At 68.1% G+C, this 112,407-nt stretch carries 115 protein-coding genes (2 of these 115 running past the window's edge); 39 read left to right on the top strand and 76 right to left on the bottom strand.

What is annotated here, in order from left to right:
• Nucleotides 1-108, top strand: the 3' end of a protein-coding gene (locus tag C6A86_RS06840) for an NAD(P)-dependent oxidoreductase (protein WP_105365552.1). Its footprint begins 744 nt before the window's first position; the window shows 108 of its 852 coding nt (coding positions 745-852); its start codon lies off the left edge, out of view; the stop codon is at nt 106-108.
• A 19-nt stretch (nt 109-127) separates the two neighbouring features.
• On the opposite strand, the gene C6A86_RS06835 is transcribed toward C6A86_RS06840, so the two are convergent.
• Nucleotides 128-853, bottom strand: coding sequence for a DUF2071 domain-containing protein (locus tag C6A86_RS06835; protein ID WP_105365573.1), 726 nt, complete (start codon nt 851-853; stop codon nt 128-130).
• Between the two features lie 27 nt (nt 854-880).
• On the opposite strand from C6A86_RS06835, the gene C6A86_RS06830 reads away from it, so the two are divergent.
• Entirely contained in the window at nt 881-1,645 is a 765-nt protein-coding gene (locus tag C6A86_RS06830) for a class I SAM-dependent methyltransferase (RefSeq protein ID WP_105365551.1), read from the top strand.
• On the opposite strand, the gene C6A86_RS06825 is transcribed toward C6A86_RS06830, so the two are convergent.
• Both C6A86_RS06825 and C6A86_RS06820 read right to left on the bottom strand, forming a co-directional pair.
• Complete coding sequence (locus C6A86_RS06825) at nt 1,646-3,118, bottom strand: methyltransferase (protein ID WP_105365550.1); 1,473 nt, start codon at nt 3,116-3,118, stop codon at nt 1,646-1,648.
• On the bottom strand, nt 3,115-3,876 hold the full coding sequence (locus C6A86_RS06820) for an SOS response-associated peptidase (protein WP_199196369.1): 762 nt from the start codon (nt 3,874-3,876) through the stop codon (nt 3,115-3,117). Before C6A86_RS06820 ends, C6A86_RS06825 begins: the two co-directional genes overlap by 4 nt.
• Before the next feature lie 10 nt (nt 3,877-3,886).
• Here C6A86_RS06820 and aroA point away from each other — a divergent pair, with 10 nt between their 5' ends.
• Both aroA and rsgA read left to right on the top strand, forming a co-directional pair.
• Entirely contained in the window at nt 3,887-5,170 is a 1,284-nt protein-coding gene (gene aroA / locus C6A86_RS06815) for a 3-phosphoshikimate 1-carboxyvinyltransferase (RefSeq protein WP_105365571.1), read from the top strand.
• Entirely contained in the window at nt 5,167-6,153 is a 987-nt protein-coding gene (gene rsgA, locus C6A86_RS06810; protein WP_105365549.1) for a ribosome small subunit-dependent GTPase A, read from the top strand. The genes aroA and rsgA overlap by 4 nt, the downstream gene beginning before the upstream one ends.
• A gap of 70 nt (nt 6,154-6,223) precedes the next feature.
• Here rsgA and C6A86_RS06805 read toward each other — a convergent pair whose 3' ends face one another.
• The 5 genes from C6A86_RS06805 to C6A86_RS06785 form a co-directional block, all read right to left on the bottom strand.
• The gene (locus C6A86_RS06805; RefSeq protein WP_105365548.1) at nt 6,224-7,471 is read right to left on the bottom strand and encodes a fatty acid desaturase; all 1,248 of its coding nucleotides are present in this window, start codon (nt 7,469-7,471) and stop codon (nt 6,224-6,226) included.
• A 68-nt stretch (nt 7,472-7,539) separates the two neighbouring features.
• Nucleotides 7,540-8,694 (bottom strand): ferredoxin reductase, encoded by a 1,155-nt coding sequence (locus C6A86_RS06800; RefSeq protein ID WP_105365547.1) that lies wholly within the window; start codon nt 8,692-8,694, stop codon nt 7,540-7,542.
• 66 nt (nt 8,695-8,760) lie between these two features.
• A complete protein-coding gene (locus C6A86_RS06795) occupies nt 8,761-9,261 on the bottom strand; it encodes a DUF6912 family protein (RefSeq protein WP_396835272.1) in 501 nt (166 codons plus the stop codon).
• 6 nt (nt 9,262-9,267) lie between these two features.
• Entirely contained in the window at nt 9,268-11,022 is a 1,755-nt protein-coding gene (locus C6A86_RS06790) for a BCCT family transporter (protein ID WP_105365545.1), read from the bottom strand.
• A gap of 53 nt (nt 11,023-11,075) precedes the next feature.
• On the bottom strand, nt 11,076-12,485 hold the full coding sequence (locus C6A86_RS06785; protein ID WP_105365544.1) for a wax ester/triacylglycerol synthase family O-acyltransferase: 1,410 nt from the start codon (nt 12,483-12,485) through the stop codon (nt 11,076-11,078).
• A gap of 169 nt (nt 12,486-12,654) precedes the next feature.
• On the opposite strand from C6A86_RS06785, the gene C6A86_RS06780 reads away from it, so the two are divergent.
• Nucleotides 12,655-13,170, top strand: a complete 516-nt coding sequence (locus C6A86_RS06780) for an Rv3235 family protein (protein ID WP_233213191.1) — start codon at nt 12,655-12,657, stop codon at nt 13,168-13,170.
• 5 nt (nt 13,171-13,175) lie between these two features.
• On the opposite strand, the gene secA is transcribed toward C6A86_RS06780, so the two are convergent.
• From secA to C6A86_RS06765, 3 genes are all read right to left on the bottom strand, one after another.
• Nucleotides 13,176-15,980 (bottom strand): preprotein translocase subunit SecA, encoded by a 2,805-nt coding sequence (gene secA / locus C6A86_RS06775; protein ID WP_105365542.1) that lies wholly within the window; start codon nt 15,978-15,980, stop codon nt 13,176-13,178.
• Nucleotides 15,981-16,177: 197 nt separating this feature from the next.
• Nucleotides 16,178-16,813 carry a ribosome hibernation-promoting factor, HPF/YfiA family gene (gene hpf / locus C6A86_RS06770; protein WP_199196373.1) on the bottom strand — a complete coding sequence of 212 codons (636 nt, stop codon included), beginning with the start codon at nt 16,811-16,813 and terminating at the stop codon, nt 16,178-16,180.
• A gap of 336 nt (nt 16,814-17,149) precedes the next feature.
• The gene (locus C6A86_RS06765) at nt 17,150-17,779 is read right to left on the bottom strand and encodes a ComF family protein (RefSeq protein ID WP_105365570.1); all 630 of its coding nucleotides are present in this window, start codon (nt 17,777-17,779) and stop codon (nt 17,150-17,152) included.
• A 158-nt stretch (nt 17,780-17,937) separates the two neighbouring features.
• Here C6A86_RS06765 and C6A86_RS06760 point away from each other — a divergent pair, with 158 nt between their 5' ends.
• Nucleotides 17,938-18,738: an SDR family oxidoreductase gene (locus C6A86_RS06760; RefSeq protein ID WP_105365540.1), complete on the top strand. Its 801-nt coding sequence runs from the start codon at nt 17,938-17,940 to the stop codon at nt 18,736-18,738.
• A gap of 60 nt (nt 18,739-18,798) precedes the next feature.
• Here C6A86_RS06760 and lpqB read toward each other — a convergent pair whose 3' ends face one another.
• The 8 genes from lpqB to ahcY form a co-directional block, all read right to left on the bottom strand.
• Nucleotides 18,799-20,571, bottom strand: a complete 1,773-nt coding sequence (lpqB, locus tag C6A86_RS06755; RefSeq protein ID WP_105365539.1) for an MtrAB system accessory lipoprotein LpqB — start codon at nt 20,569-20,571, stop codon at nt 18,799-18,801.
• Nucleotides 20,568-22,247, bottom strand: coding sequence for an MtrAB system histidine kinase MtrB (mtrB, locus tag C6A86_RS06750; protein WP_105365538.1), 1,680 nt, complete (start codon nt 22,245-22,247; stop codon nt 20,568-20,570). The genes lpqB and mtrB overlap by 4 nt, the downstream gene beginning before the upstream one ends.
• A gap of 28 nt (nt 22,248-22,275) precedes the next feature.
• Nucleotides 22,276-22,962, bottom strand: a complete 687-nt coding sequence (mtrA, locus tag C6A86_RS06745) for a two-component system response regulator MtrA (RefSeq protein ID WP_057167177.1) — start codon at nt 22,960-22,962, stop codon at nt 22,276-22,278.
• 73 nt (nt 22,963-23,035) lie between these two features.
• Nucleotides 23,036-23,659 carry a dTMP kinase gene (locus tag C6A86_RS06740; protein WP_105365537.1) on the bottom strand — a complete coding sequence of 208 codons (624 nt, stop codon included), beginning with the start codon at nt 23,657-23,659 and terminating at the stop codon, nt 23,036-23,038.
• A gap of 9 nt (nt 23,660-23,668) precedes the next feature.
• The gene (locus C6A86_RS06735) at nt 23,669-24,484 is read right to left on the bottom strand and encodes a tetratricopeptide repeat protein (RefSeq protein WP_105365536.1); all 816 of its coding nucleotides are present in this window, start codon (nt 24,482-24,484) and stop codon (nt 23,669-23,671) included.
• A 74-nt stretch (nt 24,485-24,558) separates the two neighbouring features.
• The gene (locus C6A86_RS06730) at nt 24,559-25,866 is read right to left on the bottom strand and encodes a lipase family protein (protein ID WP_396834855.1); all 1,308 of its coding nucleotides are present in this window, start codon (nt 25,864-25,866) and stop codon (nt 24,559-24,561) included.
• Nucleotides 25,867-26,045: 179 nt separating this feature from the next.
• On the bottom strand, nt 26,046-26,513 hold the full coding sequence (locus C6A86_RS06725) for a hypothetical protein (RefSeq protein ID WP_105366150.1): 468 nt from the start codon (nt 26,511-26,513) through the stop codon (nt 26,046-26,048).
• Between the two features lie 5 nt (nt 26,514-26,518).
• A complete protein-coding gene (gene ahcY / locus C6A86_RS06720) occupies nt 26,519-27,985 on the bottom strand; it encodes an adenosylhomocysteinase (protein ID WP_105366149.1) in 1,467 nt (488 codons plus the stop codon).
• A gap of 351 nt (nt 27,986-28,336) precedes the next feature.
• Between ahcY and C6A86_RS06715 the strand changes: the two genes are divergently transcribed.
• Nucleotides 28,337-28,537: a hypothetical protein gene (locus tag C6A86_RS06715; RefSeq protein ID WP_105366148.1), complete on the top strand. Its 201-nt coding sequence runs from the start codon at nt 28,337-28,339 to the stop codon at nt 28,535-28,537.
• 24 nt (nt 28,538-28,561) lie between these two features.
• Here C6A86_RS06715 and C6A86_RS06710 read toward each other — a convergent pair whose 3' ends face one another.
• From C6A86_RS06710 to C6A86_RS06695, 4 genes are read right to left on the bottom strand one after another with little or no spacing between them, the layout of a single operon-like run.
• Nucleotides 28,562-29,194, bottom strand: a complete 633-nt coding sequence (locus C6A86_RS06710) for a TetR family transcriptional regulator (protein WP_105366147.1) — start codon at nt 29,192-29,194, stop codon at nt 28,562-28,564.
• A 41-nt stretch (nt 29,195-29,235) separates the two neighbouring features.
• Nucleotides 29,236-29,415, bottom strand: coding sequence for a rubredoxin (locus C6A86_RS06705; protein WP_057167187.1), 180 nt, complete (start codon nt 29,413-29,415; stop codon nt 29,236-29,238).
• Nucleotides 29,416-29,445: 30 nt separating this feature from the next.
• Entirely contained in the window at nt 29,446-29,628 is a 183-nt protein-coding gene (locus C6A86_RS06700; RefSeq protein WP_105366146.1) for a rubredoxin, read from the bottom strand.
• Nucleotides 29,625-30,851, bottom strand: a complete 1,227-nt coding sequence (locus C6A86_RS06695) for an alkane 1-monooxygenase (RefSeq protein ID WP_105366145.1) — start codon at nt 30,849-30,851, stop codon at nt 29,625-29,627. Before C6A86_RS06695 ends, C6A86_RS06700 begins: the two co-directional genes overlap by 4 nt.
• A 306-nt stretch (nt 30,852-31,157) precedes the next feature.
• Between C6A86_RS06695 and C6A86_RS06690 the strand changes: the two genes are divergently transcribed.
• Nucleotides 31,158-31,556: a cupin domain-containing protein gene (locus C6A86_RS06690; protein WP_199196428.1), complete on the top strand. Its 399-nt coding sequence runs from the start codon at nt 31,158-31,160 to the stop codon at nt 31,554-31,556.
• A 32-nt stretch (nt 31,557-31,588) separates the two neighbouring features.
• Here the strand turns inward: C6A86_RS06690 and manA are convergent, their stop codons facing one another.
• From manA to C6A86_RS06670, 4 genes are all read right to left on the bottom strand, one after another.
• Nucleotides 31,589-32,815: a mannose-6-phosphate isomerase, class I gene (gene manA / locus C6A86_RS06685; protein ID WP_105366144.1), complete on the bottom strand. Its 1,227-nt coding sequence runs from the start codon at nt 32,813-32,815 to the stop codon at nt 31,589-31,591.
• Between the two features lie 4 nt (nt 32,816-32,819).
• Nucleotides 32,820-33,890 (bottom strand): SIS domain-containing protein, encoded by a 1,071-nt coding sequence (locus C6A86_RS06680; RefSeq protein ID WP_105366143.1) that lies wholly within the window; start codon nt 33,888-33,890, stop codon nt 32,820-32,822.
• Nucleotides 33,887-35,347, bottom strand: a complete 1,461-nt coding sequence (locus C6A86_RS06675; RefSeq protein ID WP_105366142.1) for a phosphomannomutase/phosphoglucomutase — start codon at nt 35,345-35,347, stop codon at nt 33,887-33,889. The genes C6A86_RS06680 and C6A86_RS06675 overlap by 4 nt, the downstream gene beginning before the upstream one ends.
• Nucleotides 35,348-35,492: 145 nt before the next feature.
• Nucleotides 35,493-35,924 carry a DUF3499 domain-containing protein gene (locus C6A86_RS06670; RefSeq protein WP_105366141.1) on the bottom strand — a complete coding sequence of 144 codons (432 nt, stop codon included), beginning with the start codon at nt 35,922-35,924 and terminating at the stop codon, nt 35,493-35,495.
• A gap of 130 nt (nt 35,925-36,054) precedes the next feature.
• Here C6A86_RS06670 and C6A86_RS06665 point away from each other — a divergent pair, with 130 nt between their 5' ends.
• Nucleotides 36,055-36,477 carry a metallopeptidase family protein gene (locus tag C6A86_RS06665; RefSeq protein ID WP_105366140.1) on the top strand — a complete coding sequence of 141 codons (423 nt, stop codon included), beginning with the start codon at nt 36,055-36,057 and terminating at the stop codon, nt 36,475-36,477.
• A 35-nt stretch (nt 36,478-36,512) separates the two neighbouring features.
• On the opposite strand, the gene C6A86_RS06660 is transcribed toward C6A86_RS06665, so the two are convergent.
• A complete protein-coding gene (locus C6A86_RS06660) occupies nt 36,513-36,782 on the bottom strand; it encodes a WhiB family transcriptional regulator (protein ID WP_199196430.1) in 270 nt (89 codons plus the stop codon).
• Nucleotides 36,783-37,254: 472 nt separating this feature from the next.
• Here C6A86_RS06660 and cofD point away from each other — a divergent pair, with 472 nt between their 5' ends.
• Genes cofD through C6A86_RS06645 form a run of 3 tightly spaced genes read left to right on the top strand, consistent with a single transcriptional unit; the run spans nt 37,255 to nt 40,123 of the window.
• Nucleotides 37,255-38,253, top strand: a complete 999-nt coding sequence (gene cofD, locus C6A86_RS06655; protein WP_105366139.1) for a 2-phospho-L-lactate transferase — start codon at nt 37,255-37,257, stop codon at nt 38,251-38,253.
• Nucleotides 38,250-39,593: a coenzyme F420-0:L-glutamate ligase gene (locus tag C6A86_RS06650; RefSeq protein ID WP_199196427.1), complete on the top strand. Its 1,344-nt coding sequence runs from the start codon at nt 38,250-38,252 to the stop codon at nt 39,591-39,593. Before cofD ends, C6A86_RS06650 begins: the two co-directional genes overlap by 4 nt.
• A complete protein-coding gene (locus C6A86_RS06645; protein ID WP_105366138.1) occupies nt 39,590-40,123 on the top strand; it encodes an NUDIX hydrolase in 534 nt (177 codons plus the stop codon). The genes C6A86_RS06650 and C6A86_RS06645 overlap by 4 nt, the downstream gene beginning before the upstream one ends.
• An 8-nt stretch (nt 40,124-40,131) precedes the next feature.
• Here C6A86_RS06645 and C6A86_RS06640 read toward each other — a convergent pair whose 3' ends face one another.
• Nucleotides 40,132-41,496 carry an L-serine ammonia-lyase gene (locus tag C6A86_RS06640; RefSeq protein WP_105366137.1) on the bottom strand — a complete coding sequence of 455 codons (1,365 nt, stop codon included), beginning with the start codon at nt 41,494-41,496 and terminating at the stop codon, nt 40,132-40,134.
• A 133-nt stretch (nt 41,497-41,629) separates the two neighbouring features.
• Complete coding sequence (locus tag C6A86_RS06635; protein ID WP_105366136.1) at nt 41,630-42,016, bottom strand: MerR family transcriptional regulator; 387 nt, start codon at nt 42,014-42,016, stop codon at nt 41,630-41,632.
• A gap of 72 nt (nt 42,017-42,088) precedes the next feature.
• Here C6A86_RS06635 and C6A86_RS06630 point away from each other — a divergent pair, with 72 nt between their 5' ends.
• Nucleotides 42,089-42,880 (top strand): alpha/beta fold hydrolase, encoded by a 792-nt coding sequence (locus tag C6A86_RS06630; protein WP_105366135.1) that lies wholly within the window; start codon nt 42,089-42,091, stop codon nt 42,878-42,880.
• Between the two features lie 28 nt (nt 42,881-42,908).
• Here the strand turns inward: C6A86_RS06630 and C6A86_RS06625 are convergent, their stop codons facing one another.
• The 4 genes from C6A86_RS06625 to C6A86_RS06610 are packed head-to-tail and all read right to left on the bottom strand — an operon-like array spanning nt 42,909 to nt 46,841.
• On the bottom strand, nt 42,909-43,997 hold the full coding sequence (locus C6A86_RS06625; protein WP_105366134.1) for a sugar phosphate nucleotidyltransferase: 1,089 nt from the start codon (nt 43,995-43,997) through the stop codon (nt 42,909-42,911).
• Nucleotide 43,998: 1 nt separating this feature from the next.
• The gene (locus tag C6A86_RS06620) at nt 43,999-44,874 is read right to left on the bottom strand and encodes a glycosyltransferase family 2 protein (RefSeq protein ID WP_105366133.1); all 876 of its coding nucleotides are present in this window, start codon (nt 44,872-44,874) and stop codon (nt 43,999-44,001) included.
• A 54-nt stretch (nt 44,875-44,928) separates the two neighbouring features.
• A complete protein-coding gene (gene rfbD / locus C6A86_RS06615; RefSeq protein ID WP_105366132.1) occupies nt 44,929-45,783 on the bottom strand; it encodes a dTDP-4-dehydrorhamnose reductase in 855 nt (284 codons plus the stop codon).
• Nucleotides 45,784-45,788: 5 nt separating this feature from the next.
• The gene (locus C6A86_RS06610) at nt 45,789-46,841 is read right to left on the bottom strand and encodes a cellulase family glycosylhydrolase (RefSeq protein ID WP_233213257.1); all 1,053 of its coding nucleotides are present in this window, start codon (nt 46,839-46,841) and stop codon (nt 45,789-45,791) included.
• A gap of 203 nt (nt 46,842-47,044) precedes the next feature.
• Here C6A86_RS06610 and C6A86_RS06605 point away from each other — a divergent pair, with 203 nt between their 5' ends.
• The 3 genes from C6A86_RS06605 to C6A86_RS06595 all read left to right on the top strand — a co-directional run bounded on the left by C6A86_RS06605 (nt 47,045) and on the right by C6A86_RS06595 (nt 50,150).
• A complete protein-coding gene (locus C6A86_RS06605; RefSeq protein ID WP_105366131.1) occupies nt 47,045-48,547 on the top strand; it encodes an LCP family protein in 1,503 nt (500 codons plus the stop codon).
• 1 nt (nt 48,548) lies between these two features.
• Complete coding sequence (locus tag C6A86_RS06600) at nt 48,549-49,259, top strand: TIGR03089 family protein (RefSeq protein WP_105366130.1); 711 nt, start codon at nt 48,549-48,551, stop codon at nt 49,257-49,259.
• A gap of 105 nt (nt 49,260-49,364) precedes the next feature.
• Nucleotides 49,365-50,150 (top strand): class I SAM-dependent methyltransferase, encoded by a 786-nt coding sequence (locus C6A86_RS06595; RefSeq protein ID WP_105366156.1) that lies wholly within the window; start codon nt 49,365-49,367, stop codon nt 50,148-50,150.
• 74 nt (nt 50,151-50,224) lie between these two features.
• On the opposite strand, the gene C6A86_RS06590 is transcribed toward C6A86_RS06595, so the two are convergent.
• Genes C6A86_RS06590 through C6A86_RS06580 form a run of 3 tightly spaced genes read right to left on the bottom strand, consistent with a single transcriptional unit; the run spans nt 50,225 to nt 53,132 of the window.
• A complete protein-coding gene (locus C6A86_RS06590; RefSeq protein ID WP_105366129.1) occupies nt 50,225-51,385 on the bottom strand; it encodes an acyl-CoA dehydrogenase in 1,161 nt (386 codons plus the stop codon).
• Nucleotides 51,386-51,421: 36 nt separating this feature from the next.
• A complete protein-coding gene (gene purE, locus C6A86_RS06585; RefSeq protein WP_105366128.1) occupies nt 51,422-51,949 on the bottom strand; it encodes a 5-(carboxyamino)imidazole ribonucleotide mutase in 528 nt (175 codons plus the stop codon).
• Nucleotide 51,950: 1 nt separating this feature from the next.
• Nucleotides 51,951-53,132 carry a 5-(carboxyamino)imidazole ribonucleotide synthase gene (locus tag C6A86_RS06580; protein ID WP_233213259.1) on the bottom strand — a complete coding sequence of 394 codons (1,182 nt, stop codon included), beginning with the start codon at nt 53,130-53,132 and terminating at the stop codon, nt 51,951-51,953.
• Nucleotides 53,133-53,282: 150 nt separating this feature from the next.
• On the opposite strand from C6A86_RS06580, the gene C6A86_RS06575 reads away from it, so the two are divergent.
• Complete coding sequence (locus tag C6A86_RS06575) at nt 53,283-53,993, top strand: GtrA family protein (protein WP_105366127.1); 711 nt, start codon at nt 53,283-53,285, stop codon at nt 53,991-53,993.
• Here the strand turns inward: C6A86_RS06575 and C6A86_RS06570 are convergent.
• The 10 genes from C6A86_RS06570 to C6A86_RS06525 all read right to left on the bottom strand — a co-directional run bounded on the left by C6A86_RS06570 (nt 53,948) and on the right by C6A86_RS06525 (nt 66,244).
• Nucleotides 53,948-54,466, bottom strand: a complete 519-nt coding sequence (locus C6A86_RS06570) for a PH domain-containing protein (RefSeq protein ID WP_105366126.1) — start codon at nt 54,464-54,466, stop codon at nt 53,948-53,950. The genes C6A86_RS06575 and C6A86_RS06570 overlap by 46 nt on opposite strands.
• 10 nt (nt 54,467-54,476) lie before the next feature.
• Entirely contained in the window at nt 54,477-55,286 is an 810-nt protein-coding gene (locus C6A86_RS06565) for a biotin--[acetyl-CoA-carboxylase] ligase (protein ID WP_105366125.1), read from the bottom strand.
• Nucleotides 55,276-56,541 (bottom strand): lipase family protein, encoded by a 1,266-nt coding sequence (locus C6A86_RS06560; protein WP_233213256.1) that lies wholly within the window; start codon nt 56,539-56,541, stop codon nt 55,276-55,278. The genes C6A86_RS06565 and C6A86_RS06560 overlap by 11 nt, the downstream gene beginning before the upstream one ends.
• 41 nt (nt 56,542-56,582) lie before the next feature.
• Nucleotides 56,583-58,115 (bottom strand): sugar transferase, encoded by a 1,533-nt coding sequence (locus tag C6A86_RS06555; RefSeq protein ID WP_396834845.1) that lies wholly within the window; start codon nt 58,113-58,115, stop codon nt 56,583-56,585.
• A gap of 810 nt (nt 58,116-58,925) precedes the next feature.
• A complete protein-coding gene (locus tag C6A86_RS06550; protein ID WP_105366124.1) occupies nt 58,926-60,179 on the bottom strand; it encodes a lipase family protein in 1,254 nt (417 codons plus the stop codon).
• A complete protein-coding gene (locus C6A86_RS06545) occupies nt 60,179-61,465 on the bottom strand; it encodes an acyltransferase (protein WP_105366123.1) in 1,287 nt (428 codons plus the stop codon). The genes C6A86_RS06550 and C6A86_RS06545 overlap by 1 nt, the downstream gene beginning before the upstream one ends.
• Nucleotides 61,466-61,518: 53 nt before the next feature.
• Nucleotides 61,519-62,778, bottom strand: coding sequence for a lipase family protein (locus C6A86_RS06540; protein WP_233213254.1), 1,260 nt, complete (start codon nt 62,776-62,778; stop codon nt 61,519-61,521).
• 7 nt (nt 62,779-62,785) lie between these two features.
• A complete protein-coding gene (locus C6A86_RS06535) occupies nt 62,786-63,532 on the bottom strand; it encodes a YveK family protein (protein ID WP_142407094.1) in 747 nt (248 codons plus the stop codon).
• Nucleotides 63,529-64,779 (bottom strand): alpha/beta hydrolase, encoded by a 1,251-nt coding sequence (locus tag C6A86_RS06530; protein WP_311101060.1) that lies wholly within the window; start codon nt 64,777-64,779, stop codon nt 63,529-63,531. The genes C6A86_RS06535 and C6A86_RS06530 overlap by 4 nt, the downstream gene beginning before the upstream one ends.
• 4 nt (nt 64,780-64,783) lie before the next feature.
• Nucleotides 64,784-66,244, bottom strand: coding sequence for a polysaccharide biosynthesis tyrosine autokinase (locus C6A86_RS06525; protein WP_158263338.1), 1,461 nt, complete (start codon nt 66,242-66,244; stop codon nt 64,784-64,786).
• A gap of 181 nt (nt 66,245-66,425) precedes the next feature.
• On the opposite strand from C6A86_RS06525, the gene C6A86_RS06520 reads away from it, so the two are divergent.
• A complete protein-coding gene (locus C6A86_RS06520; RefSeq protein WP_158263337.1) occupies nt 66,426-67,922 on the top strand; it encodes an O-antigen ligase family protein in 1,497 nt (498 codons plus the stop codon).
• Here the strand turns inward: C6A86_RS06520 and C6A86_RS06515 are convergent.
• The 7 genes from C6A86_RS06515 to C6A86_RS06485 all read right to left on the bottom strand — a co-directional run bounded on the left by C6A86_RS06515 (nt 67,919) and on the right by C6A86_RS06485 (nt 76,122).
• Entirely contained in the window at nt 67,919-69,046 is a 1,128-nt protein-coding gene (locus C6A86_RS06515) for a glycosyltransferase (RefSeq protein WP_105366117.1), read from the bottom strand. The genes C6A86_RS06520 and C6A86_RS06515 overlap by 4 nt on opposite strands.
• Nucleotides 69,043-70,224, bottom strand: coding sequence for a lipopolysaccharide biosynthesis protein (locus C6A86_RS06510; protein WP_105366116.1), 1,182 nt, complete (start codon nt 70,222-70,224; stop codon nt 69,043-69,045). The genes C6A86_RS06515 and C6A86_RS06510 overlap by 4 nt, the downstream gene beginning before the upstream one ends.
• On the bottom strand, nt 70,221-71,363 hold the full coding sequence (locus tag C6A86_RS06505) for a glycosyltransferase family 4 protein (RefSeq protein ID WP_105366115.1): 1,143 nt from the start codon (nt 71,361-71,363) through the stop codon (nt 70,221-70,223). Before C6A86_RS06505 ends, C6A86_RS06510 begins: the two co-directional genes overlap by 4 nt.
• Nucleotides 71,363-72,040: an acyltransferase gene (locus C6A86_RS06500; RefSeq protein ID WP_105366114.1), complete on the bottom strand. Its 678-nt coding sequence runs from the start codon at nt 72,038-72,040 to the stop codon at nt 71,363-71,365. The genes C6A86_RS06505 and C6A86_RS06500 overlap by 1 nt, the downstream gene beginning before the upstream one ends.
• An 86-nt stretch (nt 72,041-72,126) precedes the next feature.
• The gene (locus tag C6A86_RS06495) at nt 72,127-73,293 is read right to left on the bottom strand and encodes a glycosyltransferase (protein ID WP_105366113.1); all 1,167 of its coding nucleotides are present in this window, start codon (nt 73,291-73,293) and stop codon (nt 72,127-72,129) included.
• 124 nt (nt 73,294-73,417) lie between these two features.
• A complete protein-coding gene (locus C6A86_RS06490) occupies nt 73,418-74,542 on the bottom strand; it encodes a Rieske 2Fe-2S domain-containing protein (protein WP_105366112.1) in 1,125 nt (374 codons plus the stop codon).
• 2 nt (nt 74,543-74,544) lie between these two features.
• Nucleotides 74,545-76,122, bottom strand: a complete 1,578-nt coding sequence (locus tag C6A86_RS06485) for an FAD-binding protein (RefSeq protein WP_105366111.1) — start codon at nt 76,120-76,122, stop codon at nt 74,545-74,547.
• 274 nt (nt 76,123-76,396) lie between these two features.
• On the opposite strand from C6A86_RS06485, the gene C6A86_RS06480 reads away from it, so the two are divergent.
• Nucleotides 76,397-77,143, top strand: a complete 747-nt coding sequence (locus C6A86_RS06480; RefSeq protein ID WP_105366110.1) for a bifunctional 2-polyprenyl-6-hydroxyphenol methylase/3-demethylubiquinol 3-O-methyltransferase UbiG — start codon at nt 76,397-76,399, stop codon at nt 77,141-77,143.
• A gap of 2 nt (nt 77,144-77,145) precedes the next feature.
• Here the strand turns inward: C6A86_RS06480 and C6A86_RS06475 are convergent, their stop codons facing one another.
• Nucleotides 77,146-78,771 (bottom strand): AMP-binding protein, encoded by a 1,626-nt coding sequence (locus tag C6A86_RS06475; RefSeq protein WP_233213258.1) that lies wholly within the window; start codon nt 78,769-78,771, stop codon nt 77,146-77,148.
• A 152-nt stretch (nt 78,772-78,923) separates the two neighbouring features.
• Between C6A86_RS06475 and C6A86_RS06470 the strand changes: the two genes are divergently transcribed.
• Genes C6A86_RS06470 through C6A86_RS06460 form a run of 3 tightly spaced genes read left to right on the top strand, consistent with a single transcriptional unit; the run spans nt 78,924 to nt 81,506 of the window.
• Nucleotides 78,924-80,552, top strand: a complete 1,629-nt coding sequence (locus tag C6A86_RS06470) for an acyl-CoA carboxylase subunit beta (RefSeq protein ID WP_105366109.1) — start codon at nt 78,924-78,926, stop codon at nt 80,550-80,552.
• 47 nt (nt 80,553-80,599) lie between these two features.
• Entirely contained in the window at nt 80,600-80,836 is a 237-nt protein-coding gene (locus tag C6A86_RS06465) for an acyl-CoA carboxylase subunit epsilon (protein ID WP_233213253.1), read from the top strand.
• A gap of 25 nt (nt 80,837-80,861) precedes the next feature.
• Nucleotides 80,862-81,506 carry a nucleoside triphosphate pyrophosphatase gene (locus C6A86_RS06460; RefSeq protein WP_105366107.1) on the top strand — a complete coding sequence of 215 codons (645 nt, stop codon included), beginning with the start codon at nt 80,862-80,864 and terminating at the stop codon, nt 81,504-81,506.
• Nucleotides 81,507-81,517: 11 nt separating this feature from the next.
• On the opposite strand, the gene C6A86_RS06455 is transcribed toward C6A86_RS06460, so the two are convergent.
• Genes C6A86_RS06455 through C6A86_RS06445 form a run of 3 tightly spaced genes read right to left on the bottom strand, consistent with a single transcriptional unit; the run spans nt 81,518 to nt 84,410 of the window.
• A complete protein-coding gene (locus tag C6A86_RS06455; RefSeq protein ID WP_105366106.1) occupies nt 81,518-82,024 on the bottom strand; it encodes a DUF3830 family protein in 507 nt (168 codons plus the stop codon).
• Nucleotides 82,021-83,433 carry an amidase gene (locus tag C6A86_RS06450; RefSeq protein ID WP_105366151.1) on the bottom strand — a complete coding sequence of 471 codons (1,413 nt, stop codon included), beginning with the start codon at nt 83,431-83,433 and terminating at the stop codon, nt 82,021-82,023. Before C6A86_RS06450 ends, C6A86_RS06455 begins: the two co-directional genes overlap by 4 nt.
• A complete protein-coding gene (locus C6A86_RS06445; protein WP_311101059.1) occupies nt 83,433-84,410 on the bottom strand; it encodes a D-2-hydroxyacid dehydrogenase in 978 nt (325 codons plus the stop codon). The genes C6A86_RS06450 and C6A86_RS06445 overlap by 1 nt, the downstream gene beginning before the upstream one ends.
• Before the next feature lie 80 nt (nt 84,411-84,490).
• Between C6A86_RS06445 and C6A86_RS06440 the strand changes: the two genes are divergently transcribed.
• Nucleotides 84,491-85,213: an Asp/Glu racemase gene (locus tag C6A86_RS06440; protein WP_233213091.1), complete on the top strand. Its 723-nt coding sequence runs from the start codon at nt 84,491-84,493 to the stop codon at nt 85,211-85,213.
• Here C6A86_RS06440 and C6A86_RS06435 read toward each other — a convergent pair.
• Nucleotides 85,192-88,068: an FAD-binding and (Fe-S)-binding domain-containing protein gene (locus tag C6A86_RS06435; RefSeq protein ID WP_105364414.1), complete on the bottom strand. Its 2,877-nt coding sequence runs from the start codon at nt 88,066-88,068 to the stop codon at nt 85,192-85,194. The genes C6A86_RS06440 and C6A86_RS06435 overlap by 22 nt on opposite strands.
• Before the next feature lie 34 nt (nt 88,069-88,102).
• Between C6A86_RS06435 and C6A86_RS06430 the strand changes: the two genes are divergently transcribed.
• The gene (locus C6A86_RS06430) at nt 88,103-88,834 is read left to right on the top strand and encodes a maleate cis-trans isomerase (protein ID WP_396834837.1); all 732 of its coding nucleotides are present in this window, start codon (nt 88,103-88,105) and stop codon (nt 88,832-88,834) included.
• Entirely contained in the window at nt 88,831-89,511 is a 681-nt protein-coding gene (locus tag C6A86_RS06425) for a GntR family transcriptional regulator (RefSeq protein ID WP_105364415.1), read from the top strand. The genes C6A86_RS06430 and C6A86_RS06425 overlap by 4 nt, the downstream gene beginning before the upstream one ends.
• Nucleotides 89,512-89,517: 6 nt before the next feature.
• Here the strand turns inward: C6A86_RS06425 and C6A86_RS06420 are convergent, their stop codons facing one another.
• On the bottom strand, nt 89,518-90,975 hold the full coding sequence (locus tag C6A86_RS06420; protein ID WP_105364416.1) for an NAD-dependent succinate-semialdehyde dehydrogenase: 1,458 nt from the start codon (nt 90,973-90,975) through the stop codon (nt 89,518-89,520).
• Nucleotides 90,976-91,052: 77 nt separating this feature from the next.
• On the opposite strand from C6A86_RS06420, the gene C6A86_RS06415 reads away from it, so the two are divergent.
• Nucleotides 91,053-92,303 (top strand): aspartate aminotransferase family protein, encoded by a 1,251-nt coding sequence (locus C6A86_RS06415; protein ID WP_105364417.1) that lies wholly within the window; start codon nt 91,053-91,055, stop codon nt 92,301-92,303.
• On the opposite strand, the gene C6A86_RS06410 is transcribed toward C6A86_RS06415, so the two are convergent.
• On the bottom strand, nt 92,300-93,682 hold the full coding sequence (locus C6A86_RS06410; RefSeq protein WP_105364418.1) for an MFS transporter: 1,383 nt from the start codon (nt 93,680-93,682) through the stop codon (nt 92,300-92,302). The two genes, C6A86_RS06415 and C6A86_RS06410, sit on opposite strands and share 4 nt — an antisense overlap.
• Before the next feature lie 239 nt (nt 93,683-93,921).
• Between C6A86_RS06410 and C6A86_RS06405 the strand changes: the two genes are divergently transcribed.
• From C6A86_RS06405 to C6A86_RS06380, 6 genes are all read left to right on the top strand, one after another.
• On the top strand, nt 93,922-94,464 hold the full coding sequence (locus C6A86_RS06405; RefSeq protein ID WP_105364419.1) for a cysteine hydrolase family protein: 543 nt from the start codon (nt 93,922-93,924) through the stop codon (nt 94,462-94,464).
• A 34-nt stretch (nt 94,465-94,498) separates the two neighbouring features.
• The gene (locus C6A86_RS06400) at nt 94,499-95,395 is read left to right on the top strand and encodes a sulfurtransferase (RefSeq protein WP_105364420.1); all 897 of its coding nucleotides are present in this window, start codon (nt 94,499-94,501) and stop codon (nt 95,393-95,395) included.
• Nucleotides 95,392-95,808, top strand: a complete 417-nt coding sequence (locus tag C6A86_RS06395) for a SufE family protein (protein ID WP_199196278.1) — start codon at nt 95,392-95,394, stop codon at nt 95,806-95,808. The genes C6A86_RS06400 and C6A86_RS06395 overlap by 4 nt, the downstream gene beginning before the upstream one ends.
• 214 nt (nt 95,809-96,022) lie before the next feature.
• Complete coding sequence (locus C6A86_RS06390) at nt 96,023-97,456, top strand: hypothetical protein (protein WP_105364421.1); 1,434 nt, start codon at nt 96,023-96,025, stop codon at nt 97,454-97,456.
• A 270-nt stretch (nt 97,457-97,726) separates the two neighbouring features.
• Nucleotides 97,727-99,523, top strand: coding sequence for an acetyl/propionyl/methylcrotonyl-CoA carboxylase subunit alpha (locus tag C6A86_RS06385; RefSeq protein ID WP_105364422.1), 1,797 nt, complete (start codon nt 97,727-97,729; stop codon nt 99,521-99,523).
• Between the two features lie 79 nt (nt 99,524-99,602).
• The gene (locus C6A86_RS06380) at nt 99,603-99,935 is read left to right on the top strand and encodes a hypothetical protein (RefSeq protein ID WP_057167231.1); all 333 of its coding nucleotides are present in this window, start codon (nt 99,603-99,605) and stop codon (nt 99,933-99,935) included.
• Between the two features lies 1 nt (nt 99,936).
• Here the strand turns inward: C6A86_RS06380 and C6A86_RS06375 are convergent, their stop codons facing one another.
• On the bottom strand, nt 99,937-100,500 hold the full coding sequence (locus C6A86_RS06375; protein WP_105364423.1) for an NTP transferase domain-containing protein: 564 nt from the start codon (nt 100,498-100,500) through the stop codon (nt 99,937-99,939).
• Nucleotides 100,501-100,813: 313 nt separating this feature from the next.
• On the opposite strand from C6A86_RS06375, the gene C6A86_RS06370 reads away from it, so the two are divergent.
• Complete coding sequence (locus C6A86_RS06370; protein ID WP_105364424.1) at nt 100,814-101,185, top strand: STAS domain-containing protein; 372 nt, start codon at nt 100,814-100,816, stop codon at nt 101,183-101,185.
• Between the two features lies 1 nt (nt 101,186).
• On the opposite strand, the gene C6A86_RS06365 is transcribed toward C6A86_RS06370, so the two are convergent.
• Nucleotides 101,187-101,909, bottom strand: a complete 723-nt coding sequence (locus tag C6A86_RS06365) for an RNA polymerase sigma factor SigF (RefSeq protein WP_233213093.1) — start codon at nt 101,907-101,909, stop codon at nt 101,187-101,189.
• A gap of 26 nt (nt 101,910-101,935) precedes the next feature.
• The gene (locus tag C6A86_RS06360; RefSeq protein ID WP_105364426.1) at nt 101,936-102,361 is read right to left on the bottom strand and encodes an ATP-binding protein; all 426 of its coding nucleotides are present in this window, start codon (nt 102,359-102,361) and stop codon (nt 101,936-101,938) included.
• Between the two features lie 113 nt (nt 102,362-102,474).
• Between C6A86_RS06360 and C6A86_RS06355 the strand changes: the two genes are divergently transcribed.
• The 3 genes from C6A86_RS06355 to C6A86_RS06345 all read left to right on the top strand — a co-directional run bounded on the left by C6A86_RS06355 (nt 102,475) and on the right by C6A86_RS06345 (nt 103,867).
• On the top strand, nt 102,475-102,597 hold the full coding sequence (locus C6A86_RS06355; RefSeq protein WP_255419463.1) for a hypothetical protein: 123 nt from the start codon (nt 102,475-102,477) through the stop codon (nt 102,595-102,597).
• Nucleotides 102,598-102,693: 96 nt separating this feature from the next.
• Nucleotides 102,694-102,897: a hypothetical protein gene (locus tag C6A86_RS06350; RefSeq protein WP_105364427.1), complete on the top strand. Its 204-nt coding sequence runs from the start codon at nt 102,694-102,696 to the stop codon at nt 102,895-102,897.
• A 145-nt stretch (nt 102,898-103,042) separates the two neighbouring features.
• A complete protein-coding gene (locus C6A86_RS06345) occupies nt 103,043-103,867 on the top strand; it encodes a DoxX family protein (protein ID WP_396834831.1) in 825 nt (274 codons plus the stop codon).
• Between the two features lie 78 nt (nt 103,868-103,945).
• On the opposite strand, the gene C6A86_RS06340 is transcribed toward C6A86_RS06345, so the two are convergent.
• From C6A86_RS06340 to C6A86_RS06320, 5 genes are read right to left on the bottom strand one after another with little or no spacing between them, the layout of a single operon-like run.
• Nucleotides 103,946-104,635, bottom strand: coding sequence for a methyltransferase (locus tag C6A86_RS06340; RefSeq protein WP_199196279.1), 690 nt, complete (start codon nt 104,633-104,635; stop codon nt 103,946-103,948).
• Nucleotides 104,632-105,615 carry an LLM class F420-dependent oxidoreductase gene (locus C6A86_RS06335; protein ID WP_199196280.1) on the bottom strand — a complete coding sequence of 328 codons (984 nt, stop codon included), beginning with the start codon at nt 105,613-105,615 and terminating at the stop codon, nt 104,632-104,634. The genes C6A86_RS06340 and C6A86_RS06335 overlap by 4 nt, the downstream gene beginning before the upstream one ends.
• A gap of 17 nt (nt 105,616-105,632) precedes the next feature.
• Complete coding sequence (locus C6A86_RS06330) at nt 105,633-106,178, bottom strand: DUF6328 family protein (RefSeq protein WP_105364431.1); 546 nt, start codon at nt 106,176-106,178, stop codon at nt 105,633-105,635.
• A 34-nt stretch (nt 106,179-106,212) separates the two neighbouring features.
• On the bottom strand, nt 106,213-106,368 hold the full coding sequence (locus C6A86_RS06325; protein WP_105364432.1) for a hypothetical protein: 156 nt from the start codon (nt 106,366-106,368) through the stop codon (nt 106,213-106,215).
• A complete protein-coding gene (locus tag C6A86_RS06320) occupies nt 106,365-106,610 on the bottom strand; it encodes a hypothetical protein (protein WP_199196282.1) in 246 nt (81 codons plus the stop codon). Before C6A86_RS06320 ends, C6A86_RS06325 begins: the two co-directional genes overlap by 4 nt.
• A gap of 164 nt (nt 106,611-106,774) precedes the next feature.
• Here C6A86_RS06320 and C6A86_RS06315 point away from each other — a divergent pair, with 164 nt between their 5' ends.
• The gene (locus C6A86_RS06315) at nt 106,775-107,011 is read left to right on the top strand and encodes a CsbD family protein (protein WP_105364434.1); all 237 of its coding nucleotides are present in this window, start codon (nt 106,775-106,777) and stop codon (nt 107,009-107,011) included.
• Between the two features lie 61 nt (nt 107,012-107,072).
• Here C6A86_RS06315 and usfY read toward each other — a convergent pair whose 3' ends face one another.
• From usfY to C6A86_RS06290, 5 genes are all read right to left on the bottom strand, one after another.
• Nucleotides 107,073-107,381, bottom strand: coding sequence for a protein UsfY (usfY, locus tag C6A86_RS06310; RefSeq protein ID WP_105364435.1), 309 nt, complete (start codon nt 107,379-107,381; stop codon nt 107,073-107,075).
• 83 nt (nt 107,382-107,464) lie between these two features.
• Nucleotides 107,465-107,758, bottom strand: a complete 294-nt coding sequence (locus tag C6A86_RS06305) for a hypothetical protein (RefSeq protein ID WP_396834827.1) — start codon at nt 107,756-107,758, stop codon at nt 107,465-107,467.
• Between the two features lie 158 nt (nt 107,759-107,916).
• Nucleotides 107,917-108,606, bottom strand: a complete 690-nt coding sequence (locus tag C6A86_RS06300; RefSeq protein ID WP_105364436.1) for a PAS and ANTAR domain-containing protein — start codon at nt 108,604-108,606, stop codon at nt 107,917-107,919.
• Between the two features lie 11 nt (nt 108,607-108,617).
• Nucleotides 108,618-108,959 carry a helix-turn-helix transcriptional regulator gene (locus tag C6A86_RS06295; RefSeq protein WP_105364437.1) on the bottom strand — a complete coding sequence of 114 codons (342 nt, stop codon included), beginning with the start codon at nt 108,957-108,959 and terminating at the stop codon, nt 108,618-108,620.
• Nucleotides 108,956-109,384, bottom strand: a complete 429-nt coding sequence (locus C6A86_RS06290) for an SRPBCC domain-containing protein (protein WP_105364438.1) — start codon at nt 109,382-109,384, stop codon at nt 108,956-108,958. Before C6A86_RS06290 ends, C6A86_RS06295 begins: the two co-directional genes overlap by 4 nt.
• A gap of 120 nt (nt 109,385-109,504) precedes the next feature.
• On the opposite strand from C6A86_RS06290, the gene C6A86_RS06285 reads away from it, so the two are divergent.
• Nucleotides 109,505-110,038, top strand: coding sequence for a restriction endonuclease (locus C6A86_RS06285; protein WP_233213092.1), 534 nt, complete (start codon nt 109,505-109,507; stop codon nt 110,036-110,038).
• Here the strand turns inward: C6A86_RS06285 and lat are convergent.
• Together lat and C6A86_RS06275 are read right to left on the bottom strand one after the other, a co-directional pair.
• A complete protein-coding gene (gene lat, locus C6A86_RS06280; RefSeq protein WP_105364440.1) occupies nt 110,025-111,365 on the bottom strand; it encodes an L-lysine 6-transaminase in 1,341 nt (446 codons plus the stop codon). The two genes, C6A86_RS06285 and lat, sit on opposite strands and share 14 nt — an antisense overlap.
• A 49-nt stretch (nt 111,366-111,414) precedes the next feature.
• Nucleotides 111,415-111,876: an Lrp/AsnC family transcriptional regulator gene (locus C6A86_RS06275; protein WP_105364441.1), complete on the bottom strand. Its 462-nt coding sequence runs from the start codon at nt 111,874-111,876 to the stop codon at nt 111,415-111,417.
• A gap of 18 nt (nt 111,877-111,894) precedes the next feature.
• Here C6A86_RS06275 and C6A86_RS06270 point away from each other — a divergent pair, with 18 nt between their 5' ends.
• Nucleotides 111,895-112,407, top strand: the start of a protein-coding gene (locus C6A86_RS06270) for a VOC family protein (protein WP_105364442.1). It continues 687 nt past the right edge of the window; the window shows 513 of its 1,200 coding nt (coding positions 1-513); its start codon is at nt 111,895-111,897; its stop codon lies off the right edge, out of view.

Below are 112,407 nucleotides of genomic sequence, written 5' to 3'. Positions count from 1 at the left end.
TCCGGAGTGACCGACCTGTCGGCCTACAACTGCACCCCCGGAGCACAGGATCTGGGCGTGGACTTCTGGGTCGATTCCGCCAACCCGCCCGGCTACACCGGGCCGTGAGGACGAGATAGCCCTGGCGTCAGGAACGCACCAGTGCGGGCCGGCCGAACCGGGCCGCCACCCCGGGTGAGAACATCGCGGGCAGCCGGGCCCCGGCCACCGCGGTACCGCTCGCAGTGACCAGATCGTCGCGCAGATCCTCGATCTCGGCCGCGTAGAGCGGCCATTCGGGATGATCGTTGGGCACCCACCAGGTGCGACCCGCCTTGCGCGTGTGTGCACCCCAGCGCGCGGTGAGCCACACCTGCAGCGGCGTCGGTTGCAGCGGCGCGCCGATGGTCACCTGCAGCGTGCTGCGCAATCCCCTTCGCGGCCAACGTCGTACGCTCGAATAGCAGATCCGGTTGCCGGAGCGGGTAACCCGCATCTTCGCCCAGGTGTAGGGCACCCCCAGCCCGATCCGGGTCAGCGGCACCACCGCCAGCCGCTCGGTCTCCAGGGACCGGAACAGCACACCGTGCCGGCCGGCGTCATCCACCGAATACAACCGGACGTTGGTCTCGGCGAAGGCGCCGAAGAACGGCAGCGGCACCCGGTCCGCCAGCGCGGTGCGGCGCATGACGAACGGGATGAGCCCGACATAGGTGAAACCGTCGTCGAAGACATCCGGTCGGGTGCCCTCCGGAAACAGGTGAGCGACGCTGTCCGGGCGCACCGGCCAGTGCACGAAAGTGAGATCGCCCCAGAATTGGCCGACCAGCACCGGCCGGGGCAGCGGCGGTGCGGTGACGGACAGAGCTACCACCACGTCATCGTGACATAGGCTGGCCGGGTGTCAATCTGGTCTGCGGGACGGTACGAGGCCGTCGCCCAACGCATCGCGCCCATCTCCGTCCGGCTGATCGAGACCGTCGACCGGTTGCGCCCGCTCGACGGTGCCGTCGTCGCCGATCTGGCCTGCGGTACCGGTAACGCCGCGTTGGCGGCCGTCGCGGCCGGCGCGCAGGTGACCGGGGTGGACCTGACGCCCGAACTGCTGGCCATCGCCGCCGACAAGGCCGGCGGCGAAGCGGTGCAGTGGGTCGCCGCCGACGCTGCCGCCACCGGATTGCCCGATGCGGGGTTCGACGCGGTGGTGTCCAACATGGGCATCATCTTCGTCGAACCGGTCAGCCAGGTCGCCGAGATCGCCAGGCTGCTGCGCCCGGGTGGTTTCCTCGGATTCTCCACCTGGGTGCGCGACACCGACAATCCGTTCTACAACCCGATCATCGACGTGCTGGGCCCGCCGCCGGCCGCGCAGTACTCACCGGACCAGTGGGGCGAGGCCGATATCGTCACCACCCGGCTGACCGACGACTTCGACGAGATCTTCATCGAAAACGGCAAGCACGCCTGGCAATTCGGGTCCGTGCAGGACGCCGTGGTCTTCGTCACCGACGAGTCCCCCATGCATGTGGACCTGTTCACCCGCTCCGACGAGGAAACCCGCGTCCGGCTGACCGAGGCGTTCACCGCGGCATTCGAGCGCTACGCCACCGCCGACGGGGTGACCTTCGATGCGTCCTATGCGGTGGTGGCGGCGCGGCGACGCTAGTCACTGCGCCTGATGCAGGATCCCGCGCCCGATCGCGTCGCGCACCTCCGGTAGCGCCGCCTCGGCGAGTGCGCCGGCATCCACCCCGTGGTGGGCGGCGAGCAGGGCGATGAGTGCGCTCAACGGCACCTCGCCCCGACAGCCCGCCAGCAGCGCGGTGAGCACCTCATCGACACCGATCACCGCGCCCGGCCCACCCGGGCGCCGCACCGCGGCGCCGACCTGCTGCCAGCCCTGCGGCCCCGGCAGGGACTGCTGCTCCAGGAAGACCGGCGCCGTGGACAACCGCGCTGCCAACAGAGCCTCGTCGCTGGTGTCGCGCAGATAGTCGCGGCGGGCGAAGAAGGCCTCCACCTCGATGCCGGTGACGAGTTCGTCCGCGCCGGTGATCTCTTCGAGGATCTGCTCGGGCGCCTCGCCGTCGCGGGGCCGGCGCAGGCAGATCAGTCCCATACCGATTCCGGTGACGCCCTGTTCGGTGAACCAGTCCAGCCAGGCGCCGCCGCGCCGCGCGGTCTGGTCCGGGCTCTCGCCGGCGTCGGCCAGCCACAGTGACACATAGCTCACCGGGTCGGCCAGCTCACGCTGCACCACCCAGGCGTGCAGGCCGGTGCCTGCCAGCCAGTCCCGCACACGGTCGCGCCAATCACCCTCGCGGACAATCCAGTTCGCCATGATCTGGGCTGTTCCGCCGGGAGCCAGGTGGTCGCCGACCTGCTCGATCATGGTGCGGCACAGGCCATCCCCGGCCACACCGGAATCCCGGTAGATATAGTCGCTGGCACCGGAGCCGACGACGAAGGGTGGATTGGACACGATCAGGTCGAAGCGCTCCCCCTCGACCGGCTCGAACAGGCTCCCGGAGCGCAGATCCCAGGACATCCCGTTGAGGCGTGCGGTGGCCGCCGCCAGCGTGAGCGCCCGCTCGTTGGTGTCGGTGCCGACGATCTCGTCGCAGTGTCCGGCCAGGTGCAGGGCCTGAATCCCGCACCCGGTGCCCAGATCCAGGGCCCGGCGCACCGGGGTGCGGATGACGGCGCGGGCCAACGACATCGATGCACCGCCGATACCGAGCACGTGGTCGCGCCGCAGCGGCCCGCCCCGCAGCGCGGCGTCCTGATCGGAGACCACCAGGAAGTCCCGGGCGCCGTCGGAGTGCGGTCGGATGTCGAGTGCCGCGCGCACGGTGCCGTCGGCCAGTTCCAGCACGCCACCGGCCACCAGCGCATCCAGCGGCACCCGCGTGAAGACCTCGTGCAACTGCCCGCGGGGCACCTGGGCGCCGAGCAGGAACAACCGCACCAGCATCGACAACGGGTCCGCCCCGGTCGCGCGGAGCGCCGGCCACCACACGCCCCGGCCCAGCGCCGCGTGGACGTCGGCGCCCAGCAGTTCGGCGACGCCGTCCACGGTGTACCCGACCGCCCGCAGATCGGCGCCGAGAGCGTCGAGCGCATGCGGGCCGAGGGTCAAAACAGGCCCGCTTCGGGCGTGACGGCCTCGATGAGTTCCGGGCCGTTGTTGCGGACGCTGTTCACCAGCCGCGACACCTCCCGGATCTCGATGCGGTCCAGATCGCCGTGCCCGCGCAGCAGGCCCGCGTCGACGGGGGCATCGGGATCCAGCCAGCGGTCCCAGTCCGAGGCGCTGATGGTCAGCGGCATCCGGTCGTGGATATCGGCCAGCTGCGCGGCGGAGTCGGTGGTGATGATGGTGCAACTCAGCAGCGGCGGCGCACCCTCCTCGCCACCCTTGGGCCGCCAGGTGGACCACAGGCCAGCCATGAACAGCGGTTCCCCGTCGCCGGCGAACATGTAGAACGGCGTCTTGGACGCCTTCTTGCCGTCGGCGGACGGGTTCGGCTTCCACTCGTACCAGCCGTCCATCGGAACCAGGCAGCGCTTGCTCTTGGCCGACCCGCGGAACGCCGGTGACGTGGTCAGCGTCTCGGAGCGCGCGTTGATCAGCAGCGGGCCCTTCTTGGTATCGGGGCCCCCGTCCTCGCCGGTCCTGGCCCACGGCGGGATCAGGCCCCAGCGCATGGATCGGAGCCTGCGCGTGGACTCGTCATCGGGTTGATCGTGCCGCTTGACCACGGTGCTGATGGTGGTGGTCGGGGCCACGTTGAAGTTGGGACCACCGTCTTTGGCGGCCTCGACGGTCTCGTCGAGTGCCTTGATCTTCTCCGCCAACAACGCCGGGTCGGTGGTCACCGCAAATCGCCCACACATACCAGGCAGGATAGAGGCCGTGAACAACTGGCCTGCACCGACGATGACCGGACCCGTGGACGCCACGGTGGCGGTCCCCGGGTCGAAATCGCTGACCAACCGCGCGCTGGTGCTGGCCGCGCTGGCCACCGCCCAGGGCGTGACCACCATCAGCGGCGCGTTGCGCAGCCGCGACACCGATCTGATGATCGATGCGGTCCGGGCGTTGGGGGTCACCGTCACCGGCGAGGGCACCGAGCTGACCGCAAGCGGCGCCGTCGCCCCGGCCGCAGGCACCCGCATCGACTGCGGACTTGCCGGCACCGTGCTGCGGTTCCTGCCCGCCGTCGCCGCCCTGAGCACCCAGACCGTGATCTTCGACGGGGACGAGCAGGCCCGGGCCCGCCCGATCGCGCCGCTGCTGGACGCGCTGCGCGGCCTCGGCGTTCGCATCGACGGTGCCGGATTGCCGTTCGAGGTGCGCGGTGCGGGTTCGGTGGCCGGTGGCGAGGTCCACATCGATGCATCGGCGTCTTCGCAGTTCGTCTCGGGACTGTTGCTGGCCGGCACCACCTTCCGTGACGGTCTGACCGTCGTGCACACCGGTGAGTCGGTGCCGTCTGCGCCGCACGTCGCGATGACGGTGTCGATGCTGCGCGGCGCGGGTGTCACCGTCGACGACGGCACGCCCAACCGCTGGCGGGTCGACCCGGGTGCTGTCGCCGCCCGGCACTGGGACATCGAGCCCGACCTGTCCAATGCGGTGCCGTTCCTGGCCGCCGCCGCCGTCACCGCGGGCACGGTGCGGATCAGCCGCTGGCCCGCGGACAGCATCCAGCCCTCGGACGCCATCCTGGATCTGCTGTCACGAGTGAATGTCGTTGCCCAGCAGGCCGATTCTTACTTACAGGCCCAAGGCGCACCGAGTTACGGGGCCATCGACATCGACCTGCACGATATCGGCGAGCTGGCCCCTGCGGTCGCGGCGCTGGCCGCGCTCGCCGCACCGGGATCGGTGTCCACCCTGCGCGGCATCGCGCACCTGCGCGGGCATGAAACCGATCGGCTGGCGGCGCTGAGCACCGAGATCAACGGCCTGGGCGGCAGGTGCGACGAGACGCCGGACGGTCTGCAAATCACCGCGACACCGCTGCACGGCGGTGTGTGGCGGTCCTACGCCGATCACCGGATGGCCACCGCCGGGGCGATCGTCGGACTGCGGGTTCCCGGCGTGCAGGTCGAGGACATCGCGACGACGTCCAAGACGCTGCCGGACTTCCCGGGGATGTGGGCCGACATGCTGGGCACGATTTGAGATCTCGCGAGTACGACGAGTCCGATGTCCGGGTCCGCCCGGGCAAGGGTTCGCGGCCGCGTACCAAGACCCGTCCCGACCACGCCGACGCCGAGGAGGCCATGGTCGTCACCGTCGACCGCGGCCGCTGGGGCTGTGCGCTGGGCGGGGACCCGAACCGGCACGTCACCACCATGCGCGCCCGAGAATTGGGCCGCACACCCATCGTCGTGGGCGACGAGGTGAGCATTGTCGGGGACCTGTCCGGCAAGCCGGACACCCTGGCCCGCATCGTGCGCCGCGGTGATCGCCGGACGGTGTTGCGCCGCACCGCCGATGACACCGACCCCGCCGAGCGGGTGGTGGTGGCCAATGCCGATCAGCTGCTGATCGTGGTGGCGCTGGCCGATCCGCCGCCGCGCACCGGGTTCGTCGAGCGAGCGTTGATCGCTGCCTATACCGGCGGGCTGGCACCGATCCTGTGCCTGACGAAATCCGACCTTGCCGATCCGGAACCGTTCGCGGCGCAGTTCGCCGATCTGGATCTGCAGGTGGTGACGGCCGGGCGCGACGATCCGCTCGACGTGGTGGCGCCGCTGCTGACCGGGAAAGTGACCGTCCTGCTGGGTCATTCCGGGGTGGGCAAGTCGACCCTGGTGAATCGTCTTGTGCCCGAGGCGGAACGGGCCACCGGGGACGTGTCCGGTGTCGGCAAGGGTAAGCACACCTCGAGTCAGTCGGTGGCACTGCCGCTGCGCGCATCCGGTTGGGTGATCGACACCCCGGGTATCCGCTCGTTCGGCCTGGCCCATGTGAGCGCCGATGACGTGGTGCAGGCCTTCTCCGACCTGGCCGAGGCGGTCGACGAATGTCCGCGCGGCTGTGGGCATCTGGGCGCGCCCGCCGACCCGGAGTGCGCGCTGGACGCGTTGACCGGGCCGGCCGCGGGCCGCGTCGCCGCGGCGCGGCTGCTGCTCGGCACCCTCAACGAGGCCGGCTACTGACCTCGCCGCGAGCACACGAAACGGCCCCAAAACCCGGGTGGGTTCTGGGGCCGTTCACGTGTTGAGAGAACTACGCGGCGATCTTGCCCTGCCGCCAGCCGCGCACCGTGGCGATCGCAGTCTTCAGACCACGGCGCTTACCGGTGGCGGGATCGGTGACACCGAAACCCTCCAGCTCATCGAACATCCGCTCGCTGCGCGTCTCGGGCGCGTTGTCGCGGGTGTCCTTGAGGAACCGGTCCGGCAGCGACAATTTGGCGATGGTGCGCCAGCTCTTGCCGTACTGCACGAGGAACGGCCCCGTGGTGTAGGGCAGGTCGTACTTGTCGCACAGCGCGCGCACCTTGACCGAGATCTCGCGGTACCGGTTGCTCGGCAGATCCGGGAACAGGTGGTGCTCGATCTGGTAGGACAGGTTGCCGCTCATGAAGTCCAGCACCCGGCCGCCACTGATATTGGCACTGCCCAGCATCTGGCGCAGATACCACTGGCCGCGGCTCTCGCCGACCATGTCGGTCTTGGTGAACTTCTCTGCACCATCGGGGAAATGCCCGCAGAAGATGATCGCGTTGGTCCAGATGTTGCGGATGATGTTGGCCACGATGTTGGCCTTCATCGTCGACTTGTAGGTGGCTCCCGGCGACAGCGAGGTCAGTGCGGGCCACACCACGTAGTCCTTGGCCACCTGGTGGCCGGCCTTGACGCCGAACTCCTTGACGCGCGCCATGGTCGCCTTGCGGTCATCGCGGCCCTTGAAGATCTTGCCGAGTTCCAGGTGCTGCAGACCGATACCCCACTCGAACAGCACCGCGAGCAAGGTGTTGTAGACCAGGTTTCCCAGGTTCATCGGCTTCCACCGCGCGTCGCGGGTGACGCGGATGACGCCGTAGCCCACATCGTCGTCCATGCCCAGGATGTTGGTGTACTTGTGGTGCATGAAGTTGTGCGTGAAACGCCAGTGCTTCGAAGCCCCGGTGGTATCCCACTCCCAGGTCGAGGAGTGGATCTCGGGATCGTTCATCCAATCCCACTGGCCGTGCATGACGTTGTGGCTGATCTCCATGTTCTCGATGATCTTGGCCACGCCCAGGGTCGACGCTCCCGCCCACCAGAAGGCCCGCTTGGAGCTTCCGGCGAGCAACAGGCGGCCGGTGATCTCCAGCGCACGCTGACCGGCGATCGCGCGGCGGATGTAGCGGGCATCGCTGGCGCCCCGCGAATCTTCGATGTCCTGTCGGATCGCGTCGAGCTCAGCACCCAGCGTTTCGATATCCGCATCGGTGAGATGCGTGAACGCCGGTACGTCGGTAATAGCCACTTTTCGGCCCTCCTTCCGTTCCTACGATACCGTAACCTACGCAACCGTAGGTTACCAGCCAGTAAAGTCTATGCGTCCAGCGTGCAGTCGCCGGACGCCGCGGAGACACAGGTCTGCACCCGGGTCCCCGGTTCGTGCTCCACTCCGGTCCGCAGGTCGCGCACGTGGCCCTCGACGAGACCCACGACGCACGACTGGCAGATGCCCATCCGGCAACCGAACGGCATCTGGATGCCCGCCCCCTCGCCGGCCTCCATCAAGGATGTCGCCGCGTCGGCCGCCACGCTCTTGCCGCTGCGCTCGAAGGTCACGGTGCCGCCGGTGCCGTGCGGTGCGGCGCGGGTGACCGCGAAGCGCTCCAGGTGCAGTTGCGTGGGCAGACCCGCCTCGGCCCAGACCCGCTCGGCGTCGTTGAGCATCGCCTCCGGACCGCACGCCCAGGCCTGACGGTCACGCCAATCCGGCACCACCTCGTCCAAGCGGGACAGATCGAGCCGACCCTGGGTCCGCGTGGTGCGCAGTTCCATCCGGTACCCCGGATGCGCGTCGTGCAGTTCCTGCAACTCGGCGGCGAACATGACATCGGACTCGGTCGGTGCGGAATGCACGTGCACGATGTCGGTGATCTGGTCGTGGCGCTGCAGGGTGCGCAGCATCGACATGACCGGGGTGATCCCCGAGCCCGCCGTCAGGAACAGCACCGAGGCCGGAGCCGGGTCGGGCATGACGAAGTTGCCCTGCGGTGCGGCCAGTCGCACGATCGTGCCGGGCTCCACGCCGCCGACCAGGTGAGTCGACAGGAAACCCTCCGGCATCGCCTTCACCGTGATGGTGATGGTGCGGGCGCCACGCCTGTTCTGTCCGCCGCGAAGGGGGGACGAGGTCAACGAATAGGAGCGCCAGCGCCAGCGGCCGTCGACCAGCAGACCGATCCCGACGTACTGCCCGGGCTCGTAGTCCAGCGAGAAGCCCCAGCCCGGCTTGATGACCAGCGTCGCCGAGTCCTCCGTCTCGCGGCGCACCTCGACGACCCGGCCGCGCAGTTCGCGTGCCGACCACAGCGGGTTGGCGAGCTTGAGATAGTCGTCCGGCAGCAGCGGAGTGGTGATCCGGCCGGCGATGGTGCGCAGTGCGTGCCATCCGCGGTGACGGTCTGCGCCCGCGATCTGGGGACGCACCGTGTCGGCTACTTTTGCCGAGACCTTGATTTCACTCTTCGCCACGCAACCTACGGTACCGTAACTTACGCACGCGTAGTGAATTTGTGCCCAGCTTGGATGCGATTTACGTCACAGCAGCTCGAGCAGAAAGGGCAACTCCTGCGGGGCGTACCAAGCCAGGTCATGATCCTGCGCATCACCCACAGCAAGCTCCGCGTCCTCATCTCCGAGGTCGGCTTCGTCGACCACCCCGACGGCGGTGAGCACCTCGGTCTCCGCCGCGGCATTGTCCACATAGGCGGCGATGACGTCCGCCAGCGGCACCGGACCGGCCAACCGCACCACCGCATCATCGAGGTCGGGCCGGGCCGTGGCCTCCGCGGCATCGACCACGAGCACCGCCCGCCGGGGCGGCAGGGTCGACTCCCCCTCCGCCGCCAGCAGGCGCAGCGATGCCAGCGCGGCCTCCCGCAGTGCCACCTCGGCCAGTTCGTCGTCGTCGCCCTCGGCGTAGGACTCACGCAGCGTCGGTGTGACCGCGAAGGCCGTGCCGCTGCGGGCATGGATCAACCCGTCGGCCACCAATTGCTGCAGCATCGTCAGGGTGGCCGGTATGTAGACACGCACCAGGCGAGGTTAGCCGCCGCCGCGTTCACCCGGCGCCACGGTCACCTCGGCATCCGGGGCGGCGTCGGGATCCTTCTCCACCGAGATGACGAAGTCGTCACCGTGCGCGGTGACACCGGCGATCACGGCCGAGTTCACCGCCTCCGCGGCGTACTGGCGGCGCACCATCATCGGGTCCTGGCGCAGATCCTTGACCAACGCCACGGCCAGCCCGATCATCACCAGGACGAAGGGCAGGGCCGCCACGATGGTGATGGTCTGCAGCCCGGTCAGCGCATCGGAGCCGCCGACCAGCAGCATCACCGCGGCGACGGCGCCGGTGGCAACACCCCAGAAGATGACGGTCTTGCGGTGCGGCTCGATGGTGCCGCGTTCGGACAGCGATCCCATCACGATGGACGCCGCGTCGGCGCCGGAGACGAAGAACACCGCGACCAGCAACATCACCACCACGGTCGACACGGTGGCCAGCGGGTACTCCCCGAGCAGGCCGAACAGCTGGCCCTCGACGGTGCCCTCCCCGGCCAGATCGGCGCCTTCCTGCTGGGCCTTCATCGCCGCGCCGCCGAACACGCAGAACCAGACCAGCGACACCAGGCTGGGCACCAGCAGCACCCCGGTGACGAACTGCCTGATGGTGCGCCCGCGCGAGATCCGCGCGATGAACATGCCGACGAACGGCGTCCAGGAAATCCACCAGGCCCAGTAGAAGACGGTCCACGACCCCAGCCAGGCTTCGGTCTCGGCACCCTCGGCGCCGGTACGGGCCGACATCATCGCCAAGTCCTGGAAGTAGCTGCCGATCGAGGTCGGGATCAGGTTCAGGATGAAAACCGTTGGCCCGACGATGAATACGAAGGACGCCAGCAGCAGGGCCAGCACCATGTTGAAGTTGGACAGCCATTGGATGCCGCGCGCGACACCGGATACCGCGGACAGCACGAATGCACAGGTGAGCACCGCGATGATGCCGATCAGGACCGCGTTGCCGGCCTCTCCGATACCGCCGACAATCTGCAGGCCGCTGCGAATCTGCAACGCGCCCAACCCCAGTGACGCCGCCGACCCGAACAGTGTGGCGAAGATCGCCAACATGTCGATGACCTTGCCCCAGCCGCCGTGCGCGCGATCACCGATCAGCGGTTCGAAGGCCGCGCTGATCAACTGGAACCGACCCTTGCGGTACACGCCGTAGGCGATGGCCAGGCCGACCACTGCGTAGATCGCCCACGGATGCAGGGTCCAGTGATAGAGCGTGGTGGCCATCGCATTCTGGACGGCCTCGGGATTTCCTTCCGCGCCGGTACCCGGCGGAGGCGACACCAGATGCGAGAGTGGCTCGGACACACCGAAGAACATCAAACCGATCCCCATGCCGGCGCTGAACATCATGGCGATCCAGGACACCGTGCGGAACTCGGGTTCCTCGTCATCGCGGCCGAGCGGGATGTTGCCGAACCTGCCGAGCGCGATCCACAGCACGAACAGCACGAAGGCCGACGCCATCAGGGTGAACAACCACCCGGTGTTCGTCATGACCCAGCCGAGGGCGTCACCGGATGCGGCGGCCAGCGATGCGGTGTCGACGAATCCCCAGACCAGGAATCCGACCGCGATGGCGGCCGTGACACCGAAGACGACGAGGTCCAACCGGCCCTCTTTGACCAGTGCCTCTTCATCTATCGGCACGTCGAGCACCGGGTGCGGAATGACGTCCAATTGGGGCTTGGCAGCGGATTCTTCGCTAGGCGAATTGATAGACATGGTCGATCCATCACATCGCGATCGGCGGATCGAGTCAACTTCCGCCCCGGGTGTCAGCGCGTCGATTCCAGCAATTCGTCCAGCGACTCGCGCAGCAACGCCGGCAGCACGTCCACGTCACTCATGGCGTCCCGGTCGGCGTTGATCCCGAAGTACAACATGCCGTTATACGAGGTCACCGCTATCGCGAGTACCTGGTTGGTGAGCAGCGGCGGCACCGCGTAGGACTCCAGCAGCTTGGTGCCGGCAATGTACATCTGCTTCTGCGCACCGGGCACATTGGTGATCAGCAAATTGAACTGGCGCGCCGAGAAGCTCGTCGCTACCCGGATGCCCATCGCGTGCAGAGTCGGGGGCGCGAATCCGGACAGCGTCACAATGGTGCGGGCGTCGACCAAACTCGCAGCGGTGGAATGCGATTCGGTGGCATGCGCAATCTGGGACAGTCGCACCACCGCGTTTCCCTCCCCGATCGGCAGATCGACCAGAAACGGCGAGACCTCACTGATGGCCTGACCCGGTCCGGCCGAATCGATCTCGGCATCGGGATACACCGAATTCGGCGCCATCGCGCGCACCGTCGATGTCGCGGTCACCGGCTCACCGCGGGACAGCAGCCAGTTGCGCAGCGCGCCGGCCACCACGGCCAACACGACATCGTTGACGTCGCACTCGTAGCGTGCCCGCAGCGCGCGGTAGTCCTCGAGCGGATGTGCGGCCACCGTGAACCGCCGGTTGCGCGACACCGTGGTGTTCAGCGGGCTGCTCGGGGCGGTCCCGCGGGCCACCGTGCGCGCCACATCCGCGATGCGGCGCCCCGCGTCGACGAGCGCTCCGGCATTGGTGGCCATCTCCTGCACCGCCGAGCGCGCCGCGGCGACCTGCGCGGTGGGCCGGGTGACCCACTCCCCGAGAGCCGCGACGAACAGTTGCCTGTCGCTGGGTTCGCGGGCGGGGATCCAGATGTCCTCGCCGAACTCCGGCGCCCTCTGGGTGCGGTCGGCGATGACGTGCCCGATCTCCAGCGCCGACATGCCGTTGACGAGCGCCTGATGCGACTTGGTGTAGATGGCGACCCGGTTGCGGGCAAGGCCTTCGACGATGTACATCTCCCAGAGCGGACGGGACTTGTCCATCGGCCGGGAGCCGATCCGGGCGATCAGATCATGCAGTTGCGCATCGCTTCCCGGTGAGGGCAGCGCCGAGCGCCGGACGTGATAGGTGATGTCGAAATCGGTGTCGTCGACCCAGACCGGCCGGGCCAGCCCCAGGCTGACCTCGCGAACCTTCTGCCGGTACCGCGGAATTTGCGGCAGCCGCTGCTCGACGGTGGCCAGTACGGATTCATAGCTCAGTCCGCCGCGCGGCTTGCGCACGATGGACAGCGACCCGACATACATCGGGGTCGAACTGTTCTCCAAGCGATAGAACGCCGAATCGGATGCCGACAACCTCGTCACCATCGCGACAGCGTCCTCCCCTCACCCGGTGCTGATTCCCCGTCACCGTATCGGTCATCGTCGGCTGTGCGCATCATGGGTGCACGGAAGCCCCGCCAACACATGCGATCATCGATATGACTGTGCCTCTCCAGCAGCCGTCCCGTCCGTTTCCGTGCCCGCTGGAGAGCCCGTGACTCACGTATCCCATCCCGAACCGCCGCACCCCACCGCCGCTACGCATTCCGCGATGACCTCGCCGATCATCGACTGCGAACCGCCGGTGCGCGGTGCCGGACGCCCGGCGCCGCATCCGCCGACGCTGCGTCCGCGCCCGCCCCGGCAGCCCCGCCTGCCCGCGGTCGTCGGCGAGGTTCCGGCGCCCCCGGCGGCGGTGATGTTCGCCGACGCCACCCTGCGGCGGGTGTTGGAGGTGGTGGACCGTCGGCGCCCGGTGACCCAGTTACGCGGATTGCTGGCACCGCAGCTGATCGACATCACGCAAACGCTGGCGCGGGTTCCCCAGGCCGGCGGCGCGGCGGTGCTGCGCCGGATCCGGCTGCGCAGCACCGCTGCGGACGCGGACGCCCAGGTGGACGCCGCCGAGGTGTTCGCCACCTACACCCGCGGGCCCAGGGTGCGGGCCATCGCCGCCCGCGTCGAACTCGTCGCGGGACGGTGGCAGGTGGTGGCGCTACAGATCGGCTGACGCGGTCAGCGCTTGCGGCCCTTGCGCGCCGCCTCGCGGCGTTCCTTGCGGGTCCCGCCGGTGGCGGCGGCGGCGGTGCCGGAGCGCTTCACCTCGGCGGATCCGTCCTCGGCCGGTCCGGAGTACGTCAGCGCGGGCCTACCATTGCCGCCGATACCCTTGGCCTGCACGCCGGCCGGGCGTTCCTTGGTGGCCACCTGGCCCTGTGCTTGATCAGCCGCTGTCGCCGATGCCTTCTCGGCTGCCGCGGCGGCGAACTCGGCCAGTCCCTGTGACATCGGTGTGACCACCGGAGCCGTCTGCGGCGCGGCCTCGACCGCGACGTTGAACAGGAACCCGACCGACTCCTCTTTGAGGCCGTCGAGCATTGCGACGAACATGTCGTAGCCCTCGCGCTGGTATTCGACCAACGGATCGCGCTGGGCCATCGCGCGCAGGCCGATGCCCTCCTTGAGGTAGTCCATCTCGTAGAGGTGCTCACGCCATTTGCGGTCGATCACATTGAGCAGCACATTGCGCTCCAGCTGACGCATCGCGCCCTCGCCACCGATGGCGTCGATCTGTTCCTCGCGGGCGGCGTAGGCGCGTTCGGCATCCTTGACCAGAGCGTCGAGCAGCTCGTCGCGGGTCAGTTCCCCGGGCTCGCCGACGGCATCGGAGTCGATCAGATCGTGGTGATCGATACCGACCGGGTAGAGCGTCTTGAGCGCCTCCCACAGCTTCTCCAGGTCCCAGTCCTCGGAGTAGCCCTCGGACGTCGCCCCGTTCACATAGGCGGTGATGACGTCGACCATCATGTCGTGGGCCTGCTGCGCCAGGTTCTCGCCCTCGAGGATCATCCGGCGCTCCTTGTAGACCACGGTGCGCTGGCGGTTCATCACCTCGTCGTACTTCAGGACGTTCTTGCGGACCTCGAAGTTCTGCTGCTCGACCTGGGTCTGGGCGCTCTTGATGGCGCGGGTGACCATCTTGGCCTCGATCGGCACGTCCTCGGGCAGGTTCAGCCGGGTCAGCAGCGTCTCCAGCGTCGCGCCGTTGAAGCGGCGCATCAACTCGTCGCCCAGTGACAGATAGAAGCGGGATTCGCCCGGATCGCCCTGGCGGCCGGAACGGCCACGCAGCTGGTTGTCGATGCGGCGGGACTCGTGGCGCTCGGTGCCCAGCACGTACAGGCCACCGGCGGCGATGACCTCCTGAGCCTCCGCCTTGGCTTCGGCCTTGATCTTGCTGACCATCGGTTCCCAGGCGGCTTCGTACTCGTCCGGGGTCGCGACCGGATCCAGACCCTGCTCCTTGAGCCGCAGATCGGCGAGGAATTCGACGTTGCCGCCGAGCACGATGTCGGTACCGCGGCCGGCCATGTTGGTGGCGACGGTGATGGCGCCGCGCCGCCCGGCCTCGGCGATGATCTGGGCCTCGGACTCGTGGTACTTGGCGTTGAGGACGTTGTGAGGCACCTTGCGCTTGGTGAACTGGCGCGACAGGTACTCGGATCGCTCGACCGAGGTGGTGCCGATCAGGACCGGCTGGCCCTTCTCGTAGCGTTCCACCACATCGTCGACCACGGCGATGTACTTGGCTTCCTCGGTCTTGTAGATCAGGTCGGACTGGTCCTCGCGGACCATCGGCCGGTTGGTCGGGATGGAGACCACGCCGAGCTTGTAGATCTCGTGCAGCTCGGACGCCTCGGTCTGGGCGGTACCGGTCATCCCGGCGAGCTTGTCGTAGAGCCGGAAGTAGTTCTGCAGCGTGATGGTCGCCAGCGTCTGGTTCTCGGCCTTGATCTCGACGTGCTCCTTGGCCTCGATGGCCTGGTGCATGCCCTCGTTGTAGCGCCGACCCACCAGCACGCGGCCGGTGAACTCGTCGACGATCACGACCTCACCGTTGCGCACGATGTAGTCCTTGTCGCGCAGGAAGAGTTCCTTGGCCTTGAGGCAGTTGTTCAGGTAGCTGACCAGCGGCGAGTTGGCGGCCTCGTAGAGATTCTCGATACCGAGCTGATCCTCGACGAACTCCACCCCCAGCTCGTGCACGCCGATCGTGCGCTTGCGCAGGTCCACCTCGTAGTGGACGTCCTTCTCCATCAACGGGGCCAGCCGGGCGAACTCGCTGTACCAGTGCGAGGCGCCATCGGCCGGGCCCGAGATGATCAGCGGGGTACGGGCCTCGTCGATGAGGATCGAGTCGACCTCGTCGACGATGGCGTAGTTGTGGCCGCGCTGCACCATCTCCGCCACGGAGTGCGCCATGTTGTCGCGCAGGTAGTCGAAGCCGAACTCGTTGTTCGTGCCGTAGGTGATGTCGGCGGCATAGGCGACGCGGCGCTCATCGGGGGTCAGGCCGGACAGGATGACACCGACGTCGAGACCCAGGAACCGGTGGATACGGCCCATCTGCTCGCTATCGCGTTTGGCCAGGTAGTCGTTGACGGTGACCAGGTGCACGCCCTTGCCGGCCAGGGCGTTGAGGTAGGCCGGCAGCACCGCGGTCAGGGTCTTGCCCTCACCGGTCTTCATCTCGGCGACATTGCCGAAGTGCAATGCCGCGCCGCCCATCAGCTGGACGTCGAAGGGTTTCTGGCCGAGCACCCGCCAGGCCGCCTCACGTGCCACCGCGAAGGCCTCGGGCAGCAGGTCATCGAGGTCTTCGCCGCCGTCGACCCGCTTGCGGAACTCGTCGGTCTTGGCACGCAGCTCGGCGTCTGACAGCTTCTCGACATCGTCGGACAAGGTGTTGACGTAGTCAGCCACCTTCTTCAGCCGCTTGACCATGCGGCCTTCACCGAGACGGAGCAACTTATCGAGCACGCTATTTCCCCTGTGGGTTGATGAATGGTGCCGGCCGGTCGAGGCGTCCGACCAATCCGGTCGCCGCGCACCTACCTGCCGCTAATCCATCGTAGGCGACCGAAAGAAATCGCTGCCTGAAAGTGTCCTGCGGGGCGCGCCCGCGCATGCAGCGAGCCCCCGGCTTCTCCGCCGGGGGCTCGCGCAGGGCGGCCGGCTCAGGCCAGCCGGATGAGTCCGTAGTCGTAGGCGTGACGGCGGTACACCACCGAGGGCCGATCGGATTCCTTGTCGTGGAACAGGAAGAAGTCATGCCCGACGAGTTCCATCTCGTAGAGAGCGTCGTCGATGCTCATGGGCGTGGCTTCGTGTTCTTTGGTGCGCACGATGCGGCCGGGTTCGTGGTCGGGTTCGACGGCGAACGGGTCCTGCGGTGCGGGTTCGTCGACTGCTGCCAGCTCCGCGGTGGCCTCGTGAACCGAGACGGGCGTCTTGTCCCCGTAGTGGATCTTGCGACGATCCTTGCTGCGGCGCAGTCGTGCTTCGAGTTTGCTTGCCGCCGACTCCAGTGCCGCGTAGAAGCTGTCTGCGCAGGCCTCGCCGCGCACCACCGGGCCGCGACCGCGCGCGGTGATCTCGACGTGCTGACAGTTCTTGCGCTGGCGCCGGTTCTTCTCATGGTCGAGTTCGACGTCGAACAGGTAGATGGTTCTGTCGAAACGCTCCAACCGCGACAACTTCTCCGAGACGTACACCCGGAAATGGTCGGGAACCTCGACGTTGCGGCCCTTGACGACGACGTCGGCGTTGAGCACCGGCGCTTCCGTCGACTGGTCGCGGTCTTCGAGGACCATGGTGGAGTTGTTGGTTTCCACGGAATTCGTTGACATGCTTGACAACTCATTTCTGTCGGAAGTCGCACGCGCATCGCGTGCCCGGATCGTCACAAATACGCCGTCGGCACGTTGCATGTCGCTGCGCCCGCCGGCGTCAGGTGTCGGGTAATCACCTCCAACCGCACTAGGGCAGTCCCGGTACCGCACGGGCGCCCGTACCGGGTGCCGCCGTGAGAAACACGGGTTGTTGGACCCGACGGTAGTCCGTGTTCACCTGACTGTGCCACCAATTTCGCAGACCTGTTTTGAAGTCTTCATCTCCCAGCAATAGTGCGGGCTGTTTTCCCGCCGCTTTCATGCATCGGCCAGCGCCAGCACCGCGTGTACCTCCACCCCGGCTGTTTGCAGGGCACGTACCGACTCACAGGCGGTCGCACCCGTGGTGACGACGTCGTCGAACACCACGGCGGGCCCGGACACCCGCCGCAGCAGCCGCACCCGGCCGGCCAGATTGCGCTGCCGGTCCGCGCTGGACAGGCCCACGGAGTCCCGGGCGAAACCGGTCAGGCGCAGCGCCGAAACCACGGTGATACCGGGCAGATCCGCGGCCGCCGCGAGTGCCACCCGGGTCACGGGGTCGCCACCGCGCCTGCGGGCGGCCATCCGCCGGGTCGGGGCGGGCACCAGGGTCAGCGGCGCGTCGAGCAGCCCCCAGCCGAGCAGCCGGGCCAGTCCGATGTGCAGGGCAGCGGCCAGCGGGGCGACCAGATCGGCCCGGCCGTGTTCCTTGACGGCCACGATCGCCTGCCGGCGGGCGGCGGCGTACCGGCCCAGCGACAGCACCGGAACCCCGGGATCCAGGCGCGGTGTCACCAGCCGGGGTGCGGCCGCGCCGGCGGCCAGCAGCCCCGCACAGGTCGGGCACCACCGCGTCGACGGCGCGGCGCAGCCGCCGCACTCCAGCGGGAGGATGAGGTCCAGCAGCATGCGCCCAGTGTCGGTGGGAGGTCCGACATTGCCGGCCTCCAACCTTGGCGAAACTCGCGTACCCGGGGTGAATCCGCCGCCGGCGGGAACACCGGGTACGCGAGTTTCGCCGGCATGCGGGCGCATACCGTTGCCATTACGGTTACCATTTCGGCATGTTCACGGGTAAGCAGGCCATCGTGACCGGAGCCGGATCCGGCATCGGTGCCGCCCTGTGCCGTGCCCTGAGCATGGCCGGCGCCGAGGTCGTGTGCACCGACATCGACGCAGCCGCGGCGGCACGCACCGCCGAACCCCTCGGCGCGCGGTGGAGCGGGCTCGACGTCGCGGACGGCGCCGCGGTCGCCGAATGTGTCGACGAGGTGGTCGACCGTGCCGGGCGGATCGACCTGATGTTCAACAACGCCGGCATCACCTGGGGCGGTGACACCGAGCTGCTGACCCTGGACCAGTGGAACGCGATCATCGACGTCAACATCCGCGGTGTCGTGCACGGGGTGGCGGCCGCCTACCCGGTGATGGTGAAACAGGGCCACGGCCACATCGTGAACACCGCGTCGATGGCTGGACTGGCCGCCGCCGGGCAGATCACCAGCTACGTGATGAGCAAGCACGCCGTCGTGGGGCTGTCCCTGGCGCTGCGGTCCGAGGCCGCGGGCCGCGGGGTCGGAGTGCTGGCCATCTGCCCGACCGCCGTCGAGACGCCGATCCTGGACAAGGGCTCCGTCGGCGGCTTCGTCGGCCGAGACTTCTACCGGATGGGCCAGCGCAGTACGACGTTCGCCTCCGCCGACGAGCTGGCCGCCGCCACCCTGCGGGCCATCGAAGGCAACAAAGCGCTGTTGGTCTGGCCGCGACAGGCCCGCATGGCATGGCGGTTCGCCCGGTACGCGCCGGGACTGCTACAGCGCATGTCGATCGGGTTCGTCGCCAAACAGCGTGCGGCCCAGGGCTAAACACCCCGTCGCTTCGCTCGCCCCAGGGCTAAACACCCCGTCGCTTCGCTCGCCCCAGCGTTAACCAGGCAGGACCGGCAGCGCGCCGGCGATCATCAGCGGCCGCACCTCCGACCAGGCGAGGTCGTCGTCGGCGGCCGAACCGGACAGCTGCAACACCCCGCGCCGGTCGGCGACGTAGACCGTCGACGGGTTCGCCGCCACCACCGTCACCGGGCCGGCCAGGTTCCCGCTGGGTCCGTCGGAGTTCACGCCGTCGAGGTTGACGTAGGACACCGGATGGGCACCGTCGGTGCGGGTGACCACGATGTCGTCGCCGGTGCGCCAGGACAGTGACACCGCCGTGTCCCCCAGCCCGAAGCCGAGGCGGCGCGGGTAGGTCAGGGCGTACCCACCGCCGGGCGTCTGCTCCACCCCGGCCAGGATCACCCGCCCGTCGATCACCATCGCCGCCCGGGTGCCGTCGCGGGACAGCTGCAATTCGGTGATGGCGCCGGGGAACCTGGCCGACAGCGCAGTCGAGTCCACCGGGATGCGGGCGGGCTGCCCCGATGCGTCCTGCAGCACCCGGACCACGTTGACGCCGTCGACCACGATCCAGATGGCATCGTCGAGCGACCAGCTGGGCCGGGTCAGGGTGCGGCCGTCCAGGGCCTGGCCGGCGGCACCGCCGATCGGGCCGATCCACAACGAGGACGCCATATCCGGCGCGCCCCGCCGCAACACCATCACCGAGGCCACTTCCTGCCCGGAACGCGACAACGCCGCCGACACCTGATCGGGCATCTGTCCGAACGGGCCCGGCACCCGGGGCGCACGCTGGCCGTCCAGCGACACCAGCGATCCACCCACCAGGGCGTGCAGGCCCGCGCCTGCGCCGTCGGCGGCACCCGGATCGGTGGCCGCGACGTCGGCGGTGTCCCAGCCCTCGGCGAAGCGGTCGTCCAGCGCCGCGCCGTCCACATTGATCACATAGGGGCCGTTGATACCGGACCGCGACAGCGTCCAGATGATCTGCGCGGCAAGCAGTTGGCGGGTGTGCGGATCGGTCGTCGACAGATTCTCCAGCTCGATGCGGGCACCGCCATAACCGCGGCCCACCCCGGTCTTGCCGCCGTCGGCGCGGGTCACGGGACCGCGCAGCCGCAGTGGTGCGGCCAGCAGGTTGCGCACCGTGCGCGCCATCTCGGGTCGCGGTCCGGCGATCAGCTTGCTCATCAGCTCGGTGGCCAGCTGATCGGAATCGGCGACCGCGACATAGCGGGGATCGGGCACCACGGTGTTTCCGGTCGGGTCGGTGAAGTAGAGGGTGTTGCGTTTGTAGGTCTGCTGAAACTGCTGCCAGTCCAGGAAGACTCCGTTGGGCAGCCGGTCGATGCGCCAGCCTCCGGGGGTCTTCACCAGTTCGATCGGGCCGGGGTCGGGCAGCGCCCCTTCGGCCGTCTCGAACACCCCGAGCTCGGAGAGCGAGCCGAGGATGTCGGCCTGCATGCTCACCGTGACCAGGTCGGGCCGACGCGTCTCGGTGAACACGACGCGGTCGATCAACAACGCGCTGCCGGCGTCATCCCAGCCCCGCGAGGCGGATTCGGTGAGGAACTGCCGGGCTGCCAGATGCCGGTTGGCGGGATCGGCGGTGGCCTTGAGGAATTCGCGCAACAGCACGTCGGGCTCCATGCCGGGCGTCGGCGTGGGCAGGCTCGGCGGCGCGGGGCGTTCGACGGTCCCGATCGCTTGCGGCGCAGAGGAACTCGGCACCCCGGCACAGCCGGCGGTGGTGACGGCGAGCACGGTGGCCACGGCCAGGCAGAAGGCCCTCACGGCGGGTGTCATACCCCCTCCGACTCACGGTCGCGCCGGAGCGCGGGATCCTTGACCCGCGCCTGCGGTCCGGTGGATCCGCCCGACAGTCCGGGCGGCTTGAGCGGCAACGGACTCGTGGTGACCTTGTGGCCGCGCACCAGCGGCAGGGTCAGCCGGAAACAGGCGCCCTTGCCCGGCTCACCCCACGCCTCCAGGCGGCCCTGGTGCAGCCTGGCGTCCTCGATGCTGATGGCCAGCCCCAGCCCGGTGCCCCCGGAGCGGCGCACCCGCGACGGATCGGAGCGCCAGAACCGGCTGAACACCAGCTTTTCCTCGCCGGGACGCAGCCCGACACCGTGATCGCGGACGGTGACGGCGACGGTGTCCTCGTCGGCGGCCATCCGGATCTCCACCGATTTGCGTTCGGCGTGGTCGATGGCGTTGGCGATCAGGTTGCGCAGGATGCGTTCCGCCCGGCGCGGATCGACCTCGGCGATCACCCCGTCGGTCGGCATGTCGACATCGAGCTGCACGCCGGCGTCGGCCGCAAGGTGACCGACGTTGTCCAGGGCGCTCTGCACGGTGGAGCGCAGATCGACCGCCTCCACCGCCAGTTCGGCGACACCGGCATCGTGGCGGGAGATCTCCAGCAGGTCGGCCAGCAGCGTCTCGAAGCGGTCGAGTTCGTTGACCATCAGTTCGGTCGAGCGGCGCAGCGCCGGATCCAGATCGTCGCTGTGGTCGTGGATCAGGTCGGCGGCCATCCGCACCGTGGTCAGCGGGGTGCGCAGCTCATGGCTGACATCGGAGGTGAAGCGGCGCTGCAGGTTTCCGAACTCTTCGAGCTGGGTGATCTGACGGGACAGGCTCTCGGCCATGTCGTTGAACGAGACCGCCAGCCGCGCCATGTCGTCCTCACCGCGCACCGGCATGCGCTCGGTGAGATGGCCCTCGGCGAAGCGTTCGGCGATCCTGGACGCCGAACGCACCGGCAGCACGATCTGGCGGGCCACCAGCAGCGCGATCGCCGCGAGCAACCCGAGCAGCACGATGCCGCCGGTGGCCATCGTGCCGCGTACCAGTGCGATGGTGGATTCCTCGTTGTTCAACGGGAAGATCAGGTACAGCTCAAGATTGGTGACCGACGAGGTGCTGGGGCTTCCGACGATCAGCGCCGGCCCGGAGAACCCGTCGGTGTGCACGGTCGCGTACTGGTAACTGACCTGCCCGGCCTGCACGAAGTCGCGCAGCGCCTCGGGCACCTGCTGTACCGGGCCCGCGGCAGTGGCCGCGCGGGGGCCGTCGCCGGGCACGACGAGCACCGCGTCGTAGGCGCCGGCGAGTCCCGGCCCGGAGTCGGCCTTGCGATCGATGAGGGTGTTGCGGGCCAGTTGCAGGCTGCTGTCCAGCGAGCGGGTCTCCTCACCGCCGACGATGCCGCCGACGGTGTCGCGGGCGCGCTCGATCTCCTCGGTGGCGGCGCGCACCTTGACTTCCAGGATGCGATCGGTGATCTGGCTGGTCAGCACGAAGCCGAGGACCAGGATGACCGCGAGCGAGAGCCCCAGCGTCAGGGACACCACCCGCAACTGCAGGGACCGCCGCCAGGCGTAGCTGACCGCGCGGCCCACCGCGCCCAGCCCACGCAGCATCGGGGACGGGCCACGAAAACGGCTACGGACCCGGCGTCGCGTACCCCAGATCACGAGCGCCGCCCGACCGCGGGCCCACCGATCACGGAGGTCCGGCCTTGTATCCCACTCCTCGAACGGTCAACACCACCTGCGGGTTCTCCGGGTCGGTCTCCACCTTGGCCCGGAGCCGCTGGACATGCACGTTCACCAACCGGGTGTCCGCGGGATGCCGATAGCCCCACACCTGCTCGAGCAGCACATCACGAGTGAACACCTGGCGCGGTTTGCGCGCCAGTGCCACCAGCAGGTCGAACTCCAGCGGTGTCAGCGAAATCTGCTCACCGGCGCGGGTGACCTTGTGCGCGGGGACATCGATCTCGATGTCATGGATGGACAGCATCTCGGCGGGCTCGTCGTCGTTGCGTCGCAACCGGGCCCGCACCCGGGCCACCAGTTCCTTCGGCTTGAACGGCTTCATCACGTAGTCATCGGCACCGGATTCCAGCCCGAGAACCACGTCGACGGTGTCGGTCTTGGCGGTCAGCATGACGATCGGCACGCCGGAGTCGGCGCGCAGCACGCGGCACACGTCGATACCGTTCATGCCCGGCAGCATCAGGTCGAGCAGCACCAGATCGGGCCGCAATTCACGGACGGCGGTCAGCGCCTGGCTGCCGTCTCCGATGACAGCGGTGTCGAAGCCCTCCCCGCGCAGCACGATGGTGAGCATCTCAGCCAGCGAGGGATCGTCATCGACGACCAGGATCCGTTGCCTCATGGTGACCATGGTGTCACCACAAGGCGACAAAACCGGGGTGCCACGCTGGTGTCTCGGGGTTATCCGCCGAGCGTGGTCGCGGCTAGAGCTGCGCGGCAAGCTCCGCCGGGTCGGCATCCGGAGGCACGACCACCCACGCACCCGCCCAGTTCGCGGCCGCCAGGCCGGCGTAGGCCGCGGCGGTCCGCTGCTGCAGGCCGCGATCGCGTTCATACGCGTCGCGCGCCCGGTCGGCCTGCTGCTCGGCACGGTGGCGCGCGCGCTGGTCGGCCAGCTCGACCGAAACGTCGAGCAGCAGTTGAAAATCCGGCTTGGGCAACCCGAACCTGCCGAATTCCAGGGCATACACCCAGTCGACGACCTCGCCGTCGATGTCCTGATTCAGGCGGGCCGCGCTGTAGGCGGCGTTGGAGGCGACGTAGCGGTCCAGGATCAGGACGTCGTGGCCGGCCGACAGCCGCTCGACGTCGTCCCTGGCGCCCGCACGGTCCAGCGCGAACAGCGTCGCCATCGCGTACACCGAATCGGTGAGGTCGCCATGCTGTCCGTGCAGCGCCTCGGCGGCCAGGTCGGCGTGCACCGATGCGCCGTAGCGCGGGAAGGCCAGGGAGGCGACCGACTTCCCGTCGGCCTCCAGCGCCGCGCGCAGTCCGTCGGTCAACGTGCGCTTACCGGCACCGTCCAGGCCTTCGATCACAATCAGCACGCTGCGAGCCTAGGCGCCGGTCATCCAGCCCAGCACCGTCAGGCCCACCATGCCGATCAGCAGTAGGGGCCCGGCGACGCCGGCCAGACTCGGCGCGCCGACGGCGGTGACCAGACCGGCGATGACGGCCACGGCCAGGAATGCAAGACGCACGCCGAGGAGTAACCGTGTGCGCAACACCACTCGCAGTGCCGGTGCGGGCACCGTACGGAAGGTCCAGACGATCGCGGTGATCAAGGGCGCCGTCAGCATGACGGCGAGCACTCGGGGCAACAAGGACGGCAATCCCTCGTCATATATCGCTGTCACCACGATCAGCGCCGCGGCCAGCAGGACCACCCACGCCGTCGCCCAGCGCAGTACACGGGTGAGCGCCAGGGTGATGTTTCCCAGCGCCAGCGGCGCCAGGCCGGGGTCCAGCCGACCGGCCTCCAGCAGGCCACGCACCGCCTTGGTGGTGGTGCCCATCCGCAGTCTGCTGACCGCCAGATTGTGCACTGCCAGCGCATGTTCGGGTTGCAGACGCAGCGCCTGCAGGTAGTCGGCTTCGGCCGTATGGGCACCCGACAAGGAGCGGCGCAGGTCCCCGCGCAGCACCAGCGCATCCGGGAAGCTCGGACTCAACCGCAGTGCCTGCTCGACGACCGCCACAGCGTCGTCGTCGCGCCCGGACTCACGCAACAGGCTGGCGTAGGTGTAGTGCGCCAGAGCCGAATCGGGATGGGCAGTGGCCGTCTGCCAGGCCAATGTCAGTGCCTCGGCCACCCGGCCCTGCCCGTACAGCGCAAGCGCCTGTGATCCCATGGCGGCGACATCGCCCGGCATATCCCCCTCCTCGGCAGGCGCGCAGAAGGTGACGGGCAATCACCCCGATCCCGCCACCGACAACACATTCGACCTTAGAACTGCCCGCAGTTCGGTGCCGTCGGTACCCCGTTGAACCGGTCGGCGACCCACTGCAAGGCCGGTTCACCGTCGACCGCCATCGGCAGCGCGTGGTTGATCACCAGCTTGTTGAAAATCGGCGGACCCTCGTTGGTGCGGAACTCGACATCGCTGCCCTTGGCGCACCAGTCCTTGCCGAGTTGCACCACCGGCGCGTAAGGCACCAGCGGGTCATAGCGGTTGCTGTTGAGCAGCACCGGGGCATTGGGTTTCAGCGTGCCGAGCTTCTGCAGATCGAAGATTCCGCGGAACTGCGGGTCGTTCAACAGCTCCGGGATCGGATGGTTGAAGTAGGGCTGCAGGTGCCGGAACATGAACTTGGTGACCGTCTCCCCGACACACTGATCCCTGGTCTTGTCGACGAAGTCCATCCCGCGCGGGGTGAGCAGCGCCCGGATCTTGGGCGCGGCCTCCGGGTAGCCCTGCATGACGCTGTTGAGCGCGTAGCCGATCACCCCGACCAGCGCGCTGCCGTCGGCGTACGGGATCAGGTCGACAAGGTCGGCGGGCGGGGCGCCCGCATAGGTGCCGACGACATTGAGCTCGGGGGCGTAGGCCGACGCCAGTTCGGCGGCCGAACCGGCTGCCCCGCCGCCCTGCGAGTAGCCCCAGAAGGCAACGGGCCCACCGGGTGTCAGCGACGTGCCCGGCAACTTGCCAGCGGCTCGCGCCGCGTCGAGCATCGCGTGCCCCTGGGACAGCCGGTTGACGTAGGTATGCGTCGTACCGATGGTGCCCAGACCCTCGTAGTCGGTCATCAGGACCGCAAACCCGCGGTTCACCATGGTGTTCACGAACCCGGACTCGTAGTTGACCATGATGTCCAGATATGGCGACCAGTGGATGCCCTGGTTGAACTGCCGCGACGGTGCGCACTGGTCGCCCTGCCCCTGCGTTCCGGGACCGAACACGATCAGCGGGCGCGGGCCCTGTCCCGGCCAGGCGTTGAACGGCTCGAAGTAGGTGCCGGTCACCACATTCGGATTGCCTCGGCCGTCCGTGCTGCGGTACATGACGCGCGTGCCAGTGGCATTGAGCCTGCCGACCTGACCGGACGGCTCGATCACCAACCGGGACGGCTCGGTGCGGACCAGCTCGCCCGGCGGGACGTCCGGCAACGGATTCGGTGGCGTGTAGAACGCGGTGTACTCGTCCTCGTTGTAGTACGGATACCAGTCGTCGGCATGCGCCAAACCAGTTGCGAGACAACTGATGACGAACCCCAAAGACACCACGACAAACACAGCCCCGGCCCGAATCACTACCGGACAGTAACAAACAGGTAGCCGAATGGCTACGGATTCATCACATGTCGTTCACGGGCGCAGATGTAACGCTGATCAACCGACGACCAGCAAAAACAACGGACACATTTGCTCGGTCGCCGAGCATGGCAGGAATCCGGCGACGCGCGAGCTACCGACCTCGTCGCCGGGGGCGGTCAGTCCAGGCTGGTCGCCTGCAGCACGAGCGTGGCCGTAGCCCGGTCCAGGAACGCGTACGTGCTGGTGGAAGCCGAGGAGAACCCCGCATCGAGAAGTTCGCCGGTGAGGAAGGGGCCGGCCGGCACCTCGGCCGACAGTGCGTCCTGAACTTTGGGCGCGCGACCGGTGTCGGTCGGCTCGAACTGGGTCATCATCGCCTCGGCCACGGCCGGCGACAGCGTCACGACGGCGTCCGTGAAGCGCACGTCGGCGGCTCCGGCTGCCGGGTCCCCCCACTGCAGCCAGGCCACCGAAACGGGTGCGCCGATACCGGGAAACACCTTGACCAGACCGGGGATATCGCGATGGACCTCGGTCGGCGGGGGCGGCGATACCGGAGCCGCCACCTCCTGCGACGGCGCGGAACAGCCGATTGCCACGGCGGCACCGAGTGCCGCCGTGGCAATACCGCGCAGGATCCGCACGGTGACTAGTAGCGGTAGTGCTCCGGCTTGTACGGGCCGTCGACGTCGACGCCGATGTACTCGGCCTGCTCCTTGGTGAGCTTGGTCAGCGAACCGCCGAGGGCTTCGACGTGGATCTTGGCGACCTTCTCGTCGAGGTGCTTGGCGAGGCGGTACACCTCGTTGTCGTACTCGTCGTTCTTGGTCCACAGTTCGATCTGCGCGATGACCTGGTTGGAGAAGCTGTTGCTCATCACGAACGACGGGTGCCCGGTCGCGTTGCCCAGGTTCAGCAGACGACCCTCGCTCAGCACGATGATCGAGTGGCCGTCGGGGAAGATGAACTCGTCGACCTGCGGCTTGATGTTGATCCGGCGGATGTCCTTGTCGCGCTCCAGGCGGGCCATCTCGATCTCGTCGTCGAAGTGGCCGATGTTGCCCAGGATCGCCTGGTGCTTCATGGACCGCATGTGCTCGAGGGTGATGATGCCCTGGTTGCCGGTGGCGGTGATGACGATGTCGGCCCAACCGATGGCCTCCTCGACGGTCTTGACCTCGAAGCCGTCCATCAGCGCCTGCAGCGCGTTGATCGGGTCGATCTCGGTGACCGCGACGCGCGCGCCCTGCGCCTTGAGCGCCTCGGCGCAGCCCTTGCCGACGTCGCCGTAACCGCAGACCAGCGCCGCCTTGCCACCGATGAGGACGTCGGTGCCGCGGTTGATGCCGTCGATCAGCGAGTGCCGGGTGCCGTACTTGTTGTCGAACTTGCTCTTGGTGACCGAGTCGTTGACGTTGATGGCCGGGAACGACAGCTCGCCGGCAGCAGCGAACTGGTAGAGACGCAGCACACCGGTGGTGGTCTCCTCGGTGACGCCCTTGACCGACTCCGCGACCGTGGTCCACTTGGTCTTGTCGGCCTCGATGGACCGGCGCAGCAGGTTCAGGAACACCTTGTACTCGTCGGAATGCTCGTCGTCCTCGGGCGGCACGACGCCGGCCTTCTCGAACTCGGCGCCGCGCAGCACCAGCATGGTGGCGTCGCCGCCGTCGTCGAGGATCATGTTCGCCGGCTCGTTCGGCCAGGTCAGCATCTGCTCGGCGGCCCACCAGTACTCCTCCAGCGTCTCGCCCTTCCAGGCGAACACGGGGACGCCCTTGGGCTCCTCGACGGTGCCGTGCGGGCCGACGACGACGGCCGCGGCGGCATGGTCCTGGGTGGAGAAGATGTTGCAGGACGCCCAGCGGACTTCGGCCCCGAGGCTGACCAGCGTCTCGATCAGCACGGCGGTCTGGATGGTCATGTGCAGCGAGCCGGAGACCCGGGCACCCTTGAGCGGCGCGACGTCGGCGTATTCGCGGCGCAGCGCCATCAGGCCGGGCATCTCGTGCTCGGCGAGGCGGATCTCCTTGCGGCCGAACTCGGCAAGCGAAAGGTCAGCGACCTTGTAGTCGATGCCGTTGCGTACGTCGGCGGTCAGTTCTGGTGCAGTCATGTAGAGCCCCTTGTTACCTGTCGGCCGCCGGGCGGCGACCTGCCTTTTGCCTGTGAGTGCACGGGCCGGGCGGCCTGAGATACTGCGCGGCCACACACGGACTCCCGTGCCGACTCCCCCGGCCTGCGGGCTCGCGGGACAGGCGCCAAGCGCGCTCTGCCAGCCAAGGGGTCCGTGGTCAGCTTAGCGAACGCCGTAGTCGCACCGCCATCGGCACTGTTTGGCACACAGGCGTCCTGGGGTACACCGCCTCGCCGAACGGGATGAAGGGGCGCGATGTGGCGCCCGGAGAGTCGCCTGGTCTGACCAGGTCACTGCTGGCGCTGGGCGCACTGAACTTCGTTCTCGCCGATGCCCGCGACGATCTGGGCCGGCCAGGTCGCCCGCAACGAGGTGTGGAATCACGCGGGCAACGTCGTCTCGTTGTCCGCGGCCGTCATCACGGTGTCCCTCTTCGGCGAGCGGGCCATCCTGTGGTTGATGGTGCTGACCATCGTGGTCGACCGGGGCGGCCGACGGCGCGACGAGCAGCCTGCCGGCCGGCTCGGGTGATCGCGGCGGGCAGAGCCGCTCCGGTTACGGCGCCTCGATCACTCCGTACCGCTCTGCGAACGGCGTCATCAGCCTGGCCAGATCCATGGCCACATCGTGGTCGGCTTCCGGCGGCATGGAGACATAGCTCATCGCCAGGCGGACGATGGCGCGGGCCAGCACCCCGGCGTCCTCGTCTGAGGCCTTCATCCAGCTGTTCTGGAAGGTCTCGGTCAGCCGTTGCGAGCACCGGGTGATGATCGGACCGCTGTCGGTGGTGATGATCTGCAGCAGATCGGGCTTGGCTTCCCCGTTGAGCAGCGAGATCACCAGTGGATCGGAGGCGGATTCCATGAAAAAGGCACGAAAGCCTTCCAGGAAGGCCTCATAGACGCGGCCGATGTTGTTGTTGATCGCGGCGTCGACGGCGTTGACCAGCCGATCTGCCAGCCGCAGGGCGTACCCCTCGGCCAGGCCCTGTCGCGATCCGAACTCGTTGTAGATGGTCTGCCGGCTGATGCCGGCCGCCCGGGCCACATCGGTGAGGGTGATCGAGGACCAGTCCCGGACCAGCAGCATGTCTCGCATGCCATCGAGGATCGAGTCACGCAACAGCACCCGCGAAGCCTCGGCGTAGGGCACGCGCTGCGCCGTACGCCGGGGCGAGGGTGCGCTCATAGCCGCGACCCTATAGCTTCGCGGGGCTCTTGCGGCGAGTGTCACGGCCGCGCGACCTCGATCATCTCGAAATCGGTTTTGGCCGCGCCGCAGTCCGGGCAGCTCCAGTCCTCGGGGATGTCATCCCACCGGGTGCCCGGGGCGATGCCGTCTTCCGGCCAGCCCTTCTCCTCGTCGTACTCGAATCCGCACTGCACGCAGACGAACAGTTTGTAGTCCATGTTCGGGATTCCTCTCTGATCTGGACGGTTCTATGTGCCGTCGCTTCGCTCGCCGTGGACCTCGAAGTCGACCTTCTCGCGGACCGCACAGTCCGGACAGGGCCACTCATCGGGAATGTCGGCCCACGCAGTGCCGGCCGGAAAGCCCTCGCGCGGAGCGCCTTTGGACTCGTCGTAGACGAAATCGCAGCCGGGGCAGCGGTAGGCGCTCACCGGTCGGCCCCATACTTGGCCAGCACCTTGTCGCGCATCCGCGGGTGGATGTTCACCCTGGTGATATCGCCGTCATAGTGGGCCAGCACGCGGTGATCCATCACCTTGCGCCACAGCGGTGGGAAGTAGGTCAGCCCGATCATCGATGCGTAGCCGCTGGGTAGGTTCGGCGCCCCATCCATGCTGCGCAGCGTCTGGTAGCGACGCGTGGGGTTGGCATGGTGATCACTGTGCCGCTGCAGGTGATAGAGGAACAGGTTGGTGACGATGTGGTCGGAGTTCCAGCTGTGCTCGGGAGCGCAGCGTTCGTAGCGACCGCTGGCGGTCTTCTGCCGCAGCAGGCCGTAGTGCTCCAGGTAGTTCACCGTTTCGAGCAGGGAGAAGCCGAAGAACACGGAGATGACGACGTAGGGAACGACGGCGACACCGAAGATCGCGAAGATCGCGCCGTAGAGCACCACCGACATCGCCCAGGCGTTGAGCACATCGTTGGACCAGTGCCACTTGCTCTTGCCGGCACGCTCCAGTCGCTTGGCCTCCAGCTCCCATGAGGACTTCAGGCTGCCCCACACGCTGCGCGGCAGGAACTCCCAGAACGTCTCGCCGAAGCGCGCCGAGGCGGGATCCTCCGGGGTGGCCACCCGCACATGGTGGCCGCGGTTGTGCTCGATGAAGAAGTGCCCGTAACAGGTCTGCGCCAGGGTGATCTTGCCCAGCCAGCGCTCGATGGACTCCTTCTTGTGGCCCATCTCGTGCGCGGTGTTGATGCCGACACCACCCATCATGCCGACCGATAGCGCCAGACCGATCTTCGCAGGCCAGCCCAGTGAGCCGTCAAAGCCCAGCCAGCTCAGATCCGACGCGGTGAACAGGTAGGCGCCCAGCACCAGAGTCAGATACTGGAATGGGATGAAGCTGTAGGTGCAGTACCGGTAGTACTTGTCGTTCTCCAGCCGCTCCGTCAGCTCATCGGGCGGGTTCTCGCCGTCGGGCCCGAACCGTCGGTCCAGCAGGGGCAGCACGAGGTACACCAGGATCGGCCCGATCCAGAACGGAACCTGCGCGGCCGCGTGCCAGCCGAGCTGATTGAGCGCCCAGACGATCGGCAGCATCATCAGCACCGCCGTGGGCACGATCAGACCCATCAACCACAGATAACGCTTGCGATCCCGCCATTCGACCGCCGGCGCATTCTGCCCGTCCACATCGATCTGCGATGTCATCAGCCACCTCCTGTGAGTGCCATCACTACTTCATTGGACTATAGACCATGCTTTGTCCGTTATCTAGACAAATCGGCATATGATGTAAATCCGTCATGTCTTAACCGGCCCCGTGACGGTCATTCCCCCGACCGTGTCCGCTCGGCGCCGCCCTGCGGGTCCAACCGCACGCGCCGGGCAGCCGGTTCATGCCGCCGTCATCCGAGATATCGACGTGTAATCCATCGATTACCAACATGAAACGGCTCGTTTGTACTTTTCTCGGTAGCCGCGCAATCGGCGTGGTTGGCAAGAGAGGACACACCGTTGAATACGCCGTCAAATCAGATCGAGCTGACCGTCGCCGACTCCAGCCGGATGCCGTGGGACACATTCGTGGTGCCACAGATCGGCGCCGAGATTCCGTCGAAAGAGCTGTTCTCCGACCCCGAGACCGGCATGCAGGTGTTCCTGTTGCGCTACGCAGCGGGTTTCACCAATGTCTGGCACACCCACACCCACGGGCACGGGATGTACGTGCTCGACGGCGTACTGAACACCCACAAGGGTCAATACGGCCCGGGGAATTTCGTCTGGTTCCCGGAGGGCGGCTGGATGGAACACGGAGCCACCGCCGATAACGATGTCACCTTTTTGTTCATCACCAACAAGCCGTTCGCCATCTGCTACGAGGTTGATTCAGACCATCCGTATCCGATGGATTGATCACGCCTGGATTGTCGCAACGGTCGGAAACATCACGAACCCACCGTCACGCGGAACACCTTCGATGGTTGGGCGGCCAGCAACCGCACCGGCCCGTCGTCGGCGGCCACCCAGGCGGCGGCGCCGCGCTCCAGGCTCACCGCGCCGGCCTTGGCACGCACCTGCACCGCGCCCTCGGTGCACAACAGCACCTGCGGCCCGTCATGTTCGGCGGGCGCGTCAACCTCGTGGCCGACCTGGTCATCGGTCACCTGCAGCACCGACACCGCAAACTCCGGCGCCGGGGTGTCATAGACCAGTTCGGCCCCGTCGCGGATCGGTCGCGGCAGGATCACCGAGTCATCGGCGGGAGTGAAGTCCAGCACCCGCAGCAGTTCGGGCACATCCACGTGCTTGGGCGTCAACCCGCCGCGCAGCACATTGTCCGAGTTCGCCATCACTTCGACACCGACCCCGTGCAGGTAGGCGTGCAGATTGCCGGCCGGCAGATAGATGCCCTGACCGGGCTGCAACGTGATGCGGTTCAGCAGCATCGCAGCCAGCACACCGGCATCGCCGGGATAACGTTCGCCCAGCTCCAGGATGGTCTTCGCCTCGGCCCGAAAGGTCGTTTCGCCGGATCGGATGTAATTGATCGCGCCGTCGAGCACCGCGGGCACCAGCTTGTCGAGTGAGGGCTGCGGCGCGGTGATCCAGGTGGTGAACAGGGCACGCAACCCGTCGGCGTCGGACTGACCCGTGAGCAGCGCGATATAGGAATCCAGCTCGGTCACCGCCAGCGCACGCATGAACTCCGCGCTGCGGGCGGCCGGGCGGAATCCCGCCAGCGCCTCGAACTGCCCCAGCGCGACGATCAATTCCGGCTTGTGGCTGGCATCCCGGTAATTGCGGGTCGGCGCCGTCACCGGAATGCCGAGGCGCTCTTCGCGTTCGAATCCGTGCACCGCCTGCTGGCTGCTCGGATGAGCCTGCAGCGACAGCGGTTCGTCGGCCGCCAGCACCTTGGCCAAAAACGGCAGCGCATCACCGAACCGGGCCCGTGAACCCGCGCCGAGCTGCCCCTCGGGGTCCGTGCTGATCATGTCCAGCAGCGAGCGCTCACCGTCATCGGTCACACAATGCGCCGAATCACCGGGGTGCGCGCCCAGCCACAGCTCCGCCTCGGGATGTTGTGTGGGACTTTGCCTTCCGGTGAATTCGGCAATCGCTGTGCGCGACCCCCACGCATACTTTCGGACAGCTCCTCGGAGGAGATTCACACCCTCAACCTCGCACCAGTCGTAGGTACACGGCCGTCATCTCCATGCGCACCGCCACCGTCGCCAACTGCTGCTCGGGACGCACACCGCCGACCTTGGTCGCACTGTCGGGCACATCGTCGGCGCTGACCACATCCAGGTCGGCGAAACCTTCGGTGCGTGCCACCACCACCGGCCGTTGCTCATCGGAGGTCAACACCACGGTGCGCACCCGCGACGGCAGCGGGCCGTCGAGTTCCTCGTCGTGGAACAGCGCGGTCTCGTAGTCGACCGGCGCGATGTTCAGCGGGCTCAGCGCGCCCAGCGCATCGGTCAGACCGACCGCGGCCACCACCTGACGCGCGACCCGCAGCAGCACCGCCGCGCTGTGCTGGGCCAGCGCCAGCGTCGCCTCGCTGTCCCCCGCCAGCACCACCTCGCGTCCGGCCAGTCGCTCGGCCAGACTCTTGGCCGGGTTGGTGAACAGCTCGCGCGACGCGCTGTTGCGCAGCGCCTCGGCGTCCAGTTCGTCGGCCAACGCCTCGATGTCCACCCGGACCGCGGTGTCGACGAAGGCCAGCACCGCCACACCGGCGGCCAGATATCGGGTCAATCCGAATTCGTCGGGCACCGGCAGCCGCGGGGCCAGCACCGCCGCCCGACCGGCCGTCACATCGCGCAGCGGTCCTTCATGCGGCGCGACGAGCACGACCCGCGCCCCGCGGCGCACACCGGTGGCCGCGGCCGTCACCAGCACGGGATCACCCGCGTCGGCACCGGCCACCACCACGACATCCAGCGCACCGGTCCACGGCGGCAACTCGGAGGCCACCACGATCGGAACCCCGCTGGCCGCCCCGAGGGCGGCCGACAGCAGCGTGCCCGCCGCGCGTGCCGGACCGCCGTCGGCGACCCAGATCAGCGTGCGGGGTGGGATGTCCGAGCGAAGCAGCTCCAGCGCGCCCTCGTCGACGGACGCCGCGGTGGCACGCACCTGCGCGCCGGACATGGCGGACGCACGCAACAGACCTTCCCGGTCGGCAGCCAGCAACCCCTCGACATCGTCGAGGTCGATGGTGGCAGCCCGGGCGGTCACGGCGCCGACTCGCCGCGCGCGGCAATCAGTTTCGCCACCTGTTCCACCACCTCGTCGACCTCTTCGCTGGTGCGGGCCTCCACATTGAGCCGCAGTAGCGGCTCGGTGTTGGAGGTCCGCAGATTGAACCAGCGACCGTCGCCGAGATCGACGGTCACCCCGTCGAGATGGTCCAGCGACTGGATACGACTGCCGAAAGTGGCCAGCACGGAATCCACGCAGCCGGGCGCATCGGCGACGGTGAAGTTGATCTCGCCGGACTCCTCATAGCGCTGGTAGTCGGCCATCAGTTCCGAGAGCGGGCGCTGCTGCTCGCCGAGTGCGGCCAGCACGTGCAGCGCGGCCAGCATGCCCGAGTCCGCACCCCAGAAGTCGCGGAAGTAGTAGTGCGCCGAGTGCTCGCCACCGAAGATGGCGCCGGTCTCGGCCATCAGGCCCTTGATATAGGAGTGACCCACCCGTGAGCGCACCGCGGTGCCGCCTCGTTCGGTGATCAGTTCCGGCACTGCCCGCGAGGTGATCAGGTTGTGGATCACGGTGGCACCGATCTCGCGACCCAGCTCGCGCCCGGCCACCAGTGCGGTCACCGCGGACGGCGAGATGGGCAGGCCTTTCTCATCGACCACGAAACAGCGGTCGGCGTCACCATCGAAGGCCAGCCCGATATCGGCTCCGGTCGCCAGCACATGGGCCTGCAGGTCGACGAGGTTCGCCGGGTCCAGCGGATTGGCCTCATGGTTGGGGAAGGTGCCGTCGAGCTCGAAATACAACGGCAGCACCGTGATCCCGGGAATCGCCTCGAGCACCGCGGGGGTGGTGTGGCCACCCATGCCGTTCCCGGCGTCGACGGCCACCCGCAGCGGGCGCAGCTCCGACAGGTCGACCAGCGAGCGCAGGAAATCGCCGTATTCGGCGAGGACATCGCGATCGGTGATGGTGCCCGCGGCACCGTCGTGGGCGGGCACCCCGTTGATGACCTCATCGCTGATGATCAGCAGGCCAGTGTCCTTGCCGACCGGCTTGGCGCCCGCGCGACACAGCTTGATGCCGTTGTAGGCGGCCGGGTTGTGGCTGGCGGTGAACATCGCACCCGGGCAGTCCAGCAGACCCGAGGCGAAATACAGCTGGTCGGTCGAGGCCAGCCCGATCCGGACCACGTCGAGCCCCTGGGCGATGACGCCCTCGGCGAACGCGTTGGACAGTGCCGGCGAACTGGCCCGCATGTCATGTCCGATCACCACGGTGTCGACGGGTCTGGCTGACCCGTTCCCCGTGTCGCTGCGCTCTCTCCCGCGAGCGGGAGGTACCCCCAGCCCGCCGAAGCCCTCGTCGCGCACCAGGCGGGCGAATGCACCGCCGACGTCGCGGACGAATGCGTCGTCGATCTGTTCTCCGACCAGGCCCCGCACGTCATAGGCCTTGATGACAGCGTGGACAGCCTCAGCGGACCGAGACATGGCTCTCCTCGCTCTCTGTGTACGGGGAATCGGGAACTGCTCTGCCCACTCAGCCTAGTGTCTCGACACGACGGCCGCCGCAGGTCCCGTGAGCGCGCGCAAAACGGCCGACCGGGGTGCTTCCGGCGACGGGTGTGGGCCGGAACTACTCGGAGTTCGGCTCCGGGTCCGGGAGCACCCGGAGGTGGCCGCGACGGCGGCCATTGGGTTCCGGGCGATGCACCGGCGGGGCCATCAGCGAGCCACCGGGCAGCCCGGTCGAGGGGTCGGAGAATCCGGCGGTCACGCCGTTCACCAGAGCCTGCACGCCTTCGCGCCCCTCACGGACCGCGTCGGCGAGGGCGACCAGATCGTCCTCGTCGGGATGAGTCGGCAGCGGCCCGGCGTGGCGGACCAGCTCCCATCCACGGGGCGCGGTGATCCGACCGGCGTGTACGACACACAAATCCCAGGAATGCGGCTCAGACACGGTCGCCAGAGGTCCGACGACGGCTGTCGAGTCCGAATAGACGAAGGTCAGCGTCGCCACGGCGTAGTGCGGGCACCCGGGCCTGCAGCAGCGACGGGGAACGTTCACGCAGGGAAGATTATCGTGCGGCGACGCCGCGGGCCTCCGGACACGCGCGCGCCGCGGCGCCCGATCTCCAACCGTTACCATCTCCTGCGTGGCGCAGCGTAAGCATCGGGGATCCCGACGCGGCCGTGGCATGCGCGGATCGCTGTTGCCGCCGACGGTGCCGGGCTGGCGCAGCCGGGCCGAGCGATTCGACATGGCGGTGCTGGAGGCCTATGAGCCGATCGAGCGACGGTGGCACCAACGGGTCTCGACATTGGATGTGGCGGTCGACGAGATACCGCGCATCGCACCCAAGGATCCCGACAGTGTGCAGTGGCCGCCGGAGGTTGTCGCCGACGGCCCGATCGCGCTTGCCCGCCTGATCCCAGCCGGGGTAGATGTCCGCGGTAACTCCACGCGGGCGCGAATTGTGTTGTTCCGCAAGCCGATCGAACGGCGCGCCAAAGACACCGACGAACTTTCGGATTTACTACATGAGGTGCTGGTGGCTCAGGTAGCCACCTATCTGGGCGTCGAACCCAACGTCATCGACCCATCGGCCGAGGACGAATAGCACGTTGCGACCGCCTGCGGCCGCAACGTGCCGCGTCAGATGATGCCGCGCTTGAGGCGGCGGCGCTCCCGCTCGGACAAGCCGCCCCAGATGCCGAAGCGCTCGTCATTGGCCAGCGCGTACTCCAGGCACCGGTCCTTGACTTCGCAGCCCTGGCAGATGCGCTTGGCCTCCCGCGTCGATCCGCCCTTCTCCGGGAAGAACGCCTCGGGGTCGGTCTGCGCACACAGACCGCGTTCCTGCCATTGGTCGTCGTCCTCGAAGGACTCGGGCGCCAACTCGATACGGTCGGGCACCAAGCTCAAACTCGGGCGCACAACCATTTCGCTTGCCGCCGAATCGGTAGTGGTGTGCGGTGCACTGTCCACTGAACCGAGCATCCGGTCTTCGAACCGGAGCGCGCGGTCGAGATCGACCTGCTCAAAAGACATGTTCCGCCTCCTCACCTGATTATTTTCCCCGTTGTTGCCGATCGGGGCCCCTGCTGAATCACGGATCGCCAAACCCCTCCAGCACTGCCCCAGCTATCACTATTGTGATGTCCGGCCATCCGGATTCGAACATATGATCGAATCCCGGTCTGCGGCACCGAAACCGGCGGGCGAACCACGAAATGACACTGATGTGATTAGACACGCGTTAGCTGCCACGGTCAAGCGGAATGGCCAGTTTTCATACCATCTCGTGACATAGATCCGGCGTGTCCACGCACCGGCGTGTTCCCCACACCCCGGGCGGCCACACCGAAGAAAGCTGGCTGGCATAGGGTCTGAGGGCGTGAAGGTCACTGTTCTGGTCGGCGGCGTGGGTGGCGCCCGCTTCCTCCTGGGCGTCCAGCGCCTGCTGCAACTCGGGCAGTTTGCCGAGGCGGCCGCCGAATCCGAAGCGCCCACTCAACACGAGCTGACCGCCGTCGTCAACGTGGGAGACGACGCCTGGATGTTCGGCGTGCGGATCTGTCCGGACCTCGACACCTGCATGTACACCCTCGGCGGCGGTATCGACCCGGAACGTGGCTGGGGTCACCGTGACGAAACGTGGCATGCCAAGGACGAACTGGCAGCCTACGGGGTGCAGCCCGACTGGTTCGGTCTCGGCGACCGCGATCTGGCCACCCATCTGGTGCGCAGTCAGATGCTGCGCGCGGGGTATCCGCTCTCTCAGGTCACCGAGGCACTGTGCGCCCGATGGGCTCCCGGCGCCCGACTGCTGCCGGCCACCGATGACCGCAGCGAAACGCACGTCGTCGTCACCGATCCCGATGGTGAACGCAAGGCGATCCACTTCCAGGAATGGTGGGTGCGCTACCGCGCCAAGATCGAGACGCACAGCTTCGCCTACGTCGGCTCCGACAAGGCCACAGCCGCACCAGGTGTGACCGAGGCGATCGCCGATGCCGATGTGGTGCTGATCGCCCCGTCCAACCCGGTGGTGAGCATCGGCTCCATCCTCACCGTCGGCGGTATCCGCGGCGCGCTGCGTTCCACGTCGGCCCCCGTCATCGGCTACTCCCCCATCATCGCCGGAAAACCGTTGCGCGGGATGGCCGACGAATGCCTTTCGGTGATCGGTGTCGAATCGTCCTCGGAGGGCGTCGGAAAGCACTTCGGCGCCCGCAGCGGCGTCGGCATCCTGGACGGCTGGCTGATCGACGCGGGCGACGCCGCCACCATCGAGGGTGTCGAGGTCCGGCAAGCCCCCCTGCTCATGACCGACCCGGCGGCGACCGCCGAAATGGTGCGGGCCGGCCTGCAATTGGCGGGCGTCACGCCGTGAGTGCAGAACACGGTACTGCGCAGCCCATCGAGATCATCCCGGTGACCGGGCTCGGCGAGTTCCGTCCCGGCGACAATCTGGCCGCGGCCATCGCCGGCGCCGCCGGCTGGTTGCGCGATGACGACGTGGTCGTCATCACCAGCAAGGTGCTCTCCAAGACCGAGGGCCGCATCGTCGCCGCGCCCACCGATCCCGAGCAGCGGGACATCCTGCGCCGCAAGCTCATCGACGACGAGGCGGTCCGGGTACTGGCCCGCAAGGGCAAGACGCTCATCACCGAGAACGCCATCGGGTTGATCCAGGCGGCCGCCGGGGTGGACGGATCCAATATCGACGCCGCCGAACTGGCCCTGCTGCCCGTCGATCCGGATGGCAGCGCTGCGGCGATCCGCGACGGTATCGCAACGCATCTGGGCGTTCGGGTCGGCATCGTCGTCACCGACACGATGGGACGGGCCTGGCGCAACGGGCAGACCGATGTCGCGATCGGCGCGGCCGGGCTGACAGTCCTGCACGGTTATGCGGGCGCCCAGGACCCGCATGGAAACGAGCTCGTGGTGACCGAGATCGCGGTGGCCGACGAACTCGCCGCCGCGGCAGATCTGGTGAAGGGCAAGCTGACCGGCATCCCGGTGGCGGTGGTACGCGGACTGCAGCTGCACGACGACGGCTCAGGAGGCCACACCCTGGTCCGCAGCGGCGAGGACGACCTGTTCTGGCTCGGCACCGCCGAAGCGATTCACTTGGGCCGCACACAGGCACAGTTGCTGCGCCGTTCGGTGCGCCGGTTCGCCGCCGAGCCGGTCGACACCGCGCTCATCGAAGAGTCGGTCGCCGAGGCGCTGACCGCGCCGGCACCGCATCACACCCGCCCGGTGCGCTTCGTGTGGGTGCGCGACCCGGCAACCCGGCTGTCGCTGCTCGACGCGATGAAGCGCCAATGGCATGCCGATCTGACCGCCGACGGTCGCTCCGACGAGGATGCCGAGCGCCGCACCGGCCGCGGCCAGATCCTCTACGACGCCCCCGAACTGATCATTCCGTTCATGGTTCCCGATGGCGCACACAGCTATCCGGATCCGCAGCGCACGGCGGCCGAGCACACCATGTTCACGGTCGCCGCGGGCGCGGCCGTGCAGGGACTGCTGGTGGCACTGGCGGTCCGCGGGGTGGGCAGCTGCTGGATCGGTTCGACGATCTTCGCCGCCGAGATCACCCGCCGCGAGCTGGCCACCGCAGACGACTGGGAGCCGTTGGGCGCCATCGCGATCGGCTACCCCGCCGAGGAGACCGGGCCCCGCGAGCCGGCACCCGTCGACGGGTTGCTGATCCGGAGATGAGCCTGCACGCCTCCGTCGTCGACCTGCTGTCCCGGTGGAACGCGCCCGATCCCGAGCAGGACGCGTTGCGCCACGCGGTGCTGGCGTTCGTGCTGGCCCGGCCCGACGCCTGCGAGCGGGCCTGCGAGCCCGGGCATGTCACGGCCTCGGCACTGCTTCTCGATCACAGCGGCGAGCACGCGCTGCTCACCCTGCACCCGCGCGTCGGCCGCTGGCTGCAGCTGGGTGGGCACTGCGAGGACTCCGACGCCGACATCACCGCGGCGGCACTGCGTGAAGCCACCGAGGAGTCGGGTATCGACGGGCTGCGCATCGACCCGGACATGGTTGCGCTGCATGTACATCCGTTGACCTGCTCCCTCGGGCTGCCCACCCGCCACTTGGATCTGCAGTTCGTCGTGCGCGCACCGGCCGGCACCGATTTCGTACGCAGCGACGAGTCCCTGGATCTGCGCTGGTGGCCGCTGGAGGCAATGCCGCGGGATGACCCGGCACTGCTGGCGCTGGCCCGCGCTGCCCGCACGGCCTAGCCAGGAACTCAGCACTCCACGACGTTGAGCGCCAGCCCGCCCTGCGCGGTCTCCTTGTACTTGTCGAGCATGTCGATTCCGGTCTCCCGCATGGTCTTCACCGCATCATCGAGCGACACCCGGTGCTGTCCATCGCCGCGCAGCGCCATGCGCGCGGCGGTGATCGCCTTGACCGCGGCGACGGCGTTGCGCTCGATGCACGGGATCTGCACCAGCCCGCCGACGGGATCACACGTCAGGCCCAGGTTGTGCTCGATGCCGATCTCGGCCGCATTCTCGACCTGCTCGGGTGTGCCGCCGAGGACTTCGGCCAGACCGGCGGCCGCCATGGCGCAGGCCGACCCGACCTCGCCCTGGCAGCCGACCTCGGCACCGCTGATGGAGGCGTTCTCCTTGATGATCGAACCGATCGCGGCTGCGGTCAGCAGAAACCGGACCACGCCGTCGTCGTCGGCCTCGGCGACGAACTCGCTGTAGTAGTGCAACACGGCCGGAATGATGCCCGCGGCGCCGTTGGTGGGTGCCGTCACCACCCGGCCGCCGGCGGCGTTCTGCTCGTTGACCGCCAGGGCGTAGGTGGTGACATGGTCCATGGCGGACCAGGGATCGGCATCTGAGGGCGAGGCCAGGTACGCGGCCTGATCGGCGGCCCGCCGGCGAACATGCAGACCACCCGGCAGCACCCCGTGGGTGGCGCAACCCTGCGCCACGCAGTCGCGCATGACCGACCAGATGCGCAGCAGGTCCGCGTGGACCGCCGCCGAGGGGCGCAGGGCGTCCTCGTTGGCGCGGGCGATGCCGCTGATCGCCAGTCCGGTGTGGGACGCCACGCGCAGCAGGTCCTCGCCACTGCCGAACGGATGCGGAATCGGCGGGCGTGCGCCGGTGTCGGGACCCGCACCGTGATCGTCGGTGACGAATCCGCCACCGATCGAGTAGTAGACCCGTTCGGCGAGAATCGTGCCGCCGGCATCGGATGCGACGAAACGCATCGCATTCGAGTGGGTGCCGATGCGCTTGCGGGGGTGCAACACGACATCGTCGTCGAGGCGGAAACCGATGGTGTGCCTGCCGAGGATCGTCAGCGCGTGACTGTCGCGGATACCGGCCAGCGTCGACGGGATCCCCTGCGGGTCGACCTGCTCGGGCAGTTCGCCGAGTAGGCCGAGCGCCACGGCGGGAATGCTGCCGTGCCCCTCGCCGGTGGCGCCGAGCGATCCGAACAGATCGACCGCCACCCGGCTGGTGGACTCCAGCACACCCGATGTCACCAGCAGATCCGCGAACCGGTGTGCGGCGATCATCGGACCCACGGTGTGTGAACTCGACGGTCCGATCCCGATCTTGAAGAGCTCGAAAACGCTGTAGGTCATCGGTGCGGCTCCTCGCCGTGGTGACAGGGCGAGATCTACTCTGCCGCAGATGCCGAACGGCTGCGCAGGACATCGACGACGAAGACCACCCCCACATGGCTCGAAGTCATCGCCGCACCGGTCGCAGCACAGCTCACCGAACGCGACCCGATGCCTCGTCGGCGCCGGCGCGCGAGGGCACGCCCTGGCCCGACAGCAGCGCGGTGACCTTACTGCGCTTGGCGTCCAGGTCGCGCAGTTGATCCTCGATGCCCCGCAACGTCTCACGGATGACCTCGGCCACCTGCGGGCACATGTCCACATCGTCGCCGTTGAGGCACGGCAACACTTTTCGGATGGTCGCGGCGCTGAACCCGGCGTCGATCAACGCCCGGATCTGGGTCACCGCGCCGACGGCCGACTCGGGGTAGTCACGGTATCCGTTCGCGTGGCGGTTGGAGTGCAGCAGTTGCTGTTCCTCGTAGTAACGCAGCGACCTGGCGGATACGTTGCAGCGTTGCGCGAGCTCCCCGATTCGCATTGCCCCTGCCCATGTGATCGTCGTCGCACGAGGTTGACCTTGACGCCGGCGTGAAGGTTTAACGTCCACTGTATGACGCCACCACGCCTCGTCGCAGACCCGGACATCATCGCGACCGGGACCGGATCGCCGCTCGTGCTGGCCCATGGGGCGGGCGGCAGCGTCGGCGCCAACTTCGGGCAGGTGATCGACACCCTGTCGGCCACCCGCAGGCTCATCGGCCTGAACTACCCCGGTTCGGGATCCACCCCCGCGGCCCGCGACGCGCTGGAGCTGACCGTCCTCGCCGATTCGTTGGTCACGGCCGCGGTCGAGGCCGGCTTCGATCGGTTCCCCATCCTCGGCCTGTCGCTGGGGACGGCCGTCGCAGTGACGGCCGCCGTGCGCCACCCGGACCGGGTGACGGGGCTGCTGCTCACCGTGGGATTCGCGCGCGGCGACCAGCAGCTGCGACTGGTGGTCGACACCTGGACCGCGCTCGCGCACAGTGGGGATCATGCGACGCTGGCCGGCTACCTGGTGAGCCTGTCCTCCCCCGCGGTGCTCGGCGGACTCGACCGACAAGCCGCCGATGCGGCCGTAGCGATGACGCTGGAGCACTACCCCGCCGGCGGAGCGGATCAGGCGCGGTTGGCGGCATCCGTCGACACCCTTGCCGCGTGCGGCGCCATCGGGGTACCCACCGTGGTCTTCGCCGGTGGCCAGGACCGCATCGTGCTCCCGCAGACGACCCGCCAACTGGCTGCGGCCATACCGGGCGCGACCCTGATCGAGTACCCCGATGCCGGCCACATCTTCACCCCCGAAGAGGCGTCGGTATGGATCGACGATATCCGTGAGTTCCTGCGCGTTCACCAATTGTGAAAGCGCACAGCACCTTCCGGCCTCGCGGTCAGACGTCGGTGGAGTAGCGGATCCCCCCGTCGGGGATGGTCACCCCCGGCCACACCCGGGCACCGCGCAGCAGCTCACACCGGGCCCCGATGTCGGCACCGTCCCCGATGACTCCGTCGCGGATGAGCGCCCGCGGTCCGATGCGGGCACCGAACCCGATGATCGAGCGCTCGATCACGGCCCCGGCCTCGACCCGGACGCCGTCGAAGATGACCGCGCCGTCCAGTCGGGCGCCCGCGCCGATCTCGGCGCCCCGGCCGACCACTGTCCCGCCGAGCAGCAACGCGCCGGGTGAGACGGCCGCGCCGTCGTGGATGAGGAACTCGCCGCGCTGATGCTGCAGCGCGGGCGACGGGGCAATACCGCGGACCAGATCCGCCGAGCCCCGCACGAAATCGTCCGGGGTGCCCATATCCCGCCAGTAGCTGGCGTCGACGTAGCCGCACACCTTCTTCCCGTCGGTGAGCAGCTTCGGGAACACCTCGCGCTCCACCGACAGGGCCCGGCCCTTCGGGATCTGGTCGATGATCTCGCGGCGGAAGACATAACAGCCGGCGTTGATCTGATCGGTCGGCGGGTCCTGGGTCTTCTCCAGGAATGCGGTGACCCGGCCGTCGGCGTCGGTGGGCACGCAACCGAAGGCACGCGGATCCCCGACCCGCACGAGATGCAGTGTCACATCGGCCTGATGTCCGGCGTGGCAGTTCAGCAGGGCGCCGAGATCGGCACCGGAGAGCACATCGCCGTTGAACACCAGCGCGGTGTCGTGGCGCAGCTTGCCGGCCACGTTGGCGATACCGCCACCGGTGCCCAGCGCCTCCTCCTCGACGACGTACTCGATCTCCAATCCGAGCTTCGACCCGTCGCCGAAGGCCGCTTCGAAGACCTCGGCCTTGTAGGAGGTGCCCAGCACCACGTGCTGGATACCGGCCGCGGCGATTCGCGACAGCAGGTGGGTGAGGAACGGCAGACCGGCCGTCGGCAACATCGGTTTGGGCGCCGACAGGGTCAGCGGGCGCAATCGGGTGCCCTGCCCGCCGACCAGAATGACCGCGTCCACGTCCGCGGGATCGAGTGTGCCGGCCATGTCAGAGCCGCCCTTTCGCCTGTTTGCGTCGAGAGTTCCGGACCACCAGACCGGCTCGGGTTGCCAGCGCACCCCTGATCGTCCACCTCAGCGGGGCCTGCCACCAGCGCGAATGACGGTCAGCCAGGAAAGTGTAGGTGCTGCGATGGTGGGCCGCCAGATTCCGGGCGGGATCCCGCCCGGTCGAGTGACCCTTGTCGTGCAGGATCTCCGCGGTCGGCACGTAGACGTTCTGCCGGCCCGACCGCTCGAGGCGATCACCGAGATCGACGTCCTCCATGTACATGAAATAGCGCTCGTCGAACCCACCGATGCCGTTGAACGCCTCCCGGCGCAGCAGCAGGCAGGCGCCCGACAGCCAGCCGACCGGCCGCTCGGTGGGGGTCAGCCGCTCCTGCCGGTAGGCCGCCGTCCAGGGGTTCGATTTCCAGACCGGGCCCACGACGGCGTGCATACCGCCGCGGATCAGGCTGGGCTGATGCCGCGCCGAGGGGTACACCGAGCCGTCCGGATCGCGGATCAGCGGGCCGAACGCACCGGCCTGCGGCCACCGCTGCGCGGCCGCCAGCAGTTCGTCGATGCTGCCCGGACCCCACTGCACATCGGGGTTGGCCACGATGAACAGCTCCCCGTCGGTGACGTGGGCGTCGACGGCCCGGTTCACCGCGGTGCCGTAGCCGAGATTGCCGCCGGTGCGCAGCAACCGGACGTTCGGATAGCGCTGCACCGCTTCTTCGGGGGCGCCGTCGGTGGAACCGTTGTCGGCCATGATCACCGTCACCGGACGATCGGTGGCATGCGCCAGCGAGGCCAGGAAACGATCCAGATGTGGGCCCGGCGAATAGGTCACCGTCACGACCTTCAGTTCGTCAGTCACCGCACCCAGCCACTTCGTCGCCCACGCTGCAGAGGGTAACGCTCGCCCCGGCCTTCACCGCAACGCCGTCAGGGCGGCGTGCAGCCCGTCCTGCCAGGACCGCATCGGGCTGTGGTCGGCGTCATAGCGGGCGGTCGACAGCGCCGAGTACACCGGACGCGGCGCGGGCCGCGGGTGCCGATCGGTGCTCACCGGCCGCACCCGCTGCGGGTCGGCTCCGATCCCGGCGAACACCGCGCGGGCCAGCTCGTAGCGGCTGGCCGGGCCGGTGTTGGCGACGTGCAGCAGCGGCGCGGGCGCCGGATCGTCGGCGATCAGCAGCAGTGCCCCGACCAGGTCGGCGACATAGGTCGGCGAGCCGGTCTGATCGGCGACCACTTCCACGTGGTCACGTTCGGATTCCAGCCGGCGCATGGTGGCGACGAAATCGCTGCCCACCCCGGTGTACACCCAGGCGGTGCGCACGACGGTTGCCTCCGGCAGCACGCCGTGCACCTCCCGCTCCCCGGCGAGCTTGCTGCGGCCGTACACACTGCGCGGGCCGACGGGATCGTCCACCTCGTAGGGCCGCGGGGCCCCGTCGAATTCACCACTGAACACGTAGTCGGTGGAGATGTGGATGAGCCGGGCGCCGTGGGACGCGCAGACACGCGCGACATTTCCTGCCCCGACGGCGTTGACGGCATACGCGCGGGCCTCCGCGGTCTCGGCGATGTCGACGGCGGTCAGGGCGGCACAGTTGATCACCAGATCGCCGGGGGCGACGATGTCGGTGCCGGCGGCCGGATCGGTGATGTCCCACTGCGACGACGTACACGCGAGCAGATCGCGCCCCTGGGTGGTGAGTTCACCGCCCAGGAACCGGCCGACCTGCCCGCCCGCGCCGGTGATGACGATTCGGGCAGGCACGACCGCTATCCGGCGAGCACCCCGGCCGCGACCTTGGGCTGCCAATCCGAGGTGAGCAGCGCGCCGTAGTTCGCCTCGCGGTCGTTGCGGTTGGAGCTGTCCAGGTCACGCACGGCGTGGATGAAGGCCGGGCCCGCCCAGCCGACCGCCGCCGCGGCACCCAGCACATCGACGATCTGCTTGGCCTGCTCCTGCTGGCTCACGCCGTCACCGGGGATGTCGCTGGTGGACGCGCCCATCTCGGTCAGCCAGATCTTCTTGCCGCCGTCGCCGTTGGCCACCATCACATCGTGCATGCGCAGCACATCGGACCAGCCGTTGTTGCTGTCGGCGGCCAACCCACCGGGGAACACATAGGGGTGGGCGGCTGCGGCGTCGAAGGAGCCCTTGGCGCCTGCGGCGTACATCTGCTCCAGGAATCCGGGGGGCGAATCGGAGCCGCCGAGCGGGCTCAGCCCGGCGGCGACGACCGTGGCTCCGGGGTTTGCGCCCTTGATGGCGGGGTAGGCGGCCTTGAGCATGTTGGTGTAGCGGACCGCCTTGTTGTCGGCGAAGCCCATGAACAGCGGCAGGTTCGGCTCGTTCCAGACCTCCCAGGCGTTGACCCGGCCCGCGTAGCGGCTCGCGGCCGCGGCGGTGAAGGCGCCGAATTCGGCGTTGTTCTTGGGCGGCGACGACGGGAACAGCAGCTGTGCGCCCTCGGTGCGGGCCCAGAACGGGGTATTGGAGATCAACCCGAGCACGCGCAGACCGTTCGCGCTCGCGGCGTTGACCAAGCTGTCGAAGTAGCCCCAGTTGTATTCACCCGGACCGATCCCGACGATCCCCCAGTCCAGCGGCAGACGCACCCAGCTGGCGCCGGTCTTGCCGACGGCGGCGATCTCACGGGCGGAATCGGCCGGGTTTCCGGTGGCCCACGTGTAGCCCTGGGCGAATCCGTAACCGTCCGCCGGGGCCACCACCGCGTTCGCGGTGGCCGGACTGACCGTGACCATCGACACCACCAACGCGACCATGACGGCCGCGCGGCCCAAAGTCCTGCCCATCGTTTTCCGCATACCGCTCAAGTTACCGGACCTCCTGTGACCCATCGACCGAACGCCCAGCGCAGACGGTGCAAACGCCGGTGACGACCGGTACGCACTGTGTCGTTCGCCGACCCGTCATCGTTACCGCGCCATCTGTGAAGAATCCGCACCGCGACGTTGGCACGCCGACGCGCTTCGGCGGACATCGACGGTCCGGCCAGTAGCCTGGGCTGATGCAAAATCGGCTGACCAGAACGGTCGGCGTCATTGCCGCGGTGGCGGTCGTGGTGTCCACTGGCGTGGCCTGGAGCACGGTGCGTTCGTTCGAGGACGGCATCAACCATGTCAACTCCGCCGCCCTCGGCGGTGGCGGCGAGGACGGCGCGATCGACATCCTGCTGGTCGGCGTCGACAGTCGCACCGATGCACATGGCAACCCGTTGTCGGCCGAGGAACTGGCCGCCCTGCGGGTCGGCGACGATGTGGCCACCAACACCGACACCATCATCCTGGTGCGCATCCCGAACAACGGGAAGTCGGCGACCGCGATCTCGATCCCCCGCGACACCTACGTCGAACTCCCCGACGACCAGGGAAAGATGAAGATCAACGGCGTCTACGGCGACGCCCGGCTCTCGACCATGAAGCAGCTCATCGAGGTCGAGGGCATGGACCCGGCCGAGGGCGAGAAGCGAGGCACCGAGGCGGGCCGGGAGGCGCTGATCGAGACGGTCGCGCACCTGACCGGTGTCACCGTCGATCACTACGCCGAGATCGGGCTGCTGGGCTTCAGCTTGATCACCGACGCGCTCGGCGGCGTCGACGTCTGCCTCAAGGCACCTGTCTACGAACCCCTTTCCGGCGCGGATTTCCCGGCCGGCTGGCAGAAGCTGGACGGCGCGCGGGCGTTGAGCTTCGTCCGGCAGCGCCATGACCTGCCGCGCGGGGACCTGGACCGGGTCACCCGACAGCAGGCGGTGATGGCCTCGCTGGCCCATGAGGTGATCTCCGGCAAGACGCTGTCCAGCCCGGCCACCCTGGGCCGGCTGCAGACCGCCGTTCAGCGCTCGGTGGTGCTCTCCGATGGCTGGGACATCATGGATTTCGTCAAGCAGCTGCAGGAGATCGCGGCCGGTTCTGTCGCCTTTGCCACCATTCCGATCCTGCGCGAGGACGGCTGGAGCGATGACGGCATGCAGTCCGTCGTGCGTATCGACCCGGACAACGTCAAGGACTGGGTGAGCAGCCTGCTGGACGAGCAGGCCCAGGGCAACACCGAGAAAGTGGCCTACTCTCCCGACAAGACGACCGTCGACGTGGTCAACGACACCGATATCGGCGGCTTGGCCGCCGCCGTGTCCGAGGTGCTGACCGGCGGGGGCTTCACCCCCGGTGCCGTCGGCAACCATGAGGGCGACGGGGTGGCCAACAGCCAGGTGCGCGCGCTCAGCGTGGATGACCTCGGCGCCCAGGCCGTCTCGAAGAACCTGGGCAATCTGCCCGTCATCGAGGACCCCGCGATGGCGCCGGGCACCGTGCAGGTCGTGTTGTCCGACGATTACGCGGGCCCGGGTTCGGGCCTGGAGGGCACCGCACCGTCGGCCGATCCCGCGTCCACCGAGTGGTACCAGGGATACGAGGGCGAAGGTCTGATCTCCTCGCCCGAGGACGCCCCGCCGCCGCCACCCTCGCCGATCATCACCGCCGGCTCCGACGACCCCCAGTGCGTGAACTGACGTGACGACCGTCAGTGCGGCCCTGCTGGACCCGTTGCTGAAACGCGACCCGGTCGGACCGCGGATCACCTATTACGACGACGCCACCGGTGAGCGCATCGAGGTGTCCACCGTGACGCTGGCCAACTGGGCCGCCAAGACCGCGAACCTGCTGCGCGACGAGCTGGGGGCCGGCCCGGGCAGCCGGGTCGCGGTCCTGCTGCCTGCGCACTGGCAGACGGCGGCGGTGCTGCTGGGTGTCTGGTGGATCGGCGCCGAGGTCGTGTTCGGCCGTGACGACGCCACCGATATCGCGCTGTGCACGGCCGAACGCCTCGAGGAAGCCGACGCGGCAGCCGGGATGGGGGAAGTGGTGGCACTCTCCCTCGACCCGTTCGGCAAACCGGTCCCCGACCTGCCCATCGGGGTGACCGACTACGCGACGTCGGTGCGCGTGCACGGCGACCAGATCGTCCCGGAGCGTGCACCCGGCGCCGCGCTGAACGGCCGGTCCGCAGCCGATCTGCTCGCGCTGGCCGCCGACTCGGCAAGCAAGCAGGAGCTGACCGATTCCGACCGGGTGCTGTCCACCGCGGCCTGGGACACCGACGACGACCTGATCCGGCATTTTCTGGCCGTACTGTCGGCGGGTGCATCGCTGGTACAGGTCACCAACCCCGATCCGGCGGCTCTCGAGCGGCGTCGGGTGATGGAGAAAGTCAGCCGGGGGTAATCCCTGCCGCCGCGGGCAAGATCAAATACCCTGAGCGTCAATATCGTCCTCGGATAGGCCAACCGGCCTCGGATGAGTACCCTGTGACAGGTGGGAAGCACCGCGATGAAATTCGCTGCATATCGGCATATGGGCCATCGACGTGTGCAGGGCTATACGGAGTCGGCGGCAATCGGGTTGCTACATGCCGTCGATCAGTATCAGCGCGAGGCCGGGATCAACGGCCCGATCGCCGAGATCGGCGTGCATCACGGGCAGCTGTTCATCGCGATGAAGCTCTTGCAGCAACCAGGTGAGGCCGCCATCGCCATCGACCTGTTCGAGGACCAGGAGTCCAATATCGACAAGTCCGGCCAGGGCGACCGGGACCGGTTCCTGCACCACCTCGACCAGTGGGCCGACCGCACCGGCCTGGTCATCCATCAGGGTGACTCGACGGCCATCGTGCCCGGCGATATCGCCGCGATGTCCCACGTGCGGATCTTCTCCGTCGACGGCGGACACACCCAGGAGATCGTGCTCAGCGATATGCGGCTGGCCGAGAAGAGCCTGGTCGACGGCGGTGTGGTGATCGCCGACGATGTGTTCAACCAGCAGTGGCCGGGCGTGTGCGTCGGCACCGTGCACTACCTGGAGCAGGGCGGCGCGCTGGTGCCGTTCTACATCGGCTACAACAAGGTGCTGTTCACCCAGCCCGAGCATGCCGAACGCTACCGCCGCACGCTCGATACCGCCTACACCGACAAGACCATGACGGCTGTCTTCGAATCGACCTTCGTCGGCCACCCGGTGAGCATCCTGGTGCCCGTGCCCAAGCACCCGGTGCACATCGCCCGGCGCAGCGAGACGGTCCGCACCACGTACCAGAAGGTCGCCAAGCTGCTCAAGTAGCCGCCGAGCAGTCGCAAAAGGCCCCAATCCGCGTGGGAATTGGGGCCTTTCGTGACTGCTCGCGCAGGGTCAGCTCACTTCAGCAGCTGGCGGCTCATCACGACGCGCTGGATCTGGTTGGTGCCCTCGTAGATCTGGGTGATCTTGGCATCGCGCATGAACCGCTCCACCGGGAAATCCACGGTGTAGCCGTAACCACCGAACAGCTGCACCGCGTTGGTGGTCACCTCCATCGCGACATCGGAGGCGAAACACTTCGAGGCCGAGGCCAGGAACTGCAGGTTGGGTTCCATGCGCTCGGCGCGTGCGGCCGCGGTGTAGACCATCAGCCGGGCGGCCTCGATCTTCATCGCCATGTCGGCGAGCATGAACTGGGTGCTCTGGAAGTCGGCGATCGACTTACCGAACTGCTTGCGCTCCTTGGTGTACGCGATCGACGCGTCCAGCGCGCCCTGGGCGATCCCGACGGCCTGGGCACCGATGGTGGGCCGGGTGTGATCCAGGGTCGCGAGCGCGGTCTTGAAGCCGGTGCCGGGCTCGCCGATGATGCGGTCCCCGGGGATCCGGCAGTTCTCGAAGTACAGCTCGGTGGTGGGCGATCCCTTGATGCCCATCTTGTGTTCCTTGGGCCCGGCGCTGAATCCCTCGTCGTCGGCGTGCACGATGAACGACGAGATGCCGTTGGCGCCCTTGTCGGGGTCGGTCACCGCCATGACGGTGTACCACGTCGACTTGCCGCCGTTGGAGATCCAGCACTTGGTGCCGTTGAGGATCCAGTCGTCACCGTCGGCGACCGCCCTGGTGCGCATCGCCGCGGCGTCACTGCCGGCCTCGCGCTCACTCAGGGCGTAGGACGCGGTGGCCTCGCCGGCCGCGATCGAGGGCAGCACCTTCTGCTTGAGCTCCTCGGAACCGCGCATGAGCAGTCCGGTGGTGCCCAGCTTGTTGCAGATGGGGATGAGCGAGGAGGACGCGCACACCCGGGCGACCTCTTCGATGACGATGCACGCCGCGACCGAGTCGGCGCCCTGCCCGCCGTACTCCTCGGGGATGAACACCGCGGAGAAGCCGGAACCATCCAGCGCCGCCAGTGCCTCGTCGGTGTAGCGCGCCTGCGCGTCCACCTCGGCGGCGTAGGGCTCTATCTCCCTCTCGCACAGCGAGCGCAGCACGGTGCGCAGCTCATTGTGCTCATCGGAGAGCTGGAACAGGTCGAATGACGGGTTGGCAACCATCGGGATCTCCTCGCTACTCGTCGGTAACTTTAGCGGTTAATCCGTGCCACCCAGTAGCCGGTCCCGCAGTGCGGCATCCTTTGCCAGCACCATCTTCTCCAGGTCGGCCTGGAACGCCTCGATCCGGGCGCGCAGCGCGGGATCGAACGCGCCGAGAATCCGCACCGCGAGCAGGCCGGCATTGCGGGCTCCGCCGATGGACACCGTCGCCACCGGCACCCCGGCGGGCATCTGCACGATGGACAGCAGTGAATCCAGGCCGTCGAGGCGGGCCAGTGGCACCGGTACCCCGATCACCGGGAGCGGTGTCGCGGCGGCCACCATGCCGGGCAGATGCGCCGCCCCGCCCGCACCGGCGATGATCACCTGGATACCGCGGGCCGCCGCCTTCTGGGCGTAATCGAGCATCCGTGCCGGCGTGCGGTGCGCCGAGACGACACCGACCTCGAAGGGGATGTCGAACTCGGCCAGCGCGAGCACGGCGTCCTCCATCACCGACCAGTCGCTGTCGCTGCCCATGATGACCCCGACCCGCGGGCCGGCCAAGGTGTCGACTTCTGTCATCTCAATGCCCGTCCCATCCGTCCGTCCACTGCGCATGCGACAGCCAGTGTGCTGCGCGCTGCGCTCTTTCCCTCAGCGCCCCAACGTATTCCGGGTCATCAGGAGATCCACCGGGCGCACCCACCAGATTCACGTGCCCGATCTTGCGGCCCGGCCGCTCCCCCTTGCCGTACAGGTGCACCTTCGCGTCGGGCATCCGTCCGCACAGATGGTGCACCCGCTCGTCCATCGACATCTGCGGAGTCTCGGCGGCACCGAGCACATTGCCCATCACGGTCACCGGGGCCAGCGCCGCGGTATCGCCGAGCGGATAGTCCAGCACCGCCCGCAGGTGCTGTTCGAACTGGCCGGTGCGGGCACCGTCCATGCTCCAGTGCCCCGAGTTGTGCGGGCGCATCGCCAGCTCGTTGACCAGGATCTCACCGGTCTCGGTTTCGAACAGTTCGACCGCCAGTACGCCGACGACACCCAGTTCGGAGGCCAGCCGCAGGCCCAGCGCCTCCGCGCCGGCCGCGATCTCGGCGGGCAGGCCGGGCGCCGGTGCGATGACCTCCACGCAGATGCCGTCGCGCTGCACGGTCTGCACCACCGGCCAGGCCGCGCCCTGCCCGAACGGGGAACGCGCCACCAGCGCGGAGAGCTCGCGGCGCATCGCCACCCGCTCCTCCAGCATGACCTCGACACCGTCGGCCAGGTAGCCGGCGACCGCCTCCCTGGCGTGCGCGAGGTCGCGGGTGAGCACCACGCCACGGCCGTCGTAGCCGCCGCGCACGGTCTTGACCACCACCGGTCGAGAGGTCCGCTGCGCGAAGGCATCGACATCATCGACGGTCGCGACCGCCGAGAACGCCGGGATGGGTGCGCCGAGGGCCTGCAGCCGGCGGCGCATCACCAGCTTGTCCTGGGCGTGGATCAGGGCCTGCGGCGGCGGCGCCACCGTCACGCCCTCGGCGACCAGCTGTTCCAGGTGCTCGGTCGGCACATGTTCGTGGTCGAAGGTGAGCGCCGCGACCCCCTGCGCGGCGCGCCGCAGCGCGTCCAGGTCGGTGTGCGCGCCGATCACCACATCGGGTGTGACCTGTGCCGCAGGATCGTCGGGTCCGGCGGCCAGCACGCGCAGCGTCTGCCCGAGCGCGATGGCGGCCTGGTGGGTCATTCTGGCGAGCTGGCCCCCGCCGATCATCGCGACGACGGGCGCTCGGGAGTCACTGGGCGTTCGGGGCACGGCACATATGTTGTCATGCCCCGCGCGACCCGCATCCGGGCCGACCGGTACCGGCGGTGACCTGCACAGGTTCACCTTCGGCAGGGTGTTTCCGTAGACTTGCTCCTCGTGTCCTTCGCTGATGCCACGATTGCGCGGCTACCCCGCCCGATCCGGCCCTTCGCCGAGCGGCACCATGAGCTCATCAAGTTCGCCCTCGTGGGCGCGACGACGTTCGTCATCGACTCGGTGATCTTCTACACGCTGAAGCTGACCATTCTCGAGCCCAAGCCGGTGACGGCCAAGATCATCGCCGGCATCGTGGCAGTCATCGCGTCCTACATTCTCAACCGGGAATGGAGCTTCAAGGACCGCGGCGGCCGGGAACGTCACCACGAGGCCTTGCTGTTCTTCGGTGTCAGCGGCGTCGGCGTGGTGCTGGCCATGGCCCCGCTCTACTTCTCCAGCTATGTGCTGGGCCTGCGGGTCCCCGAGGTGTCGCTGACGGTGGAGAACATCGCCGACTTCATCTCGGCCTACATCATCGGCAACCTGCTGCAGATGGCGTTCCGGTTCTGGGCGTTCCGCCGCTGGGTGTTCCCCGACGAGCACGGGCGCAACCCGGAGAAGGCGCTGGAGTCGACGCTGACCGCGGGCGGCATCGCCGAGGCCTTCGAGGACCATGCCGAGCATCACGGCCAGCTGGGTCAGAGCGCCGGACGGGACTTCGGCGAGAACGGCACCGGCAACGAGAACACGGTCACCCCGCTGCGCAGACGTGTCCGCGACGCCGATCAGCTCGGCGATTCCTCGGAATCGAGGGTGTCGAAGACTTCGTGATAGAGCAGGGAATGCACCTGTTCGACGCGCGGAATGTCGTAGAACTCCAACGGGTCCTGTGACGCGGACTCGATGATCAGCGTGCCGGTGCGCAGCATCCGGTCCAGCACACCGTGCTTGAACTCGACACTGTTGATCCGGGCCAGCGGGATATCGATACCGCTGCGGGTCAACAGTCCGTGACGGAACATCACCCGGCGGTCGGTGATCACGAAATGCGTTGTCCACCATGTCAGGAACGGCCAGATGGTCAGCCAGCCGACGAGCACCAACCAGAGCGCGGCGATGACGCCGAAGATGATGCGCTTGGCGTTGTCGTCCCAGTCGGTCTGGTTCACCCAGCCTGCCCCGAACGCGGCCAGCGCACTGGCCGCCAGCAGTACCAGCGCGGGCCCGAGCAACCGCTTCCAGTGCGGATGCCGGTGCAGCACCACATGCTCGTCTCTGGCCAGCACGTTCTCCGGATAGCCCACGGTGTGGACTCTACTCAAACACCTCACCGGATAGCGGGCGTAAATGCACAATATCGGCCGCGGCGATGACCTCGGTGCCGTCGCCGGTGTCGATGCAGAGCCGACCCTGGGCATCGACGTCCGTCGCGGTGCCGACGATCTCCTTGCCGCCGGGCAGCAGTGCACGCACCGGCCTGCCCAGCGTGGCGCTGCGGTCCCGATAGTCGGCCAGCAGCGCTGCGGACCCGCCCGCCTGCCAGGCCCGGATGCGGGTGCCCAGCTCGCGCAACAGGATCCGGGCGATCTCGGTGCGCCCGGCACTCACCCCGAGCGCACGCACGGAGGTGGCCTGGGTCTGACCGATCTCCTCGGGCCGCACCTCCACGTTCAGCCCGATGCCCAGCACCACCACCGGCTTGGGCGAGGCGACCTCGGCGAGTATGCCGGCGATCTTGGCGCCGTCGATGAGGACGTCGTTGGGCCACTTCACGCCGGCCTGGATACCGACGGCCGCCAGCGTGTCGGAAACCGCGACGCCGGCCAGCAGCGGCAGCAGTCCCCACAGGTGTTCGTCGACACCGTCGGCCGAGATGGCCACCGAGACGATGACCAGTCCGCGCGGCACCGCGGTCCAGACCCGCCCGCCCCGGCCGCGGCCGGCGCTCTGGTGTTCGGCGAACAGCACCGCGCCGGCGATGTCCTCGCCGGCGGCCGCCCGCGCGATCAGATCGGCGTTGGTCGAGCCCGTCTCCTCGACGATGTCCAGCCGGCTCCAGGGCGCGGGCAGCTCGGCGCGCAGGGCGTCGGGGTCCAGTGGCAGGCGCAGCGGATCAGCAGTCATTGGGCACCGGCTGATCGGCGAATCGGGTTGCCATCCAATTCAATTGACTCGCGAGATCGACACCCGCGTGCCCCTTGTCCGGTTCGAACTGCACTGTCACCGTTCCTCCCATGGCACATGCGCGCGCAATGGCCGCTGCCGTCCACTCCGCGTCGACAAGGGTATCGGCCCCGCCGTACCACACCGACAGCGGTGCGGACAGCGGACGCTGCGGTAGTGCCCAGTCGCGCAACAGCCCTCGCAGCTGGTCGGCCGCGGCCACCGACTGCGGCGCCACATCTTCGGGGCGCAGATGTTCTGCGGCCGCCTGGCGTTCATAGATCTGCGGCGCCTGGCAGGCCGTGAGCACCGACCAGTACTGCGCGGCCGCTCCGGCCCGGAAATCGTCGCGATTCAGCTCCGGATTCAGCCGTGCATGCGATTCCACGATGACCGGCATGGCCAGCACCTGGTCGGAGGTGAGCTCGCCGCGCAGTGACTTGTCCACGAAACCGCTGACATCGGCGGCGGGGGCGGCCGCGACGGTGCCGAGCAGTTGCAGTTCGGGGGCGTAGACCGAAGCCTGTTCATTGGCCGCCCAGGTGGCCGCACCGCCCTGTGAGTGGCCGAAGCCCAGCCATGTGGTGGAGACCTCGGGGAAGGTGTGGCGCAGCGCCCGCACGCTGTCGATCATGTTCAGACCGGCGGTCCTGGCATCGAGGTAGGGGTGAATGCCCTTGGCGCCCAGTCCCTCGTAGTCGGGCACCGCCACCGCGAAACCGCGATCGATGAACGGTGTCACGAAGGCCAGTGCACCGAGCATGGTGTCCGACAGTGAAGGCGCACAGGGATTGTCGATGCCGACGGTGCCGTGGCCGATGGCCACCACCGGCCAGCCGCCCGGTGGCGGGGTCCCCTTGGGCGTGAACACCGAACCCGAGACCACCGTGGGCGCTCCGGTGTCACCGGACGTGGAGCGGTACAGCACCCGTGCGGCGCGCAGGTCCCGGGCCTCCACCCGACGGGTCACCCCGGGCATGGTGGTGGCGGTGACCAGCGAGCCGGGCCCGGCGTCGGTGAGATCGGCGGTGTCCACGGCGACGGGCGGCCCTCCCGAGGACGGGAAGCTGTTCACGAACTCCAGGCCCAGCGGCACCGCGAACGGCAATAGTGCACGGCCGAGCAGGATCTGGGCGAAGACGACGACGAAGATGGTGGCGGCGACGGCGGTGCGGGTGAGCCAACGCGGCCTGTCATTGCTCCGGGAAAGCCGCACGTCCCTACGCTACCGGACGGTCGAAACCGGGCCAGTGCCCCTTAATACGCGCCGGTGCCACCGAGCACGGTGCGCACGGTCTTGATGGCGATCAGCAGGTCACCGCTGATGGACCAGTTCTCGACGTAGGACAGATCCAGGCGCACCGAATCGTCCCAGGAAAGGTCGGCGCGACCGCTCACCTGCCACAGGCCGGTGATACCGGGCAGCACCAGCAGACGGCGGCGGACCTGATCGGTGTAGGCGTCGGCCTCACACGGCAACGGCGGCCGCGGGCCGACCACGCTCATGTCCTTGCGCAGCACGTTGATGAACTGGGGCAGCTCGTCGATGCTGTAGCGGCGCAGGATCCGGCCCACCGCGGTGACCCGGGGGTCGCGGCGGATCTTGAACAGCACACCGCCGTCCATCTCGTTCATGTCGGCGAGACTGGCGACCAACTTGTCGGCATTCTCCACCATCGTGCGCAGCTTGATCATCTGGAACGGCTTGCCGTCCAGACCGATGCGCTCGGACATGTAGAAGATCGAGCCACGGCTGGTGAGCTTGATGGCGATGGCACTGACCAGCAGCAGCGGGAACGCGGCGGTCAGGACGGACAGCGAGACGAAGATGTCGAACGCGCGCTTCTGCACCTTCGTCGTGCCGCTGTACTGCGGCTTCTCCACGTGGATGAGGTTCAGGCCGGCCACCGGACGCATGGTCAGACGCGGGCCTGCGACATCGACCATGCCCGGTGAGACCACGAGGTCGACACCGAGTCGATCGAGATCCCAGGACAGCTCCCGCACGCCCTCGGGGCCGAGGTGCTCGGTGGTGGTCAGGGCGACGGTGTCCGCGTTGGCCTTGGCGATCGCCTCTTCCACCTGATGTTCGTCACCCAGGATCGGCAGCGGGCCCACGCCCGGCACATCGAGGGTGCCGCCGCCGACGCGGCCGGTCAGGCAGACGCCGACGACCGAGTAGCCGTAACCCCAGGCACGGTCGAGGGACTGGACCAGGCTGCGCACCGCGGCCGCGTTACCGACCGCCACCACAGCATTGACGCACTGTCCACGCTTGCGGTACCAGCCGAGGACGCGGCGGCAGGCGGCGCGGCCCAGCACCAGGAAGACGAGACCGAGCGGGAAGGCCAGCGCCAGATACCCGCGGGCGTACTCCGGCCGGAAGATCATGAGCGTGACGGCGACGACGCCGATCGTCGCCAGCGTCGCCGACAGCACCCGGCGGTACTCCTCGATACCGGCTCCGACGATCCGTGGGGAACGGCTGCGGTAGGCCGTCAGCAAACCCAGCCAGATCAAGCCGAAGATCACCGACAGCAGGCCGAAGTACTTGGTGAGCGGATCGAAATCGGTAACTGGGCGGCCCAGGCGCACCATCTGGGCGCAGGCCATGGCCGCGCCCACGACGACCACATCGGTGATCAGCAGCGCCAATCCGTAGCGCCGCTGCCACTGCAGTCCGTCGTGGTCGCGGGCCGGCGCCGCGCTCACCAGAGCGATCGGCGCCTCCGTCTCTCTCACCAACGTCACCTGCGCGTCCACCTTCGTTTGCTGCACCGGTCCAAGCATGCTGCCTAAGACTATCGCTTTGTTTCCTGCTTCTTGCAACATTTCCGCCCAAATATCCACCCTTCGGCTGACGCCGACGCAAATTCGCCGGTGGATACGATCTCGTTCTGCCGTGCCCCCGCGCGCGGGCGAGTCGATAAAAACTGACGCTCGCGACGATTTGACCAGGTGATTAAGGCTAAACGGTCTCTGTTAAATGGATGTACTCAAGGGTTATCGCCCGGGTTGCCGACGCGTTACACCTGAATCAAGATCCCATGGCGCCCGGGGGGTCGCGTCCAGAGCAATTGCTGAAACTGCGCGTGCGCGCAAGGTTCACCTGCGCGGTGGCTTAGCCGCAGGACCTGCCTCCGGCAACCTGTCCTGACCTCCCGCGGTGCGGTGACGGTCCGACGGACATTCCGCTACGACGTTGCGAGACACCACCGGCCGGCGGCCCCGGAGTGCTTGCGATCGCGAGTATCCGGTACCCGCCGCGATGGCCCGACAAACGCCCGACCAGCGCCGCGGACGGTCGAACCCGCCCAATGGCAGCGCTGCACGATTGGCGGTGGTGGCAACCCACCAATTCACTCCGGCATCATCCGTACCAATTGGATCGGCACATTCGTGCCATTCCTGGATTGCCATTCCCCGAATAGCGAATCGTGTCCTACCGGAGCACCGAATTGGCAGTGTCTGACACATCGCCCTGCCCGGGCCGCGAACAGGTTCCTACGGCTTCGCTGCGGAGGCGCGAGGCAATTGCCCGTGCGCGCTGTTCGACGGGCCCGGACCGGCTACCCGTGTCCGCGGCGGGCCTTCCGCGGACTAACCGCACGCGTTGGCGGCCGCTTCCCCCGCTGGACGCTGCATCGGCAGCCCCTCGAGCCGTTCTGCCAACCAGCCCAGTTGATCGGCCACCTCCAGGTCGCCGTGGCCCCTGTCGGGCTGGAAGTCCCACACCACCGTGCCGCCGAGCTCGCAGGCGCGGGCCAGCGCATCCGTCGTCCAGCGTGGGTCGATGTATTCGTCCGCACCGCCGTACACGACCGACATCGGCGCCGCCAGCGGCTGCTGCGGTAGCGCCCATTGCCGCAGGTAGCCCCGCAACTGCTCGGCGGCCTCCGGCGTCCGCGGCTTCAGGTCATCGGATTCGAGCCGGTCGATCACCGCCTCCCGGGTATGTACCGCATCACCGGAGCAGGCGATCAGGATGTCCCAGTTCTCGGCCGCCACACCGCTGCGGTAGTCGTCCCGGTTCATCTCGGGGTGCAGCCGGGCCAGCGATTCGACGACCAGCACCAACGCTGCGACCTGTTCCTTGGTCAACGTGCCGTCGACGGATTTGTCGACCAGACCCGCGATATCGGCAACGGGCGCCAGCGCGAGAACTCCGCGCGGAAGCATCTCCGGGGAGTACGTCCCGGCCTGCTCCCCCACCGCCCACGCCGCACCACCGCCCTGCGAGCCGCCGAGTGCGGCCCACCTGTCCGAGACATCCGGGAAGGTGCGCTGCAACGCACGCACCGAGTCGATCATGTTCCGGCCCGCGGTGCGCGAATCCAGATACGGATGGATCCCCGGGGATCCGAGTCCCTGGAAATCCGCCAACGCCACGGCGAATCCCAGTTCGGTCAGCTTGACCACCCAATCGGTCAGACCGAGCAGTGTCGCCGACAGCGACGGCCCGCAGGGCTCGTCGATGCCCAGGGTGCCGTGACCGAAGGCGACCACCGGCCAGCCCCCGGCCGGCGCGCCACCGCCGGGCGTGAACACCGCACCGGACACCACCGTCGGCTCGCCGGTGTCACCGTTGGTCGAGCGGTAGACGACCCGTGCGGAGTTCAGCGCCGACCCCTGCGGGCTGCGGCTGAACTCGGGCATCGACATCGCGCTCACCAGCGAACCGGCGCCGCTGCCCGACAGGTCCGCACCGTCGATCGGCTGGGGCAGCGCCGCGGCGGGCGGCTCACCCGACAGGCCCACGGTCTGGCGGGCGGACGGGGATACCACCAGCACCGCGGCGGCAACCAGGATCAGCACAGCCAGCACGATGCCGGCCGGCACCAGGTAGCGGCGCATCAATTCTTCCGGAACCGATTGACGAGACCGAGGCCCGGACGCTCCACGGCGTAGTAGGTGATGGTCGACAGCAGGATCGTCACGACGGCCACCACCGCAACATTACGGAACATGCCGCTCCAGGAGTCGCCGGCGGCCAGGTCGTAGCGGCCCAGCAGCAACAACACCGGGTAATGCCACAGGTACACCGACAGTGAGATCACGCCGACGAAGTGGAACGGTTTCAGGTCCAGGAAACGCGCGATCGGGGAATCCTTCCCCCGCGCCAACGGCAGAACGACGATCGCGATGAACACCGCGGAGACGAAGCCGATTCCGGCAGTGGCGAATACGGTGCCCTTCACCGCGAGCACGAGCGCGGCGGCGAAGGACACCAGCAGCAGCGGGAAGCACAGCAGGTGGATGCGCCTGGCCGCCGGGACGGAGATGACACCCTGTTCGATCGCGACGAACAGGATCGCGGCGAACATGCCGTAGGCGAACAGGTCCGCATTGGTGATGAAGCTGCGCATGAACACCGCAGCCCAGGTGGGCCCCCAGTTCTGCATCATCACGGTGTCCGCGCCGGTGGCCGAGAACACCAGCGGCGCGAACAGTCGGCCCACGATGCCGAGCACCAGCAGGATGGCCGGGGCCAGGCAGGCCAGCACCAACGGCTTCAGATCGGTGCGCTTGCGCAGCGCGAAGAGCAGGTAACCCAACAACGGCAGCACCGCGTAGAACGCGATCTCCAAAGTGAGTGACCAGGCCGGGCTGATCCCCGTCTGCACGTACTCGGGGATGTAGGTCTGCGTCAGCGTCAGATTCGCCAGCAGCTCCCATGGGTCGGTGATCATCCCGGTGCCGGCGTCGGTGCCGTGCGGCTGGATCGCCGAATTCTGCACGTACGCCACCTGGAGCACGAAATTGCAGATCAAGAAGATCGTGAGATACCCGGGGAAGACCCGGAAGACCCGGTGCAGGGCGTACTGCTTGGTGTCCGGCATGGCGGCCTTCGCCCGGTCCTTGGTCAGCCGGCGGATATAGGGCAGGAACAGCAGGAATCCGCTGAGCACGAAGAACAGGATGAGCGCCAGACCGAGCACGCCGAGGAAGGCCTTGTCGTGGGTGACCGGCGAATAACTCAGCGCCACATGGCCCATCACCACCGCCAGACAGCCCAGCCCGCGGATACCGTCGAGGCCGATGATCCTGGTATGCGTCGGCGAACTGGCGACCACCTGGGACTCGACGGCCGGCACGCCGGAGGCCCCCGCGCCACCGCGCGTCGCGTTGGTGTCTGTCATGAGCGTTCTCCGGTCGCGGTGGTCAGGATGCCCGTCCGATGTGGTGGTCTCGACTAGGTGGTCTTGAGGATCGACGGCCCGCCCTCGACCGCGCAGGTGCTGTCGGCGGGCGCGTCGTCGAACCGCTTCATGATCCAGTCCAGCGACACGATGGGATCGAAGTCACCGTGTCCCCGGCCACCAGCGATGAAGGATGCCACGGTATCGCCCATGTCGCAGGCTCTTCGGACCGCTTCGGTGGTCCACACCACCGGAACCACGTCATCGGCGTCACCGTGCACCACGAACATCGGCGCGCTGGCCGGCGCGCGCGGCAGACCGCTCATCTGGTTCAGATACCCGCGCAACCTGTCCAGGGCCTCGGGGGTCGAAGGGCGCAGGTCCTCCGGCGGAATCTGCTCGGCCACCGCGAGCCGATCCTCGGTGGCAACGGTGGAGCATCCGGCGAGCAGATCCCACTTCTCTTCGACCAGGCCACGCCGGTAATCGTCGAGATCGAAGTCGGGATGTGCGTTCTGCAGTGACGACAGGATGAGCACCATGGCGATCCGCTGCTGCGGGGACAGGATGCCCTCGGCGGCCATATCCGCCATGCCGGTGATATCGGCCGCGGGCGACACGCTCACCGATCCGATGAGCCGGGTGTCCTGTGCACCGTAGCCGGCGATCAACTCGTTGGCGGCCCACGACGCCTGGCCGCCCTGGGACACCCCGAAGGCGACCCATCTGTCCGACGAATCGGGGACCAGTTTGCGGGCCGCGCTGGCCGCGTCGATCATGTTGTACCCGGCCGTGGTGGCATCCAGGTAGGGGTGGTAGCTGTCGATGGTGCCCAGACCTTGATAGTCCGGAACCACCATCATGTAGCCGAGGGTGACCAGCGCCCGCACCGCCCCGGCGGCACCCAGCAGGGTGGGCGACAGCGACGGCGCGCATTCCGAGAGCACACCGGTGGTGCCGTGACCGAACACGATCACGGGCCAGCCGCCCTCGGGCGGGGTGCCGCTCGGAGCGAACACGCTGCCGGACACGACCTGTGAGCTGCCGTCGACACCGGAGGTCGAGTTGTAGGTGATGTGGGCCGCGACAGAGGTGACCCGCAGCAGCCGGCGATCGATGGTGGGCAGCCGGGTGGCGCTGACGAGCGCACCGGGCCCGGTGGCCGAATAGTCGGCGGGCAGCTGGATTTCCGAGACCACCGCGGCGGACGGGCCGGGGTCCGGCTCCGAACAGCCCGCGACCACCAATGCGAGCGCCAGCAGCGAACTCGCCAGCGCCTTACGTGTCGTCCTCGCGCAGATCATGTGTGCCATCGAGCTCCTAAGACCTGGTGGGCTCGCCGTTGGAGGAGGCGGACGAGTTGGCGGCATACCGGAGTTGGCTGCCGGTCAGCACCTCGTCACGGCTGAGCCCGAACGCCAGCACCAGCACCAGGCTGAGCGCGAAGCCGACGCCGGTCGCCACCAGCAGCGTATTCGTCAGATCGGGCTGGACCTCGTGCGCAACCGTCGCCGGGTCGACGGCGACGAGTTCGGCCGCCGGGCCGGTGTACTGGATGGGATCGGTGGGCTCGGACTCGACCCACTCCAGCTCGCCGGACATCTTCATCAGCACCGACGCCAGCGTGTTGACCGTGTCGATGGTGGTCTGCGGATCGGTGCCCGTCACCCCGACCCGCAGCAGCGCCGAGGAGGGCCGCCCGAACCGCGAGACGCCGTAGGGCTCCCACGTCGCGGTGACCTTGGCCGCGAGTTCGGCCGGGGTCAGCGGCAACCCGAGTTGCTCGATGGTGCGCTCGCTGATCACCGAGGATTGGGCCAGTGACACGTAGGTGGACATCCGGCCGTTGGCCCCGATCCCGCCGGCGTAGGCCGAGTAGGTGCCCGGGTCACCGGCGACCTGCGCGAACAGCAGCACCGACGCGGTGTAACTGCGTTCGGCGGTGAGTTTCTGCATGCCGAACGCGGCGGCGGGCGCCAGCAGCGTGGCCAGCAGGATCACCACCCAGCCCCTGGCGACGATCGTCAGATAATCCCGCGCCCGTGGCACATCGACCGGGGCCCTCAATTTCGGCTCAGGCAATCGTTGGGCGGCGGCTCGGCGCCGTCGAGGCGATCCATCAGCCAGGGCAGGGTGAAACCACTGTCCAGGTCGGCGTGCCCCTTGCCGGGTCCCTTACGGATCTCGATGTAACTGCCCATCGCGCAGGCCCGGTCCAGTGCCTGCTCGAACCAGGACTGATTGACCAGCATGTCCTGGGTGCCGTAACCGACGACCATCGGTGTGGTGTTGGGGGCTTGTGGCACAGCGATTTCCGCGAGGCGCTCACGCAACCAGACGACATCCTCGTAGGTGGCGGGCCGGAGGTCTTCGTTGGTCATCAACCCACGCACCCTGGCGATGTCGTCGAAGTTCGGTGGGATGCAGTCGAGCAGTTGATCCCAGTTCTCGGCGGTGGTGCCGCGCCGGTAATTGTCCAGATTCATCTCGGGGTTGAACCACTTCAGCGACTGCAGGGCGAACACGAGTGTCACCCGCTGATCGGGGGTCAGCGTGCCCTCCCAGGCGGCGTCGGCCAGACCGGACATGTCGGCGGCCGGTGCCATCGAGACGGTGCCGAGCAGGTCGAGTCCCTGACCGTAGGTGGGGGCCTGTTCGGCGGCCGCCCATACCGCCAGTCCGCCTGCCGAGTGGCCGTAGGACAGCCAGCGGTCGCTGGTTTCGGCGCCGACCCGCCGCGCCGCACGCACGGAGTCGATGACGTTGTAGCCGTACGTCTTGGCGTTGAGGAACGGGTGCTGGTAACCCTCGACCCCGGCGCCCTGGAAGTCCGAGACGGTGACCAGGAAGCCCGAGCGGACGAACACCGACATCGTCCAGGCGTTCAGCGGCAGGCTGCCGTAGAGGCTGCTCGCGCATTTGTTCAGCACGCCCTTGGTGCCCTGCCCGAAGGCCAGGATGGGCCAGCCGCCCTTGGGCGGATCGCCCGGCGGGATCGCGACCGCACCGGAGACCTCGGTCGGCGATCCGTCCACGCCCGACGTCGAGCGGTAGACGACGCGCATGTACGTCGCGTCGTCCTGGTTGAGCAGTTCGCTGCCGCTCATCGGTTCGACCGATACCAGCGACCCCGGCCCGTCATCGTTCATATCGGGCGGTGGCAGTCGGGGTTTGCCATCGAAGGGCGGGATGAAGGTCTTGATCGCCACGGTGTCCGAGCCCGGAGGTGGTGCCGGCGCCTCGGCCGGGGCGCATGACGTCACCAGTACGACAGCCACGAACACGACCGCCGCACCACGAATCAGACTCGGCACGCCGTTATCCCGAGGTGCGAGATGAGGCCTGCGACCTCGCGGTGCGGCTGTCGGCGTCATCCTCGGAGGCGGCCGGCGATGCGGCGGCGGCATGAGCACCGCCCTGGTGCTTGCGGTCGGCGGACAGCTCACGACGATGTCCGGGCTCGCAGGTCGCCACCACACCGAGTACCGGGGCGTGCGCGGTCTGCAGCACCTTGAGCGCCTTGCGCAGCTCCGAGGTCTTGGTGTGGCCGAGCCGGCCGAGCACCAGTGCACCGTCACCGAGCGCGGCGGGCACCGCGCCGTCGGCGTACTTGGTCAGCGGCGGGGTGTCGATGATGACGTAGTCGAAGTGTCCGCGCAGCAGCTCCAGCACCCGCTGCACCCGCTGATCGCCCCACAACTCACGGCGCACCGAGGGCACCGGACCCGACGGCAGCAACGCGAACCCGGACTGCGGCACCTCGATCAGTGACTCGGACAGATCGTGCTGGCCGGCGAGCAGTGTGGTGAAGCCCTTCGTGCCCGCCTGTGTCACGGTGCCGGAGTCCAGCCCGAGCAGCTGCGGCAGTTCCGGATTCACCAGGTCACCGTCGACCAGGACCACCGAGTGGCCCGACTCGGCGAACGCGACGGCCAGGTCGATGGCCGTCGAGGACCGGCCGTCCTGTGGGGACGGGCTGGTCACGGCGATCACCCGGGGATGCTGGCCGGTGGCATTGCGGGCGAACTGCACGTTGGTGCGCAGTTCGCGCAGACGCTCGACGGCCAGGCCGCCGGAGTCGATGTCGATGATGCCGTCGCGGCTCTGCTTGTCGGCCACCAGTGTGCCCAGCAGCGGGATGCCGGTGACGTCCTCCATGCGTTCGCGACGGCGCAGTTTGGTGTCCGACAGACCCAGCCCGATCGCCAGCAGCACCCCGAGCACCAGGCCGCCCACCGCGCCGGCGGCCAGGCGGGTGGTCAGGCCCATGGCGGCCACTTCGGTTCCGTAGCTGGCGTCGTCGACGAGCACAGCGGCGGCCGCGGCCTCACCGCCGCGCCGCGAGGTCTCCAGCTCGGCGGTCACGTTCACCAGTTGGTCGGCAACGGCATTGGCGTAGCGCTGCGCGGCGGCCGGGTCCGGATCGGTGGCGGTGACATCCAGCAACACGGTCTGCGGCAGCGGGACAGCGGTGATCTTGGCGCGTAGTTCGTCGACGGTCAGCGGTGCCTTGAGCTGATCGATGGCTCGCGCTGCGACCTGGTCACTGGTGGCCAGACCGGCGTAGGAAAACACGCGCTCCTGGGAGAACAGGTTGTTCTGGTAGGCGTCGCCCACCGAGGTGCCGCTCTGAGTGGTGACGAAAAGTCTTGTCGTCGATGAGTACTGCGTGGTCGAGAAGAGGGTGGTCGCGTAGCCCACTGCGACGCCGATCAGCGTCGCCAAGAGCACCACCCACCACAACCGGCGAAAAATTCGCAGGTAATCACCGATGGCCAAGGGAGCACTCCATTCGCTCTGGGATCGCCGCAACAATGCAACGATAGCGTCAACAACAGTAGCTGCACACTTTGCCGAGCGCCCCTGTAGCGCGGCCAGCTGAGTCGGTGCAAGGATAGTTAAATGCAACGACGGTGCGGTAAAGCCGTGAGGATCATTCCGCAATGAAGACGAGCCCGCAATGAAACTCGGCGCGTCCACGCGGCCCGACCTGCTGGTCGGAGCCGCGATCATCATATTGGTCCCGTTGGTCGCGGGCGCGGTGGCGCTCAGCGGCAAACTCGGGATCATGGCCGTCGGCGGGTTGATCGCGCTGGCGGTCGGTGTCTACATCGGACTTCGCCACCCGCTGTGGCTGTACTGGGGTATGGCGATCGCCGTCGGCTCGCTGCCGTTCGGTTACTTCCCGGGGGTCCACCTACCGTTGTATCTGCCGTTCGCCGGCGGCGCTCTGGTGGCGGCCCTGGTCCATCCCAACGCCGCCAAACGCTTCCCGGTGCTGGGCAGCACACTGGCCAAGAGTGTGCTGGTGCTGGTCGTCATCTCGGCGGTGTCGATGGTGGTCACGTTCAGCTCGATCGTGAACATCCTGGACTACACCAAATGGGCGATCGCGACAGGCGCTTTCTTCGCGCTGCTCGCGCTGCCGCGCGAGCATCTGGCCAAGTTCGGCCGGATCTTCGTCTATGCGGCCAGCTTCAATGCGCTGATCGGCATCGGGTCCATCGTGCTGGGCTCCAATCAGATACTGCTGCAGCCGTTCCGGATCTTCGGTTATGCCGTGGCCAATACCGAACGTTTCTTCTTCACCGGTGGCACCTCGAATCTGCCGCGCACCGACCGATTCCAGGTGGCCGCCGACAGCCAGGCCTTCAGCCGGCTCGGCGGGCTGTGGCTGGACCCCAACGCCGCCGGTATCGGTCTGGTCATCTCGTTCGTGATCGCCATGATCGTCTTCACCGGCTGGCGCCGCGTGGTACTGGCCGCGATCCTCGGTTCGGCGATCGCGCTGACGCTCAGCCGGTCGGCCATCGTCAGCGTATTGGTCGGTGTCGTACTGGTTTTCGTGTTCCACCCGATGCGCTCACGCGATCGCCAAATCCTGGTCGGCACGCTGACACTGGCCTTCATCGGGGCCTTCATGGTGCCCTCGGTGCGCACCCGGTTGATGGGCACGCTCAGCTCCAATGACGCCGGCGCCACCGACCGGGTGGACTCGATCCGGGAGTTCCCCGGACGCATGGATGGGCACTGGTTGTTCGGCTGGGGTTGGTCGCAACGCGAGTTCAAGGACGGCGCATACGCCTTCATCGAGAACTTCGTGTCCAACGCCCCGTTGATCGCGATTCACCGCGGCGGCATCTTCGTCGGTGCGGCTTTTCTGGCGGTCGTCGTGATCGGGTGCGTAATTGGTTACCGGTTGTTGCGATCGAATTCGCTACCGGGCGCGCTTTATGGCGGCGTATTCATCGGATTTTCGGTCGTTGCCCTGAATCTCGATCACCCGGTGGTGGTCATCCCGCAGATCGTGTTTCTGTACACCATTTTCCTGACCTTCCTGGCCTACGCCGATCAACTTCGGCGGGAGGACAAGGAACGCTCGGCGCTGGAGACGCGCATCGCGGAGGCGACCCGGCCGGTGCCTGCGGCGGCAGCGGTCGGCGTGCGCGGGTACTAGCCGGCCAGCAACGCCTCGATCGCCCGGTGGGGTCGGCGCTGCTGCCAGTACTGGCTGTTCAGCGCGTACAGCCGCTCCCCCGCCGAGGTGGCGGCCGGCAGATCCAGCAGCAGCCGGCGGCATTCGGCGACGAAGTCGGCGTCCTCGTCGTGGACACCGAGTTCCAGCAGATCGCCCAGGGACCCGACCGCGGCGGTGGTGCCCACCACCGGCAGCCCCATCCTGGCCGCGTCGAGGATCTTCACCCGCACCCCGCCGCCGGTGCTGATCGGCGCGATCATGGCCCGGCAGGTCCCCAGGAAACCGGCCAGATCGTCGACGAAGCCGAGGTCGCGCACACCGTCGGGATAGTGCGGGGCCTTGGCCTTGGCGTGTCGGGCGCCGATCACGCAGAGTTCGGCGCCCGCGATACCCGCGGAGATCTGCGGCCACAGCCGCAGGGCGGTCAGGAAGGCCTCCTGGTTGGGCGGCCAGTCCCGGGTGCCCATCAGCACCAGCCGCCGCGGCGTCGCCGACACGTCGACCTGGGCGGCCGGGGGCAGCGTCAGGTCCAGCCACCGCGCGGACGGAACACCGTTGGCACGGTAGAACTCCGCCTCCTGCGCGTCATAGGTGCCCACCGCGTCGGCGGCCCGGGCCACCCGCAGTTCGTCGCGCACCAGCCTGCCCACCTGCAGCCGCCCCAGCACCCCGCGGGTGGCCCGCCAGACCAGCGACTCGCTGACATGGGTGTTGACGACGAAGCGCGCCGCGCCGCGTTGGTCGCTGCGCAGGAACGATTCGGCCATGTAACTGTGCTCGGCGACGAACACATCGGCCGGCGACGCGGAGATCGCGGCCACCAGTTCGTCATGGTCGAAACGCGCATGCGCGAGGCTGCGTCCGCTGCGCACGGTGTCTTTGAGCAGCCGCACCGGCTGGACGCCGGACTTGGCCACCCGCTGCACCACGGCACCGCCGTCGACCAGATCGGCGGTCGTGCGGCCCGGCGGCTGATGCGACAGACAGATCACCGACACGTCGTGCGAATCCGATGCCAGCCGCATCACCAGCCGGGACAGCTCCACGTCCCCGCCGTGCTCGGCGACGGGGTCCTTCGACAGCAGGAACGTCGCCCTGGTCATTCCGGCGCCTTTCTGACACGGGGTGTGCGGTAGAGGACATAGGCGTAAATGGCGAGCAGCAGAGCATCGGCGATCACCGTCGCGATCGCGGCCCCGACCGCGCCCGCCACCGCCAGCAGCGCGACCAGCCCCAGCTTGATCGGCAGCAGGCTGAGGTTGGCCACCAGCCGGGTCGTGTCGCGGCGCTGCAGGTAGAGCACCGCCTGGAACACCGAGGTGATGGTCCGCATCCCGCAGAACAGGCTCATGATGATCATCGCGACGGCGAGTTCGGTCGGGGCGGGCGTGAACAGCATGACCACGCCGACGATCAGGACCAACAACCCGGCGACGCCGCCGAGGATCAGGGTGCTCTTCAGCGGCGGCCCGGCCGCCAGCTGGCCGTCGCCTTCGCGCAGAGAGCGGTTGTAGGACATGCCGAAGGACTGTCCGACGGCGACGATCGCGATGGTCACGGTGACGGTCAGTGCGTAGTAGCCGACGATGGTGTCATTGGTCAGCCAGCCCAGCAGCAGCACATCGCCCTGCAGGTAGGCGGCCAGGCCCAGCATCTCGCCGATCAGGATGGCGATCAGTTTGGGCGGCCCGGGCATACCGGGGCGGGGCCCCAGCACCGAGAAGCCGACGATGACGGCGATCACGACATACGGCGCCACCAGGAACATGCTGGCGATCTGCAGGGTGGGGTCGTCGACCAGGAAAACGTATGCGGCGGCGCACATCACGCTGGTGACCTGACGGATGGTGTCGAGCTGCGCGACCCGTTGGGGCTGGCCGTCACGCGCCCAGTGACTCTGGTAGGCCTTCAAGATGATCTCGCCGCCGGCCACGAACAGCCCGAACCAGGCGATGTAGCTGACCTCGACCAGGGCCGCCCCGGCCACCATCAACGTCAGGCCGAGCAGGTACCGGGTCGCCCGTTCGCGCAGGAACCGTTCCTGCGACTCGCGCACCGCGCGGACCGCGAACGGGTTGTCCAGCGGCGGGCCGATCAACGAGAAGGCGGCATACGCCATGCCGTACTGCCCGTAGTCGGCGATACCGAGCTGGGCGATGATGATCACCGTCCACAGCAGGCCGACGCCGCGTCCGCCGTAGAGCCAGAACACCGCCCAGAGGGTGCGCATCAGGTGATGTGAGGTGGGTGCGGGCGCCACCGGCTCGATCGGTTCGCTCACCCGTTCAGGCGCTTCCTCTGTCCGGCCAGGACCCGCGTCCAGATCTGCACGAGCGCATCGGCGGTCCGCTCGGCCGAACGCTCCTGGCGGGTCCGGTCGGCGTTGCGCCCCAACTCGGCGAGCCGGGTGGGATCGTTGAGCAGCGACTCGATGCCCTCGGCCAGTCCGGTGGCGACGGCGTCGTCGCCCTCGCCGCGCGGGCTCACGTTGAGAACACCGTGCGCACTGTCCAATTCGGCCAGCGAACCGTACCCGGTGCACACCACCGGGGTGCTGTAGGCCATCGCGTGGGCCACCACGCCGGAGGCCGGATAGGTCTCGGCGTAGAAGTGCCGCTTGCCGTAGGGCACGACGATGGCGCGCACCGAATCGAAGAACGCGTCTTCCTCCGGACCGTCGACGCCGCCGAGGATCTCGATGCCCTCGGCCCGCGGCAGCGCTTCGGTGCCGCGTCCGGCGACCCGGATGGCGATATCGGCGGGCAGCAGGTCACGGATCCGGGCGATCTGCTCGAAACCCTTGCCCCGGTAGACGAACCCGAAGAAACCGACCGCCTTGGGTCGCTCCTCGGCCGGCCTGACGGCGGGCCGGTCCCGCACCAGGTGCGGCACGTAGAAGGTGGTGGTGCGCGGATACGTGCGTTCGATCGACTGCCTGCCGGTCTCGGTGAGCGCGATCAGCGTCCGGTCCCCGTGCACCCGGCCCTCGATGGCCTGGGACAGCGGCCGCAGCGGGTAGTGGATGCCGTGGGTGAGCAGCCGGGACTTGGCGATGCTCCGGGTGCGGGCCAGGAACCACAGACCCTGCGGCGGATCATGGATCGTCGAGGTGACGGGAACGCCCCGCAGGCCCGCGACGGCCCAGAAGGTGGGCAACACCCCGGTGGACAACTCGGCGTGCACCAGGGTCCGCCCGGGCGGGCCGTCGGCGACCAGCCGCCGCACCTGCGCACGATGCCGGCGCAGATCGGCCAGACTGTCCTGCCCCGGCCCGGCGGTGCGGTGTTCGACGATCTCCCCGAAATGCGGGCGCAGCGCGGTCACCAGGTCCTGGGCGTAGTCGCCGACCGCGGTCTGGCCCTCGTCGGGCGCGACGAAGACGAGCCGGTGATCAACGAACGGGACCGACGCCGCACCCATCAGTAGAACAGCGGGCGGTGATTGTTGGTGTACCCCAGCGAGTCGGCCGGACGCTTTCCGATCACCTTCGCGGGTACGCCGCCGACGATCGAGAGTTCCTCGACGTCCTTGTTGACCACGGCATGCGCGGCCACCACGGCGCCGCGGTGGATGAGCGAGGGCAGCACCATCGCGCGACTGGCGATCCACACATAGTCCTGCACGACGGTCGGGATCGGAACCGGCAGGAAGTCCGGGTGGTTGATGTCGTGTCCGCCGCCGATGAAGTGCACGTCGCTGGCGATCGTCACGTTGTTGCCGATGTAGAGGCCGGCGCGGGAGTCCAGCAGGCAGCGGAACCCGATCGCCACACCGTCACCGATGGTGAGGAACTCGATGTCGAGCACCGTGGTGCCACGCAGGATCGAGGTGCGCTTTCCGATCCGCGCACCCATCAGCCGCAGGAATCCCTGCCGGATGGTGTGCGACGGGATGTAGGTGACGAAGCTGTTGAAGAACAGCTCACCGAGCCGGTTGCGGATCTTGCGGCCGCGGGTCATGCCCTGCATCTTGTAGTCGATGACCCGGTTGTTCTCGTCGAGAATCCACTCGGGCGGCGGCGGCATGTGCAGATCGGGAGCAGCGGCAACCTTGCGGGCGACGTCTGCCGGATCTGCCGACGCTGGTACTCCGGTCATAGGTGTTGTGCTCCTTTGAGAAATTCGCGTCAACCATAACTAGCCGAGCAGCGTCGCGCCGCGCGGTTGGCCGTTACCCGGCCCGTTCAGGATTCTCCGGTGCCGGTCAGCTCGTCGACGGCGGCGTACAGCGATTCCGCGTACCGCTGCTCGGTGAACCGTTCGGCGTGCGCCCGCAGGGTGTCGGGGTCGAATCGGCAGGCCTCGAAGCGGTCGAGTGCGTCGGCGATGGAGTCCGCCGCCGGCCGGTCGAAGAACATCCCGGTCGTGCCCTCGATGACGGTATCCAGGAAGCCGCCCCAGCGCAGCACCACGGCCGGTCGCCCGGACACCGCAGCCTCGATGGGGGTCAACCCGAAATCCTCGTAGCTGGCCGCGATCAACGCTCGGCACGACTGGTACAGCCAGGCCATCTGGCCGTCGGTGAGCGCCGAGAGCATCCGCACGTTGGGCGTCTTCATCCGCTCGATGCGCGCGGCCTCCGGGCCGTGGCCGACCACCACCAGGCGGCGATCGGTGTTCGCGAAGGCCCCCACGACGGCATCGACGTTCTTGTAGGCCATCAGCCGGGACACACACAGGTAGAAGGGGGCGCCCCCTTCGGTGGCCCAGTCCTGCAGTTCGGGTACCGGTTCGGAGGCGGTGTGCGGTTTCATCGCGATCGGGGAGGGCAGCACACCGGCGTCGATACCGTAGGCGGCGCTGATGCGGTGCTTGATGGCCGTCGACACCGCGAGGTAGCGGTCGACCGACATCGCCGCGCGCCGGTCCCACGACTTCAGCAGCGGCGAACCCACTTTCAGCGCGGCCCGCTTCAACCGGTCCCCGTCGGGTTTGAGGTAGTGGTCCAGCGCATAGAGCCAGTGCGCCGGGGTGTGACAGTGCACGAGTTTGGCGCCGTCGGTCCGGAAGCCGTGCGCCCAGCCGCTGCTGCTGGTCACCACGACGTCGGCGTCGACGAACATCGCGCCCGCCGCGAATGGCAGCACCGGCAGCGCAGCCCGGTGGTGCTTGCGGAACACCGCGACCCGGTTCAGCGGGGACACCCGGATATCGCGATCGGCGAACTCCGGATAGGTGCCGTCCGGGTCGTACAGCAGGGTGTAGATGGGAGCGTCCGGAAACGCCTTGCTCATCGAGAGCACGACCTTCTCGGCACCGCCGCGCTGGGTGAGGTAATCGTGCGCGATCGCCACCCGCGGCCCGTCCACCCCGTCGTAGCGGTGCGGTGGCGCGCTCTGGTCGTCGGGCACGACAATTCCTCCTGCGAATACGACATGGGCGCGTCGGTGCGGCCGACGTCGGGTTGCTCAGGTGACGTTAGCCGACCGGTGTTCGCCATGCCGACCCGTCACCCGCCGCCCCCGGTGCAGGGACTCAGCGGGCCGCCAGGTTCGCCAGGTTGTCGTCGACCTCTTGTTTCCAGATGCCGAACGCGTGGGTGGTGTCGACCTCCAGTTCGAAGCGGTCGGTCATCTCGGCGGTGACATCGGCGACGTCGACGTAGAACTGCTCATACCAGCGGCGGTGCTGGTAGACACCACCGTCCTCCTCGGTGAGCAGCGGGTTGTCGATGCGGGTCTTGTGCTTCCAGATCTCGACGTCCTCGAGGAATCCGTCGCCGAAGGACCGGCTCATCGCCCCGGCCAGCTTGGCTGCCTTGTCGGCGGGCAGACCGGGCATCTGCTGCACCGCGACGCCGTACTGCAGCACGAACGAGTTGTGCGTCACCGGGTAGTGGCAGTTGATGAGCGCCACCTCGACGGTGAATCCCGGCGCGAGGTCGTTGTGCAGCCAGTTGATCATGTAGGCCGGACCGAAATAGGTGGCTTCCGACCGCAGATACGTTCCGTCCCAGAGCTTGTCGGGGTCCGCGATGTAGTCCGGGCGCGGTTTGGACTCCATGAACTGGCTCGCGGTGTGGCCCTCGATGACGTTCTTGAAGAAGGTCGGGTAGGCGTGGTGGATATAGAAGAAATGCGCCATGTCGACGTTGTTGTCCACGATCTCGCGGCAGTGCGAGCCCTCGATGAGCATCGAGTTCCACTGCCACGGCGACCACAGCCCCTCGGCGTAGCCCTCGATCGACGGCGGCGCCAGTTCCGGTGGCGGGCTGGAACGCTCGGGGTCGTGCCAGACCAGTAGCTGACCGTTCACCTCATGGGTGGGCCAGGTGCGGGTGCGCGCCAGTCTCGGGGTGCGCTTGGCGTAGGGCACCAGCGTGCACTTGCCGTCGCTGCCCCAGCGCCAGTCGTGGAACGGGCAGGCCAGGTTGTCGTCCTTGACGGCGCCGCGGGACAGGTCACCACCCATGTGGCGGCAGTAGGCGTCGAGCACGTGCACCTCGCCGGCGGAGTCGCTGAAGACCACCAGCTTGGTGCCGAAGGCCTCGATACCGTGCGGTTGCCCGTCGCGGAACTCCTCGGCCAGGCCCAGGCAGTGCCAGCCGCGGGCGAACCGCGTCATCGACGTGCCGGCGTCGATCTCCCGGATCTCAGTCATGCTCAGATGCTCTGCTCTTCGCGCAAGCGCTCATCACTCCTGCTTAACATGTCTCGCACCGCCAGGTGGCTGAACAGCATGCTCGTTCCGATCGGATTGCCGCCGCCGGGATAGGCGGTGCCACTGGGCGCGGCCATGGTGTTGCCCGCGGCGTAGAGGCCCCCGATCACCCGATCTCGGGAATCCAGCACCCGGGCCGCGGTATCGGTCCGCAATCCGCCCTTGGTGCCCAGATCGGACACCCCGAACGCGGCGGCATGGAACGGCCCCTGCTCGATCGGGACCAGTGGCGACTGCCCGGCGCTGAAGGCGCGGTCGTAGGGTTCCTCGCCGCGGCCGAAATCCTCGTCGACGCCGGCGCGCACCTGGGCGTTGAACCGGGCCACCGTGGCGACCAGCTCGTGCGGCGGCACCCCGATCTCGGCGGCGAGCCCCTCCAGGGTGTCCGCGGTCCGCCACAATCCGGCCTCGACGTAACGCTCGGTGGCGACCATCGAGACGTTGGTGGCCTTGACGGGCGGGACGACGCCCTCACGGTCGTCGTAGACCATCCAGTACGGCAGCGTCACCGTGCCGGCCGATACCGCGTCGAGGACACCGCGGCCCAGCCGGTCGTAGGCGGCCGATTCGTTGACGAACCGCCGGCCCCGATCATCGACGAAGATACCGCCGGTGAACCACAGCGCGAAGGCCGACGTTCCGTCTGGATGGCAGAGGCCGGGAGACCACCACGCCTGATCCATCAGGTCGGTGTCGGCGCCGGCAGCGATGCCGGCCAGGTGAGCCAGACCGCGATTTCCCCACGGCCCCATGGTGTCCCGCGAGTGTCCCGGCACGCCGTAGTGCGCCCGCATCTCGTCGTTGTGCTCGAAGCCGCCGGCGGCCAGCAGTACGCCCCGACGGGCGCGGATCGCCCGCCGCTGCCCGCCCGCCTCGACGATCGCCCCGGCGACGTCGCCGCCGTCGACCACCAGCTCGACCAGCGCGGTGTTCAGGCGCGCCGAGGTGTCGGGGAAGCGGGCGGTGGCGGTCAGCAGCCGGGCGATCAGTGCCCGCCCGCCGACGAAATAGTCCGCGGGCTGCGGTTGGCCGAGACGGTCGGCGTCCAGCGGCCCCCGCACCGATTCACGCAGCTCGGGCGCGGCGGCGATCTTGAGCGGCTTGGCGGTGATATGGCGCATACCGTCGGCGCGCGCCTTGGGCGCCTTGCCGAAGTAGTCCGGCCACGGCAGCAGCGAGAACTTCAGCAGCTCATCGGCTTCCAGGTACTCGATCAGTGGGGCCCCGTTGCGGACGTAGGTTTCCTGCAGGGCCGCCGGTGTCCGGTCCCCGACCACGGCCCGGTAGTACTCCAACGCATCCTCGAGAATGTCGTCGACACCGGCGCGCAGCAGAACGGGGTTGCACGGGAACCACATTCCGCCACCCCCGGAGTACGCGGTGGTGCCGCCGAACTTGTCGGAGGCCTCCACCAGGGTCACCGAGAGCCCTTCGCGCGCCGCGGTGTAGGCGCCGGTCGCCCCGCCCGCTCCCGACCCGGCCACCAGCACGTCGACGGTTTCATCCCAGCCCTCGGTCACACTCCCCTGACTAGCACGCGCCGCGCAGCCGTGCGGGCGGATTGCCCGCACCGTCGGCGCGGCGACCGCCCGGCCCCGGCGACAGCAAACTTGACCTCCATTGCAATAGACTGGCCATTCCAGATCATCTGCCCGCTGGATATCGCTTTATTGACGCTCCCGTCGAGCAAACGCATTAGCGGATTCGATGCACAGCAATGTGCAAAGCTGCACTATCCGTGCCCCGGTGTGGGTACCGTCAGAACCTCCAACACGACTTTGCGGGGGCAAGCCGATGGCACAGACATATTTCTCCGAGACGTGCGATGACGTCGAGTACCGGGATTTCGCCGAGCTGTGGCAGGGATACGACGACGCGGTACTGGATCTGGCGCGGCGTGAGGGCGTGAACGCGGTCGCCGAACTGGGCGGCGGCGCCAATCCGGTGGTCGGCGACGACGAGAAGTGGGGTTTCGCCGATCGTCGGGTCGTCGTGGACATCTCGCCGCTGGAACTCAGCAAGGCGGCCGTGGACGTGCAGACCCGGGTGGTGGACCTGTGCCAGCCGATCGCCGACGACGTCGGCGCCTACGACCTGGTGTTCTCGAAGATGTTGTGCGAGCATCTGCCCGATCCCGTTGTCTTCCATGAGAACTGCAACCGGCTACTGCGCCCCGGCGGGCTGTCGGTGCACTTCTACCCGACGCTGGGAACCTTTCCGTTTCTGGTCAACAAACTGATCCCGGAGCGCACGGCACGTCGGATCCTGGACAAGGTGCAGCCGGGCAGGCTGGATCAGCCCAATCTGGAGAAGTTCCCGGCCTATTACCGCGGGACCACTGGCCCCACCCGGCGCGCGATGGACAAGTTCGAAGGCTTCGGTTTCAAGGTCGAGCAGTGGAAGTCCAGCTTCGGCCACGCCTACTACTCGGTGATCCCGCCGCTGCAGGCGCTGGAGGACGCCAAGAGCAGGTTCCTGCGCAGGCACCCGGTCCCGGTGTTGGCCAGTTTCTCGGTGGTGGTGCTGCGCAAGGTCGCCTGATCTCAGCTGCGGCGATGCTGTCCGTATCGGGTGAACTCGGCGTCGAGGGACCGCCGGTCGCCGGCATCCATCTGCCGATACGCCACCGCACCGCGGCCCGCCCACCGGTACACCGGCTCCTCGGTGTGCCAACGCTGCTGTTGCAGTTCACGTTTGAGCACCTTGTTGGATCCGGTGACGGGCAGATTGTCCGAGACGCGCAGCAACCGCGGAGTCCCCTTGGCCCCCAAGTCTTCCTGGCTCGCCAGGAAGGCGGCGAACTCACCGGTGTCGAAACGATCCGGGCGGGCGACCTCGATTGCGGCCATCACCTGGTCCCCGGACCGCGGATCGGGGACGGCGAACACGCCTGCCGCGATCACCTGGGGGTGCCGGCGCAGCACGTGTTCGATGGTGAGTGCGGAGATGTTCTCGCCGTCGACCCGGATCCAGTCGCCGCGGCGCCCGGCGAAGTAGAGGAAACCCGCCTCGTCGAGGTAGCCCAGGTCACCGGTCCAGTACCACCCGTTGCGAATCCGTTCGGCGTTGGCCACGTCGTTGTTGTAGTAGCCCTCGAAGGTTCGGGTGCCGAACTTGTCGACGATCTCGCCGACCGCCTCGTCAGGGTTGAGCACCCGGCCTCCGGCGTCCAGAACCGCTGCGGCACAGCGCTTGAGCGTGTGCGGGTCGACGATGGCGACACCGTCGTGCGCGGGCCGGCCCAGCGCGCCCGGCGGTGCGTCGGGAGCCAGTGTGACCGCACCGCCACCCTCACTGGAGCCGTATCCCTCGAACAGTTCGGCGCCGAACCGGCGGCGGAACTCGGCCTGGTCCTCCGGTGAGGCCTCGGTGCCGAATCCGCGCTGCAGCGGATTGTCCGCGTCATCGGGCCGTTCCGGGGTGGCCATCAGATAACCGAGCGCCTTGCCGACGTAGGTGAAGAAGGTTGCCCCGAAGTACCGGACGTCGGGCAGGAACCGCGAGGCGGAGAAGGAGGGGGCGAGGCACACGGTGGCGCCGACCGCCAGCGCGGGTGCCCACAGCGCCATGATCGCGTTGCCGTGGAACAGCGGCATGCTGCAGTACTCGACGTCCTCGCGCCGGTGCCCGTACTTGTCCACCGCCGCGTACGCGATCCGGGCCAGCCTGCCCTGGCTGCACCGGACCGCCTTGGACGCGCCGGTGGTCCCCGAGGTGAACAGCAACAGCAGCAGCGTGTCCTCGTCGATCTCGGCGCCCAGCGGCGCCCCGCGGTACGCGTCGACGGCGGCGGCGTAGTCCGGGGTGTCGATCACCAACGGCGCGGCGTCGAGATCCAGTGTGCGCAGCCGCTCGGCGCCCGCGGCGTCGGTGACGATCAGTTGGCAATCGGCGAGCCGGATCTCGGCGGCCAGCTCGGCAGCGCCACGGGTCGGGTTGATGCCCACCACGGTGGCCCCGGACAGTGCCGCGCCACCGAGCCAGAACACGAAATCGGGGACATTGGGCAGCAGCACCCCGATGTGCGGCGGGGCTCCGGGACGCTCGGCCAGCAGCGCGGTGGCCAGCGCACCGCGGGCGGCGGATTCGGCGACAACCTCGTCCCAGGTCCAGGTGCGTTCCCTGGACCGCAGGCCCGGCCGGGTATCCCCGCGTCGGTCCAGCAGCATGCCCGCGATGCAATCGCGCCTCGGGTCGGGGATGGAATCGCGGGTCAGGTCGTCGATCGGCACCGACACAGCTTGGCCGTCGGGCGACACAGGGTGAGTTAACTCGCACCTCTCTTATGCAGTTCTTAGAAGTACAGCTAGCATCGACTCCCATGACGAGCACTATCGAGCCGGCGGCAGAGCACGTACCCGATATCCACACCACGGCCGGCAAGCTGGCCGACCTGCGCAAGCGCGCCGAAGAGGCGCTGCACCCGGTGGGCGAGGCCGCGGTCGAGAAGGTGCACGCCAAGGGCAAGCTGACCGCCCGCGAGCGGATCTACGCGCTGCTGGACGAGGGTTCGTTCGTCGAGCTCGACGCGCTGGCCCGGCACCGGTCCACCAACTTCGGCCTGGAGAAGAACCGGCCCACCGGTGATGGTGTGGTGACCGGGTACGGCACCATCGACGGCCGCGAGGTCTGCATCTTCAGCCAGGACGCCACCGTCTTCGGCGGCAGCCTCGGCGAGGTCTACGGCGAGAAGATCGTGAAGGTCCAGGAGCTGTCCATCAAGACCGGCCGCCCCCTGATCGGCATCAACGACGGTGCCGGTGCCCGCATCCAGGAGGGCGTGGTCTCGCTCGGCCTGTACAGCAAGATCTTCCACAACAACATCAAGGCCTCCGGCGTCATCCCGCAGATCTCGCTGATCATGGGCGCCGCCGCCGGTGGACACGTCTACTCCCCGGCGCTGACCGACTTCGTCATCATGGTCGATGGGACCAGCCAGATGTTCATCACCGGACCCGATGTCATCAAGACCGTCACCGGCGAGAACGTCACCATGGAGGAGCTGGGTGGCGCGCACACCCACATGGCCAAGTCCGGCACCGTGCACTATGTCGCCTCCGGCGAACAGGACGCCCTGGATTACGTCCGCGACCTGCTGAGCTACCTGCCGTCGAACAACTACGCCGATCCGCCGCGGTACCCGGTGGCGGTCCCGGCCGGAGCCATCGAGGACAACCTCACCGGTGAGGACATCGAGCTCGACACCCTGATCCCGGATTCGCCGAACCAGCCCTACGACATGCACGAGGTCATCTCGCGCATCCTCGACGATGACGAGTTCCTCGAGGTGCAGGCCGGCTACGCCACCAACATCCTCGTCGGTTTCGGCCGGGTCGACGGCCGGCCGGTCGGCATCGTGGCCAACCAGCCCACCCAGTTCGCCGGCTGCCTGGACATCAACGCCTCGGAGAAGGCCGCGCGTTTCATCCGCACCTGCGACGCGTTCAACGTCCCGATCGTGCTGCTGGTGGATGTCCCGGGCTTCCTTCCGGGCACCGACCAGGAGTTCAACGGCATCATCCGCCGTGGCGCCAAGCTGCTGTACGCCTACGGCGAAGCCACCGTCCCGAAGATCACCGTGATCACCCGCAAGTCCTACGGCGGCGCGTACTGCGTGATGGGGTCCAAGGACATGGGCGCCGACGTCGTGGTGGCCTGGCCCACCGCACAGATCGCCGTCATGGGCGCTTCCGGCGCCGTCGGCTTCGTCTACCGCAAGGAACTCAAGGACGCAGCGGCAGAGGGCAAGGACGTCGACAGCCTGCGCCTGGAACTGCAGCAGACCTACGAGGACACCCTGGTGAACCCGTACATCGCGGCCGAGCGCGGGTATGTCGACGCGGTCATCCCGCCGTCGCACACCCGCGGCTACGTGGGTACCGCGCTGCGGCTGCTCGAGCGCAAGATCAGCCAGGTCCCGCCGAAGAAGCACGGAAACATCCCACTGTGAGCGAAGCGAACGATTCAGCGACTGTGAGCGACGCGAGCGAGACCCCCGTGGCAGAGGTCACAGCACCGGCAACCCATGAGCCGCACATCAAGGTGCTCAAGGGTTCACCGACCGATGCGGAGTTGGCCGCGCTGATCGGCGTGCTGTCGGCCGCCGGCGGCGGTCCGGCCGAGCCGGCGGTCACCGAGAAGAACCTGTGGGGCCATCCGGTCGACCGGCTGCGCTACCAGAGCCACAGCTGGCAGCGGGTGACGCTGCTGGAGCGGACCCACCTGCGCAAGTGAGCGCCCGCGCGAACGAGGTCACTGCATGACCAGGGTCGTCCTGGGTTCGGCCTCGGCCGGCAGGCTGCGGGTGCTGCAACAGGCCGGCATCGACCCGCTGGTCGTCGTCTCTGCCGTCGACGAGGACGCCCTGGTGGCCTCGCTGGACCCAGACACCCCACCCGAGGCGGTGGTGGCCAAGCTGGCCAACGCCAAGGCTGTCAGCGTGGCTGCGCAGCTGCCCGACGAGGTGTCCGCCGACTGCGTCGTACTGGGCTGCGACTCGCTGCTGTACCGGGACGGGGCGCTCTGCGGCAAACCGGGCTCACCGGACGCGGCGCGACAACAGTGGCTGACGATGGCCGGTGGCACCGGCCGGCTGCTCACCGGGCACGCGTTGCTGCGGATCTTCGCGGGCGTCATCACCCACACGGGCGGTGAGACCGGTTCCACCACAGTGCATTTCGGCACGCCCACCGAGCCCGAGCTGGATGCCTACGTCGCCAGCGGTGAACCGGCCGGCGTCGCCGGGGCCTTCACCCTGGACGGCTTGGGCGGCTGGTTCATCGAGCGGATCGAGGGCGACCCGGCCAACGTCATCGGGCTGAGCCTGCCGCTGGTACGAGGCCTCGTGGCGGAGATGGGCATATCCGTGGCCGCGCTCTGGGCGGCGAACGCTCCCGCCGGCTGACGTCGGCCCGATCAGGCGCGCCGAAAGCTCAGCGTCTCCCCGCGCACGCCGCCCATCCACAGATCCTGGCACGCCGCCGCCATCTCCTCGAGGCCGTCGGTGATGGTGCCGAACACGTTGCCAGGTATCCAGCCCTGATCGCCGTTGATCAACAGGTTGTTGCGCCCGTAGAACAACGCGAGGTCGACGATCGCGCCGGTGGTACCGGTGCCGGTGCTGTTCTCGTAGCCGTACGCCGGATTGCCGAGATCATCGGAGTCGAACGAGAACCAGCACAGGTCACCGGGAATCGGCGTGACCGTGGTGTTCTCCTTGCCCGGGTCGGCGCCGGTGAACGCCGGCAGCAAGGTGTAGATCTCGTTGCGGGCGTACTTGCCATGGAAGACCTGCGCGGACAGCGGACCGTCGGCCAGCACATCCCACACCGCCGCGCAGGTGCGGGGCGCCTGCTCATCGAGCAGGCGCGCCGTGCACGTCACGCCCCGCTTGTCCAACGAGACGGTGATCAACCTGCTCACAAATCCTCCTGCTGTGCCATCAGTTTCGGCGTGTGTCGGTGCCAGTCCGTGGCCGACTGGTAGGCCTGTCCCACCCGCAGCACCAGCGCGTCGGCGTGCCGCGGGCCGATGATCTGCAGGCCCACCGGCAGTCCGGTCCCGGTGAATCCGCACGGCACGCTCAGCGCGGGTTGCTGGGTCATGTTGAACGGGTAGGTGTACGGCGTCCAGCTCGTCCAGTCCGGCGACGCCGAGCCGTCCGGTACATCCTGGCCGACCGGGAAGGCGGGCAGCGGAAGCGTCGGGGTCACCAGCACGTCGTAGCGCTCGTGGAACCGCCCCATCAACTGCCCCAACTGCATTCGTACCGCCACTGCGTCCAGGTAGTCCGAGGCCGAGTACATCGCGCCGCGTGTCGCCGTGCGCAACAGTCCGGGGTCGACGCGACCCGCCAGGGCGGCCAGTTCCCCGTGACCTTGCAACACCTTGGCCTCGCCGGAGAACCAGAGCACATGGAACGCCTCGACAGGATCGGTGAAACCCGGGTCTGCCTCCTCGATGCGGGCGCCGGCCTGTTCGAGCACGGCCACCGCGGCGCGCACGGCTGCATCGACGTCCGGGTCGTTGCGGACGAAGCCGAGGTTCGGCGAGAACCCGACTCGCAGCCCGGCCATCCCGTCGTCGAGACCGTGCAGGAACGAGCGCGCCGGCGCCGGCATCGCCGACCAGTCGCGGGCGTCGAAGCCCGTCACCACATCCATCAGTGCAGCGGTATCGCGGACCGTGCGCGTCATCGGCCCGGAATGCGCCAGCGTCCCGAACGGGCTGGCCGGATAGTGCGGGATCAGCCCGAACGTGGGTTTCAGCGCGACGGTGCCGGTGAATCCCGCCGGAATACGCACGGAGCCACCGCCATCGGTGCCCATCGACCAGGACCCCATGCCCAGCCCCACCGCCGACGCGCTGCCCCCGCTGGAGCCGCCCGCGGTCACCGCCGGGTCCCACGGGTTGCCGGTGGCACCGAAGGTCAGCGAATCGGTGACGCCCTTCCACGCGTACTCCGGCGAGGTCGTCTTTCCCAGGATCACCGCGCCGGTCTCGCGCAACCGGGCCACGCACGGCGAGTCCTCGTCCCACGGTCCGGCCGGGTCGATCAGGGCGCTGCCCCGCCGTGTCGGCCACCCCCGGGTGAGGAACACATCCTTGATCGACGTCGGTACCCCGTCTCCCGGGCCCAGCGGCGCACCGGCGTGCCAGCGCGCCTCCGATTCCTGTGCCGCGGCCAGCGCACCTTCGGCGTCGACGAGCACGAACGCATTCACCGCACCGTCGTAGGCCTCGATCGCGGCCAGCGCGGCGCGGGTGGCCTCCACCGGGGAGAGCGTCCGATCCCGGTAGCCCGCAACGAGTTCGGTGGCCTCGGGAAGCATCACGGCCTTCCGGCCGGGATGTAGCCCAGCTTCTTGTCGATGACGTTGTGCAACGGCTCGCCGGCCAGCCACCGTCGGGCATTGGCCGCGAACTGACCGGCCAGCTCGTCGCGCCAGCCGATCACGTCGGCGGACATGTGCGCGGTGATCGTCACGTTGGGAGCGTCCCACAGTGGGTGCTCGGGCGGCAGCGGCTCGGTGTCGAACACGTCGAGCGTCGCACCCCCGATCCTGCCGTGCGCCAGGGCGTCGAGCAGCGCGGCCTCGTCGACCATCGGGCCCCGGGCGATGTTCACCAGATGCGCGTCGGGTTTCATCGCCGCCAGCACCTCAGCGTCGACCAGACCTCGGGTGGCCGCGGTCAGCGGGGCGGCCAGAATCAGGTGATCACACCATCCTGCGTGCGCGGAAAGCATTGCGCTGTCGACGATCTCACCGAAGTCGGGATCGCCGGAGGCGGGCCGTCGGCCCGCGCCGCGCACGGTCACCCCCACGGCCCGCAGCAGCCTGGCGATCTCGCGGCCGATGCCACCGGTACCGACCACCAAGGCGGTGGCGCCGGTGACCGATCGCGTCTCGCGGTGGCGCCACTGGTGACGGGCCTGCAGCGCGAAGCTGGTGCGACTGTCCTTCGCGTGCGCGATGACCGCCCCGAGCACGTATTCGGCCAGTGGTCGGTCGAACACCCCGCGCGCGTTGGTCACCACCACCCCGGAGTCACGCAGTTCGTCGAACAGCAGTGTGTCCACCCCGGCGGCGGTGATGTGAATCCATTCAAGATCTTTCGCATCGGGCCACGCGTCACGCACGGCGGTCGAGAAGAAGTCCCACAGCAGCAGCGCCTGTGCTCCGCGGACCGCCTCGGGGAGGCCGTCGGCGGTGCAGAAGCGGAAGTCGACATCGAGGTTCGCCAGCCCCGGTGGCCGGTCATCCGCTTGCTCGCACAGCACCGCGATCACCGGTCGTTGTCGAGGCACGGCAACGAGGCTAGGAACCAAAACGTACTATTGTCAACAATCGACTTGCGGAGGGGTCACACCGGCCTCACACTGTGCCAATGAGCCCGTCGCCACCTCTGCACCAAGCCGGTATCGGCGTGGTGGTGCCCTACGATTTCGCGCTCGACCGCGAACTCTGGCGGTGGCTTCCCGATGACGTCAGCCTGCACGTCACCCGCATGCCCCACGCCCCCATGCCTGCCACCCTGGAGATGGCCGTGCACATCTCCGACCCCGAGACCGCAGCCCAGAGCGTCATCGACGTCTCGGCGGTATCACCGCTGGTCATGGCCTATGCATGTACATCGGGCAGCTTCGTCGGCGGCCCGTTGGCCGAACGGGCACTGGTGGCCGCGATGAGGGGCGCCGGCGCCCTGGCGGCGCTGACCACCAGCGGTGCGCTGCTCGAGGCGCTGCGCCACCTGGCGATCACCAGGATCGCCACGGCCACGCCCTACACCGCCGACCTGACCGTGGGGCTGACGGCCTTCCTCGGCGAATCCGGTATCGAGGTCACCGCGGCCTCCGGCCTCGGTCTGATCTCCGACATCTGGACGGTGCCCCACGAGGTCACCATGCAACTGGTCCGCGAGACCGACACCGACGACGCCGACGCGGTGTTCATCAGTTGCACGAACATGCCGACCTACGACGTGATCGCCGCGCTGGAGGCCGAACTGCACAAGCCGGTGCTGACCGCGAATCAGGTCACCATGTGGCATGCGCTGAGTCTGATCGGCCGCAAGGCCGTCGGACCCGGTCAGCAGTTGATGGAGCGCTGAGCGCGCACCCCCTGGGCCAGCAGTTCGGCCAGGTGCACGGCCCGGCGCGGGGTGCCCTGCGCGATCTGGGTGCGGCAACTGAATCCGTCGGCGATGACGACCGTGCTCGGGTCGGCCTTGCGGACCGCGGGTAACAGCACCCGCTCCCCCACCGCCTGCGACACCTCGTAGTGGCCGCGTTCGAACCCGAAATTGCCCGCCAACCCGCAACATCCGGAGTCCGGGATGTCGGCGGCGATGCCCGCGGCGGCCATCAGCGCGCGGTCGGCGTCGAAGCCGAGCACCGCGTGCTGGTGGCAGTGCGTCTGCACCAGTGCCGGCGCGGGCAGGCGCGGCGGCTGCCAGCCCGACGCGACGATGAACTCGGCGAAGGTGTGTGTCGCCGCGGCGGCCTGAGCCGCCCGCGGGTCGTCGGCCAGCAGTTCGGGGGCGTCGCGACGAAGCGCCGCGGTGCAACTGGGTTCCAGCCCGACGATCGGGGTGCCGGCATCCAGGTGCGGCGCCAGCCGCGACAACGATCTCTGCAGCTGATGGCGAGCCGCCTTGAGCTGACCGGTGGAGATCCAGGTCAGCCCGCAGCACACCGGGCCGTCGGGCAGCACCACCCGATACCCCGCGTCCTCGAGCACCTCGACGGCGGCCTGCCCGACCTGCGGGGCCAGGTGCTCGGTGAAGCTGTCCGGCCACAGCAGCACTGGGCCGCGGGCGCCCTCGCGCTCGGGCCGGCCGGCGAACCAGGACGTGAACGTCTGCTCGGCGAACGCCGGGATCTCGCGCTGCGGAGCGATGCCACCCAGCCGTTTCACCAGCGGGCCGCGGGCCAGCCGGTTGGCCACCTTCGGCGCCTTGGCCGCCACCCGCGACCACAGCGGCAGCCAACCCATGGACCAGTGCGACAGTGGCCGCGCCCACGGTCGGCCCGCGTAGTGGTGGTGGGTGAATTCGGCCTTGTAGGTGGCCATGTCGACGTTCACCGGGCAGTCCGACAGGCACCCCTTGCAGGACAGACAGAGATCGAGCGCGTCGCGCACCTCGGTGGAGCGCCAGCCGTCGGTGACCACATCGCCGGCCAGCATCTCCCACAGCAGGTGCGCGCGCCCGCGGGTGGAGTGCTGCTCCTCGCGGGTGGCCTGGTAGCTCGGACACATCACCCCGCCGGCGCTCTGGCGGCACTTGCCGATGCCGACGCAGCGCCGTTGTGCCTGCGCGAAGTCGTGGTGGTCGTCGGGATAGGCGAACAGCGTCAACAACTTCCGGTCTTTGGCCGGACCGACATGGCGGATCCCCACGTCCAGCGCGGGCGGATCCACGATGACCCCCGGGTTGAGTACCCGCGCCGGATCCCAGATGTCCTTCATTGCGGCCAGCAAAGCCAGCCCGTCTGCGCCGTACATCCGGCCCAGCATCTCCGAGCGGGCCCGGCCGTCGCCGTGCTCCCCGGACACCGAACCGCCCAGCGCCACCACCAGATCGGTGGCCTCTTCCACGAATGCCCGGTAGGCGGCCACCCCCTCGCTGCTGAGCAGGTCGAAGTCGATACGCATGTGCATACAGCCCTCGCCGAAGTGCCCGTAGGAGGCGCCGGACAGCCCGTAGCGGCCCATGATCGCGTCCAGGCCGCGCAGGTAGTCGGCGAGGCGCTGTGGCGGAACCGCGGCATCCTCCCAGCCGCCCCAGGCTTCGGCACCGTCGGCGCGCCGGGTCGCCAGCCCGGCCGCATCGGTGCGGCATCGCCACAGCACGGCCTGCGCCGTCGGCTCGGTCACCAGCGACGCGGTCGCCGGTGAGCCCGAATCCTTCAGTGCGGCAAGCATCTTCTCGGCCGCCGCGGTGGCGGACACCAGATCTTCGCCGCCCATCTCGACCAGCACCCAGGCGCGCCCGCCGGGGAGTCCGGCGGCGATCGCCGCGCGCCGCACCTCGCCGGGCAGCCGGTCGACGAGCTGATCGTTGATGGACTCCATCGTCAGCGGGCGGTGCGCCAGCACCGCAGGCACGCATTCGGCCGAAGCGATGGAATCGGCGAAACCCAGCACACACAGCACCCGCGCGGCCGGCACCGGTGTCAGCGCCACGGTCGCCCGCAGGGTGGCAGCGAACCCGCCCTCGCTCCCGCACAGCAGCGCGGCCACGTTGTAGCCGTGCTCGGGCAGCAGCTCGTGCAGCGCGTACCCGGAGATCTGGCGGGTGAACCGGCCGAAACCGCGCCGGATCGCCGCCTCGTGGACGTCGGTGAAGCCGGTGAGCTGCCGGTGCAGTTCGCCTTCGCGGCCGGCCCTGGTGGTCAGTTCGTGGCGGTCGCCGCCCGCGGTCGCCGTGACGCGGGTGCCGTCGGCGAGCAGCACGTCCAGGGACCGCACGTTGTCGGCGGTGGTGCCCCACGCCACCGAGTGCGCGCCGCAGGCGTTGTTGGCGATCATCCCGCCGAGGGTGGCGCGGCTGGCCGAGGACGGGTCGGCGCCGAAGGTCAGCCTGTGCGGCCGGGCGGCGGCCAGCAGGCTGGTGAGCACCACGCCGGGTTCGACGACGGCGGTCCCGGCGGCGGGATCGATGTCCACGATCCGGTTCACATGCCGGGACGCGTCGATGACGACCCCGCCGATGGCGTTGCCGGCCATCGACGTCCCGCCGCCGCGCAGCGTGACCGGCGCGCCCGCGGCGGCGGTCAGCAGCACCGCCACGGCGAGATCGTCGACGTCGGCGGGGACCACCACGAGGTCGGGCACCACCCGGTAATTGGACGCGTCGACGGCGTAGAGACCCTTGGCGGTGGCATCGTCACCGACCGTGCCGCGCAGCTCGGAACGCAGCTGTGCGCCCAGCCGCCTGACGTCGTAGGTGGCGGGCGTTAACATTGTTGACAATCTACTATCCCGGCATCGACAAGCCATGGAGGGACCCATGCCGACCGTCGGCCTGCTCTACCCCGGCCACAGCGCCGAAGACGACTTTCCCGCCCTCGAGGACCGGATCGCCGGCGCGGTGCGGTTACCCGTCGTCATCACCTCCGTCGGCGAAGACGCGCACCGCGTCGATGCCCTGCTCGACCTCGGCAGCGACACCCGCCTCGCCGACGGCGCCGCCCAGCTGGCCACCGCGCGCCCGGACGCGGTGATGTGGGCCTGTACCTCGGGCAGCTTCGTCTTCGGCGCGGCGGGCGCCGCCGACCAGGTGGCCGCGGTGGCCGCCGCGGCCGGGGTACCGGCATCCTCGACGTCCATCGCGTTCGTCGACGCGCTGCGTTTCCTGGGCCTGCACCGGGTCGCCGTCGCGGCCTCCTATCCCGACGATGTCGCTCAGCACTTCGTGGCGTTCCTGTCCGCCGGCGGGGCCGAGGTGGTGTCGATGGGCAGCCACGGCATCTACACCGCCGCCGAGGTCGGCACCCTGGACCCGGCGCGGGTCATCGAGATGGTCACCGCCGCCGATCATCCCGACGCCGACGCGGTGCTGGTGCCCGATACCGCGATGCACACGCTCGCGATCATCGAGCGCCTCGAGGACGCCGTCGGCAAGCCGGTGCTGACCGCCAACCAGGTGACGGTGTGGAAGGGATTGCACCTGCTCGGAGAGGTGCCGGCCTTACCGGGCCTCGGCGCGCTGTTCGGGGGGCGACGATGACCGGGCACATCGGGCCGCTCATGCAGAAGTCGACGCCCAGCATCATCGCCGACAAGCTGCGCGCGGCCATCGGCTACGGCGAACTCAAGCCCGGCGAGCAACTCGGTGAGGCCGAGCTGGCCCGCCAGCTCGGCGTCAGCCGCGGGCCGTTGCGCGAGGGGATGCAACGCCTCACCCAGGAGGGGCTGCTGGTCGCGATTCGCAACCGCGGGCTGTTCGTCGTGGAGCTGACCCCCGTCGACATCCGCGACATGTACCTGGCCCGTGCCGCCGCCGAACGCGCCGCGGCCCGCAAGATCATCGACGACGGCGATCACCTCGCCGCCGGGGACGTTCTGCTGGCGATCGTCGACCGGATGGGGGACGCCCCCACCCCGGCGGCCGTCAGCGAGGTCGACATCGCGTTCCATGAGGAGCTGGTGAAACTGTCCGGCAGCCCGCGGCTGGCCCGGATGCACCTGACGTTCATCACCGAGACCCGGATGTGCATCCACGCTCTCGACGAGACCTACGCCAAGTCGGACTTTCGCGAGGAGGAGCACCGCACGCTGGCCGCGGCGATCCGCTCCGGGGACCGCGACCTCACCGACCGGCTGCTGGTGGCCCACATGGACGACGCACTGGCACGGCTGATCGACGACCCGGCCGTCGAGGGGGCCGAGCCCGCCAGCGTCTGAGCCCGGTCACTCCATCTTGATGCCGATGTACTTCGTCTCGAGAAACTCGTCGATGCCCACCGAGCCGCCCTCGCGGCCGAGTCCGGAGGCCTTGACGCCGCCGAACGGGGCGGCCGGGTTGGACACCACACCCTGGTTCAACCCGACCATACCGGTCTCCAGCGCCTCGGCGACCCGCAACGCCCGGCGCAGGTCGTTGGTGAAAACGTAAGAGACCAAACCGTATTCGGTGTCGTTGGCGGCCGCGATCGCGTCGGCCTCGGTATCGAACGCGGTGAGCGGCGCGACGGGTCCGAAGATCTCCTGATCGCACATGTCGGCGTCGCGCGGCACGCCGGTCAGCACCGTCGGCGGGTAGAAGTACCCTGGCCCGCCGGGCGCCGCACCACCGGTCAGCACCGACGCCCCACGCTCGACGGCGTCGGCGACCAGGGTCTGCACCTTACGCAGCGCGGCCTCGTCGATCAGCGGCCCGACGTTCACACCATCCTCGGTGCCGCGGCCCATCGTGAGCCCGGCCATCCGCTCGGCCAGCCGGCGGCCGAACTCGTCGATCACCGGAGCCTGCACGTAGATGCGGTTGGCCGCGGTGCATGCCTCCCCCATATTGCGCATTTTGGCCGCGAGCGCGCCCTCGACCGCCTCGTCCAGGTCGGCGTCGTCGAACACCAGGAGGGGGGCGTTGCCGCCGAGCTCCAGTGACGTACGCAGGATCTTCTCCGCGCACTGTTCGAGCAGCATCCGGCCGACGTTCGTCGATCCGGTGAACGACAACTTACGGATCTGCCCCGACCGGATCAACGGCTCGACCACCGGCCCGGCCTCGGTGGTGGTGATGCAGTTGACCGCCCCGGCGGGCAGCCCGGCCTCGGCGAGGATGTCCATGAGCGCGAGCATCGACAGCGGTGTCTGCGGCGCCGGCTTGATGATGCTGGTGCAGCCCGCCGCGATCGCCGGCCCGAGCTTTCGGGTGCCCATCGCCATCGGGAAGTTCCAGGGCGTGATCAGCAGGCACGGCCCGACCGGTTGGCGGGTGAGAAGAAAGCGGGCCCCACCGGCAGGAGCGATCTGGTAGCCACCGTCGATACGCACCGCTTCAGCGGCGAAGTGCCGGAAAAACTCTGCGGCGTAAGCAATCTCACCGCGAGCCTCGGCCAGCGGCTTGCCCATCTCCAGTGTCATCAACAGCGCCAGATCGTCGACACGATCATGCAGCAGCGTGTAGGCGCGGGTGAGGATGTCGGCGCGCTCGCGCGGCGCCATCGCCGCGAAGCCGGGTTGGGCGGCGACGGCGGCGGCCAACGCGGCACGACCGTCGGCCGGTGCGGCGTCGGCGACCGCACACAGTGTCATCCCCGTCGCCGGGTCGACGACGTCGGCGGTGCGCCCGTCGGCGGCGTCCACCCATTCGCCGCCGAGGAACAGCCGTTTCCGGACGGCTGCTACCACCCGTGCCTCGTCCACTCCATCACCCCTTCTGGTACCGCGCCGTTGTCCGCTAGATTGTTGACAATCTACCCGTCGACAATCAAGGAGCTGACGTGACCGCGCTTTCTCCCGTCCTCAAGCAAGCTACCGGCGTGCTGGCCGCCCGCGGTGAAGGTGCGGTGGTCTACGACGAGGCCGACCGCCGCTATCTGGACTTCACCGCCGGAATCGGCGTCACGAGCACCGGGCACTGCCACCCACGCGTCGTCGAGGCCGCGCAGCGACAGGTCGGCACGCTGATCCACGCGCAGTACACCACCGTCATGCACCGACCGCTGCTCACCCTCGTCGAGCGCCTCGGCGAGGTGCTGCCCGCGGGACTGGACCGGGTGTTCTTCGCGAACTCCGGCAGCGAAGCCGTCGAGGCAGCGCTGCGACTCGCCCGCCAGAGCACCGGCCGCCCCAACATCATCGCCTTCCACGGCGGCTTCCACGGCCGGACGGTGGCCGCGGCATCGCTGACCACGTCGGGCACCAAATTCCGGTCCGGCTTCTCACCGCTGATGGCCGGTGTCCACATCGCGCCGTTCCCGGACCCCACCCACTTCGGCTGGCCCGCCGAGCAGACCACCGACTTCGCGCTGTCCCAACTGGATTACCTGTTGCAGACGATGTCCTCGCCCGCCGACACCGCGGCGTTCATCGTCGAACCGGTGCTGGGCGAAGGCGGCTATGTGCCGGCGAACGAACGCTTCTTTGCCGGGCTACGCCGGCGGGCCGACGAGCACGGCATCCTGCTGATCGTCGACGAGGTGCAGACCGGTTTCGGGCGAACCGGAAAGTTTTGGGGTGGAGACCATTTCGGGGCCCGGCTGGATATTCTGATCACCGCCAAGGGATTGGCGTCGGGTTTTCCGCTGTCGGTGATCGCGGCCCCGGAGGAGCTGATGGGCCAGGCCTGGCCCGGTTCGCAGGGCGGCACCTACGGCGCGAACGCCGTCGCGTGCGCGGCGGCCGTCGCCACGCTGGACGTGATCCGCGACGAGGACCTGGTCGCCAACGCCGCCGAACGCGGCAGCCAGCTCCGCGACGGACTGCAACTGGTCGCCGACAAGCACGAGGCGATCACCGATGTGCGCGGCCTTGGCCTGATGCTGGGCAACGAATTCCGCGACGCCGCAGGCAAACCCGATCCCGCGATCGCCTCCGCGGCACAGCAGGAGGCCGCACGGCGCGGCCTCCTGCTGCTGACCTGCGGAGCCTGGGGTCAGGTGGTGCGGTTCATCCCGGCACTGGTGGTCGACGCCGACCAGGTCGACGAGGCGGTCGGCATCTGGGCCGACGCGGTCAGCGCCGTGGTCTAGCGGCTGTCGGCCCCTGCGTACTCCAGCTGCGGTGGCGCCTCGGCCGTTCCGGGGATCTCGGTGCCGTTCATCGGGCAGCGGGTGGTCTCGGGAACCCTGCTCAGCGCGATGGCGCCGACAGCCACCGCGGCCATCATGTAGAACGCCGGCCACAGGTTGTTGCCGGTCTCACCGATCAGCCACTCGTTGAGCGCCGGCGCGGTGCCACCGAAGATCGACGTCGACACGTTGTAGGCGATCGCGAAGCCCGCGAAGCGCACCTGGGTCGGGAACATCGCCGGGAACATCGCCGAGATCGTCGCCAGCTGAGGCACATACAGCAGGCCGAGCACCGCGAAGCCGATCAGTGCCCCCAGCGGGCCGGTGGACATCAGCATGAACATCGGCACCACGGCGATGAACAGACCGCCCAACGACACCCACCACAGCGGCTTGCGGCCGACCCGGTCGGACAGATGCCCCGCGAACGGGACGAACACCATCATGGCCAGCATGCCGATGATCGGCACCACCAGCGCCATATCGGTGGACAGCCCGATCGCCTGCTCCAGATAGGTCGGCATGTAACTCAGCAGCGTGTAGTTCACCACGTTGAGCGCCACGACCAGGCCGCCCAGCTTCAGGATCGGCGCCCAGTAGCGGGTGAGCAGATCCTTGAACGCCGCCCCGACGCTCTCCTCTTCCTTGCCCTGATCCTCCAGTTCCCTGAACACCGGCGTGTCCTCGAGCTTCATCCTCAGGTAGATCCCGATCAGCCCGAGCGGAGCCGCGATCAGGAACGGGACCCGCCAACCCCAACTGCTCATCTGCTCTTCACCGAGTACCAGCGAGAATCCGAGCATCATCAGTGCGCCCGCGGAAAAACCGGCCAGCGTACCGAATTCGAGGAAGCTGCCCATGAAACCACGGCGCCGAGGCGGCGCGTACTCGGCCATGAACGTCGCCGCTCCGCCATACTCACCGCCGGTGGAAAAGCCCTGGATCATCCGCAGCAGCACCATCAGCACCGGCGCCCAGAACCCGATCGCGTCGTAGGTCGGCACCAGCCCGACGCAGAAGGTGGCGCTGGCCATCAGCACGATGGTGATCGCCAGGATCTGCCGGCGCCCGAGCTTGTCACCGAGCGGGCCCCAGACGAACCCACCCAACGGGCGCACCAGAAACGACACCGCGAACGTCATCAACGCCAGCAGCGTGGCGCTCTCGGTGTCGCCGGGGAAGATCGCCGCGGAGATGTAGGTGACGCCGTAGGCGTAGAGGCCGTAGTCGAACCACTCGGTGGCATTGCCGATGGCCGACGCCGCGATGGCCTTCTTCAGGACAGCGGGCGACGGCTCGCCCGCTGCGCTCGGTGCCGGCACGTGATCGGAGCTGCTCATTCGGAGTCTCCTCGTTTCAGGGACGGGAATCGGGCGTCTTGCTCGGGGTTGTAGCCGCGGACATGGAGCCGGCAAGGGCCAGCTGTGAGGTCGTTGTTCATTCCGGCGCACCTCCGGACCCGACGCCATCCACCACAGTCGCGTACCCACCGGATCAAGATCGAAACGCGAATGTCGTGCCGTATCGCCGGCCGTCAACCGCGTGCATCGAAACGGCGACCCGGGGGTAACCCCACGGCATGGCCCACACCGCCGTGCTCGTCATCGACATGCTCAACGCCTACCGGCACCCCGATGCCGAGTTGCTGATGAACAGCGCCGCCGGCATCGTCGACCCACTGGCCGACCTGATCCGGCGCGGGCGTGCCCGCGATGACGTCGACGTCGTCTACGTCAACGACAACTACGGCGACTTCACCGGAGACTGGGATGACATCGTGCGCGCGGCACTCGACGGCGCCCGGCCCGACCTGGTGGAACCCCTGCTGCCGACGCCGGATTGCCTGCGGCTCACCAAGGTCCGGCACAGCGCCTTCTACGCCACCCAGCTGGACTATCTGCTGCAGCAGATGAAACCGGACCGCCTGGTGCTCACCGGCCAGGTCACCGAACAGTGCGTGCTCTACACCGCCCTCGATGCCTACATACGGCACTACGAGGTGGTGGTGCCGCCCGACGCGGTGGCACACATCGACGCGGACCTCGGCGAGGCGGCCCAGCACATGATGCGGCGCAACATGCGCGCCCAGCTCACCCCCGCGGCGGACTGCCTGCCGGTGTGAGCGCTGCGTCACCGCCCATGGGTACGCTCATGGGGTGTCGCTGCCTGCCGATCCAGACCCCGCCCTCGCCGCTTATGCGCACCCCGAACGTTTGGTCACCGCGGATTGGCTGTCGGCCAATCTCGGGCGGCCCGGGCTGTCCATCGTGGAGTCCGATGAAGACGTCCTGCTCTACGACACCGGCCACATCCCGGGAGCGGTGAAGATCGACTGGCACACCGACCTCAACGACGCGTGCGTCCGCGACTACATCGACGGCGCGCAGTTCGCGGAACTGATGGACCGTAAGGGCATCTCGCGCGATGACACGGTGGTCATCTACGGCGACAAGAGCAACTGGTGGGCCGCCTACGCGCTGTGGGTGTTCACCCTGTTCGGCCATCCCGATGTCCGCCTGCTCGACGGCGGGCGCGATCTGTGGGTGTCCAACAGCCGCGACACCACCCTGGACGTGCCGAACAAGCCGAGCAGCGGCTACCCGGTCGTCGAACGCGATGACGCCGCCATCCGGGCCTTCCGCGAGGACGTGCTCGGCGTGCTCGGGCAGGAACCGCTGATCGATGTGCGCTCCCCGCAGGAGTACACCGGCGAGCGCACCCACATGCCCGACTATCCCGAGGAAGGCGCGCTGCGGGGCGGCCACATCCCGACCGCGGTGTCGATCCCGTGGGCCAAGGCCGCCGAGGACAGCGGACGCTTCCGCAGCCGCGCCGACCTCGACGCCTTGTACGGACATCTCACCGCCGAGGACAAGACGATCGTCTACTGCCGCATCGGCGAACGGTCCAGCCACACCTGGTTCGTACTGACCCATCTGCTGGGCCTGCCGAATGTGCGCAACTACGACGGATCCTGGACCGAGTGGGGCAACGCCGTGCGGGTCCCGGTCGCCGTCGGTGACGAGCCCGGATCGGCGCCCGCCGCCACATGACCATGCCCGAGGCGCTCGCCGAGGTCGTCGGGGAGTTCCAGGAGGTCACCGGGCAGGACAAGCTGCAGCTTCTGCTCGAGTTCGCCAATGATCTCCCGGAGCTGCCGCCGCACCTGGAGGAGGCCGCCATGGAACCGGTCCCCGAGTGTCAGTCGCCACTGTTCCTGGACGTCGACGCGACCGACCCCGACCATGTGCGACTGTTCTTCAGCGCTCCCGCCGAGGCACCGACGACACGAGGTTTCGCGTCGATCCTGGCCGCCGGCCTGGACGGGCAGTCCGCCGCCGACATCCTGGCGGTTCCCGACGATTTCTACGCCGACCTCGGACTTGCGGCTTTGATCAGCCCGCTTCGGCTGCGCGGGATGTCGGCCATGCTGGCCCGGATCAAGCGCCGGCTGCGCGCGCACTGACACCGCCCCGGCCGGGCCTTTCCGGACTGTGAGCGCGATCACCGTTGTCGCCGGTGTCAATATTGCCGACCACGGCAATTCCCGCCGATCCGTGCCAGAATGGCCCATAGCCAGCTAACTAGCCAGCGAGCGGTCCGCACGCCCGCCCGGCTGGGATGCCGCGGTGTTGGGGCGGGGGCCAGCGCACAGGACGATAGGAAAGGGGCCCGGCTCGATGAACCGGCAGGCCAGAGACGTCATTCTCTATGAGCTCAACGAAGTCCCGTGGGATGTCGTCGACATCTACGTCAAGAACCGTCCCGAGTCGCACATCGCCGCGCTGCTGGCCGAGGGTCAGTCGCTGACCACCGTGCACGAGGACCGCGAAGAGCTGCAGGGTCTGCAGCCGTGGCGCACCTGGCCGACGCTGCACACCTCCTCCTACGAACACAACTCGTTCGACCTGGGCCAGGATCCCTCGACGTTCCGCGGCGAGCCGATCTGGGATGTGGCCGAGAAGGCCGGGCTGTCCGTCGGGTTGTTCGGCCCGATGCAGAGCTGGCCCGCCCGCCCGTTCAAGCACGGCGGCTTCTATGTGCCCGACACCTTCAGCTCCGACGCCAAGACCTACCCGCCCGCGCTGGAACGCTTCCAAGCGTTCAACCTCGCGATGACCGGCGAGAACGGGTTCTCACCGGACTCCGCACTGAGCCCCAAGGCACTGGCCGGTACCGCGGTCGACCTGGTGCGGCTCGGGCTGACCCCGCGGGCCACCGCCACCCTGGCCACCCATCTGGTCAAGGAGCGGATCGACCCGCGCTACAAGGCTTTCCGATCGGCGATGCAGGCCCCGTTGAGCTTCGACCTGTACTGGCGCCAGCACCGTAAGAACAACCCGCGCCTGAGCGTCTTCTTCACCAACCACGTGGCCGGCATGATGCACCGGTTCTGGGGTGACGGCATGCCCGGCTATACCGAGAAGTACGAGTACGACGCCGACGAGGTGTACGGCAGCTTCATCGTCGCCGCCATGGACATCACCGACCGCCAGATCGGGCGCATCCGCAAATACCTGGCCAAGCATCCGCAGTCGATGCTGGTGATGTCGGCCAGTATGGGCCAGGGCCCGGTTGAGGTGCCCAAGCTCGACGGCGGCCGGTTCGTCCTCGACGACCACACCAAGCTGGTGGCCAAGCTGGGTCTCAAGCCCGCCGAGGTCGCCCTGGCCATGTACCCGATGCTCTCGCTGGTCTTCGAATCCGAGTCCGACGCCGCCGACGCCGTGGCGCCGCTGGAGTCGGTCCTGGTGAACGGCACCGAGCGACTGTTCGCCCGGTTGCGCGTGGAGGGCAAGACCGTCACCTTCGGTATCGACTACACAGTCCCCGGCGAGGACACCACGACGGTGACCATTCGGCCGTCCGGCGCCGATGCCGACGTGAGCGTCCCGGCGACCGATCTGGGCCTGAGCGTGCATTCCCGGATCGGCGGGGTGAACACCGGCTACCACATCCCGGAGGGCATCCTGCTGGCCGCGGGCGCCGGCGTCACCGCGGATCCGTCGCGCAAGGAGGTCGACATCCTCGATGTGGCGCCGTCGCTGTTGGCCAATGCCCTCGGCGTGGAGCCGCCACCGTCGATGAAGGGCATCCCCACCCTGTTCGGCTGAGAACGAACTCGACAACTGTCAATACGCGGCGGCGCCCCCGAACCGGGGTGCCGCCGTTCTACTCTGAGGGCGCCTTCGCCGGCATTACCGCAGCGCAGCTACCGAGCACGTCACACGTACCGGCCAGTAACAAACACGCCTTACCGGAAGGGCGACGGTAACTCGCCCGAAATTCGGGGGTCCGACTCGCCACCCCGGAATTGGACACTTAAACTTCGCCCGATACATTCTTAAAGACGTTTCTTAGAGAACATGCCATCAGGAGGCCCGGTGCCCAGTCACGCCAGCTCGAAGATCTCAAAGGTGCTCGTCGCCAACCGCGGGGAGATCGCCGTCCGTGTGATCCGAGCCGCGAAAGACGCCGGGCTGGTCAGCGTGGCCGTCTACGCCGAACCGGACGCCGACGCACCCCACGTGCGGCTCGCCGACGAGGCGTTCGCCCTCGGCGGCCAGACCTCGGCCGAGTCCTATCTCGTGTTCGAGAAGCTGCTCGAGGCCGCCGAGAAGTCCGGCGCCAATGCCATCCATCCCGGCTACGGCTTCCTGAGCGAGAACGCCGACTTCGCCCAGGCCGTCCTCGACGCCGGGCTGATCTGGATCGGGCCCAGCCCGCAGTCGATCCGCGACCTCGGCGACAAGGTGACCGCGCGCCACATCGCCGCGCGCGCCGACGCTCCCCTGGTCCCCGGAACCTCCGATCCGGTCAAGGATGCCGACGAGATCCTGGCCTTCGCCAAGGAGCACGGCCTGCCGATCGCGATCAAGGCCGCCTTCGGTGGCGGTGGCCGCGGCATGAAGGTCGCCCGCACCCTCGAAGAGATCCCCGAGCTGTTCGACTCGGCCACCCGTGAGGCCGTCGCCGCATTCGGGCGCGGCGAGTGCTTCGTCGAGCGCTACCTTGACAAGCCGCGCCACGTGGAGGCTCAGGTCATCGCCGACACGCACGGCAACGTCGTCGTCGCGGGTACCCGCGACTGCTCGCTGCAGCGCCGCTTCCAAAAGCTGGTCGAGGAGGCGCCCGCACCGTTCCTCACCGACGCGCAGCGCAAAGAAATCCACGAGTCCGCCAAGCGCATCTGCAAGGAGGCCGGCTACTACGGCGCCGGCACCGTCGAGTACCTGGTCGGCCAGGACGGCCTGATCAGCTTCCTCGAGGTCAACACCCGCCTTCAGGTGGAACACCCGGTCACCGAGGAGACCTCCGGAATCGACCTGGTGCTGCAGCAGTTCAAGATCGCCAACGGCGAGGCCCTGGACATCACCGAGGACCCGACACCGCGCGGTCACTCCTTCGAGTTCCGCATCAACGGTGAGGACGCGGGCCGCGGCTTCCTGCCCGCCCCCGGCCCGGTCTCCAAGTTCGAGCCCCCCACCGGTCCCGGCGTGCGCATGGACTCGGGCGTCGAGAGCGGCTCGGTCATCGGCGGCCAGTTCGACTCGATGCTGGCCAAGCTGATCGTCACCGGCGCCACCCGTGACGAGGCCCTGGCCCGGAGTCGTCGAGCCCTCGCTGAATTCAATGTCGAAGGGCTCGCGACCGTCATCCCGTTCCATCGGGCCGTGGTCTCCGACCCCGCCTTCATCGGCGACGCCGACGGGTTCACCGTCCATACCCGCTGGATCGAGACCGAATGGGACAACACCGTCGAACCGTTCACCGCCGGTGAGCCCCTCGACGAAGAGGACAACCTGCCCCGGCAGAAGGTCGTCGTCGAGGTCGGCGGACGTCGCCTGGAGGTCTCGCTGCCCGGTGACCTGGCCATCGGTGGCGGGGGCGGCGCCGCGGCCGGCGCCATCCGCAAGAAGCCCAAGGCGCGCAAGCGCGGCGGTGCCGCCGGAGCAGCAGCCTCCGGCGATTCGGTGACCGCACCCATGCAGGGCACCGTGGTGAAGGTGGCCGTCGAAGAGGGCCAGCAGGTCGCCGCCGGTGATCTGGTCGTGGTTCTGGAGGCCATGAAGATGGAGAACCCGGTCACCGCCCACAAGGACGGCACCATCACCGGGCTGTCCGTCGAGGCCGGTGCCGCCATCACCCAGGGCACCGTGATCGCCGAGATCAAGGACTAGACCCTTTCCCGAGTGGCCACTTATCGCATGTTGTGTGGAGACCTCCGTGCGATAAGTGGCCGTTCGTCGGGCTGACGCCATGGAACCTGTCGAAATCAACAACGGGCAGTGGTACCTGCGGGGACTGCGCTACGACGATCGCGTCGATGACCGCCCGGCCCTGGCCGACCTCGGCGAGACCGACCTCGATTACATCGATGAGGCCGCCGACGGCTGGGAGTCCGACACCCGCTACACCTGGGCGGTGTGCGAGCCGAGCACCGGTGAACTGCTGGCCGAGGTCACCCTGGACCGCGAGACGGGGTTCATGGCCAGCAGGGCACGGCCGGGCTTCGAGGACGCCGCCGCGATGTCCGAGGACACCGTGCGGCGCTACGCGTCGGCCGCGCTGGGCCTGACGGTGCACACCTGACTCAGGAGCGCTCCGGTGGCTCGTCGATATCGGCGCCGCCGGCCAGATCACCACATTCGACGGTGACAACGTCGGCCCGGGCGCGCAGGAACGGCCCGGCTCCCACATCACCGCTCAGTCCGGTGAGCAATTCCGGCCAGTGCCGGCGCGCGATGACGACGGGATGCCCCGGACGGCCGGCATAGACCGCTCGGGCCAGCCCGGACGGCGCCGAGCGCGCCGCCTCCAGCACCCTGGCCACCACATCGGCCCCGACATCGGGGGTATCCACGAGATGTAGGACGGCATGAGCCGCATCGGCGGCCTGCAGACCGGCCCGCAATGACGCCGACAAACCGTCGGCCCAGTCGGCGGCGTGCACCGTGCGGGCCCGGGCGGGCAGCTCCACCGCATCCACACCGGCAGCGCCCAACACCACCAGCACGTCGTCACAGCCACCGTCAGCCAGCGCCGAAACCGCGCGCCTCAACCAATCACCCTTGACAGCAAGCACTTTCGGCATTCCAAAGCGGGTGCCGGCACCGGCGGCCAACAGCACGCCGGCGGCGCGGACGTCAGTCGACATGTCATCAGTGTGACCCCCTGGGTGTCCGACTCAGCACCCGGGGAATGATGTCCGCGTCAACGATGGCGGGCAGCATGCGCCTTTGATGAGAGTCCGGTAAGGCGATTGTTCGACGTGATCATGTGGCGTAGGGTCGTTACCAGGTTGAGTTCACAGCCGGCCGCACGCGTCATCGCACCTTACGGGCCTGCGAGAGTCTCGCACGACACGCCTCAAGCACATGGGGCCGATTCCTCTCCAACCCCGAATCCGCGGACGCGTCCCAGCACATACAGGTTCACTCCCCCGTGCACCCGACTGATGGAGTCCGCAAATGTCTCACCTCACCGGCGCCGCGCAAGTCGCCGCCACGCAGCACCTCACCCGCGATCGGGCGAGCTACACCACGCAGGCGTTACCGCCGTCGACCGTCGTGATCACCGTCGAAGGTGAACTCGACGCGGCCAACACCACGCAGTTCAGTGAATACGTCCAGCTAAGCCTGCGCAACGCCGACAAACTGGTGCTCGACCTCAGCGGCGTGACATTCTTTGCGGCCGAAGCATTTTCGGCAGTTCACAAAGTGAGTGTGCAAGCCGCAGGACAGAACGTGCAATGGAATCTGCTGACCAGCGCACCCGTGGACCGGATGTTGCAGATCTGCGATCCCGACCACGCGCTCGACGAACTGCGACGCGCGGGCTGAGCTACTGCAGCTCGTCGCGCAGGCGCGCCAGGGATTTCGCCAACAGCCGCGACACATGCATCTGTGAGATGCCGACACGCTCGGCGATCTGTGACTGCGTCATCGACTCGAAGAACCTCAGGATCAGCACCGTGCGCTCGCGCTCGGGCAATGTGGCCAGCAGTGGCCGCAACGCTTCCCGGTTCTCGATCTGATCCAGCGCGTCGTCCGAAGACCCGAGCGTGTCGGCGATCGCCGGCGCCTCGTCGTCACCCGAACCACCGCTGTCGATGGACAGCGTGTTGTACGAGCTACCGGCGATCAGTCCTTCGACCACCTCTTGGCGATCCATCCCGAGCTCGGCAGCGAGTTCGGTAGGGGTCGGCGCGTGACCCAACCGCTGCGACAACTCCGCGGTGGCCGCCCCCAACCGCAGGTGCAGCTCCTTGAGCCTGCGTGGCACCTTCACCGACCAGCCGTTGTCACGGAAATGCCTGCGCACCTCGCCCATGATCGTCGGCACGGCGTAGGAGGCGAAGTCCGATCCGGCGTCGACGTCGAAGCGGTTGACGGCGTTGACCAATCCGACGCGGGCCACCTGCACCAGGTCGTCGCGGGCTTCACCGCGGCCCTCGAACCGGCGCGCAATGTGATCTGCCAGGGGAAGGCAGCGATGGACTATCCGCTCGCGTTGGCGCGCGAATTGTGCTGAGCCATCGGGGAGTTCGCGGAGCTCGCGGAACATCTCGATGACGTCGGCGTATTCCGAACTCACTGCAGCAGGCTCGCTCGTCTCGCGGTGAGCGAAATCCCGAACACGTTGTTCGCCTCGTTGAAGGTGCTGACCTCGTCGGTGAGCGATTTGAGGACATGCCAGCTGAAGCTGCCGGGCGCCACAATCGTCTCTTCGTCGACCTCACATGTCGTCGACGCGCGAACCACCACCGCGTCCTCGCGCGGTTCGACCCGCACCAGCAACGCCGAGCCGGGCGCCGCCGACCGCATCAACCGGGTCGCGGCCTCGTCGACCGCCAGGCGCAGATCGGAGACGGCATCGAAATCCAGATCCTCGAACGTCGCGACAGCGGACACCAGAGCTCGCAGCACGGCCAGGTTCTCCACGGTGGCAGCCACCCGTAGTTCAACCGATCTGTCTCCGACGACCGCACCGTCGTGCGTGCCCGTACCGTGCACCATCTGACCTCCCGCTGAGTCCGCTCGGAGATTACCCCACAACTGCTGGTAGCTAACCAACGGTGCTGCACCGCCTCACGGGTGTCACCGCGACGTGCGCCGGGTAATCCTGCTGTATGAGCAACAACACGTTGCGCCGGATTCTCATCGCGGTCGCGGTGGTGCTGACCATCGTCATCCTCGTCGCCATCGGCGTGTATGCCGTGGCGTTCCTCATGCTCGGACCGATGATGGCCTGAACTGCGCACGAGCCTGCGGTGGTCAGTACCCTCCAACAGCGGGTTTCCAAACCTCACCGGCTGTTTCGTGCCAGGGGTGCGGGGTACCCGGTTGCCATGACGAGTCCAGTTCCCGACGAGGTACCCACCGCAGACGCCATCGAACAGTCGCGCGACGCCGCGGAGACCGTGCCGGACCGGGAGGTCCCGGAACTCGACCAGGACGGCCCCCCGCTGGAGGCGAGCACTGCGGACTGGCAGGAGCAGGTCACCGCCGCCGATCCAGGCGGCGACGAAGAAGACCCCGACCGCCACAGCTGACGCGTTGGGCGCCAACCACACCCGAGCTGTCGCGTGTTTGCATCCGGCTCGCGCTGGGCACTCCACCGCCATGTTGGTTCGTCGAATCGCCCGCCCACTGTTATCAGCCGCCTTCATCGGACAGGGAATTGAAGCCCTCCGCGATGTGAAGCCCGCCGCCGAGGTCGTTCAACCGACCCTTGACGCGGCCCAAGCGCTTCCGAGTTCGGTCGCCGATCAGATCCCCGACAACGCCGTCACCGTCGCTCGGATCAATGCCGCCGTGCAGATCGGCGGCGGTCTGTTGCTGGCCACCGGTCGGATACCGCGGGTCGCCTCGGCGCTGCTGGCGGCCACCGTCATCCCCGGCAACCTCGGCAAGCACATGTTCTGGGATGAGAACGATCCGGCGCTCAAGGCCGAGAAACGCCGTGGGTTCCTGACCGACCTGAGCCTGATCGGCGGCCTGGTGCTGGCCTCCGCCGACACGGCCGGGAAGCCGTCGCTGGGCTGGCGGGGTCGCCGCGCCGGACGGCGGGTGGCCGAGCGGGTTTCATCCGCACTGCCGTCCTCGCACGACGCGCTGATCGATGCGGAGTTGGCCGACAAACTCAGCCACGGCGTACACACCGGCGTGGACCGTGGCCGCGAACTCGCCGAAACGGCCTTAGACAGGGCCGCACCGCTGGCCGCCACCGCGTACGAACGCAGCGCCAAGGCGCTGCGCAAGGCCGAGGACAAGGCCGCGCCGTTGGCCGCCCAGGCCTACGAACGCAGCGCCCACGCTCTGCACAAGGGCGCCGACCGCGCCGCTCCGCTGGCCGCCGAGGCCTATGAACGCAGCGCCCTCGTCTTGCAGAAGGGCGCCGATAAGGCCGCACCCTTGGCCGCAGAGGCGCGCCGTCGGGGTTCGGAGTTGGCGGAGACCGCCATCGAGCAGGGTGGCGAGCAGTTGTCATCCCACTGGCGGAGGGCCCGCAAGCAACTCTGATGCGGCCCTGACGACATGAGCCTCGCGCCGGCCCTACCCCTTTCGGGTGGGGCCGGCGATGCTGTGGGTGCTACCCCGTCACGCCGGCTTGTCGGCCCGGATGACGACGATCTTCTCCTCGCGGCATCCTTTGTCCAGGCGTCCGGTCCGCTCCAGCCAAGCCGCCTGTTCTCCGAGCACCGCGCCGAAGCGGATCTGCTCGTCGAGCATGATGCGGGCGTCGAGCCCACTGCCGCGAAGCTGTTCGAGCGAGCGGTCGATATCGGACAACTCCGAATGGACCAACAGCAGTGTGCCGCCGTCCACCAGCATGGCTGCGGCGGACTGACAGAGCGGATCCAGGATCAGTCGACCATCCGGTCCACCGTTCCACGGCGTGCTGGGCGCGCCCCACGCCCCGGCCGCAGCGCCCCCACTGTCGGGCTCAGTGGGCACGGAGGGCGGATTACACGCCACCACGTCGAACGGAGCGCATTCCAGCGCCTGTGTCCACGACCCCAGCCGGATGTCGATCCGTGCACCGGCCACCGACGCGCGGGTGCGCGCGTACTGCACGGCGCGCGGGCAGATGTCGAAACCGGTGACACTGGCGGCGTCCAGGCCGACGGCCGCCATCGCAACCACACCGCTACCCGAGCACAGATCCAGGACCCGGCGCCCCGCCACCGGGGCGCCCCGCTGCAGGGCCTGCACCAAGAGGTACGAATCCTGTTGCGGCCGATACACGGTGGCGTAGTCCGACGCCATCCTGGTGATCGTCGTTCTCATCCCAGTTCCGAGCGCAAGGCGGTGAGCAGAGGTTTGGCCGCCTCGGACAGAAACTGATCCTGGGTGTCCCCACCGATCTGGACCAGCGCGATATCGGTGAAACCGGCGTCCCGGTAGGGTCGCACCGCGTCGACGATGGCGTCGAGATCGGGCCCGCACGGTATCGCCGATGCCACGTCGTCCGGCCGGACGAATTTGGTGGCCGCGGCGAAGCCTGCCGGGGTGGGCAGGTCGGCGTTGACCGGCCACCCGCCGGCAAACCACCTGAACTGATCGTGAGCACGGGCTATCGCATCATCGCGGTCGGGATCCCAGCAGATGGGCAGCTGTCCGATGACTCGGCCCTCGGTCAGGCCCATGCCCTGTCGTTCGGTATGCCAGCCCTGCACGACATCGACATCCGGTGCGGTATCGATGAGATGGTCGGACAGCACGGCCAGTTGCCCGACAGCCCGCTCACCTGCCATCGCGACCGCCAAACCCACCGGCACCTGCGGAAGATCCCACAGTCGTGCGGATTCGACGGTGAAGAACTCGCCACGGAAGTCCACCAACTCCCCGCTGAACAATTCGCGAATGAGCTTGATCGCCTCGGCGAGCATGTCCAGCCGGCGGCCCGCGGTGGGCCAGCCCCTTCCCACGACGTGCTCGTTGAGGTTCTCTCCGCTGCCCAGTCCGAGCGTAAACCTGCCGTCGGCGAGAATCTGCAGGGTCGCGGCCTGCTGCGCGACCACCGCGGGGTGATACCGCATGGTCGGGCAGGTCACATAGGAGTACAGGTTCACTTCGGCGGTGGCATGAGCCACCGCGCCCAGCACCGGCCAGGCGTTGGGCGCGTGGCCCTGAGCCGCCAGCCATGGCGAATAGTGATCACTGCAGACCTCGAAGTCGAAACCGACCTGTTCGGCGGAAACCGCATGGCGAACAAGATCTTTCGGACCAGCCTGCTCGGTCATCAAGGTGTATCCGAATCTGGTCATGGCCCCCGCATACCCGTTCACCCCGTGGGCAAACGCGGCGACCGGTCCTCGGCGCTCCGGGCTTCGGGTGTCCCGGCCCGAACGCGGAGGGCCACCGGCAAGACCAGCCAGAAGGCCACGATGCCCGCCCCGGTGAGCGTGCCCGCCAAGACCCCGGCCCATACATCGAGCACCGCCCCGAAGATCAGCACCATCACACCGGACAGGGTGAGTGCCAGTAGCAGGATGCCGGCGTAGGCCAGTCGGTGCGCGGTCAACACGACGATGTCCAGCCGATGGCGACGGAACAGCAGTCGGTGAATGCCGATCGGCGCGATCAGCAACACCGTCGCACCGATCGAGCAGGACACCGTGACCAGGTAGACGATCCGCAGTTCGGGACGCAGATCCTCGAAACCGTCGTGGAACGGCAGGGTCAGCAGCAGACCCGTCAGGAGCTGAACTCCGGTCTGCACCACCCTCAGCTCCTGCAAAAGGCTGGACCAGTTACGGTCCAGCCTTTGCGCACTCGTCTCGTGACGAGCGTGTTCGTTCCAACGGCGGTCCTGCTCCAGGTGATCCACGTCGACCTCGTCGGTCGTCGTAAGTCCCGGTCCGCTAGTACCAGGCGCGCCTGCCGGCGACCGGCCGACCGATCGCACCGAGCGCCCAGAAGACGGCTCCGACGACCAGCAGCACGACACCGATCACCCACAGCAGATAGACATCCAGCACGAGTCCGAGAATCAGCAGTATTGCTCCGACAACGATCACGACGCCCTCATTTCCATCGGTCCCATCGAACTGGGTTCCGGCAGTTTGCAATCCGTCACTTTGGGGTTGACGCCGCCGTAGTTGAGTGGCCCGGCGACCACGGTCAGCGCGATGGTCCCGGCGGTTGCACAGTTGGCAGCCCCACTGTCGAAGTAGTCGCGCTGAAACGCCGCGAACACTCCGATCAACAACCAGATCAACACGAGCGTGCCGATGAGTCCGCGTCCCATGGAAGCCTCCAATTGCCTTGGATGAATGCAGACGACGGGTACCCCTTTGACGTTCCCGTCAAACCTCGTTCGCGGGCCGGATTTGGGCGCCCCGGTCGATGTTTCATACACCGGGCCCTCGGGAAGCCTCAGGTGGTGCGGGACACCAATCCACTCCCGTAGCGGAAAGGTTGAACATGACTGACAAGAAGACAGGTCCCGAATCCGGCGTCAGCGGCATGGTCGAAGACGTCAAAGGCAAGGCCAAGGAAGCCGTCGGCTCCGTCACGGGCCGCGATGACCTCACCCGTGAAGGCCAGGCCCAGCAGGACAAGGCCGACGCCGAACGCGATGTGGCCAAGAAGGAAGCCGAAGCCGAGAGCGCTCGCGCCGGCGCCGATGCCGCCGAGGGACGCCAGAAGGCCGAGCAGTAGCGGCCCACCGGACCGGCCCAGCCCAGCTCCCCCGCGGGGCTGGGCCTTTCCGCGTTCGGGGCTAGCTGGCCGGCCGCTGCCGGGTGACCTCGGGATGCTCTGCATACCAACGTTCCTCGATGCGGCGCACCCGGACGTGTTCGACCGCCATCCACAGCGCTCCGATGATGAAGCCTGCCGCCGAGAGCGAGCCGAGCATCAGGCCGACATCATGGTGCCGGGTGGCGAAGGCGGCCAGGCAGCCGACGAACAGTACGAGGGCCACGCCGATCACGATCAGCGCGGGCATGATCACGTTGTCTTTCATGGACTCGCCGGCATGCGTGCGGGTCGTGCGGGTGTGGTCTACAGGATCTTTGGGGCCTCTCATGGCGTCTCCTTCTCCCCAACCTGACCCGTTACCGGGCTATGTCAAGAGTAGGACGGTGCGTCCTTTGCTGCGGCCGAACGCCGTCATCCGCCGAACCCCGCGAGCGCCGGAAGGCTCATGGTCAGCACCGTCATCATCAGCAGCATCAGGAACCAGCCGGCACCCTGCCAGGCCCACCATGTCTGCCGGCGCTTCCAGGTTCGATAGGTCTGCAGGAACGCGTGGACTCCGCCGCCGAACAAGATCACCGGCGCCCCCAGGGCCAGTGCGAGGCGTTGCGGGCGCCCACACGTCACGGAGTCGACGACGGCACTGTGGCAGCCCCTGGTAAGCGCGGCAGCCAGGATAAGGAACAGCACACCGAGCGTGGCCGTCACCAGACAGAAGCGGATAGCCGAGCGCACCTCGGGGTCGTCCCGTCTGACTCTCGGTTCCGCGCGCACGGCACTCACTCCACGAAAATTCCGGAGCGTGGCATACCTGGGGTGCCCACCACCATGGGCGTGGGATGCCCGAGCGGACGCGGGCGCAAACGTCAGGATCCGACGCGCAGGTGGGCGGTCAGCAGCAGACGGTCGTACACGCTGCGGTGCGGTAGCAGCTCCTGGTAGTCGAGTTCGAGGAAATCCTTGGCGATCTGCTCTGTGAGGGCCCGCAGCTTCGTGTTGGTCTCCTGCGACCGCCATTTCAGCAGCTCGAAGGCGGCATCGGCGCTGATGCGGTAGATCAGCATGAGCATCCCCTTGGCCTGTTCGATACCGCTGCGGGCCTCGGCGATCTCGGCGACGGCCTCGCTCACCCGTTCCTGCTGTTCGCGCACACCCGTCCGCCCCGAGGGGGTGGCGTCGATGTAGAAACCGTGGGTGCCGATGACGGTGCTGCCGTCCTCGGCGAACAGCTGATCGGCGACGACCACCACATGGTGGGTGACACCGTGGGTGTCGACGATCCGGTGCCGCGTGCTGAACGCCGCGCCGGTACGCCGGATCTCCGCCAGCGTGGCCGAGACCTGCCCGTAGTCATCCGGATGTTTGTGCGCGAGCACCAGTTCGGTGGTCGGTTGCACCGTGCCGGGCTCGTAGCCGTGCATGCGCTGCACCTGTTCGGACCATTCCCACCGCTCATCGGCGAAATGGAACCGGAACCAGCCGACATGCTGATGTTCGCCCGCTGCGAGTGCGAGCTCTTCCTCCGGCTGGTTGCCGACGTGTTGTCCATCGCTCATTTCGAGATGGATTATGCCCGTTCATCCAGCCCTTCGGCGATGCGCTTGATAGCCGAAAGACGACGATCCCATTGCTGACCGATCACCGTCAGCTCGGTGCCCAGCGCGCTGAGCCGGGCACCGAGTGCGCGATAGCGGATCTCGCGACCGGCCCGGACCGACTCGACCAGGCCGGCCTCGGCCAACACCGAAAGGTGTTTGGCGATCGCCTGCCTGCTCACCGGCAGGCGGGTCGCCAGCGCGCTCGCCGACAGCTCGGCAGCACCGAGTTCGGTGAGGATGCGCCAACGAGTGTCGTCGGCCAGCACGGCCAGCAGAGTCGGCGGGTCCGGCGCAGCAGAGTCGGGCGTCACGACGCCGACGTCAGGAACTCGACCAGTTCACCGAGTTCGGCGGTCCACCCGCCCTGATTCTCCGCATGCGCCGTCTCGGCGTTATGCAACTGTTCGAATCCGCTTTCCACCAGCGCGAGTCGGGTTCCGCCGTCGATCTCGACGAGCTCGATGCGCACCACGGTCGAGTTCCCGGGCACCGGGTCGGTGTCGGCCTCCCGGGCCCACCGGTAGACCAGCAGCCGAGGCTTTTCGGCCTGTTCGACCAGCACCCGGAACTTGCCGTGCGCGGGCCAGCCGAAGTAGCCGGTGCCGCCGGCGACGGCCTCGAACTCGGCGCTGTCGCCCAGCCATTGGGCGATCAGATCCGCTTCGGTGAGCGCCGCCCACACTTTCGTGATGGGTGCGGCGATATCGATGCTGCGGGTGATGTCTAGCGTGTCCATGAGTGCTCCCTCGTCGGCTTATGTGCAACTTGAGGATTGCACATGCCGCCCGGGTTACGCAACCCCATGGTTGCACTTGACGTCATCGGCGCTGTCGGACGGGTCGCCTACCATGCGTGCGTGCGGATCAAGATCGTTCTGGCGGTAGGCGTCACCGCCGGTGCCGTCGTTTACACCGCGGGCGGCGGCTGGCCACTGGCGCTGACCGCGGCACTGCTCGCCCCACTCGCGGTGGCTGCCGTACCGCACTTCCTGACGGGCTTACGCACCCCGGCCCCGAACGAGAATCCGATCGACACCATGTCCGGGACCGAGTTCGAGGACTACATCGCGCGGATCGCCCGCTCGTGCGGCACCCCGGTCATCATGACGTCCATCACCGGGGATTGGGGTGTCGATCTCGTCATCGGCCGTCGCCCGGATCGCCTTGCCGTGCAATGCAAACGGATGAACCGTCCGGTCGGCACCAGCGCCGTCCAGGAGGTGGTGGCCGGTGCCGCGATGCAGGACTGCACCCACACCATGGTGGTGACCAACAACGAGTTCACACCGGCGGCAAGAAAACTGGCCGAACGCCACGAGTGCATCCTGGTCAGCGGCGCCGATATCCCCCGACTCAAGGGGCTGATCCGCGGCTTGACTACATCCCGCTGAGCACGTCGCGCACCGCGTCCACCGCGGTGTCGATCTCGGCGGCCGTCACCGTGAGGGCTGGGCGGAAGCGCACCGAATCCGCGCCGCTGGCCAGCATGATCACCTGCCGGGCCCACAGCCGCCCGATCAACTCGTCACGCTCGGCGGCGGTCGGCATGCTGAACGCGCACATCAGCCCGCGGCCACGCGGATCGAGCACACGGCCGGGGAACTCCTCGGCCAACCCCCGCAGCCCCTCCAGCAGACGCTGCCCCGCCACGGCGGCATCGGCGATCAGATCGTCGGCCTCGATGACCTCCAGGATGCGCCGAGCGCGCACCATGTCGGTGAGGTTGCCACCCCAGGTGGAATTGATCCGGGAACTGACGTGAAACACGTTGTCGGCAACCTCATCGACGCGCCCGCCGGCCATCACACCGCACACCTGGGTCTTCTTGCCGAAAGCCAGCACGTCCGGCGTAACCCCCAATTGCTGGTAGGCCCAGGCCGTTCCGGTGATACCGCAACCGGTCTGCACCTCGTCGAAGATCAGCAGCGCGTCGAACTCGTCGCACAGCGCGCGCATCGCCGCGAAGAACTCCGGGCGGATGTGCCGGTCACCCCCCTCGCCCTGGATGGGCTCGGCGATGAAACAGGCGATGTCGTGCGGATGGGCCTCGAATGCGGCGCGAGCCTGGCGCAGCGACTCGGCCTCCAAGTCGGCGATCTCGACATCCGGGCGCAGGTAGGGGGCGTCGATACGCGGCCAGTCGAACTTCGGAAAGCGTGCGACCTTGTTGGGGTCGGTGTTGGTCAGCGACATCGTGTAGCCGCTGCGACCGTGGAAAGCGCCGCGTAGGTGCAGGACCCGGGTGCCCAGCGCCGGATCGATGCCGTGGGCCTCGTTGTGACGGCTCTTCCAGTCGAAGGCGACCTTCAACGCGTTCTCGACGGCGAGCGCTCCCCCGTCGACGAAGAACAGGTGCGGCAGCGCCGGATCACCGAGGACCCGGGCGAACGTCTCGACGAAGCGCGCCATCGGCACGGTGTAGATGTCGGAGTTGCTCGGCTTGTTCACCGCCGCCTGCGCGAGTTCGGCGCGGAACGCCTCATCGTCGGCCAGGGCGGGGTGATTCATACCCAGCGCCGACGAGGCGAAGAACGTGAACATGTCCAGATAGCGGCGGCCGTCGCGGGCGTCGACGAGGACCGACCCGCGGGATCGTTCGAGGTCGAGCACCAGGTCCATGCCGTCGGCCAGCATGTTGCGGCCCAGCACATCGTGCACCTGACGGGCCGGGATGTGGTCGGGGCACTGGCGGTCAGCGGAAGTCAGAACGGCGGTCATGGCGCCATCCTAACGCAATTTTTACGCCCCCCGCACCATCTGACAGGAACTATTCCGGCAGGTTGGTTCTTCCGTCGTAAAAAGTCTGTAAGATGATGGTGCTTCGCGTGCGGACATTGGCCGCCGTGCGGATGCGCTGCAGCAGGTCTTCCAGCGTCCGCGCCGAGGCGACACGCACCAACAGCACATAGCTCTCATCGCCGGCCACCGAATAGCACGACTCGATCTCATCGATGTGGCGCAGCCGAGCCGGAGCATCATCGGGTTGAGAGGGATCAAGAGGAGTGATGGCCACAAACGCCGACAGCATGTGCCCGACGGTCTCGGGGTTGATCCGGGCCGTGTACCCGGTCACCACACCGCGGGATTCCAGTCGACGCACCCGCGACTGCACCGCCGACACCGAAAGCCCCGCGGTCGCGGCAAGGTGTGCCAGCGTCGCCCGTCCATCCGTGATGAGCTCGCGCACCAGGATCCGATCGATATCGTCGAGGTGCTCGGTGTCGACCATGGCCGGAGACTATCGCAGATGACCGTTCCCACTTCACAGCTGCGCGCATCGTTCGCCGCTGCGCTGTCGCAGATGTACGGCGCGGAGGTCCCCGCCTACACCACCCTTGTCGAGGTCACCGCCGAGGTGAATCGCGATCACACCGGCTCGGCGGCCCTCGGCTCGCCGGGTCGGGTCACCGCGGAACGCCACGGTGCGATCAGGGTCGGCAGCGCCACCGAACTTGCCGACGCCGCCGACCTTTTCGCGGCATTCGGCATGTTCCCGGTCGGGTTCTACGATCTTCGCGAGGCGGCCTCCCCGGTGCCGGTAGTGTCGACGGCGTTCCGGCCCATCGATATAGACGAGTTGGACGCTAACCCCTTTCGGGTGTTCACCTCGATGCTCGCCACCGACGACGCGCGGTTCTTCTCCCCCGACCTGCGCACCAGGGTGGGCACCTTCATCGGCAGTCGTCAGCTCTTCGATCCGGCGCTGATCGCCCAGGCCCGCCGCATCGCCATCGACGGCTGCCCGTCCGCGGACGCCGAG

The sequence above is a fragment of the Mycobacterium sp. ITM-2016-00316 genome (genome assembly GCF_002968335.2).
Classification (GTDB): Bacteria; Actinomycetota; Actinomycetes; order Mycobacteriales; family Mycobacteriaceae; genus Mycobacterium.
This window is presented reverse-complemented; position numbering and strand designations above follow the sequence as displayed.

Excerpts from the sequence above, each read along its gene's own strand:
- C6A86_RS06820 (WP_199196369.1), bottom strand. The coding sequence starts at position 3,876 with ATGTGTGGGCGATTTGCGGTGACCACCGACCCGGCGTTGTTGGCGGAG.
- C6A86_RS06790 (WP_105365545.1), bottom strand. The coding sequence starts at position 11,022 with ATGTCTATCAATTCGCCTAGCGAAGAATCCGCTGCCAAGCCCCAATTG.
- C6A86_RS06785 (WP_105365544.1), bottom strand. The coding sequence starts at position 12,485 with ATGGTGACGAGGTTGTCGGCATCCGATTCGGCGTTCTATCGCTTGGAG.
- hpf (WP_199196373.1), bottom strand. The coding sequence starts at position 16,813 with ATGGTCCTCGAAGACCGCGACCAGTCGACGGAAGCGCCGGTGCTCAAC.
- C6A86_RS06760 (WP_105365540.1), top strand. The coding sequence starts at position 17,938 with ATGTTCACGGGTAAGCAGGCCATCGTGACCGGAGCCGGATCCGGCATC.
- lpqB (WP_105365539.1), bottom strand. The coding sequence starts at position 20,571 with ATGACACCCGCCGTGAGGGCCTTCTGCCTGGCCGTGGCCACCGTGCTC.
- mtrA (WP_057167177.1), bottom strand. The coding sequence starts at position 22,962 with ATGGTCACCATGAGGCAACGGATCCTGGTCGTCGATGACGATCCCTCG.
- C6A86_RS06735 (WP_105365536.1), bottom strand. The coding sequence starts at position 24,484 with ATGCCGGGCGATGTCGCCGCCATGGGATCACAGGCGCTTGCGCTGTAC.
- ahcY (WP_105366149.1), bottom strand. The coding sequence starts at position 27,985 with ATGACTGCACCAGAACTGACCGCCGACGTACGCAACGGCATCGACTAC.
- C6A86_RS06715 (WP_105366148.1), top strand. The coding sequence starts at position 28,337 with ATGCCCGCGACGATCTGGGCCGGCCAGGTCGCCCGCAACGAGGTGTGG.
- C6A86_RS06710 (WP_105366147.1), bottom strand. The coding sequence starts at position 29,194 with ATGAGCGCACCCTCGCCCCGGCGTACGGCGCAGCGCGTGCCCTACGCC.
- C6A86_RS06705 (WP_057167187.1), bottom strand. The coding sequence starts at position 29,415 with ATGGACTACAAACTGTTCGTCTGCGTGCAGTGCGGATTCGAGTACGAC.
- C6A86_RS06695 (WP_105366145.1), bottom strand. The coding sequence starts at position 30,851 with ATGACATCGCAGATCGATGTGGACGGGCAGAATGCGCCGGCGGTCGAA.
- C6A86_RS06675 (WP_105366142.1), bottom strand. The coding sequence starts at position 35,347 with ATGTCTCGGTCCGCTGAGGCTGTCCACGCTGTCATCAAGGCCTATGAC.
- C6A86_RS06665 (WP_105366140.1), top strand. The coding sequence starts at position 36,055 with ATGCGCGGATCGCTGTTGCCGCCGACGGTGCCGGGCTGGCGCAGCCGG.
- C6A86_RS06645 (WP_105366138.1), top strand. The coding sequence starts at position 39,590 with ATGAGCCTGCACGCCTCCGTCGTCGACCTGCTGTCCCGGTGGAACGCG.
- C6A86_RS06640 (WP_105366137.1), bottom strand. The coding sequence starts at position 41,496 with ATGACCTACAGCGTTTTCGAGCTCTTCAAGATCGGGATCGGACCGTCG.
- C6A86_RS06635 (WP_105366136.1), bottom strand. The coding sequence starts at position 42,016 with ATGCGAATCGGGGAGCTCGCGCAACGCTGCAACGTATCCGCCAGGTCG.
- C6A86_RS06630 (WP_105366135.1), top strand. The coding sequence starts at position 42,089 with ATGACGCCACCACGCCTCGTCGCAGACCCGGACATCATCGCGACCGGG.
- C6A86_RS06625 (WP_105366134.1), bottom strand. The coding sequence starts at position 43,997 with ATGGCCGGCACACTCGATCCCGCGGACGTGGACGCGGTCATTCTGGTC.
- C6A86_RS06610 (WP_233213257.1), bottom strand. The coding sequence starts at position 46,841 with ATGCGGAAAACGATGGGCAGGACTTTGGGCCGCGCGGCCGTCATGGTC.
- C6A86_RS06605 (WP_105366131.1), top strand. The coding sequence starts at position 47,045 with ATGCAAAATCGGCTGACCAGAACGGTCGGCGTCATTGCCGCGGTGGCG.
- C6A86_RS06595 (WP_105366156.1), top strand. The coding sequence starts at position 49,365 with ATGAAATTCGCTGCATATCGGCATATGGGCCATCGACGTGTGCAGGGC.
- C6A86_RS06590 (WP_105366129.1), bottom strand. The coding sequence starts at position 51,385 with ATGGTTGCCAACCCGTCATTCGACCTGTTCCAGCTCTCCGATGAGCAC.
- purE (WP_105366128.1), bottom strand. The coding sequence starts at position 51,949 with ATGACAGAAGTCGACACCTTGGCCGGCCCGCGGGTCGGGGTCATCATG.
- C6A86_RS06580 (WP_233213259.1), bottom strand. The coding sequence starts at position 53,132 with ATGATCGGCGGGGGCCAGCTCGCCAGAATGACCCACCAGGCCGCCATC.
- C6A86_RS06565 (WP_105366125.1), bottom strand. The coding sequence starts at position 55,286 with ATGACTGCTGATCCGCTGCGCCTGCCACTGGACCCCGACGCCCTGCGC.
- C6A86_RS06555 (WP_396834845.1), bottom strand. The coding sequence starts at position 58,115 with ATGCTTGGACCGGTGCAGCAAACGAAGGTGGACGCGCAGGTGACGTTG.
- C6A86_RS06550 (WP_105366124.1), bottom strand. The coding sequence starts at position 60,179 with ATGCGCCGCTACCTGGTGCCGGCCGGCATCGTGCTGGCTGTGCTGATC.
- C6A86_RS06545 (WP_105366123.1), bottom strand. The coding sequence starts at position 61,465 with ATGACAGACACCAACGCGACGCGCGGTGGCGCGGGGGCCTCCGGCGTG.
- C6A86_RS06540 (WP_233213254.1), bottom strand. The coding sequence starts at position 62,778 with ATGGCACACATGATCTGCGCGAGGACGACACGTAAGGCGCTGGCGAGT.
- C6A86_RS06520 (WP_158263337.1), top strand. The coding sequence starts at position 66,426 with ATGAAACTCGGCGCGTCCACGCGGCCCGACCTGCTGGTCGGAGCCGCG.
- C6A86_RS06515 (WP_105366117.1), bottom strand. The coding sequence starts at position 69,046 with ATGACCAGGGCGACGTTCCTGCTGTCGAAGGACCCCGTCGCCGAGCAC.
- C6A86_RS06505 (WP_105366115.1), bottom strand. The coding sequence starts at position 71,363 with ATGGGTGCGGCGTCGGTCCCGTTCGTTGATCACCGGCTCGTCTTCGTC.
- C6A86_RS06500 (WP_105366114.1), bottom strand. The coding sequence starts at position 72,040 with ATGACCGGAGTACCAGCGTCGGCAGATCCGGCAGACGTCGCCCGCAAG.
- C6A86_RS06490 (WP_105366112.1), bottom strand. The coding sequence starts at position 74,542 with ATGACTGAGATCCGGGAGATCGACGCCGGCACGTCGATGACGCGGTTC.
- C6A86_RS06480 (WP_105366110.1), top strand. The coding sequence starts at position 76,397 with ATGGCACAGACATATTTCTCCGAGACGTGCGATGACGTCGAGTACCGG.
- C6A86_RS06475 (WP_233213258.1), bottom strand. The coding sequence starts at position 78,771 with ATGCTGCTGGACCGACGCGGGGATACCCGGCCGGGCCTGCGGTCCAGG.
- C6A86_RS06470 (WP_105366109.1), top strand. The coding sequence starts at position 78,924 with ATGACGAGCACTATCGAGCCGGCGGCAGAGCACGTACCCGATATCCAC.
- C6A86_RS06460 (WP_105366107.1), top strand. The coding sequence starts at position 80,862 with ATGACCAGGGTCGTCCTGGGTTCGGCCTCGGCCGGCAGGCTGCGGGTG.
- C6A86_RS06450 (WP_105366151.1), bottom strand. The coding sequence starts at position 83,433 with ATGCTTCCCGAGGCCACCGAACTCGTTGCGGGCTACCGGGATCGGACG.
- C6A86_RS06440 (WP_233213091.1), top strand. The coding sequence starts at position 84,491 with ATGAGCCCGTCGCCACCTCTGCACCAAGCCGGTATCGGCGTGGTGGTG.
- C6A86_RS06435 (WP_105364414.1), bottom strand. The coding sequence starts at position 88,068 with ATGTTAACGCCCGCCACCTACGACGTCAGGCGGCTGGGCGCACAGCTG.
- C6A86_RS06430 (WP_396834837.1), top strand. The coding sequence starts at position 88,103 with ATGGAGGGACCCATGCCGACCGTCGGCCTGCTCTACCCCGGCCACAGC.
- C6A86_RS06425 (WP_105364415.1), top strand. The coding sequence starts at position 88,831 with ATGACCGGGCACATCGGGCCGCTCATGCAGAAGTCGACGCCCAGCATC.
- C6A86_RS06410 (WP_105364418.1), bottom strand. The coding sequence starts at position 93,682 with ATGAGCAGCTCCGATCACGTGCCGGCACCGAGCGCAGCGGGCGAGCCG.
- C6A86_RS06405 (WP_105364419.1), top strand. The coding sequence starts at position 93,922 with ATGGCCCACACCGCCGTGCTCGTCATCGACATGCTCAACGCCTACCGG.
- C6A86_RS06395 (WP_199196278.1), top strand. The coding sequence starts at position 95,392 with ATGACCATGCCCGAGGCGCTCGCCGAGGTCGTCGGGGAGTTCCAGGAG.
- C6A86_RS06390 (WP_105364421.1), top strand. The coding sequence starts at position 96,023 with ATGAACCGGCAGGCCAGAGACGTCATTCTCTATGAGCTCAACGAAGTC.
- C6A86_RS06380 (WP_057167231.1), top strand. The coding sequence starts at position 99,603 with ATGGAACCTGTCGAAATCAACAACGGGCAGTGGTACCTGCGGGGACTG.
- C6A86_RS06375 (WP_105364423.1), bottom strand. The coding sequence starts at position 100,500 with ATGTCGACTGACGTCCGCGCCGCCGGCGTGCTGTTGGCCGCCGGTGCC.
- C6A86_RS06370 (WP_105364424.1), top strand. The coding sequence starts at position 100,814 with ATGTCTCACCTCACCGGCGCCGCGCAAGTCGCCGCCACGCAGCACCTC.
- C6A86_RS06365 (WP_233213093.1), bottom strand. The coding sequence starts at position 101,909 with ATGTTCCGCGAGCTCCGCGAACTCCCCGATGGCTCAGCACAATTCGCG.
- C6A86_RS06360 (WP_105364426.1), bottom strand. The coding sequence starts at position 102,361 with ATGGTGCACGGTACGGGCACGCACGACGGTGCGGTCGTCGGAGACAGA.
- C6A86_RS06355 (WP_255419463.1), top strand. The coding sequence starts at position 102,475 with ATGAGCAACAACACGTTGCGCCGGATTCTCATCGCGGTCGCGGTGGTG.
- C6A86_RS06350 (WP_105364427.1), top strand. The coding sequence starts at position 102,694 with ATGACGAGTCCAGTTCCCGACGAGGTACCCACCGCAGACGCCATCGAA.
- C6A86_RS06340 (WP_199196279.1), bottom strand. The coding sequence starts at position 104,635 with ATGAGAACGACGATCACCAGGATGGCGTCGGACTACGCCACCGTGTAT.
- C6A86_RS06335 (WP_199196280.1), bottom strand. The coding sequence starts at position 105,615 with ATGACCAGATTCGGATACACCTTGATGACCGAGCAGGCTGGTCCGAAA.
- C6A86_RS06315 (WP_105364434.1), top strand. The coding sequence starts at position 106,775 with ATGACTGACAAGAAGACAGGTCCCGAATCCGGCGTCAGCGGCATGGTC.
- usfY (WP_105364435.1), bottom strand. The coding sequence starts at position 107,381 with ATGAGAGGCCCCAAAGATCCTGTAGACCACACCCGCACGACCCGCACG.
- C6A86_RS06300 (WP_105364436.1), bottom strand. The coding sequence starts at position 108,606 with ATGAGCGATGGACAACACGTCGGCAACCAGCCGGAGGAAGAGCTCGCA.
- C6A86_RS06290 (WP_105364438.1), bottom strand. The coding sequence starts at position 109,384 with ATGGACACGCTAGACATCACCCGCAGCATCGATATCGCCGCACCCATC.
- lat (WP_105364440.1), bottom strand. The coding sequence starts at position 111,365 with ATGACCGCCGTTCTGACTTCCGCTGACCGCCAGTGCCCCGACCACATC.
- C6A86_RS06275 (WP_105364441.1), bottom strand. The coding sequence starts at position 111,876 with ATGGTCGACACCGAGCACCTCGACGATATCGATCGGATCCTGGTGCGC.